Here is a 113614-nt window from a genome sequence, read left to right as displayed (position 1 = left end):
GCGAACTGCACTTATGGGTACTGCCACTGCGTTAACTGCGGTCCTGCTCACGGCGGCCCCTGATCGCTGCGGGCCGCCCGGTCCGGTCGTCAGTCCCGTCGCCGTCCTGCAACAACCCTGGCTTCGGAACTCCACCACCGCACCGTCATGCGAACTGCAACTGCGGGTACTGCTGCCCGGCAGTTCGTCTCTGCCAGGCCCTGCTGTCTCTCTGGGCTACGAGAGAAACCATAACCACGCCACAGCCCAATGTCTACTCCGGCCGTCACAGATTTTCGCGCCCGCCGAGGAGAGCTAGACCTTCGCGGTCGGACCAGATGTGCAGATCAGCCTGCACAGCAGGTCAGGGGCTCGGACGCCCTGTCCTGTACGGCCGTACCGGTGGATTCGGCTGGCCCATGGTCACCGCATCGCCCGAGCAACCGGTGTCACCCGTCGGGCCTCCGGCGGGAAGACGGTCAGTGCTCTTCTCGACCGGTAGTGCTACCGGTCGAGAGGGCGGGACGACCGGTGCATAAAATCGGCTCTCATGTCGAAGCCTGACGAGCTGCTCGTTGACGTTGCCACCTTGGTGGAGTCCGGGCAGAGCAATCAGATGTCCCTGACCGTGGTCACCGGTGGTGCTGTCATCACCGGTCGGCTGGCTCCCGAAGCCGTGTGGAGGCAGCGGGTGTCGGAGGTCCTGACGGACTCGGCCCGCCTGGGCGAGTTCGCCGCCATCTTCACCGCAACGACACCCCGGGAAGGGCCGCCCACCCATCTGCACTTCCATGTGGCCCGCATCCTTCAGGGAACGGTGGGGATCCCGGAGACGGGTGGGATGTACCGCGTCTCGATCGCGGACGTCAGCGCCTGGACCATGGGCGACTTCAGCTACTCCGACCACTGACCCGCGTCGCGCGAAAAACCCCTGGGTACGCGGGAGGGCCCGACCGGCGCGTGCCGGTCGGGCCCTCTTCGCTGTTCGGGTGTCGGCTTGCGCCGGTCCTGTCCGTCAGACGGTCACCGGGACGCCGAGCATCGCGGAAGCCTCCTGCAGCGGGCTGAGGACACGCGTGGGCACGGCAGCCCGGGGGAGGCCGCGGCAGGTGAACCCGAGCTGGGTCATGGCCCGGAGGACTTCACCGGCGCTGAAGTCACGGCGGTCCTGGCGGGTGATGACCTGACCGACCTGCTTGACGGGGTAGGTACGGCGCCCGATGACCACGGACTCGCCGACGACCTGCTCGGGCTTGACGCCCTTCATCGACTCCAGGACACCGCTCTTGGTCAGGTCGAACGGGAAACGGGCGATGACACAGCGCATGTTGCCTCACAGGAAGTAGAAGGGGACGGTCGTTCCGCGGTGAGGCGGTTCAGCGGGCAAGGGCGAGAACGCCCAGAGCACTGCCCTGCTCGTCGACGACCGGCAGGGCATCGAGCCTGCGGTAGCGCATCGCGTGCTCGGCTTCGGCCATCGTGGTCACGGGCGAGGTGACCGGCCCGCGGCCGCCGAGAACATCGCGCAGACGGACCTGGTCCGTGTACGCCGCGCTGTCGTGGACGGTGGCGAGCCTGGCCTGGGTGACCAGCCCGGTGCACAGGCCGTCCTCGTCGCAGACGAGCAGATGACCCGCGCGGGCACTGGCCATGACAGCCAGGGCCACCTCGACCGTCATGTCGTCACAGACCTGTGGACCGGCCGCCTCCATCGCGTCGCCCACCGTCCGGTGCACAGGGTTGGCGTTTGCCGAGCGGGGCTGCATCTGGACCAGCGTCACAACGTGCCTCCTGCAGAGATGGGTCAGCTTCCTGATCACGTGGTTCTCAGGCCGCCGCATCGAAGGCGGACTGCCGCACGCTCACACGCCGGACCGTCGAAGCGGGCCGTCGCCTGCCACGGGAGGCCGTGCTGCGCTTGGCACGTTCGACGACCGGTGCGGCAATGACGACGGGGACGCCGGAGGGTGCCTGGGCACCGGTGATCCGGTTCAGGGCCTCTTCGCCCGAGCGGACCTGGGTGGTCTGCGGGGTGATGCCCGCAGCCTGCATGAGGCGGGTCATGTCGCGGCGCTGGTTGGGGGTGACCAGGGTGACGACGCTGCCGGACTCGCCGGCGCGGGCGGTGCGGCCACCCCGGTGCAGGTAGTCCTTGGGGTCGGTCGGCGGGTCGACGTTCACGACGAGGTCGAGGTTGTCGACGTGGATGCCGCGCGCCGCCACGTTCGTCGCGACCAGCACGGTCACGTGGCCCGTCTTGAACTGGGCGAGGGTGCGGGTGCGCTGGGGCTGCGACTTCCCGCCGTGCAGGGCGGCGGCCCGGACACCGCTGTTCAGCAGGTCCTGGGTCAGCCGGTCGACGGCGTGCTTGGTGTCCAGGAACATCATCACCCGGCCCTCGCGCGCCGCGATCTCCGTCGTGGTCCGGTGCTTGTCGGCGCCGTGGACGTGGAGCACGTGGTGCTCCATCGTCGTCACCGCACCGGCCGAGGGATCCACCGAGTGCACGACCGGGTCGGTCAGGTAGCGCCGGACCAGCAGGTCGACATTGCGGTCCAGGGTGGCGGAGAACAGCATCCGCTGCCCCTCGGGACGCACCTGGTCCAGGAGGGCGGTGACCTGCGGCATGAAGCCCATGTCGGCCATCTGGTCGGCTTCGTCCAGGACGGTGATCGCGACCTGGTTCAGCCGGCAGTCGCCGCGGTCGATGAGGTCCTTCAACCGGCCGGGCGTGGCTACGACGACCTCCGTGCCTCCGCGCAGCGCTCCGGCCTGCTTGCCGATCGACATGCCGCCGACGACGGTGGTCAGGCGCAGCTTCACGGCGCGGGCGTAGGGGGTGAGGGCGTCGGTCACCTGCTGGGCCAGCTCGCGGGTGGGGACGAGGACCAGGGCGAGCGGCTGGCGGGGCTCGGCGCGCTGCCCGGCGGTCCGGGCCAGCAGGGCGAGGCCGAAGGCCAGGGTCTTGCCGGAGCCGGTGCGTCCGCGGCCGAGCACGTCACGGCCCGCAAGGGTGTTGGGCAGGGTGGCGCCCTGGATCGGGAAGGGCACGGTCACACCCTGCGCGCCGAGAGCGGCCAACAGCTCGGCCGGCATGGCGAGGTCGGCGAAGGCCTCGACGGCGGGCAGCGCGGCAGTGATGGTCTTCGGCAGGGCGAACTCGCCCTGGACCGCGGCGGGCCGGCGGCCGTAGCCGCCCGAGCGGCTCGAACCTCCGGAACGGCTCGGGGTTGACGACACGAACCGGTTGCCCCGTTCCGAACCGGCGGCAGCGCCGAAAGTGGGGCCGCCGGTGCGGGTGCGGGTGCGGGAGGAACGGTCGTTCGTACGTGTGCGGTTCATTCAGAACCTTCCTTGATACGGCACGTATCAAGGAATTCCCGCAGCGGAAACGCAGCGCAGGGAATCACAAGAACGGGCCGAATGGAATGCGAAAGCGACTCTGGACTACAGAGATTCTGTACGGTCGCAGGCACTGAGATGGGGTGGCGTCATGGGGACGCGAAATCCAGAAAAATCGAGTGGGTGAAGCTCCGAGGAGGCTGTAACCCTGAATGCTTCATCCCGCAGGTGACACCACTACGGGGAATGTGCGCAGCTGGGGCCCGCACCCCGAGGGATGCGGGCCCCAGCTACGAAATGCGCGTCAGCGTCAGGCGGGAACGATGTTCTCGGCCGTCGGGCCCTTCTGGCCCTGCGCGATGTCGAAGGTGACCTTCTGGCCTTCCAGCAGCTCGCGGAAGCCCTGGGCTGCGATGTTCGAGAAGTGGGCGAAGACGTCGTCGCCGCCACCGTCCTGCTCGATGAAGCCGAAGCCCTTTGCCGCGTTGAACCACTTCACGGTGCCAGATGCCATGTCATATCTCCTTTGGGGCAGTACACCAGCGTCCGCACTGTACGGACACCGTGTCGCCGCGATGATGCCCCGCCGGATAACTACCGGAAATATGAAGTGCTCGAAAGTGGCGCGAAGGCCGACTGGAGCACTTGAAGTTTTTGGGTACCAAAACTGCAACCGAGATCGACAGTAGCATGCCGCAGCGGTTGGTGTGCGTGAAATATCTCCATCGTGTGCGGCGCGGAAAAACTCTCCCTGCGGGGTCCATTAAACTCTCTGACCGCGGGGATAGATATTGATTCCCCCCGAGTGCAGCGTTTCGGGAGCAAGGGTGTCCGCCAGCTGCGACGTGCGGTCCATCGGAACGTGAGCCTGCGGGGTGGGTCCGCAGCGCCCTCCCGATGGGATCAGCAGCTCGCAGGTGCTCCATGGCGGTCTCGGGGGCGCTCACGGCGAGGCGGCGTGACCAGCCCCCACACTCGCTACACGTCTGTCCACAGCGCCTGACCATCACTGCGGTCGTTCGCGGAGCCGCTCTCGAAGGTGGAGGAGAACCTCGGTGTCGGCGATGTCGACCAGGGCTGCCAACAGGATCCGGATACGTACCTCATCGCCGTGGCGCACAGCCTGCACGATGGCCTCGACGGTGGCGGCCGCCTCGGCGGGAAGGCATGGTGGGCCGGCCGTGGCCCACACGTGAACGGCAGGACCATCCCTGCCCGGCCGCTCCGCCGGAGTCTCCTGCTCAGGGTCACTGCCTTCATCCATCGGCACCCGCGGGAACCTCCTGACGAGATGATCGGCTGAATGGTGATCTCCAGGACCATCTCGCCGGCGCGGCTGGACCATAAGCCCCCCGAGTCCCGGTGCGCAGCTTTCTCCGAGACTCGCATCAGTGGAGACCGGTGTGTGAAGCCTGTCCCGCTGAGAGGCGTGGCACTCTCGTCGCGAGCACCGTTGGCGGGGAAGGGTGGCGCAGGTGATGGCTGAGTTGAAGTTCGAAACCGTCGTGTGCCCGCACTGTTCGGCCTGCCCAGCCACTGGGCAGGCCCGTACCATCGCCGCCGACCGGCGCCGGGTGACGGTGACGTGGCATCTCCCTTCCTGCCCGCACTACGCCGCCGATCGCGTGTTGGCCGGGAAAGAGGACTAGGTAGTCCCGCCGCAGGTCTGCGCCGACCCTTCCGGCCAACCGCCCCTTTGGGAAAGCGAATTCACGCGGCAGGGGTGGTCGTGTGACGCAGGTCATCGAGAATGCGCCTCGCGGTCCGAGATCGGCGGGGCCCGTGTGGTGCAAGTGGTGCGTGAAGGGCCCTCCGAGCAGGGCATTTCCGCCAGTTGGGGCACGCAGGGGGCACGGCAGGGGCTGAGAGGTGTAGACAATGAAGAAGGCCCAGGTCTGTGACCTGGGCCTTCGTTCAAGAGCGGATGACGGGAATCGAACCCGCGCTATAAGCTTGGGAATCACCCGGCACTTGAGGCGCTGGAAGAGTGTTGACCTGAGGAAACGTCCAACTTGGAACTCGTTTCCGGATCCTGTACCGCACCTCTGTTGACCGCTGCTTACCGCCCTGACTGGCACGTAGTGGCACGCTGCTCAGTTTCCGCGCCAGGCGGTGAGCAGTTCTTCCGGGCCGTACGTTGCCTGGAGTCCGGCGCAGTTGACGCCGCTGCGGGAAACCGCGATCAGCGGCACGGGATCGTCGGTGACCGCGGCCCGGTGTTTGTGCAGGGCGGCGAGATCGTGGCTGTCGAAGGCCGAGTTCTCCAGCCACTTGACCGACCCGAGGAAGAGCAGCTGTTTGGCCACCGGCTGGCGGTCGGCGCCGACCAAGTCGATCTCGACGTCATTGCTGCGGGTCCAGTATCCGCCGATGGCGGGGGCGGCGGGCAGGTTGCCGTCGGGTAGGAGGCGGGCAAGGGATTCGCGGACGACCGGCTCGACGGCGCGGCCTCGCCAGCTTGTCCACTGCTCCTTGATCCGGCGCAGAGTTAGGTCGCCGCGCATGCGTTCGACCTCCGCCATGTGCGGATCGAGGAACGCCAGCCAGAAGCGCAGGTACGGGTCGGCCACCCGATAGCGGCGCTCCTTCGACGGCCTGAGCGAGACAGGCAGTTCGGCCGCGACCACGCGCTTATCCGTCAGGACGTCCGTGGCGCGGGTGAGGGTCGTATGGGCGATTCCGCCGGCGGCCCGGGCGATGTTGGTGAAGGTGCGCTCGCCGCTCCCGATCGCACGCAGCACTTCCCGGCTCATCGCCTGGGGAGGGAACTCGGCGGCCAGTGACCGTTCGGCGGAGACCAGGAGTGCGGAGATGGGATTGTCGAGCGAGGTGCGGAGGAACTCCCACAGCGACGCCCCCTGCTGCCACTCGGCGCAGATCAGCGGCAGTCCGCCGGTCACCAGAGCGGCATCGAATGCGGCCGCCGGTCCAGACCGATCATGTCGCCGATGTCGGCGGGATTGAGCGGCCCGAGCACCATCTCGCGTCCGCGCTGGTGGAAGGGCCGGTCATAGCTGTTCAGGGCCTCCATCATCGACAGATCGGAGCCGACGAGCAGCAGGAGTACCGGCTTGCGGCTGAGCAGCCGGTCCCACGCCCGCTGCAGCATGCCTTCGAAAGCGTCGATCCGGTCCATGAGGTACGGGACTTCGTCGATCACGACCACGCTCGGGCTGTCGTCGGGCAGGATCTCCGCAAGCAGCCGGAACGCGGCGTTCCATTGGGTCGGAGCCTCCTCGGCGAACAGAGACCGCTCCGGCAGGGTGGAGGAGGCGGCGGCGTCGAGCAGCTCCGTCAGCTCGTCCTCCGCTGATCCCCCTGCTGCCGTGAAGAAGAGGTAGGGGACCTCTGCCCGGCTCAGGAACTCCTCGACCAGGCTCGACTTGCCGACTCGACGGCGTCCGCGCAGCAGGATGCACTCGCCGGGCTTCTGGGAACCGCCCCCCTCGCGGACCTTCTCGAAGGCCGCGCCCAAAACCCGCAGCTCGTTTTCCCGTCCGATGAATCGACGCACGCCACACGCTCCCGCCGAAGATAGTATCGGCGGCGATACTATCAAGCTTGGCAGTATTCGACCGGGCGTTTCGCCCGCCTAGCGTCCGTGTCGCCTGCGAGCTGCCGTCGCTGCCGTCGTCGGCCGCCGAGGATTGCGCTCACGGCCGGATCGGGCGGACGGGCAGCCCCTCCAGCGCGCAGCCGCGGTCGCGCTGGGTCTGCTCGAAGCGCTCAGGCACCCGGTCGTGTGCGCAGGCCATGCGATGCCCACTCAGCCTGGCAGTTGCCTGCCATCCCGTGACGGGTGGCGAAGCCGGCATGCTCCCAGCGTCATTGCGTGGACGGGCTGGTGAGGTCGTCGTGTCCCCGGTCCGGCACGTTGTTCACCAGGAGTCCGCTGCGCTCGGCCGCCAGGGCAGCCTGTACCCGGTTGGTCGCTCTGAGCTTGGCCAGGATGGCACTGACATGTTCCTTCACGGTGCTGAGACTCGTGTACGTCTTGACGGCTATGGCGGTGTTGGTCAGCGGCGAGCAGCCCTAGGACTTCGTGCTCGCGCTCTGTCGGCTGCGGCCGGGGTTCGCCCGACGGCAGGCGTCCATGCAGGGCGAGATGGCCGTCGATGACTGTGTTCCCCGGCCGGGGCGAGAGAGCGACACCGCCGGAGGCGATGAAGCGCACCATCGGTGCCAGGTGTTCGGGGTCGGTGTCCTTGAGCAGGAAGCCCGCCGCACCGGCCTGGAGGGCGCTGGTGAGGTGCTCGTGGGTGTCGAAGGTGGTCAGCATGCACACAGCCGGCGGATCCGGGAGTTCCCGGATCCGCCGCAACACCGTGAGCCCGTCGACGTCCGGCATCCGGATGTCGAGGAGTACCGCGTCGGGCGCCCGTTCGGCGATGGCCTCGATAGCACCTGCTCCGCTGGTCAGAGCGATGACATCGATATCACTCTCCGTCGACAGGATGCGTTGGAACCCGGTCCGGATGAGTGCTTCGTCGTCCACGATTACGACCTTGATCACCAGGCACTCCGCTCACACACCAGCACGGTGTCACCGGCGGCCCGGCCTGATGACGCCAGAGATCATACTGGCGGCCCGGGTGCCCGAAGCGTCACTGGCCCGAGAGGCGGGAGGCCGCGAGGGCCTGGCCGCCCAGACGGTCCGTGTCGGTGGGGGATCCGCCGAGCCGGTGAAGGAGTACCCATCGCCCGTCGGGGAGCGTTGCCGCGAAGACGGACGCTCCGTCAGTGGCACCGTTGTGCCAGGTCACGGCGCCGGTCTTCTGCCAGGTCGGGGCGGGCGGCCCGAGGAGTTTGTCGACGAGCAGCCCGGTCAGCAGTTGGGCGGCCGCCCGGGGAGTGGCCCAGAGGCCACCCGCGGGCAGGATGGCGCCATCCATGGTCCACGGCGTCCGGGGGCGGTTCAGCAGGCGGGTCGTCGCGAGCAGCCGCTGCTCGGCCGGGGGATATGCCGTCATCTCGTCGATGCCCAGGGGCTCCAGGACGTAGGTGCGTACCACCTCCTCATACGGGACCCCGGCCGCCACGGACAGGGCTGAACCGAGCAGCGCGTAACCGAGGTTGGAGTACTCCTCGGACGCGCTGGGCGGAGCCGTGGCCATCTCGCCGAGACCGCCGAGCAGCGCGTCCAGGGCGGCCTGGTCGAAGCCGCCGTACGGGTTCCTGCGCGGCAGGCCCGGGGGCAGGCGGGGCAGCCCGGACGTGTGGTCCGCCAGGTGCCGCAGGGTGATGCCGCTGCCGGGCGGTGTGTCGAGCCAGCGTTCGATGGGATCGTCCACGCCGAGGACGTCGGCCTCGGCCATGCGCATCAACGCGGTGCCGGTGACGACCTTGGTCAGCGATCCGATCTGGACGTAGCCGGAGATGCTGTGGCCGTGGGTGACACGGGGTTCGATTCCACTGCCGAGAAGGCAGCTGGGTGTCCGGAACACGGACGGTCCCCTTTCACGAGCGGGTGCTGGGGCCGGGCAGGGCGCAGGCTTCCGAACTGCCCGGCATACGTTGCCTATTGTTCGCCACCCAGCGGTAACCGACTGCCGCGCAAGCCCTGATGCCGGGTGTGCGCAGCAGGGCCGCTGCCAGCCGGTATCCGCGTACGGGCGAGTCCCGTACGAATTCCGCCAGCGCCTGCGCCCCGTCGGCCAGGACACGCCCGTCCAGGAGGAGTAGTACCTCCCGGTCCAGTCGCTCCACATGCGGGTCGGTGACCTCGTCCGGGAGTGACTGCCAGGGCACGGCACGCACCGTGGGCCGAGCGCCGGCGGTGATCCGACTCACGGCGGCCTGACAGAAGCCGCAGTCCCCGTCGAACGCCAGGACGGCGTCGGCCGGGACGGGCTCGCGGCGGCGCAGGGCCGCGCGGGCCCGGTCCAGGGCGGTCTCCAGCGCCCCGCTCAGGAACACGAGGTCGCACGCCACCATCGTGAGGGCGAAGCCGGTCAGGCCCATGACGACGCCGATGGACACATGGAAACCGATGGAGACGACGGCAGCCCAGGGCCGCAGCCGCGGCACGAGGATGCCCATGGAGAAGTACACCAGGAACAGCGTGGTGGAGTACGTCCCGATGAAGACGAGATAGTCGTTGCCGAACACCAGCTCGGACACGCCAGGGAGGTTGAACTCGGACACGCGCAGAACGTAGAACAGCGCCGTTCCGTCCTGCCACATGCGGCCCTGCACCTTGTACAGCCCGCTGACGACGTAGACCAGGCACATCTGGACGGCGATGGCGAGTACACCAAGATTGTGCAGCGGTGTGGACAGCGACCGCAGCACTGGGGGAACGCGCCGGGCGAGCGCGCGGGCGAGACCGGTGGGGTAGGAGAGGCGGTCGTAGCAGCGCGTCAGCAGGAGCATCGGGATGACGAGATAGGCGAGGTTGTCCCCGCCGTCGAGCAGTACGGGCTGACGCTGGTAGACGGACCACAGGAGGGCCCAGTGAACGGCGAGGCCGAGCCGGCCGCCGACACCGCAGGTGACCGCCAGCGCGGCCAGCATCCCCGCGTGGAAGACGATTTCGAACCACAGCGTGGAGTCGCTCAAGGTGTAGAGGCTGAAGGTGCCGTTCTCGTGGATCTGGGCGGTGAAGTCCGCCCAGGGCAGCACCCCGGCCGGACCGAAGAGGAACCGCCGGTCGCCGTACTGGCTCGCGTAGTACATGAAGCCGACGAAGCCGAGCAGCATGCGGGTTCCGCTCACCCCCAGCACGCTGAGGGGTCGGCTGCCGACCGCGTCCAGCCGCTCGAGGAGCCGGTTCGTACGGGTACGGCTCACAGGAGATCCCCGGCCTTCATCCATTCCATGTCGTAGGCGTCGACCTGGCCTTCCGCAGCGGGATCGTGCCGCTCCGACCACGGGGGGAGCGTCTGGATGTACATGCGGACCTGCACCTGCTCGGGAGGGGAGCCGTCGCCGCACGTGCTGGCCGGCAACTGCGTCAGGGAGTAGCGGGAAACGAAGCGCAGGGCTTCCTGCTGGGAGGTCTTCTCGTGGGGCATGAGGGGCAGTTCGGTCTTGTTCTTCGCCCGCTCGGACTCCCGCAGCCGGGCCAGCACGGCGTCCGAACCGCTCAGCTGCTGCATGTTCCCGGTCACCAGCCGAGACATGCGCGAGGGGAAGAACCTGCTGCTCTGCGCCGCTGCTATGTACTTCGCCGTCACGTCGTAGAAGGAGGTGACCGAGCCGTCCCGGCATTGCGCCCGGGCCAGGATTCCCCTGTTCTCCGACAGCGGGTCGGGTGCGAAGAGCATCCAGTTCTGGGCGGAGTACGGCTCCAGATAGGTGGCGACCTTGTTGTAGTACCGGATCTTCATCGGTGTGAGGGGCATCTGGGAGAAGGCCGCGGCGGCGAAGTGAAGGCCCAGGAGGGCGGCACCGATGAGCAGTGCCGCCCTCCTGGTCAAGCGGTGATCTCTCACTTGTCGAAGACCGTCTCGACGGACGTGCCCTCGGGGATGCCGGCCGGGCTGACGCCGCCGGTGAACTGTCCGGCGGCATCGGCCACCGACGGGCAGGCGGCCTTGGCGTGCACCCAGGCCTTGCCGGCGAACTTGCCGGCAGCCTTGCCGACGAAGGAACCGAAGCCCATCGGGCCGTTCTGGGGTCCGTCGACGGAAGCGACCGTGGCAGGAACCTCCTGCGCAGTGGCGGCCTGCGCGGACCCCTGGGTGGTGACGACCAGGGCCGCACCGCCGAGGGCTACACCGATGCCTGCCAGTACCTTCTTCATTTCCTCAACTGCCTCTCTCGTGGATCTCTGCCCGCCCGGTTCGAAGTGAGGTTCGCCGCGCGGACAACTTCGGGTGAGCGGCGTGCGGGAGCACGCCGGCGCCACTCGACGATCATGATTTCGGCACCGTCTGGCCGTTCGGTACCGGCCACTTGGCCGGACGAACCCGCCAGCTGGCTTCAGCGGGCGCGGAGATGCGCGGGAGGGCCGGGGGGCAGGCCGACTCAGGGGGACGTGGCCTGTGCGGGGTGCCGGGTCGGGAAGGAGGCGGTCACGAGATGCCCGCCGTCGTCGGTGGGGCGGGCCTCGAAGGTACCGCCGACGAGGTGGGCGCGTTCCGCCAGCCCGATGAGGCCGTAGCCGCCGGAGGGCAGGTCCGGGTCGGGTGCGGGTCGGGGAGGCCCGGCGGGCCGTTGTGAATCCGGAGGCACAGGTGTCCGTCCGACTTGTGGAGCCGCACGCTGACGACGGCCCCCGGCGCGTGCTTGCGGATGTTGGTCAGAGCTTCCTGGACCGTGCGGTACACCGCGTGCTGGACCAAGGTGGGCCACTGGCTCGGGGAGCCGGTGGCAGGCTGAAGGAGGCGAGGGTCGATCCGCGCCTCGACCTCGAGCTGGCACTCGCGGATGAGCTGCGGAAGGTCGGCGAGCCGGGGCTGGGGCGCACCGGTGTCAGCGCGGTTGCCGCCGTCCCGCAGGACCCCCACCATCTGGCGCAGCTCGTCCAAAGTGCGGGCGGCCATGGTGCGCACGGCGCAGGCGGAATCCCGCACCGCGGGGTCGGACGTGGTCATCTGCAGCGCGGCGGCCTCGACGCTGATCAGGCTCACCTGATGGGCCACGACGTCGTGCATCTCACGGGCCAGGCGGGTGCGCTCGGCCACCAGCAGCCGCTCCGCCGACAGTGCGTCCTCGCGCGAGCGTGCCGCGGCGAGGTCGGCGACGCGTGCGGTGAGTTCCGCGCGGCTGCTGACGAGCAGGCCCAGCGCGACCGGCAGGATGGCCTGGGCAAAGGCGTCCATCAGGATGAAGTAGTCGGTGGGGTTGTCCCACGTGGCTTCCTCGGGGTTCAGCGTGTAGCCGCTCCAGAGGAGGAACACGACGGTGCACACGGTGACCACTTTGCGACGGGTGGTCATGAGCGCCACCGTGTACAGCGCGATCATGCTGGGGATGCAACTGTCCAGGTACATCCCGGGCAGGGTCGTGAGGAACGTGGCGATCGGCCAGCGACGCCGGGCCAGCACGACCACGGGCAGCGCGCACAGGGCCACCGTCGCCCAGAACAGCTTCCGGGAGTCGTTCGTGTCGGCGTACGCCCATTCCAACTGGACGGCGATGTCGACGGTGGCGGCGCACGCTGGGAGCAGCAGCCACAGGGCCTGGGGTGCCCTCACCTGCCGGCTTGCTCCGAACGCCCGTTTGCCCCTTCGAAGTTACTCGGTGGTTACTTAGCGACTATAGGGCCAGCCGCCTGGGGGTCCTCCCGGCGGTTTCGCGCTCCCCTGCCAGGTGCATCGAGGACGACTGCCGGAGTGCGCTGGAGGCAGAGGCGTGGCGCCGGCCGGGCGGCGATGGCAGCGAGCGCCGACATGCTCCCGGAGGCTGACGGTGCTCTGGCGGCAGGACGTGTCTGGTGAGGTGAGCGCTGTCCTGTCGGGGCAGCCGCTGTGGCGGGACTCAGATGACAGCGGAAGGCGTGCGATGCCCAACCCGACACTCCAATGGGTCACTTATCGCACGCGAATGGCACGCCGGGCCGGAGGGGTCTAGACAACGAAGAAGGCCCAGGTCGCTGACCTGGGCCTTCGTTCAAGAGCGGATGACGGGAATCGAACCCGCGCTATAAGCTTGGGAAGCTCATGTTCTACCATTAAACTACATCCGCGCAGAGGGCCAGTTGCCTGGAGCCCTAGCGTTGCACACTCTACCTCATGATCGACCCCCGGTGAATTTGCCGCGGGGTCGTTGTCGTGTGTGGTGTGCACGGAGGCGTGTGGGGGCGGGAGTTGGGGCGTACCGTGGGGGTGCGGAGCGGCGGCTGGAGTGGGTGCCGATCATCCCCTAATGTGGCGATTCGTCGCAGTACGGCTCGTTGGGGAAAGGGACTCGATGGAGCACACCGTCGTCCGTTGTGCCGAAGGGCACGTTTTCAGTACCGCCTCCTTCCCGCTGCAGCACCTCGGTGCCGGCCGGATCGGGCCCGGGCGGCTGCTGCGGTGTCCGCGGTGCGCGCGGTTGCGGCACGCCGTGCCCGTGGGTGGCACGAAGCGATAGCGGCAGGGCCAGGCGCGCGGATCGCCCCTCTCGATTGGGGGTGGCCCGCGCGCTCTGCGTATCCTCGGGACGTGCTTCTCTCTGACAAAGACATCCGGGCCGAGATCGACAGCGGACGGGTCCGCATCGACCCGTTCGAGGAATCGATGGTGCAGCCCTCCAGCATCGATGTACGTCTCGACCGGTTCTTCCGGGTGTTCGAGAATCACCGCTACGCCCACATCGATCCCGCGGTCGAGCAGCCCGACCTGACGCGGATGGTCGAGCCCGAAGGGGACGAGGCGTTCATTCTGCATCCGGGTGAGTTCGTCCTCGCCTCGACGTACGAGGTCGTCTCGCTGCCCGACGACATCGCCTCCAGACTGGAGGGGAAGTCCAGCCTGGGTCGCCTCGGCCTGGTGACGCACTCGACCGCCGGGTTCATCGACCCCGGGTTCTCGGGCCACGTGACCCTGGAGCTGTCGAACCTCGCGACGCTGCCGATCAAGCTCTGGCCGGGCATGAAGATCGGACAGCTGTGCATGTTCCGGCTCAGCTCGCCCGCGGAGTTCCCGTACGGCAGCGAGCGGTACGGATCCAGGTACCAGGGGCAGCGCGGACCGACCGCCTCGCGCTCCTTCCAGAATTTCCACCGCACCCAGGTGAGGCACGAGGCATGAGTGACGGAGTACGCGAGAACCTCGACTACGAGGGGTTCGGACGCGCAGTGCGCGAGCTGGCGCAGACGATCGCCGACGACGGCTACGAGCCCGACATCATCCTGAGCATCGCCCGCGGCGGGGTCTTCGTCGCCGGCGGGCTGGCGTACGCGCTCGACTGCAAGAACATCCACCTCGTGAACGTGGAGTTCTACACCGGCGTCGGCACCACGCTGGAGATGCCGGTCATGCTGGCGCCCGTGCCCGAGGCGATCGACTTCACCGACAAGAAGGTCCTCATCGCCGATGACGTGGCCGACACCGGCAAGACGTTGAAGCTCGTCCACGACTTCTGCCTGGGCCACGTCGCCGAGGTGCGCTCCGCCGTCATCTACGAGAAGTCCCACTCGCTCGTGAAGTGCGAGTACGTGTGGAAGAAGACCGACGAGTGGATCAACTTCCCCTGGTCCGTCGAACCGCCCGTCGTGAAGCGCGAGGGTCAGGTCCTCGACGCGTAGGCCGCCTACGGCACACGGCAAACGGCACACGGGAAGGGCCCGCCGCGCAGACAGTGCGCGGCGGGCCCTTTCGCTGTCGTGTGTCTGTGCGCGGGCCTGGGCTAGATCGTGCCCAGCTTGATGATCGACAGCAGCGCGATCAGCTGGATCGCGGACGCGCCCAGTGCCTTCGGCCACGGCAGGTCGTGCGACTTGCTGATCAGCGAGGTGAAGAGCGCTCCGGCCGCGACCCAGGTGGCCCAGCCCAGTACCTGGACGACCATGTTGTCGCCGCCGAGGAACACGGCGAACAGCAGGCGCGGCGCGTCCGTCACGGACATGACCAGCATCGACAGGCCCACGGTCGGCTGCCACGTGCCGTCGCCGCCCATCTGGCGGGCCAGGGTGTGCGTGACCGCGCCCAGGATCAGTCCGCAGATGACGAACGCCACGCCGGCGGAGAGGACGATCGGGACGGCCTTCGACAGGGTCGCGTTGATCACGTCCTCGCGGGCGTCGTCGAGGCCGAAGACCGCGAGGAGCCCGTAGAGGAAGGTCACGACCAGCGCGGGACCCCAGACGGCGTAGTCGCGCATCTGCAGGAAGGTCTGCCCCGGCCGCGTCACGATGCCGCGGAGCAGTTCCTTCCAGTGCAGCCGGGGCCCGGCCGGCGCCGCAGCGGCCGCGCCCGCCTGGTAGGTCGCGCCCTGGCCGTACGGGTCCTCACCGACCGCGAAGACCTGGGTGTGCCCCGGGTTGTCGTTGGTGTAGCCCCCGCCGCCTCCGTGGCCGTACGGGGGCTGCTGCGCGTGCGGCGGCTGCTGCCCGTACGGGTCGAAGTACTCCGGCTCGCCGTGGCCTCCGGCGTTCGGCTGCGGCCACTGCTGCTGCGGTGGCGGGCCGCCGACGGGAGGGTAGGGCTGCTGGCCGTACGGCGGCGGTTGCTGCTGACCGTACGACTGCTGCTGCTGCGGGGGTTGTTGCGGAGAGCGGTTGTTGTTCCGGCCGCGTCCGATCCTGAATCCAGCCACGTGATCGAACGTACCTGGTCCGGCGGACTCCGGTGGCCGGGCGGCCGGAAGAGCCACCCTTTGCGGCTGACCTGTGACATCCCTTAGGGGATCCCCGAGGGGCTGTCCCCACCCCCTGCCGCGCCGCGTCGCATGTCCGGTTTAAGTGACTGCGCAACAGTTTGCTGCTCTTCGTTACGTTTCCGGCGGAATATGCACATGTTGAGTCCGTAGCTTCGTGGCTGTCGCCGCCCCACCGTACGAACGAGCACGAGGAAGAGCCCCATCATGCGCAGCAGCCGCCGCACCACCCTCCGTACCGCCGCCGTCGTCACCGGCGCGGCCGCCGTCCTGGCCCTCCCGGTCGGGTCCGCCTTCGCGGACTCCCGGCCGTCCCGGAGCCGGAGGTGCTGCCGGGCATCGAGCAGCCGGAGGTGAAGAAGGAGAGCTCGGTGCGGATCGGCATGCCCGACGGGCGGATCGCCAAGCTGGTCGACGGACCGAACGGCAAGCGCGTCGAGATCTCCATGCCGAACGGCAGCGCCCTCGGCGCGATCGACCTGAAGCGCCCGAGCACGCAGAACGATGGCTGGACGTACAAGCTCGTTCAGGACGGCAAGCGCGTGAAGTTCGTCGTCATCGACGGCAAGGGCGGTGGGAACAGCTGGGTGTACGACTTCAACGGCCGGCTGATCGAGAAGTACACGGTCGACGGGGCGAAGAAGGACGTCGTGAGGAAGGACGTCAACATCGTTCCCAAGGGCGGTGTGAAGGCCGGTGCGGAAGGGGTCACGCCGTCGGAGGGCGAGAACCCGATGCTGCTCGCCGCGGGCGGCGGCATGGCCTCGGCGGGTGCGGCCGGGCTGGGTTTCGCCCTGCTGCGGCGCCACCGCGCGGGCGACGGGGGCTGAGCCCGTCCCCGAACGCCGGAACGGCCGGTCCCCCGAGTGGGGGACCGGCCGTTCCGGCGTGTTGCGGGATGACCTACTTGCCGTCCTCGGGCTTCGCCTCGGCCGCCTCCGGCTCGGCCGGGGTCTCGGCCTCCGCCTCCGGCTTGGCGTCAGACTTCGTCTCCGCCTCCGGGGCCGCCTCGGCGGCAGCTTCCGCGTCCGCGTCGGCCTTCGTCTCGGCCTCAGGAGCCGCCTCGACGGCAGCCTCCGCGTCGGCCTCGGCCTCGGCTTCCGCCTTGGCCTTCGCTTCCGCCTCTGCCTCAGCCTTGGCCTTCGCCTCGGCTTCCGCCTTAGCGGCGGCCTCCGCAGCAGCCTTCGCCTTGGCTTCGGCTTCCGCCTCGGCCTTCGCCTTGGCTTCCGCCTCCGCCGCAGCGGCGGCCGCAGCGGCCTCCGCCTCCGCCTCGGCCGCAGCGGCCGCGAGCTCCGCCTCCGTCGGCTCCGGGGCCTTCACCGACTCCAGCAGCAGCTGCGCCACGTCCACGACCTGCACGGACTCCTTCGCCTTGCCGTCGTTCTTCTTGCCGTTGACCGAGTCGGTCAGCATGACGAGGCAGAACGGGCAGGCAGTGGAGATGATGTCGGGGTTCAGGGACAGGGCCTCGTCGACACGCTCGTTGTTGATGCGCTTGCCGATCCGCTCCTCCATCCACATCCGCGCGCCACCGGCGCCACAGCAGAAGCCCCGCTCCTTGTGGCGGTGCATCTCCTGCTGCCGCAGCCCCGGCACGGCCGACATGATCTCGCGCGGCGGCGTGTAGACCTTGTTGTGCCGGCCCAGGTAGCACGGGTCGTGGTAGGTGATCAGGCCGTCGACCGGCGTCATCGGCGTGAGCCGGCCCTCGTCGATCAGGTGCTGGAGCAGCTGCGTGTGGTGGATGACCTCGTACTCGCCGCCCAGCTGCGGGTACTCGTTCGCGATGGTGTTGAAGCAGTGCGGGCAGGTCGAGACGATCCGCTTCGCCGACTTCGGCTTCTTCGTCTCCGGGTCGTCGTCGTCCTCGCCGAACGCCATGTTCAGCATGGCCACGTTCTCCTGGCCCAGCTGCTGGAACAGCGGCTCGTTGCCCAGGCGGCGCGGCGAGTCACCGGTGCACTTCTCGTCGCCGCCCATGATCGCGAACTTGACGCCCGCGATGTTCAGCAGCTCCGCGAAGGCCTTCGTGGTCTTCTTGGCCCGGTCCTCCAGGGCGCCTGCGCAGCCGACCCAGTAGAGGTAGTCGAACTCGGAGAGGTCCTCCGCGTCCTTGCCGATGATCGGGACCTCGAAGTCCACCTCCTTGGTCCACTCGACGCGCTGCTTCTTCGCCAGGCCCCAGGGGTTGCCCTTCTTCTCCAGGTTCTTGAGCATCGTGCCCGCCTCCGACGGGAACGCGCTCTCGATCATCACCTGGTAGCGGCGCATGTCGACGATGTGGTCGATGTGCTCGATGTCGACCGGGCACTGCTCCACGCACGCACCGCAGGTCGTGCAGGACCACAGCACGTCCGGGTCGATGACGCCGTTCTCCTCGGCCGTGCCGATCAGCGGGCGCTCGGCCTCGGCGATGGCGGCGGCCGGGACATCCTTCAGCTGCTCGGCCGTGGCCTTCTCGTTGCCCTCCATGTCCTTGCCGCCACCGGCCAGCAGGTACGGGGCCTTGGCGTGCGCGTGGTCGCGCAGCGACATGATGAGCAGCTTCGGCGACAGCGGCTTGCCCGTGTTCCAGGCCGGGCACTGCGACTGGCAGCGACCGCACTCCGTACACGTGGAGAAGTCGAGGATGCCCTTCCAGGAGAACTGCTCGACCTGCGAGACGCCGAAGACGTCGTCCTCGCCCGGGTCCTCGAAGTCGATGACCTTGCCACCGCTGGTCATCGGCTGGAGCGCGCCGAGCGCGACCGCGCCGTCCGCGTTCCGCTTGAACCAGATGTTCGGGAAGCCGAGGAAGCGGTGCCAGGCGACACCCATGTTGGTGTTGAGCGAGACCACGATCATCCAGATCAGCGAGGTGCCGATCTTGATCATCGCGGTGAAGTAGATGGCGTTCTGCAGCGCGCTCGCCGAGAGCCCCTCGAAGGCCAGGACCAGCGGGTACGAGACGAAGTACGCCGGCTCGTACGAGTCCACGTGGTGGATCGCGCCCTCGAGGCCGCGCAGGCACAGGATCGCGAGGCCGATGGTGAGGATGACGTACTCGACGAAGTACGCCTGCCAGGCCTTCGAGCCGGTGAAGCGCGACTTGCGGCCGGCCCGCGAGGGCAGGCTGAGCAGGCGGATCACCATCAGGACGACGATGCCGACGACCGTCATCAGGCCGATGAACTCGATGTACATCTCGAACGGCAGGAAGCCGCCGAGGATCGGCAGCACCCAGTCGGCCTCGAAGAGCTGGCCGTAGGCCTGCGCCAGGGTCGGCGGCAGCGTCAGGAAGCCGATCGCGACGAACCAGTGCGCGAAGCCGACGATGCCCCACCGGTTCATGCGGCTGTGGCCGAGGAACTCCCGGACGAGGGTGAGCGTTCGGGCCTTCGGGTCGTCCGTGCGGCTGCCGGCCGGCACGGCCTGGCCGAGCTTCACGAAGCGGTAGATCTGCGCCACGGCTCGGGCGAGCAGCGCGACGCCGACCACGGTCAGGACCAGCGACACGATGATCGCGGCGAGTTGCATGGGAGGGCTCCTCGGGCGGCACTTACTAAGCGGTAACTTATGAAGTCAAGGCTTGAGGTTACCCATTCCCGACGCCGCAATGTAGCTGAGCGTGCGGTGATCTGTGTCGCTCAGGCGACCCTTTGCCGGTACGCCGCACGCGGGGTCTGCGCCAGGATCGCGAGGTCCATCCCGAGCCAGTGGTTCTCCACATAATGCCGGTCCAGCAGAGCCATCTCCTCCCAGGGGAGGTCCGAGCGCGCACTCACCTGCCACAAGCCGGTCATTCCGGGGCGTACGAAGAGCCGGTCGGGGCGGTCCGTACGGGCCTGCGGGCGCGGCCCGACCAGTGACATCTCGCCGCGGAGCACGTTGAGCAGCTGGGGGAGGCCGTCGAGGGCGCAGCGGTCCAGGGCCGCGCCGAGCCGGCCGGTGTCGGCGGTGCGCAGCCGCCACGTGCGGAAGGGCCGTCCGGCCAGGCCGGCGGCGGGGTCCCGGATGAAAGGCCGGCCGCCCTGGGTCGCGTACAGCAGTGCGGTGATGGCACCGAGTGGCAGGCCGAGCACGGCGAGCAGGACCACTGCCCCGACGAGGTCGAGCACCCGCTTCGCCGGTGGGGCGGCGGGTACCCGTACCCGCGGAGCGGTGAGTGTGAGGGGCATGCCAGCACCGTGCCGTACGCCTCCGGCGGTCTTGCGGTGGCGCGCGGCCGGGGTGCCCCGTTCGGCCCCGGCTCCGCCGTCAGGGCTCCGCCCCCCGAACCCCGCTCCTCAAACGCCGGCGAGGCTGAAATGCAGCCCCTCCGGCGTTTGAGGAGCGGGGTCTGGGGCGGAGCCCAGGAGGGCTGGGCCGCGCCCGGGTCCTCAAGATTGCGCGTAAGTGCGACCTAAAGGTTGAGCCGACCCGACTCAGCTCTGTTGACGCAAGCGCAGCGATGCGGCATGGTTGAGTCTGTTCCACTCAAGTCAGCTGGAGGAATCGAAATGGCACGTGCGGTCGGCATCGACCTGGGCACCACTAACTCCGTCGTCAGCGTTCTGGAAGGCGGCGAGCCCACCGTCATCACCAACGCCGAGGGCGCCAGGACCACGCCGTCCGTCGTCGCCTTCGCCAAGAACGGTGAGGTCCTCGTCGGCGAGGTGGCCAAGCGCCAGGCGGTCACGAACGTGGACCGGACCATCCGCTCCGTCAAGCGCCACATGGGCACTGACTGGAAGATCAACCTGGATGGCAAGGACTTCAACCCGCAGCAGATGAGCGCCTTCATCCTGCAGAAGCTGAAGCGCGACGCCGAGGCGTACCTGGGTGAGAAGGTCACGGACGCGGTCATCACCGTCCCGGCCTACTTCAACGACTCCGAGCGTCAGGCGACGAAGGAGGCCGGTGAGATCGCCGGCCTGAACGTCCTGCGCATCGTCAACGAGCCGACGGCCGCCGCCCTGGCCTACGGTCTCGACAAGGACGACCAGACCATTCTCGTCTTCGACCTCGGTGGCGGCACCTTCGACGTGTCGCTCCTGGAGATCGGCGACGGTGTCGTCGAGGTCAAGGCCACCAACGGTGACAACCACCTCGGTGGCGACGACTGGGACCAGCGCGTCGTCGACTACCTGGTGAAGCAGTTCGCCAACGGCCACGGCGTCGACCTGTCCAAGGACAAGATGGCGCTCCAGCGTCTGCGCGAGGCCGCCGAGAAGGCGAAGATCGAGCTGTCCTCCTCCACGGAGACCACGATCAACCTGCCCTACATCACGGCTTCCGCCGAGGGCCCCCTGCACCTGGACGAGAAGCTCACGCGCGCCCAGTTCCAGCAGCTGACCGCGGACCTGCTCGACCGCTGCAAGAACCCGTTCCACAACGTCATCAAGGACGCGGGCATCAACCTGTCCGAGATCGACCACGTCGTCCTGGTCGGCGGCTCCACCCGCATGCCGGCCGTCGCCGAGCTCGTCAAGGAGCTCACCGGCGGTCAGGACGCCAACAAGGGCGTCAACCCGGACGAGGTCGTCGCCCTCGGCGCGACCCTCCAGGCGGGCGTGCTCAAGGGTGAGGTCAAGGACGTCCTGCTCCTCGACGTGACCCCGCTGTCCCTCGGCATCGAGACCAAGGGAGGGATCATGACCAAGCTCATCGAGCGCAACACCACGATCCCGACCAAGCGGTCCGAGATCTTCACGACGGCCGAGGACAACCAGCCGTCCGTGCAGATCCAGGTCTACCAGGGCGAGCGCGAGATCGCGGCGTACAACAAGAAGCTCGGCATGTTCGAGCTGACCGGCCTGCCGCCGGCCCCGCGTGGCGTCCCGCAGATCGAGGTCTCCTTCGACATCGACGCGAACGGCATCATGCACGTCACGGCCAAGGACCTCGGCACGGGCAAGGAGCAGAAGATGACCGTCACCGGCGGCTCTTCCCTCGCCAAGGACGAGGTCGACCGCATGCGCCAGGAGGCGGAGCAGTACGCGGACGAGGACTCCCGTCGCAAGGAGGCGGCCGAGTCCCGCAACCAGGGCGAGCAGCTCGTCTACCAGACGGAGAAGTTCCTCAAGGACAACGAGGACAAGGTCCCGGCCGACGTCAAGACCGAGGTCGAGACCGCCGTCTCCGAGCTGAAGGAGACGCTCAAGGGCGAGGACACGGCCGAGATCCGCACCGCGACGGAGAAGCTCGCCGCAGTCAGCCAGAAGCTCGGCCAGGCGATCTACGCCGACGCCCAGGCCGGCCAGGCGGCCGGTGGCGCCGCCGGTGACGCGGGCCAGGCCAAGGCCGACGACGACGTCGTCGACGCCGAGATCGTCGACGACGAGAAGCCGAAGGGCGGCGCTGCCTGATGTCGGAGGAGACCCCGGGCTTCGATGAGAAGCCCGAAGTCCCCGCCGACGCCGCTCAGGACGACGCCGAACCGAAGGCCGCCGACTCCGCCGACAAGGCGGAGGGGGCGGCCCCGGCCGGGGACATCGCGCAGGACGTAGCCCTGCTGGCGCAGCTGGACCAGGCCCGTACCGCGCTCTCCGAGCGCACCGCGGACCTCCAGCGGCTCCAGGCGGAGTACCAGAACTACCGCCGCCGGGTGGAGCGGGACCGGATCACCGTCAAGGAGATCGCGGTCGCCTCCCTCCTGACGGAACTGCTCCCGACCCTGGACGACATCGGCCGGGCGCGGGAGCATGGCGAGCTGGTCGGCGGCTTCAAGTCGGTGGCCGAATCGCTGGAGACGGTCGCCGCCAAGATGGGTCTGCAGCAGTTCGGCAAGGAGGGCGAGCCCTTCGACCCGACGATCCACGAGGCCCTGATGCACTCGTACGCGCCGGATGTCACCGAGGACACCTGCGTGGCGATCCTTCAGCCGGGGTACCGGATCGGCGAGCGTACGATCCGCCCCGCACGGGTCGCGGTGGCCGAGCCCCAGCCGGGTGCGGCCCCCAAGTCCCCGGGCTCCGACGCAGCGGTCGCGGAAGGCGAAGCGCCGTCGGACAAGGACGCGGATGCCCCCGACAAGGGCTGATGCACCACATGTAGAGGCACGAGAGGAGGGACACCGGGGATGAGCACGAAGGACTTCGTCGAGAAGGACTACTACAAGGTCCTCGGTGTCCCGAAGGACGCCACCGAGGCCGAGATCAAGAAGGCGTACCGGAAGCTCGCACGCGAGTTCCACCCGGACGCCAACAAGGGCGACGCCTCCGCCGAGGAGCGCTTCAAGGAGATCTCCGAGGCGAACGACATCCTCGGCGACGCGAAGAAGCGCAAGGAGTACGACGAGGCGCGCGCCCTGTTCGGCAACGGTGGCTTCCGCCCCGGGCCGGGCGGCGGCGGCTCGTTCAACTTCGACCTGGGCGACCTCTTCGGGGGCACGCAGCAGGGCGGCGGCGCGGCCGGCGGCTTCGGCGGCGGCATCGGCGACGTCTTCGGCGGCCTCTTCAACCGCGGCGCCGGCGCCGGTGCGGGCACCCGTACCCAGCCGCGCCGCGGCCAGGACGTCGAATCGGAGGTCACCCTCTCCTTCACGGAGGCGGTGGACGGGGCCACGGTCCCGCTCCGGATGTCCTCCCAGGCCCCCTGCAAGGCGTGCTCGGGCACCGGCGACAAGAACGGCACCCCCCGGGTGTGCCCGACCTGTGTCGGCACCGGACAGGTCTCGCGGGGCAGCGGCGGCGGCTTCTCGCTGACCGACCCCTGCGCGGACTGCAAGGGCCGCGGCCTGATCGCGGAGACCCCCTGCGACGTCTGCAAGGGCAGCGGGCGCGCCCGCAGCTCCCGCACCATGCAGGTCCGGATCCCGGCGGGCGTCTCCGACGGCCAGCGGATCCGGCTGCGCGGCAAGGGCGCGCCGGGCGAGCGCGGCGGTCACGCCGGCGACCTCTACGTCGTGGTGCACGTCGGCGCCCACCCGGTGTTCGGCCGCAAGGACGACAACCTGACCGTGACCGTGCCGGTGACGTTCGCGGAGGCGGCGCTGGGAGCCGACATCAAGGTCCCGACCTTGAACGGCCCCTCGGTGACGCTGAAGCTGCCGCCGGGCACCCCCAACGGCCGCACCATGCGGGCCCGCGGCAAGGGCGCGGTCCGCAAGGACGGATCCCGCGGCGACCTGCTGGTGACGGTGGAGGTCGCGGTCCCGACCGAGCTGTCCGACAAGGCCCGCGAGGCGCTGGAGATGTACCGCGAGGCGACGGAGTCCGAGGACCCGCGCTCCGCGCTGTTCGAGTCCGCGAAGGGAGCATGACCATGGACGGCCGCCGACGACAGTCCTCCCGCCTGGGCGGGGGCTACCAGCTCACCGACGAGACCCCGGTCTACGTGATCTCGGTGGCCGCCCAGCTCTCGGGCCTGCATCCGCAGACCCTGCGCCAGTACGACCGTCTCGGTCTGGTCTCCCCGGACCGTACGGCCGGCCGCGGCCGGCGCTACTCGGCCCGCGACATCGAACTGCTCCGCACGGTGCAGGCGCTGTCCCAGGACGAGGGCATCAACCTGGCGGGCATCAAGAGGATCATCGAACTGGAGAACCAGGTCGCCGCGCTCCAGCAGCGCGTGGCCGAGCTCTCCGCGGCGGTGGAGGGCGCGGCGGCCACGCTGCAGGCCCGCGAGGCCCAGGTGCACGCCTCGTACCGGCGCGACCTGGTCCCGTACCAGCCTCCGCAGCCGGGCAGTGCCCTGGTGGTCTGGCGGCCCAGCCCTAAGCGCCCGATGGACTGACCCGGTCGCTGCACCCGGTCCCTGTGCACTCCTCCAGGCTCCGCCCCTCCCAGGGCGGGGCCTGAGGGCTTTCTAGAGGCCTTCCCGGTCCCGGTCCGGGTCCCGGTCCTGCTCCGGCTCCCGGTCGTGCTCCTGGTGCGCGTCCGCGTCCATGTCCGCATGCGCGTCCGTGTCCGGGCCGGAGGGCCGGCCCAGGATGCCGGACTGGGCGATGAGGTAGCCGAGCTGGGCGCGGCTGCCGCTGCCGAGGGTGGTGGCGAGCTTGGCGATGTGGGCGCGGCAGGTGCGGACGTTCATGCCGAGGCGGCGGGCGATGGCCTCGTCGACGTGGCCCTCGATGAGGAGCTGGGCGATGGTCCGCTGCACGCCGGAGATCCCGCCTGGGGTGCTGCGGTAGGTCACTTCCTCCTGCAGCGGCACGGCCCGGTGCCACAGCTGCTCGAACACCTTGATGAGGTAGTCGACCAGGCCCGGGTGGCGCAGTTCCAGTGCGACCCGGCGGTCGTCGCTCACCGGGATGAAGGCGACCGTGCGGTCGAAGATGATGAGGCGTTCTATCAGCTCTTCGAGGGTGCGGATCTCCACCTTGCCCGTGGAGATCCGGTCCACGTAGGCGAGCGTGCCCTGGCTGTGCCGCGCGGTGTGCTGGTAGAGGGTCCGTATGCTGACCCCGCGGTCGATCAGCGGCTGGTCCCGCTCCAGGGCCTGCGTGAGGGCCACGGAGGGCCGGGCGCCGCCCGGTTGGACCGTCAGGACCTCGGTGTGGCATTCGGCCGTCGCGAGGTTCAGGGCGGCGTTGATCCGCTCGAAGCCCTCCAGCACCGTGATGGCGTGGGTGTTGGCCGGGCTCTGTGCACTGATGGCGAGGAAAGGCTCGAAAGTGTCGGTGAGATCTACAGCGCTGCGTCGGCGGTCCTGGATCTCGCGTTCAATCGGATGGAGCCGTTGAGCCAAAGCGACGGACGGGGGAACCGGACGCAGTTGGTTCGCGTCATCCGGGTCGGGCTGCAGAAGAGCGAATTCAAGCAGGCAGGGGGCGTTCTGGATCTCGCCCCGGGCGATCCGGCCGGTGCTCAGTGCAGTCGCGTAGAGCCTCGTTCCCTCGGTGCACATGGACGTGACGGGGTGGGGATGTGTCGGGTTTGTGTCGTTCCGTGTCAAATCTCCACCCCCCAGGGTCCTGAACATGCAAGAACATGATGCATCGTCCCTGTGGCATTGACGTGCCTGAATGAGCCATCGTCTGTCACGCGGGGGAGAGGATTCCATCAAGTGAGGACGAAGCCGACCATGTACAAGAGAATGCTTCGCTCGGTGCTTGCCATAGGTTTCTCCGCCGTTGCGGTTTTTGGGGCAGTCAGCGCCGTCGAAAGTGACGCGGGGAGCGCTAGGGACGGTCAGGGATCGAGCCTGACGAGCACGGAGTTCGACACAGGCTGGACGACGGCGCCCGTGGGCAAGTACGCGGACACCGGTTGGACCAGCGGCCCGCTGGACGACGGGAAGGCCGATACAGGCTGGACCGACGCTCCTGTGACGGTGTCCGCATGACCCCCGACGATCGCGGCTTCCGCCGCGAGATGGCCTCCGCCTACCGATCGGGCTGGCAGTTCATCGATCTCGCCACGGCCATCCCCCACCCCGGCGACTCGGTGATGGTCACCCTGTTCGGCCAACCGATCGTCGTCGTGCGCGAGGAGGACGAGGACGTACGTGCCTACCGGTGCCTGCGCCGCCCGCGGGGCGCGCCGCAGCCCGTCCGCTGCGAGGTGCGCTACGGAATGGTCTTCGTCAATCTCGATCAGCGCGATCACCAGCTCTTCGAACCCGATATCACCACCGCCACCCCCCGCAGTGCCTGAAGCGATTCCCCCGTCGTTGCAGATCGCTCAGGCGCTACCCCCACACAACGGCGCCATCGTGGACCTGACCACGATGGCGCCGTTGTGATGTCCGCGTCCAGTGCCTGAACCGGACAAGATGAAGGATCAACGGCTCAGGCGCGCCCCATGGCCCGGTCCAGGATGATCTCCATGACGACCCGGTCGGGATTGGGTGCCGGCGTGCGCCCGTAGCGCTCCGCGTAGCGCGCCACCGCGTCGGCGACCGACGCCGCGTCCGTGCGGATCACCGCACGCCCTTCGAGGGTGGCCCAGCGGCGCCCCTCCATTTGGCAGACCGCGACCCGCGCCCCGCCCGGCTGCGCGGCCTGCGCCGCCAGGACGTTGCGGACCTTCTTGCTGTGCTTGTTGCTGATCACCCGCGCCAGCCCGGCCTCCGGGTCGTACGTCACGCCCACCGGCACCACGTGCGGGGTGCCGTCGGGGCGCGGGGTGGTCAGCGTGCAGACGTGCCGCTCCCGCCAGAAGGCGAGGTACTCGGGCGTCGGGTTGAGTACGTCAGGGGACATGGCCCGAAGGGTACGGCCCGATGGTGTCCTCAGCTGCCTTGAGTGGAATAGACTCAACTTTGCATACGCTGATTCTGTCAGAGTTCGTCAGAGTGAGTTCTGTACCCTCCGGAGAGGAGAAGACGCAGTGGACGCCGAGCTGACCAACAAGAGCCGGGACGCGCTGAACGCGGCCACCAGCAGGGCCGTCAAGGACGGCCATGCGGATCTGACCCCCGCGCACCTGCTGCTGGCCCTGCTCGCCGGCGAGGACAACGAGAACGTCATCGACCTGCTGGTCGCCGCCGACGCCGACCAGGCCGCCGTGCGCGGCGGCGCGGAGCGGCTGCTCGCCGCCCTGCCCAGCGTCACCGGATCCACGGTCGCGCCCCCGCAGCCCACCCGCGACCTGCTCGCCGTACTCGCCGAGGCCGACGCCCAGGCCGGCAGGCTCGGCGACGAATACCTCTCCACCGAACACCTGCTCATCGCCATCGCGGCCAAGGGCGGCGCGGCCGGTGAGGTCCTCACCGCCCAGGGCGCGACCGCGGAGAAGCTGCTCGCCGCATTCGAGAACGCACGAGGAGGACGGCGGGTGACCAGCCCCGACCCCGAGGGTCAGTACAAGGCCCTGGAGAAGTTCGGCACCGATTTCACGGCGGCCGCGCGCGAGGGCAAGCTCGACCCGGTCATCGGCCGCGACCACGAGATCCGGCGCGTCGTACAGGTCCTCTCGCGCCGCACGAAGAACAACCCGGTGCTCATCGGCGAGCCCGGCGTCGGCAAGACGGCCGTCGTCGAGGGCCTGGCCCAGCGCATCGTCAAGGGCGACGTCCCCGAGTCCCTGAAGAACAAGCGCCTCGTGGCCCTGGACCTCGGCGCCATGGTCGCCGGCGCCAAGTACCGCGGTGAGTTCGAGGAGCGGCTGAAGACCGTGCTCGCCGAGATCAAGTCGAGCGACGGCCAGATCATCACCTTCATCGACGAGCTGCACACGGTCGTCGGCGCGGGCGCCGGCGGCGATTCCGCCATGGACGCGGGCAACATGCTCAAGCCCATGCTGGCCCGCGGCGAGCTGCGCATGGTCGGCGCGACCACCCTCGACGAGTACCGCGAGCGGATCGAGAAGGACCCGGCGCTGGAGCGGCGCTTCCAGCAGGTGCTGGTCGCCGAGCCGTCCGTCGAGGACACCATCGCGATCCTGCGCGGGCTCAAGGGCCGCTACGAGGCCCACCACAAGGTGGTCATCAACGACAGCGCGCTCGTGGCCGCCGCGACCCTCTCCGACCGCTACATCACCTCCCGCTTCCTCCCCGACAAGGCCATCGACCTCGTCGACGAGGCCGCGTCCCGGCTGCGCATGGAGATCGACTCCTCCCCGCTGGAGATCGACGAGCTCCAGCGCTCGGTCGACCGCCTGCGCATGGAGGAGCTGGCGCTGAAGAACGAGTCCGACCCGGCCTCGATGGAGCGCCTGGAGAAGATCCGCAAGGACCTCGCCGACAAGGAGGAGGACCTGCGGGGCCTGACCGCCCGCTGGGAGAAGGAGAAGCAGTCCCTCAACCGGGTCGGCGAGCTCAAGGAGCGCGTGGACGACCTGCGCGGACAGGCCGAGCGCGCGCAGCGCGACGGCGACTTCGACACCGCCTCCAAGCTGCTCTACGGGGAGATCCCGACCCTGGAGCGCGAGCTGGCGGAGGCCACGGAGGCCGAGGCCGAGGCGTCCAAGGGGACGATGGTCAAGGACGAGGTCGGCCCCGACGACATCGCGGACGTGGTGGGCGCCTGGACCGGCATCCCCGCGGGCCGCCTCCTGGAGGGCGAGACCCAGAAGCTGCTGCGCATGGAGGACGAGCTGGGCCGCCGGCTGATCGGCCAGGGCGAGGCCGTACGGGCCGTCTCGGACGCCGTGCGCCGCACCCGCGCCGGCATCGCCGACCCGGACCGCCCGACCGGCTCCTTCCTCTTCCTCGGCCCGACGGGCGTGGGCAAGACGGAGCTGGCCAAGGCGCTCGCCGACTTCCTCTTCGACGACGAGCGGGCCATGGTCCGCATCGACATGTCGGAGTACGGCGAGAAGCACAGCGTGGCCCGTCTCGTCGGCGCCCCGCCCGGCTACGTCGGGTACGAGGAGGGCGGCCAGCTGACCGAGGCGGTCCGCCGCCGCCCGTACAGCGTGGTGCTCCTCGACGAGGTCGAGAAGGCCCACCCCGAGGTCTTCGACATCCTGCTGCAGGTCCTGGACGACGGCCGCCTCACGGACGGCCAGGGCCGGACCGTGGACTTCCGCAACACCATCCTGATCCTCACGTCGAACCTGGGATCACAGTTCCTCGTGGATCCGGTGACGCCGGAGGAGCAGAAGAAGCAGCAGGTCCTGGACGTGGTCAGGGCGAGCTTCAAGCCGGAGTTCCTCAACCGCCTGGACGACCTGGTGGTCTTCTCCGCCCTGAGCCGCGACGAGCTGGCGCACATCGCCGAGCTCCAGATCGGCCGCCTCGCCCGGCGCCTGGCCGACCGGCGCCTGGCCCTGGACGTCACGCCCGAGGCACTGGCCTGGCTGGCGGACAAGGGCAACGATCCGGCGTACGGCGCCCGGCCGCTGCGCCGCCTGATCCAGACGGCGATCGGCGACCGCCTGGCCAAGGAGATCCTGTCCGGCGAGATCAGGGACGGCGACACCGTGCGGGTCGACGTGGCGGGCGAGGGCCTGCTGGTCGGCAAGGCGCTCTGACCCCGGAGCCCCCCGGCTCCGTCCTGGTGCCGGACCCTGTGTCCGTTTTCCTGTCCGCCTTCGTGTCCGCCTTCGTGTCCGCCCTTCGTGTCCGCCCGCAGCGGATCGGGTGGCCGGGGCTGGACACGGGGTGGGCGGGATGGGGGAGGATGCATGTATCCGCACGAAGGGAAGTACACGGTGAGCATCGACCCGGCCTCGATTCCGAACTTCGGAGGGCAGCAGCCCGAACCGCAGGCCACAGGACCGGCGGGCCCCGTCGTCCCCGACCAGGATCTGGTCAAGCAGCTTCTGGAGCAGATGGAGCTCAAGTACGTCGTCGACGACGAGGGTGACCTCGCGGCGCCGTGGGAGGATTTCCGCACGTACTTCATGTTCCGCGGCGAGGACGAGCAGCAGGTCTTCTCCGTGCGGACCTTCTACGACCGTCCGCACAAGATCGACGAGAAGCCGCAGCTTCTCGAGTCGATCGACGACTGGAACCGCCGCACCCTGTGGCCGAAGGTCTACAGCCACACCCACGACGACGGCTCGGTCCGCCTGATCGGTGAGGCGCAGATGCTGATCGGCACCGGCGTCAACCTGGAGCACTTCGTGTCCTCCACGGTCAGCTGGGTCCGCGCGTCCATCGAGTTCGACAAGTGGCTCGTCGAGCAGTTCGGCCTGGAGAAGGACATCGACTCCACCGACGGCGACGACAACGGTGACGACAACGGCGACAAGACCAACTAGCCGTTACAGCGGTACGCGGGCCACCAGCAGCAGGTACAGCCCGTAGCCGTAACCGAGCCCGGCCACCACCGCGGTCACCACGACCGCGGTGCGCGGCCGGGCTCTCGCCATGACGGCGGCCAGCGGCAGCAGCAGCGGGAAGGCCGGCAGCAGGAAGCGCGGCTTGGACTCGAAGTACCCCGCCCCGCCGAAGGTGATCACCAGCAGGACCGCGGTGTACGCGAGCAGCGGCAGCGGGGTGCGGTCCAGGACCAGCAGCACCGCCAGGAGCCCGGCCACGGCCAGCAGGATCACCGTCACGGTGGTGGCGAACGGCACGTGCCCGCCGGTCAGCACCCGCTCCGCCGAGCGCAGCGCCCCGGCACCGAAGTCGAAGCGGGAGCCCCAGCCGCGCTGCACGGCGAAGTAGCCGCCGAACGGGTCGTCCACCTTCACCCCGACGGCCAGGACGTACGCGGCCCAGCCGGCCGGCGCCACCAGCCCGGCCACCCACACCTCGGGTGCCCGGGATCTTCGTATGACGAGCGTGTACAGGGCCACGGCCGATACGGCGGCCGCGACGGCGAGTCCGGTGGGGCGGGTCAGCCCGGCGAGCACGGCGAGGCCGGCGGCCCACAGCCAGCGCTCGCGCAGCAGGGCGTAGAGAGCCCAGGCGGCGAACGCGGCCAGCAGTGCCTCGGTGTAGGCGAGGGTCAGGACCACCGCGTGCGGCAGCGCCGCCCACAGCCCCACGAGCAGCAGCCCGGCGCGCGGCCCGATCACCCGCTCCCCGACCCGGTAGATCCCGAGGGCGGCGACGGCGGCGCAGACCCAGGAGACGAGGAGCGCGGCGGGGACGAGCCCGCCGGGCAGGACGTCGGAGACGATCCGGATCAGCGTGGGATAGAGCGGGAAGAAGGCGTAGTCGCTCTGCACGGGCCCGGTGCCGGTGATGCGGTCGGCCGACATCACGGTCCGCCCGTAGCCGTTGGCGGCGATCCCGAGGTACCAGTCCGAGTCCCACGACCTGCCTAGCACCCGCACCGGATCCCGTCCGGCCCACCAGGACCCGACGGCGAGCACCAGCACCCCGGCCCCGCGGACGGCGGCGAACACCCCGAGCGCGATCACCGTCGTCGGCGCCGCCGACCGTACGGCCCGCACCGCGCGCATCTCCAGGGGCGACGCGGACAAGGTCGCTCTGCCCGTTGCCATGTATCCCGACTCTCCGGCTCTCGGTGGGTCCGCTCACCCGACGGTGAGGGCTTCGGGCACGTGTACGGCGGTCAGCTTCACACCGGCCTCAGCCACCACGCAACCACACGCGGTAGCCGACACGATCCGGCCAGGGCAGGGGCAGGGCAGGGGGCATCGCGGGGCCGGGTCACGGCGGAGCGGGCCCGGGGGCAGGAACGGGGTCGGGCCGGGGCAGGCCCGTGGTCAGGGGCGGCCGGTCACAGGCGGCGCAGCCGGTCGGCGGCCTCCCGCAGGACGTCCTCGCGCTTGCAGAAGGCCCAGCGCACCTGTGTGGCTCCGGCGGCCTTGTCGTCGTAGAACACCTGGTTCGGGATGGCGACGACGCCGCAGCGTTCGGGGAGGGCGCGGCAGAAGGCCAGGCCGTCCTTCTCGCCTAGGGGGGTGATGTCGGTGGTGATGAAGTACGTGCCCTGCGGGCGGAAGACCTCGAAGCCGGCCGCCGCGAGGCCGTCGGCGAGGATGTCGCGCTTGACGGCCAGGTCGGCGCGGAAGGCTTCGTAGTACGTGTCGGGGAGGGCGAGGGCCTCGGCGATCGCGTACTGGAAGGGGCCCGAGGAGACGTAGGTGAGGAACTGCTTCGCCGAGCGGACCGCCGCGACCAGTTCCGGGGACGCGGTGACCCAGCCGACCTTCCAGCCCGTGAACGAAAAGGTCTTGCCGGCCGACCCGATGGTGACCGTGCGCTCGCGCATGCCCGGGAAGCCCGCCAGGGGGGTGTGGGCGCCCTCGAAGACCAGGTGCTCGTAGACCTCGTCCGTGACGACCAGCAGGTCGCGCTCGACCGCCAGCTCGGCGATCGCGGTGAGCTCGGCCGGGGTGAGGACGGTGCCCGTGGGGTTGTGAGGGGTGTTCAGCAGGAGCAGGCGGGTGCGCGGGGTGACGGCGGCGCGCAGTTCGTCCAGGTCAAGGGTGAAGGCGCCGGCGTGCGGGCGCAGGGTGACAGGGACGCGTACCGCGCCGGCCATCGCGATGCAGGCCGCGTACGAGTCGTAGTACGGCTCCAGGGCGATGACCTCGTCGCCCGGCTCCAGGAGGGCCAGGAGGGCGGCGGCGATGGCCTCCGTGGCGCCCGCCGTGACCAGGACCTCGGTGGCGGGGTCGTAGCCGAGGCCGTAGAAGCGCTGCTGGTGCGCGGCGATCGCGGTGCGCAGCTCCGGGACGCCGGGGCCCGGCGGGTACTGGTTGCCGAGCCCCGTGAGGACCGCGCGGGAGGCCGCCTCGGCGATCTCCGCAGGGCCGTCGGTGTCGGGGAAGCCCTGGCCGAGGTTGATCGAACCGGTGCGGGCGGCCAGGGCCGACATCTCCGCGAAGATCGTCGTGCCGAAGGCCGCCAGGCGGCGGTTCAGGAAGGGGCGGTCGCTGCTCACGGATGCGCTCATGGGCGTCATCCTGCGGGCAACCTCTGGACTTGCTCAAGTGTGCTTTGGGCCGCGCGGGCCGGGGGCATCTCCCCCTCACGCGGGACGCGGGGATCCCGCTCCCCGGGAGGACCGGGGCATGAGAGAAGGGCGGGCATCGTGTTCGCTTTGATTGTTGTCATCGGGGTTCTGTTCATCGCGTTCATCGCATTCGTCGTGGCCTTGGGGATCCGGTCGACCCGGTCGACCCGGTCGACCCGTCGCCACAGCGGCAGGCGCCACAGCTGGTGGACCGGCGACGGCGGCTCGTCGTCCGGGAGCGGCTGCGGGTCCTCTTCTTCGTCCTGCGGCGGATCGTCTTCCTCCTGCGGGGGCGGAGGAGGGTGTGGCGGCGGCAGCTGACACGGGGCAGCTGACACCGTCCGGACGAGGGCGCCCGGCGGTCCGATTTCCGTCGGACGTCCTCTCGTTCGCCCCTGCATGCCGACGCGCGGGACGCAACTTGTTGAACACGTGAACTGTGGAGCCCCCGGGGGGATGTAAACCCCTTCAAGTTGGGTAAAAACGCTGTGAGTGCCGTGCCTTTCATGATTCCCTCGGTTGAGTAGACCAGTCCTCGGACCTTTCCTGGACTTCCTGTGGACCCGTGCCGGTGTCCCCCCACCCGTTGACTACCGCTGGCGGGCCCCGGCCCATCTCCCTCGCGCGTTTGCGGAGCCGACTCATGCTCACGACCCTCCAGACCTCATACACCGACACGCGTGCCGCCGATCTCGCCTGGGCGTTGGGTCGGGACCGGCTGCCCGCCCTGGCCGTACTGAATCTCGAACTGTCGGGCGCCAAGGTGGAGTTGCGCCTGCTCGGGGCCTCCCATCAGGTTCTCCTGGAGGAGGGGGAGGTGCTCTGCTCGGAGACGGTCGCCTGCATGCCCGGCAGCAGTACGCCGCTGCCGCTCGGCGTGGCCAAGCGGGTGGGCGACTGGGAGTACGAATTCGCCGCGCGCGTCGAGACCCTGTCCCGCGGGTCGTTCGCGGGGAGGGCGCAGGAACTGCTCGCGCTGGTGGCGGACCACCCGAACGGGCTAGCGGGGACCTTTCCGGGAAGTCCGCACGCCTTCACCGCCATGCTCGCGCAGCGGTACGAGGGTCAGGTGCGCTGGCGGACCTGGCACGCGTACCCGCAGGAGGGCCAGCTCGTGGCCACCCGGACGCGGGTCGGGGTGCGGATGGGGGCCGCCGCGGCGGCGGCCTTGGAATCGCCCGCGCTGATGTAGCGGGAGCCGTGCGGGGCCGTGCGGGGCCGTGCGGGGACGTGCGGGGGCCGGGCGGGGGCCGGGCGGGGCCGCCCCGTGGTCGGCCGAGGGGCGGTCGAGGGTGACCGCGGGTGGTCGAGCGCGACCGGGGGCGACCGGGGGCGACCGGGGAGCGGCCGGCGGGTGGTCGCGGGGCCGCCGCGGGGCGTTCGGAGGGCGACCGGGGCGGGCCGGCGGGCGGTCGGCGCTCCGGGGCGCGGACATTGTGACGCCGTTACGCCAACTGGCCGGATCAATGCGCCACTTACACCCATGTGGGTGACCGGATGCAGGTGGGCGGTGACGTACGGTTCGCTTCATGATCGACCGTTCCGTCCCGCGCCGGGTACTCCCGGCTCCGGAGCCGCGGGGCGCCGCGACCGTCCCGGCCGCCCTGCCCGTTAGGCCCCGGACCGGCCGACTCCTCGTCCTGGCCACCGTGTTCGTCTGCGCCGCCTGCGGGCTCGTGTACGAGCTGGAGCTGCTCGCCCTGGGCACCTACCTCATCGGCGACTCCGTCACCCAGGCGTCGGTCGTGCTGTCCGTCATGGTCTTCGCCATGGGCGTCGGCTCCCTGCTCGCCAAGCGCCTCCGCCACCGGCCCGCCTTCGGCTTCGCCGCCATCGAGGCCGGGCTCGCGCTCCTCGGCGGGCTGTCGGCCATAGCTCTCTACGCGAGCTTCGCCTGGCTGGGGGAGTCCCGCCCCGCGCTCGTCGCCTTCTCCTTCGCCATCGGCGTGCTGATCGGCGCGGAGATCCCGCTGCTGATGGTCCTCATCCAGCGCGTCCGCAGACAGGACGCGGGCGGGGCCGTCGCGGACCTGTTCGCCGCCGACTACGTGGGCGCCCTCGTCGGCGGCCTCGCCTTCCCGTTCCTGCTGCTCCCGATGCTCGGCCAGCTCACCGGCGCCATGCTCACCGGCACCGTCAACGCGGCTGTCGGCGGCGGGCTGGTCCTGTGGCTGTTCCGCCGCGACCTGAGCCGGCGCTGCCGCTGGGTGCTGATCGCCGCGAACGTGACGGTCCTTGCGGTGCTGGCCTCCGCGACCGTCCTCGCCGACGACTTCGAGCGGGTCGCCCGGCGCGCCGTCTACGGCGGGGAGGTCCGGGTCGCCGTCCAGACCGGGGTGCAGGAGCTGGTGCTCACCGGGCCCCCGACCGGCTCCCCGCGCTCCCTCGACCTGTACCTCGGCGGCCGGCTGCGGGTCAGCGGATACGACGAGTACCGCTACCACGAGTCCCTCGTGCACCCCGCGATGACCGGCCCGCACGCCCGCGTCCTGGTCCTCGGCGGCGGCGACGGGCTCGCCGCCCGCGAGGTGCTCCGCTACCGGGACGTCGCCTCCGTCACCGTCGTCGAGCTCGACCCCGGCGTGGTCCGCCTCGCCCGCACCGACCCGATGCTCTCCGCGCTCAACGCCGGGGCGTACGAGGACCCGCGGCTGGCCGTCGTCACGCAGGACGCCTTCCGCTGGCTGCGGGGTCCGGCCGCCCGCGACCGCTTCGACGTCATCGTCTCCGACCTCCCCGACCCGGGGATCACCCCCAGCACGAAGCTGTACTCGCAGGAGTTCTACGGGCTGGCCGCGCGGGCCCTGCGCCCCGGCGGCCGGATGGCCGTGCACGCCGGGCCGCTGGCCACGCGTCCGCGTGCGTACTGGACCGTCGACTCCACCCTGCGCGCGGCCGGCCTGCGCACCGCCCCCTACAGCGCGGGCGGCCGCCTCTCGGGCCTGACCGCCGGACCCGACCGCACCCCCCTCGGTGTGGACGAAGCGCCGCCGCAGGACTGGGGCTTCGTCCTGGCCGCCCGCGAGCAGGTCCCGCAGCTGCACGTGGACCGCGACACGCCCGCGCTGCGCTCGCTGTCGAGCCGCTCCCTGCAGGACGCCGCGCGCGACGCGGAACGCACCCGGGTGCCCGGACTTCCGCCGTCGACCCTGCCGCACCCCCGGTATTCGTGACCGGCGCGCCCGTCGTCGGTAGGCTCGACCGCATGGAGCATCAGGTGTTCGTCCCGGTACCGGCAGACGATCTCCGCGCCGTGCTGCGCGACCCCGCCCGGGTGGCCCGGTGCGTACCGGGACTCCAGCAGGACGCCGACACCGAGTCCGGGCCGGTCTCGGGCCGGCTGAAGGTCCGGGTCGGCGGGAGCACCGTCACCTACCGGGGGTCCCTGGCCGTCACCGAGCGGGACCCCGGGCACTTCACCGTCGACGGTGAGGGCACCGAAGTCCGGGGCAGCGGCACCGTGAAGTTCTCCCTCGACCTGCGGCTGACCCCGGCCGAGGGCGGGACCAGGCTGGACTTCACCGCCGGGGGCACCGCCGACGGGCGCGCCGCCGCGTTCACCCCCGAGGCCGCCGCCACCTCCGTGCGGCGACTGCTGGACCGGGCCGTCGGGCGGCTGACCGCAGGGTCCGCCGTCAGCGACCCGGTGGCCGAGGCCGAGGACGCAGAGGACGCCGAGGGCGCGGACGGTCCCGGGTCCGCCGGGGACGACGTCACCGAGGTCTCCGCCTCGCTGTTCGAGACCGATGTGCCGCCGCCCTCCCTGGATCCCTTCCTGGCCGGGGAGTTCGAGGAACTCGACGGAACCCCGCGGCCCCCGGCCGAGGCCGCCCACGCCCGCCGCACCATGATCGGCCGCAGTGCGGAGGAGGTGGACCACGCGCCCCCGCGCGGGCGCTACGCCCCGGTCCCCGCGCCCGCGACCACCACCGCCGGCGACAGCCTGCGCTGGATCGCCCCGGCCGCCGCCCTCGCGCTCGCCTCGGCGGTCGTCATCGGCCGAGCCCTGCGCCGTCGTCGCTGACCTGCGGACCCGGCCCGCATTAGGGTCGACCGCATGAGTACGCAACTGAGCGCCGGCGGCGCCGAGGTGACGGTCGACCAGGAGAACGGCTGCCGGATCAGCAGCCTGCGCATCGACGGGACGGAGCTGCTGCGCCAGGGGCCGAGGTTCGGGGCCTTCCCGATGGTCCCGTGGTGCGGCCGGATCGAGAACGGCCGCTTCCACGACGGTGCGACCGTCCACCAGATGCCGGTCAACCACCCGCCGCACGCTCTCCACGGGTTCGGCCGCGACGCCCCCTGGCGTCCGGCGGGAGCCACCGCCACCGAGGCCGCCTTCACCTACGACCTCGCCGACCCGTGGCCGTACCCCGGCCGGGTGACCCAGGTCGTCGAGCTCGCCGAGAACGCGCTGACCCTCACCATGGGCGTCGAGACGTACGGGAACTCCTTCCCTGCCCAGGCCGGCTGGCACCCCTGGTTCCGGCGCGACCTCGGGGCCGGCGGCGGGGACGTCCAGATCGCCTTCGACCCCGCCTGGCAGGAGGAGCGCGGCGCCGACCACCTGCCCACCGGCAAGCGCATCGACCCCCGGCCCGGCCCCCGGGACGACTGCTTCGGCATGCCGCACGGGGTCGACGTCACGCTCACCTGGCCCGGCGCGCTGGAACTGCGGGTCACCAGCCGCTCCGAATGGGTGGTCGTCTACGACGAGGAGACCGAGGCCGTCTGCGTGGAGCCGCAGTCCGGTCCGCCGAACGGGCTGAACACCCTGCCGCGCCTGGTCACGCCGGTGGATCCGCTGGAGGTCTCCACGACGTGGACGTGGCGGCGGCTGCGCTAGCCCCCCTCTAAGCTCAGGGGCATGAGTGACGTACGGGATGCGCTTCTGCAGCAGATCAAGGACAAGGCCGTCGTGCACGGCAAGGTGATCCTCTCCTCCGGCAGGGAGGCCGACTACTACATCGACCTCCGCCGGATCACCCTCGACGGCGAGGCGGCCCCGCTGGTCGGCCAGGTCATGCTCGACCTCACCGCAGAGCTCGAATTCGACTGCGTCGGCGGTCTGACCCTGGGCGCCGACCCGGTCGCGACCTCGATGCTGCACGCATCCGCCGCGCGCGGTCAGCGCCTCGACGCCTTCGTCGTCCGCAAGGCCCAGAAGGCGCACGGCATGCAGCGCCGCATCGAGGGCACGGACGTGAAGGGCAAGCGCTGCCTGGTCGTCGAGGACACCTCGACCACCGGTGGTTCCCCGCTGACCGCCGTCGAGGCGGTCCGCGAGGCCGGCGGCGAGGTCGTCGCCGTCGCCACGATCGTCGACCGCGGTGCGGCCGGCGCGATCGCCGAGGCCGGTCTGCCGTACCTCACCGGCTACCACCTCCAGGACCTCGGCCTGTCCTAGACGTCCGGGACCGGCCACCGGGACAACTGGTGGCGAAGGTCCTCGGCAGCTCAGGAGAAGGGTCCTGACCTGCTCTTTCCCGAGAGGCCGGGATGTTTCACGTGAAACATCCCGGGCCGTTCGACCACCACGTGAGACCGGCAGGGTGGACCGCCCGGCGGAGTCTGGAAAGATAGGCGCGACGATGACGTCGCCCCCAGGTCAGGGCCCGCAATAAGCACACTCCCCGCACATCCAAGGAGCGGACAGATGCCCATCGCAACCCCCGAGGTCTACAACGAGATGCTCGACCGGGCGAAGGCAGGCAAGTTCGCCTACCCGGCCATCAACGTGACCTCGTCCCAGACGCTGCACGCTGCACTGCGTGGCTTCGCGGAGGCCGAGAGCGACGGCATCATCCAGATCTCCACCGGTGGTGCGGAGTTCCTGGGTGGCCAGCACAACAAGGACATGGTCACCGGCGCGGTCGCCCTGGCCGAGTTCGCGCACATCGTCGCGGCCAAGTACGACATCACGGTCGCGCTGCACACGGACCACTGCCCCAAGGACAAGCTGGACGGCTACGTACGTCCGCTCCTGGACATCTCCGCCGAGCGCGTGGGCCGCGGTCTGAACCCGCTCTTCCAGTCGCACATGTGGGACGGCTCCGCCGAGACCCTGGCCGACAACCTGGCCATCGGCCAGGAGCTCCTCGCCAAGGCCGTCGCCGCGAAGATCATCCTCGAGGTCGAGATCACCCCGACCGGCGGCGAGGAGGACGGCGTCAGCCACGAGATCAACGACGAGCTGTACACCACCGTCGACGACGCCATCCGCACGGCCGAGGCCCTGGGCCTGGGCGAGAAGGGCCGCTACCTGCTGGCCGCCTCCTTCGGCAACGTGCACGGCGTCTACAAGCCGGGCAACGTCGTCCTGCGCCCCGAGCTCCTCAAGGACCTCCAGGCGGGTGTCGCCGAGAAGTTCGGCAAGGCCTCCCCGTTCGACTTCGTCTTCCACGGCGGCTCGGGCTCCTCGGCCGAGGAGATCGCCACCGCGCTGGAGAACGGCGTCGTGAAGATGAACCTCGACACCGACACCCAGTACGCCTTCACCCGCCCCGTCGTGGACCACATGTTCAGCAACTACGCCGGTGTGCTGAAGGTCGACGGCGAGGTCGGCACGAAGTCCAAGTACGACCCCCGCACCTGGGGCAAGGCCGCCGAGGCCGGCATGGCCGCGCGCGTCGCCGAGGCGTGCGCGAACCTGCGCTCCACCGGTACCCGCCTGAAGTAGTCGGCCGCGCCGGGCCGTACCCAGGCTGCACTGGGCCGCACCCGGCCGCACCGGCGCTGTCCCGAAGGGCCCGGTCCCCGTCTCACGACGGGGGCCGGGCCCTTCGGCGTCTTCCCCGGCGGGGGAGGAGGCGGCGCCGGTGGACGGTGACTTCACGATGGTGTGAACTGCACCCGGCGTACGCCGCGGGGGCGCGTACGGTCCATCGATCGGGGGCGTCGAGAGGGACAGGTGCACATGAGGGCCGAACGACCGCAGGTGAAACAGGACCGTGCCGTGCGCACCCGCAGGGCGATCCTGGAAGCCGCCGCCGTGGTGTTCGAGGAGCGCGGCTACGACGCGGCCAAACTGACGGACATCGTCAAGCTCGCCCATGTGACCAAGGGGGCGCTCTACTTCCATTTCGATTCGAAGGAAGACCTGGCGCAGGCCGTGATCGACGCCCAGGTGAGCATGCACGCGCCGTTCACTCCGCAGGAGTTCAAGGCGCAGGAGTTCGTCGACATCGGCATGATCTTCTCGCACCGCCTCCGGCACGACGTGCTGATGCGCGGCAGCGCCCGGCTCACCCTGGAGCAGAACGGCCGGGAACTGGACCGGGCGGCGCCGTACCAGGGGTGGATCGACCTGCACACCGCGTTGCTGGTCGAGGCGAAGGGACGCGGCGAACTCTTCCCGCACGTGGACCCGTCGGAGCCCGCGCGGCTGGTGGTCGGGGCCTTCGCGGGGCTCAACGTGATGTCGCAGACGCTCGGGCTCGAACTGGACCGGGAGGTCTCGGCCCTCTACGCGAGCGTGCTGCCGAGCCTGTTCGTCCCGGCGGTGGCGAGCCGGATCGACACCGCGCCCGGCCGCGGCGGCAGGGCGCTGCACGGCCCGAACGAGGCGGACCGCTGCGACTGTTCGAGCCCGCAGCCCCCGGCCCCGGTGTCCGTGGCCGTGCCCGCTCCCCGGTCCGCGCCGCAGCCCGCTCCCCGGTCCGCGCCGCAGCCCGCTCCCCGGTCCGCGCCGCAGCCCGCTCCCCGGTCCGCGCCGCAGCCCGCGCCCCGGTCCGCGCCGCAGCCCGCGCCCCGGTCCGCACCGCGGTCCGTGCCCGTCGAAACGGCCGCCGTCGGCTGACCCCGGCGCACCGGCCCGTTCCTCCGGAGGGATGCCGTCCGCGTACCCGTACCGGAGTGCGACACACCACGGCTCGGTCCAGCGGCGGCGGCCCGGCAGACTGGGGGCATGTCCATTCACCAGAACCTGCTCGGGGGCCCCGCCCCCACCCACCTGCCCGACGAGCCGGGCCGCGAGGCCATCGCCGCCGGCACCCCCGCCGTCGAGGTGGCCGCCGCGCACCCCACGTCCTCCCTCGCCTGGGCGGTCCTCGCCGACGACGCCTTCGCCGCCGGCAGCACGGTCGAGTCGTACGCCTACGCCCGTACGGGCTACCACCGCGGCCTCGACGCCCTGCGCCGCGCCGGATGGAAGGGCCACGGCCCGGTCCCGTGGGAGCACGAGCCGAACCGCGGCTTCCTGCGGGCCCTGCACGCCCTGGCCCGCGCGGCCGAGGCGATCGGCGAGAAGGAGGAGTACGAGCGCTGCTCGACCTTCCTGCGCGACTCGTCCCCGACGGCGGCGGACACGCTGAGCGCCTGAGGCCGTACAGCGGGGAGTGACGCGGGCCGGAAATGTGTGCCTTGCGTCACTCACCGCTGGAGCGCCGGCGCGAGGGTGTCCTATGCTGCGGGCAGGGGACCGGGGCTCCACTCACCTCACGGAAGGAGCGGACCGCTACCCGGAAGCACGTGTCGAGGAGACAGAAATGTCGAACACCCTTGATGCCTCCGGAGTCGGCGGGTCGGCAACCCCGAACCTCGACTTCGACGGCACCACCCCGTACGAGGACTACGTCCAGGCGGACGTCCTCACCCACCTCCAGCACCTGCGCTCGGACGACCCGGGCGAGATGGTCTTCCTGGTAACGACCCAGGTCATGGAGCTGTGGTTCACGGTCATCGTCCACGAGTGGGAAACCGCGGCGAAGGCCCTGCGCGAGGACCGCATCCCGGTCGCGATGGACGCGCTGAAACGTTCCCTCCGCGAGCTGGAGGCCCTCAACGCCTCCTGGCGCCCGCTCGCCCAGCTCACGCCCGGACAGTTCAACGCCTACCGCGCCGCCCTCGGCGAGGGTTCCGGTTTCCAGTCGGCGATGTACCGCCGGATGGAGTTCCTGCTCGGCGAGAAGTCCTCCTCCATGCTGGTCCCGCACCGCGGCGCCCCGCGCGTCCACGCGGAGCTGGAGAAGGCCCTCCACGAGCCCAGCCTCTACGACGAGGTCCTGCGCCTGCTCGCCCGCCGCGGCCTGCCGGTCCCGGACGCCGTCCTGAACCGCGACCTGTCGCTGCGCTACGAGCCCTCGGCCGACGTCGAGGCCGTCTGGACCGGCCTCTACGCCGCCCCGGACGAGCAGCTGGACCTGCACCGCCTCGGCGAGGTCCTCACCGACGTCGCGGAGCTCGTCTGGCGCTGGCGCAACGACCACCTGGTGGCCACCCGCCGCGCGATGGGCGCGAAGACGGGCACGGGCGGCTCGGCCGGTGTGACCTGGCTGGAGAAGCGCGCGACGAAGAACGTCTTCCCGGAGCTCTGGACGGCGCGCAGCCATGTCTGACGCGACGACTCCGGCCCCGCCGGCGGACCTGTCGGCGGATCCGGCGACGGACCTGGCGGCCCGCGCCGAAGCCCTGGACGCCGCCGACGAGCTCGCCAAGCTCCGCGAACGGTTCACCCTGCCCGACGGGGTCGTCTACCTGGACGGCAACTCCCTCGGCGCCCTCCCGGCCGGCGTCGCCGACACCACCTCCGACGTGGTCCGGCGACAGTGGGGCGAGCTCCTCATCCGCTCCTGGGACGAGAGCGGCTGGTGGACCGCGCCCGAGCGGATCGGCGACAAGATCGCCCCGCTCATCGGCGCGGCCCCCGGCCAGGTGGTCGTCGGCGACTCCACCAGTGTCAACCTCTTCAAGGCCCTGGTCGGCGCCGCCCGTCTCGCGGCGCCCGGCCGGACCAGGATGCTGGTCGACGCCGCCACCTTCCCCACCGACGGCTACATCGCGGAGTCGGCGGCCCGGATGACGGGCCTGACCGTCGTCCCGGTGGACCCCTCGCACGCGGCGGAGGCGATGGACGCGGACACCGCCGTGGTGCTCCTCAACCACGTCGACTACCGCACCGGCCGGCTCCACGACCTCCCCGCCCTCACCGCGGCGGCCCGCGCCGCCGGGGCGGTCACGGTCTGGGACCTGTGCCACTCGGCGGGGGCCCTCCCCGTCGGCCTCGACGCGCACGCCGTCGACCTCGCGGTCGGCTGCACGTACAAGTACCTCAACGGCGGCCCAGGCTCGCCCGCGTACCTGTACATAGCCGCCCGGCACCAGGCCGCCTTCGATTCCCCGCTCCCGGGCTGGAACGGCCACGCGGATCCCTTCGCGATGACCCCGGCCTACGAGGCGGCGCAGGGTGCGACCCGCGGTCGCGTCGGCACCCCGGACATCCTGTCCATGCTGGCCCTGGAGTCGGCGCTGGACGCCTGGGACGGGGTCTCGGTCGAGGCCGTACGGGCCAAGTCCCTGGCCCTGACCGACTTCTTCCTCGCATGCGTGGCGGCGTACGTCCCGCAGGGCCGGGTCGAGTCGGTCACCCCGGCCGAGCACGAGCGGCGCGGCAGCCAGGTCTCGCTGCGCACCGAGAACGCCCGTGAGGTCATGCGGGAACTCATCGCCCGGGGGGTCATCGGCGACTTCCGCGCGCCCGACGTCCTGCGCTTCGGCTTCACCCCGCTGTACGTCGGCTACGCCGACGCGGAGCGCGCGGCACGCACGCTGGGTCACATTTTCGGGTGAACCGGTAGCGAAACGTCACATCACCGGGCGGGCGGGGCTACGGCCCCGTCCGCCCGGTCACATCCCGGACCCCGCACGGAACCCCCCGTTCCAGACTGATACGGTCCCGCTCTGCCGGAACACCGGAACATCTGTCCCCGCTGTCCCACGCGTTACCGAGAGGTTGAGCCGATGACGGACCCCGCCGCAGTGGAACGGGACGCCGCCGAGGCCGCCTCGGCCTTCTCGCACCCGGCCGTCGCACCGGACGCGACCGCCGCGTACGGGGAACACCCCGACCACGTCGTCGACTTCTACGCCCCGCGCGGCGACACCCGGGGCGGGGCGGTCCCGCTGGTGGTGGTCCTGCACGGCGGAGCGTGGCGGGCCCCGTACGACAGGCAGCACATCACGCCCTTCGCGGACTTCCTGGCGCGCCGCGGCTTCGCCGTCGCCAACGTCGAGTACCGGCGCGGAAGTTCGCTCCCGCGCCAGCACGCCGAGGGGCCGGTCGCCGGCCGCTGGCCGGAGACCTTCGACGACGTCGCCGCCGCGATGGACGCCCTCCCGGGGCTCGCCGCGACCGCGCTCCCGCAGGCCGACGTCCGGCGCGTGGTCGTCACCGGCCACTCGGCCGGCGGCCACCTCGCGCTGTGGGCCGCCGCCCGGCACGTGCTTCCGTCCGACTCCCCGTGGAGGCTGCCGTCCCCGCCGGTGCTGCGCGGCGTGGTGGCACTGGCCCCGATCGCGGACTTCACGGTGGCGGAGGAGCTGGGCGTGTGCGGCGGCGCGAGCGCGCAGCTGCTGGGGGGCGAGGAGTCCTTCGCGGACCGCCTGCCATACGCCGATCCGGCGGCCCTGCTGCCGACCGGGATCGCCACGGCGGTGGTCCAGGGGCGGGACGACATCGTGGTCCCGCAGGAGGTGGCCGAGGCGTACGTGGCCGCGGCGGCGAAGGCGGGGGAGATGGTGGGGCTGACCTTGCTCGACGGGGTCGGCCACTTCCCCCTCATCGACCCGGCGGCGGACGCCTGCGCGGTGGTGGCGGAGGAGATCTCACAGCTGGCCTGGTAGAGCCGGGCGGAGGTGTGGATGCGCTCCCGGCGGTGTGCGAAGATCCGGGCGCAGGCTCTGCGTTCGGGTTAACTGCCGGGCCTTGTATGTGAGTTGGGGAGCAAGGCGTTGAGCGAAACCATCCGACGGTTCAAGTCCGGCCCCAGTGGCCCCGAGGGCAGGGCTCCTGCCGTCCTCGCCGGCCGGTCGGGGTGCCCGTAGTGCCCCGGTGGGGGTTGCTCGCCGAACAGCACGTGGGCACCGGCGAGGGCAAGCAGTGGTCGATCAGCGTCCTGGGGCACGTCGAGGGGACGCGCGAGGAAGCGGTCGCCGCGCTGCGGGAACAGGCCGAGCAGTACAAGCCGCAGCATCCGTACCGGCCGAAGCGACGGGTCCTGTACCGGGACGGCGATACGTTCCTGCTGGTCCTGGACGGGACCTGGCAGGTCTTCCACTGCCGGTTCACGGTGGCGGAGCAGCTCTCCGACAGCGCGGCCTGACGGAGTGACGGCCTGACGGCCTGGCGGCCTGGGCCTGATTCCGGTCGAGTGGCTCAGGCTTCCCGCTCCTCGAAGCCCCCGCCCCGCCCCGTCCCGTCCCACCCCCTGGCATTCGCCTCAGCCTGGGACGGAAACCCGCCAACTCCCCCTTCTCTCAGGGATATTCGGCGATCGTTCCGTGATGATCTATGTACTCTGGACCCTCAATCCTGAGCACGTTCAAAAAATGGGGGGGCCGGTGCGCAGTCGCCGTCTCGTAATTTCCGTTGCCGTCATCGCGGCCACCATCGGTCTCGCGCCGGGGCTGGCGCAGGCGGCCGAACCGGTCGCGCCGGGGGTGAGTGCTCCCGTCGTGGGCCCGGGGAAGTCCGCGGCGCCGAACCTCAAGACCTTCAAGAGCCCCGCCGAGCGCTCGGTCCGCAAGGCCCTGCCCGGCGGCAAGACCGGGGCCGCCGCCCAGCAGGCCGCCGGCAACCCGGACCTGGCCATCGTCCTGAACGCCGCGAGCACGTCGGCGCATGCGCTGAACCTCGAGACCTCCGTCATCAGCGCGGACGCCGCGCTCAGCATCTCCGTCGACTGGGGCGACGGTGGTCCGAAGGACGAGTCGGATGCGTTCGGCTCGACCGTGCTGAAGAGCAGCCACGCGTACGAGAAGCTGGGCGAGTACACGATCACGGTCACCGTGACGGACCCGGCGAACCAGGCCCAGGTCGTCAACGCGTTCCAGGTCATGACCGCCGGTTCGGACTTCGTCCCGTACACCCCGACCCGCCTCCTGGACACCCGTAACGGGACCGGCGCGGCGCAGGGCAAGGTCGCCCCGTACGGCTCGACGCGCGTGAAGGTCGGTGGCAACGGCGCGATCCCGGAGGGGGTCACCGCCGTGGCCCTCAACGTGACCGTCACGAACACCACCGGCGCCGGGCACATCACGGCGTTCCCCGAGGGCACCGAGCGTCCGACGACCTCGAACGTCAACTTCGAGGCGGGCGAGTCCGTCCCGAACCTGGTGATCGTGCCGGTCGGCAAGAACGGCTACGTGGAGCTGGCCAACCGCGGTGCGGACGCGGTCGACCTGATCGCCGACGTGACCGGCTACTTCACCCGCACCGAGGCCGCCGGCTACACGCCGATGACCCCGGCCCGCTTCGTCGACACCCGCGAGGGCCTCGGGACGTCCAGGGGACAGCTCCCCGGCCAGACGACCTTCGGGACCCGGATCGGCGGGCTCCGCGGTGTTCCGCAGAACATCAGCGCCGTGGCCCTGAACGTGACGGTGACCAACCCCAAGGAGGCCGGTCACCTGACGGTCTTCCCGAGCGGCGGGTCGATCCCGACCACGTCGAACGTGAACTTCAGGGCCGGCCAGACGGTCGCCAACTCGGTGATCGTGCCCGTCGGTCCCGACGGCAGCATCAACGTCCGCAACGCCGCCTGGGCGGGCACCGACGTCGTCGTCGACGTGGTCGGCTACTACAGCGCCGACAGCAAGGGCGCCTTCATGCCGCTCAAGCCCGGCCGGCTGCTCGACACCCGTGCGGCGAGCTGGATCCACGGCCCGCTGCGCGCCCGCGGCTACGTCTGGCTGGCGCTGTCCCCGGACGAGCCCCACATCGCCGGGTACGTGCTGAACACCACGGTCACCAATACGGCCGGCACCGGCTTCCTGTCGGTGGCCCCGGACCCGAACACGTGGCAGCAGTACAAGGACAAGACGTCCGTCTTCCCGGCGCGTCCCACCGCGTCGACCCTGAACTGGACGGCCGGCCGGACCGTCCCGAACCTGGTCCAGACGAGCTCTGGCAACACGGGCGTCGTCGACTTCTGGAACCAGGGCTGGGACAACACCGACCTCGTCGTCGACGTCTTCGGCTACTACGAGACCAAGTAGCCCAACGCAGGGTGCCCCGGGGACGCCGCCCCCGGGGCACCCTGCGTTCGGGCACCCGGCGTTCGGGCACTCAGTGTTCGAGCGCTCAGCGTTCGGGCGGTCTGCCGCCCTGTGCCAGGTGTTCCACCAGTTCGGCCAGGTCCTCGCAGACCTGCTCGATCTTCAGGCGGACGTTGTTCTGCTCGGTGACGAGCGCCGACAGCAGCAGCCCGGTCAGGGCCGCCGCCCCGTTGAGGGCCTGGAGGTTGACCATGATCCCCAGGAGGCTGTGCTCGGAGAACTGTCCGGCGCGCTCGGTCGCCGCCGCGATCGCCAGGACCGACACCAGCAGGGTGCACGGCGCGGACCCGGCGAGCTGGAACCGCACGGCGGCCCAGATGATCACCGGGAAGACGAGGAAGAGCAGGGAGATGGAGCTCCGGGTGGCCACGAGGGCGACGATCACGGTCGTGGCCATCAGGGCCGCCGCCTCGGCCGCTCGGTAGCCGTCCCAAAGCCGCCGGGCCCTGCCCAGGACGAGCAGCAGCGGGGTCACCACGAGCACCCCCATGGCGTCTCCGGCCCACCAGGCCGACCAGACCGGCCAGAACCGGATCATCGGCATGTCGCCGGAGAGCACCAGCGTCCAGGTTCCGGCTGTCGCGCTGATCAGCATCGGCAGCAGACCGCCCAGGAAGACCAGCGCCAGGGCGTCCCGCAGCCGGTCCATCTCGATGCGGAAGCCCGCCTTGCGGAGCATCAGGTACGCGCATACCGGGGCGAGGGTGTTCCCCGCGATGATGCCGAGGCTGGGGAAGTCGACGTCGCTGATCCGCTCGATGGCGAGGTACGCGCCGAGGGCGATCCCCGGCCACACCCGAAGGCCCATCCAGAGCAGGGCGGCGACGGCGATGCCGGTGGGCGGCCACAGGGGCGTGACCTCGGCGCCGTCGACGACCACGCGCTGGTGCAGGCCGAGCCATCCGCTGGCGTAGTAGGCGATGGCGACGGCGAGGATCGGAAGAAGGACCGCGGGGAAACGTCGCCATTCCTCGATGCGCACCACAGCATCAGACAACAGCCCCGGCCCGGGCCGGGCGTGACACGCGCTAGCGGGGTGCGGCCTCGTCGTGGCTGAGGACGAGTACCGCCGCGTCGTCGGAGTGGCCGGTGGAGTCGGCCACCTTCATCACCTCGGCGGCCAGCTCGTCGGGATCGGTGCCCGCCCCTTCCCTGACGACCCGGGCCACGCGCTCCAGCCCCCTCTCGATCGGGAACTTCGGCCCCTCGACCACGCCGTCCGTGAGCAGGACGATCGAGCCCGCGGTCGTCAGCCGCCGCCGGGTCACCGCGTATCCCGACCCGGGCATCAGGTTCAGCGGCAGCCCGCCGGCGTCCTCGGATATCCCGTAGCGGCCGTCGACCGTGGCCCAGACGGAGGGCACGTGGCCGGCCCGGGCGCTCTCCAGCTCACGCGTGTCCGGGTCGAAGCGGAGCAGACTGCAGGTGGCGAAGAGCTCGCGGTCCATGGAGATCAGCACCTCGTTGGCCCGGCTCAGCACCTCGCCCGGATCGGTGATGACGGCGGCCACGGCGCGCAGACAGATCCGGACCTGCCCCATGAAGGCGGCTGCCTCCACGTCGTGTCCCTGGACGTCGCCGATGCAGAAGGCGAGAGGGCCCCCGGGCAGCCGGAAGCCGTCGTACCAGTCGCCGCCGATGTCCAGACCGTTGCGGGCGGGCGCGTACCGGGCGGCGGTCCGCAGCCCCGGCACCGCGGGCAGCGTGGCCGGCAGCAGCTCGCGCTGCAGCGCCTCGGCCAGTTCCACCCGGGCCTGCTGCAGCTCGACCCCTGCGCGTGCCTGGGCCGCGAGCCGCCCGAGGGTGCTGAGCAGGTCGGCGCTGGCTCCCCGCGGTGCGCGGCGCGGAGTCACGGAACGCTCCGAGGTGCATCCATCCGTCCGTCCGTCCCTGCTTCCGCTGCGCGCACAGCCCGTGGACATCATATTTCCGGCCACCCGGAACCCGCCCCCCGAGACCGTCGAGGCCGTGATCATCTGTACCCTGAACAAGGTTTCGAACTTGTTCGATTGTTTGGCTGTCAACAGCAAAATTGGGGGGAATTCGGTGCGCAATCGCCGATTCGTGATTTCCGCTGCCCTCGTGGCGGCGGGTGTGGGGCTCCTGCCGGGCACGGCTCAGGCCGCTCCTGCCGGGCCCGCTGCCGGGCCCGCCGCAGGTGGGGCGTCCTCGCCCGCCGCCGGCGCTCTGGACAAGGCCAGGGCGGCTGCCGCCCAGACCTTCCGCAGCCCTGCCGACCGGACCGTCCGCACGGCGCTGCCGGCGGGCAAGAACAAGGCCGCGGGGGCCCAGGCGCAGTCCGTGGCGGGGAACCCGGGCCTCGCCGTGGGTGTCGAAGGCGTGGCCATCACCGCGCACGGCGTGGTGCTCCAGTCGGAGATCACGAGCGAGGACGTCCCGCTCGACGTCGTCATCGACTGGGGCGACGGGAAGGTCGAGAAGTCGACCGCCAACGGCTCCGGCGTGGTGGAGCACGTCCACACGTACGCGAAGCTCGGCGAGTACAAGGTCACGGTGACGGTGACCGACGCCGCCAATGGAGTCAAGGCCGTCAACACGCTCCCGTTCCTCACGCGGGGCAGCGACTTCACCCCGCACGCCCCGACCCGGCTGCTGGACACCCGTAACGGCACCGGCGCGGTGGCGGCCAAGGTCGCTCCCCGCGGCACGGCCCGTGTGAAGGTGGCCGGGAACGCCAAGGTCCCCGCCGGCGTCCAGGCGGTCGTCCTCAACGTCACCGTCACCAACACCGTCGCCGACGGTCACGTCACGGCCTGGCCCGGCGCGGGCTCCGAGCGGCCGATCACGTCGAACCTCAACTACACGGCCGGCCAGTCCGTCCCGAACCTGGTCATCGTGCCGGTGGGCACCGACGGCCACGTGGAGCTCTTCAACGGCGGCTGGGGTTCGGTCGACCTGATCGCGGACGTCACCGGCTACTTCACCCAGTCCGAGGCCAGCGGCTACACCTCGCTGACCCCGGTCCGCGCCGTCGACACCCGCGAGGGCCTCGGCGCGGCCAAGGGCCAGGTCGCTGGGCAGAGCGCGTTCGACGTGCAGATCTCGGGCAAGAACGGTGTCCCGGCCGGGATCACCGCCGTGGCGCTGAACATGACCGTCACCAACCCGCGGCAGGACGGTCACCTGAGCGCCTACCCGAGCGGCCAGCAGGCGCCGGTCACGTCCAACGTGAACTTCGCCGCAGGTCAGACGGTCGCCAACGCGGTGATCGTGCCGGTCGGTCCGGACGGGAAGATCTCCATCCGCAACGGTGCCTGGGCCGGCGCCGACGTGGTCGTCGACATCGTCGGCTACTACAGCCCGGCCGGCAAGGCGGCCTTCACGCCGTTCGCCCCGGTGCGGACGATCGACACCCGCGACCCCGAGAGCTGGTACGGCGAAGGGCCCGTGCCGGCCCGCGGTTACATCGCGCAGTGGTTCGCCCCGGATTCGGACGCCGAGGGGGTCGAGGCCATCGCGCTGAACACCACGGTCACCAACACGAAGGAGGCCGGGTTCCTCTCGGTCGCCCCGAGCCCGTTCCCGTGGCTGCTGAACGACCACCCCGACGCGCCGCAGCCGCCCCGTCCCAACTCCTCCGTCCTGAACTGGACGGCGGGCAAGACCGTCCCGAACCTGGTGCAGGCGAGCGCGGGCGAGCACGCCATCGTCCACTACTGGAACCAGGGTTGGAAGGACGTCGACCTGATCGTCGACCTCTTCGGGGTCTACGAATCCAACTGATCCACCGGTGAGTACGCGGAGGGGCGGCACGCGCGGGCGTGCCGCCCCTCCGGCGTCACCGGGGTCTGCCGGGTTCTTCAGTCCCACTGCTCGTCGGCCAGCGAGGTGACCGGCTGCGGCTTCCCGATGACCGCCAGGGCGATGTAGAAGTTGATCTGGCCGATCGCGATGGTGAGCGTGGCGATGGCCTTCTCGTCGTAGTGCCTGGCCACCTCGGCGTACAGCTCGTCGGAGACGCGCTCCGTGCCGCGCGGGGCGGGCTGGAGGGTGGCCTCCACCAGGGCGAGGGCGGCGCGCTCGGCCTCGGTGAAGTAGGGGGCGTCCTGCCAGGAGGAGACGGCGGTGATGCGCTCCTCGGTCTCCCCGGCCTTGCGCAGGAAGCCGGTGTTCAGGATGGTCAGGTAGGTGTTGTGGACGATCTGCCCGGCGCGCAGGTGGACGAGGCTGATCGTCTTGCGCGGCACCGAGCGGTTGCCCGTCGCCCGGAAGAGGGCGGCGCTGATGTCGTTCAGTTCGGGGACGAACTCGGCCGGGTTGGGCATCCGCGAGATCGAGGTGTTCGAGGTGTTCGAGTTGTCCGAGGCGTTCTGGGTGTCCGTCATGGCTGCTGTCTCCTTCGGATCGTTCGGATCGGCGTCTCCACAGCACTGACGGACGGCCCGGCACGAATGTGACCGGATGCGGAAAGTTTCTTATCAGTGCCGCCCGCGTCAGCGTCAGCGGGTACGGCGGGTACGACGGAGGGGCGGGGCGCGCCGTGCGCGTCCCGCCCCTCCGGTGGTGCGTGTCCTGCCTACAGGAACGAGTTGATCTCGATGGTCTCGGTGCGGCCGGGGCCGACGCCGATCGCGGAGATCGGGGCGCCCGACATCTCCTCCAGGGCCTTGACGTAGGCCTGGGCGTTCGCCGGCAGGTCCTCGAAGGTCTTGGCCTTGGTGATGTCCTCGGACCAGCCGGGGAGGTATTCGTAGATCGGCTTCGCGTGGTGGAAGTCCGTCTGCGAGTACGGGAGCTCCTCGACGCGCTTGCCGTCGATCTCGTACGCGACGCACACCGGGATCTGCTCCCAGCCGGTCAGTACGTCCAGCTTGGTGAGGAAGAAGTCGGTGAGGCCGTTCACACGGGTGGCGTAACGTGCGATCGGCGCGTCGAACCAGCCGCAGCGACGGTCGCGACCGGTGGTCACGCCGCGCTCGCCGCCGATGCGGCGCAGGTCCTCGCCGTCCTGGTCGAACAGCTCGGTCGGGAACGGGCCCGCGCCGACTCGGGTTGTGTAGGCCTTGAGGATGCCGATGACACGGCTGATCTTCGTCGGGCCCACGCCGGTACCGGTGCAGGCGCCGCCCGCGGTCGGGTTCGACGAGGTGACGAAGGGGTAGGTGCCGTGGTCGACGTCGAGCAGGGTGCCCTGGCCGCCCTCGAACAGCACGACCTTGTCCTCGTCCAGCGCGTTGTTGAGGATCAGGGTGGTGTCGGCGACGAACGGCTTGATCTGCTCCGCGTACTGGAGCATCTCCTCGACGATCTGGGCGGCGTCGATCGCGCGGCGGTTGTACAGCTTCGCGAGGAGCTGGTTCTTGCCCTCCAGAGCCGCTTCGACCTTCTGGGTGAGGATCGACTCGTCGTAGAGGTCCTGCACGCGGATGCCGATGCGGTTGATCTTGTCCGCGTAGGTCGGACCGATGCCGCGACCGGTCGTACCGATCTTGCGCTTGCCGAGGAAGCGCTCGCCGACCTTGTCGAGGGTGACGTTGTACGGCGTGATCAGGTGCGCGTTGCCGCTGATGAGCAGCTTGGAGGTGTCGATGCCGCGCTCGTTCAGACCGCGCAGCTCGGAGAGCAGGACGGCCGGGTCGACGACGACTCCGTTACCGATGACCGGGGTGCATCCGGGGGAGAGGATGCCGGAAGGGAGAAGGTGCAGCGCGTACTTCTGGTCGCCGACGACGACCGTGTGGCCGGCATTGTTGCCGCCCTGGTAGCGCACTACATAGTCAACGGATCCACCGAGCAGGTCGGTGGCCTTTCCCTTGCCCTCGTCACCCCACTGAGCTCCGAGCAGCACAAGAGCGGGCACAGGCGTACACCTCTTCCGGATGGGGCATGTCCAAGGTCAGGGGGCGTACGACGATGTACGCAGGCTGAGCCGTCGGACCGGTACCCCGGAATAGACGAAGGCCCTGGCGCAATAGCGCAAGGGCCTCTTGCACAAAGATGCTACCCGAGGAAGGACCGAGGTGTCGGCTCCAGAGCCCACCATGAGCCATGCGGGCGCGCCGGTAGGCGGTCTGCTCGTGCTCGTCGACCCGGTCGCCCGCCGTTTGGACGGCGAGTCCGTGCGGATCGCGAAAGATGTGTTGTCAGCGGGCGCGGCAGCGAAAATCTGCCTCCCGGATTCGCAGGAGGAATTTGCGCGGGCTCTGGCCCGCCGGGGCCATCGGCAGCCGGTGATCGTGGGTGACGACCGGGCCCTGGTGCGGGCCGTGGGGCTGCTGCACCGGGAGCGCGGGCTGGGCGAGGGTGCGCTGGCTCTGATCCCGGTGGGGCCCGTCGCCTCCCTCGGGCTGGCCCGGTCCCTCGGCGTGCCGCAGTCCGCGGTCACCGCGGCCCGGGCGGTGCTCGACGGGTCGGTCCGGATGTGCGACCTGCTGGTCGACGACAGTGACGGGGTGGTGCTGGGCGGGCTGCGGATCCCGCCGTTGCGGGCCGCGCGACCGTCCCGGCCGTCGGTGTGGAGTGCGTACCGCTCGCTGGTGCGGACGCTGACCCGCCCGGTGGCGGCGGCCGGCGGCGCGGGCGCGGGCCACCACCGGCTGCGGGTGGAGGCCGACGGAGTGCTGCTGGCGGACGTGGACCAGCCCGTGGAGGACGTCTCGGTTCGCATCCGGGACGACGGCGGTCCGGCGGAGGTCGTGGTCCGGACGGGCGGTGGCACCGCCGGCTCGACGGTGACCGTGCGGGCGAAGACGGTGACGGTGTCGGGCGCGGACTTCCGCTACCGCGCCGACGCGGCGATGACCGGCCCGGTCCGCCGCCGCACGTGGACCCTGCGGCCCGGGGCCTGGACCCTCACGCTGCCCCGATGACGCGGGGGCGGGACGAGCGGGGGACCGGGGACGCGGCGGCGCCGGTGCCGGTGCCGGGTGCGGTGGTGCCGGGCGCGTCGGCGCTGGGTGACGCGCCGCCGCTGGGTGACGCGGCGATCGGGGACGCGGCGGGGCTGCGGGACGCGCTGGGGGACTGGCGGCGGGACGGGCTGCTCCTGTGCCTGCTGCCGGTGCTCTGCTGGCCGGCGGTGGTCGCTGCCGCGCTCACCCGGCCGGTGATGCTGCTGGTGGTTTCGCTGGTGGTGCTGCTGAGTCCGGTGGCGCTCGGGGTGCGGGAGCTGGCTGCCGTGCGGCGGGTCCGGCGGGTGCTGCGGGACCCGGCGGTGCGCTGGACCCCGTACGAGGCCGTGGTGGTCCGTGCGCGGTGGCGCCCGCCGGTGCTGGTCCTGGAGGACGGGCGGCACGTGCTGACCCTGGGTGTACTGGGCCGGCGGGTCCTGCCGCCCCGCGCGTGGCCCCGTACGGCGACGCCGGCCCCCTCCGTGCAGGTGGTGCGGCTGGCGGGCGACCCGGCGGTGGGCGGGATCCTGTGGGCCCCGCACTCCCGCGCCGTGGGTTACGCCCGTCCCGCGCGCGGGAGGCGGCGCGCTGACGCCTTGGCTCCGGGCCCGCCCGGTCGCCGTCGCCTAGAACGCGACGAGCAGCTGCTTCAGCCCCCGGATGACGTAGCCGTCCTGCCACTGCGGCTCCTCGACGAGCCGCAGAGGCGGGACTCCGTCCGCCAGCAGTGCGCCGAACGAGGCCTCCAGCTCCCGCCGCGCCAGTGGCGCCCCCAGGCAGTAGTGGATCCCGGCCCCGAAGCTCAGGTGCGGATTGTCGGCCCGTACGAGGTCCAGCACGTCGGGATCCTCGAACCGAGCGGGATCCCGGTTCGCCGACCCGAACAACAGTGCGATTTCGGCTCCGCGGGGGATCTCGGTGTCCCCGATCCGGATGTCGTCGAGCACCCAGCGCTCGAACATCTGGAGGGGAGTGTCGTACCGCATGAGTTCATCCACAGCTGTGGACAACTTTTCGGGATCGCGGTTTTCGCGGAGCGCGGCGAGCTGCCCGGGATTGCGGAACAGCGCCCACCACCCGTTGACGGTGGTGTTGACGGTGGCCTCGTGTCCGGCATTCAGCAGCAGGACGCAGGTGGAGATCATCTCCTGCTCGCTGAGCCGGCCCTCCTCGTCGTGGGCGGCGATCAGCCCGGAGATCAAATCCTCGCCCGGGTTCTTGCGCCGCTCGGCGATCAGATCCCGCAGGTAGTCGCTGAACTCGATGCTCGCCCGTACCGCCCGCCGCGCCGTCTCCTCGTCCGGACGGAGTTCGAACATCCCGCAGATGTCCGCCGACCAGGGCCGCAGCGGCCCCCGGTCCGCCTCCGGCACGCCGAGCAGCTCGGCGATCACGGCCACCGGCAGCGGCTCGGCGACGGTGGTGAGCAGATCCCCGCCGCCGTCCGCGAGCAACTGTCCCACCAGGCCTTGGGCCAGCCGCCGCACGGCGGGCACGAGCTGCTCCACCGTGCGCGGAGTGAAGGCCTTCGCCACCAGCCTGCGCACCCGCGCGTGCGCGGGATCCTCCAGGTCCAGCAGGCCGTTGCCGTTGAGCACGTGGAACGGCTCGTGCTCCGGCGGCGGCGCCTGCCGCCCGAACTCCTCGTGCGAGAACCGGTGGAGGTAGGTCCGCCCCAGCCGCCGGTCCCGCAGCAGCGCACTCACATCGGCGTAGTGCGGCACCAGCCACTGCCCGGTGGCCTCACACCACACGGCCCGCCCCTGCTCCCGCAACTCCCGGTACGCCGGATACGGATCGGCGACGAACGCGGCATCCCACGGATCAAAGCCCATCCCCGCAGACTAAGCGCTGTCCCGCCGGATCAGGCCGGTGTCACGAGGCGGGTCTCGTAGGCGAACACCGCCGCCTGCGTCCGGTCGCGTAGCCCCAGCTTCACCAGGATCCGGCTGACATGGGTCTTGATCGTGGACTCCGCGACGATCAGCCGGTTCGCTATCTCCGCGTTGGACAGCCCCTGCGCGATCAGGATCAGCACCTCCGTCTCCCGCTCCGTCAGTTCACCCACTCCCGCCGGGTCCGCGAGCTTGCGCGCCTCGGAGATCTTCGAGAACTCCGCTATCAGCCGCTTGGTCACCGAGGGCGCCAACAGGGCCTCGCCGGCCGCCACCACCCGTACCCCGTCCGCCAGCTGACGGGCCGACGCGTCCTTGAGGAGGAACCCGGAGGCCCCGGCCCGCAGCGCCTGGTACACGTACTCGTCGAGGTCGAAGGTCGTCAGGACCAGCACCTTCGCGTCCGTGTCCGAGGCCACGATCTCCCGCGTCGCCTCCAGGCCGTTCATCTGCGGCATCCGGATGTCCATCAGCACCACGTCCGGCCGCAGCGCCGCCACCTGGGTGATGGCCTCCCGGCCGTCGACCGCCTCGCCGATCACTTCGATGCCGTCCATGGCGTTCAGCAGGACGGAGAAGCCCTCGCGCACCATCATCTGGTCATCGACGATCAGCACCCTGATCGTCATACCGAGCCCTCCCGCGGATCCGGCTCCGTCACCGGCTCCGGACGGATGGGCACCGGTATGAACACCGACACCTCGTACCCGCCCGCGGCCGTCCGTCCGGCCGTCATCTCCCCCTCCAGCATGGCCACCCGCTCCCGCATTCCGGTGATCCCGTGCCCGGCCCCCGGCGAGGGCCGCGCATCCCCGGTCGCCGCCTCATTGACGATCCGTATCCCCAGGCCGCCCAGCACGTAGGACACCTCCACCCCGGCCGCCGCGCCCGGCGCGTGCCGCAGGGTGTTGCTCAGGGCCTCCTGGATGATCCGGTACGCCGACAGCTCCACGCCCTGCGGCAGCTCCCGCACCGCGCCCGTGACCGTCTTCTCCACATGCAGCCCGGCCTCCCGCACATTGGCGAGGAGCCCGTCCAGCGAGGCCAGCGTCGGCTGCGGGGCGTCCGGAGCCTCGTAGTCGGCGGAGCGCACCACACCCAGGACCCGCCGCAGCTCCGTCAGGGCAGCCACCGCGTTCTCCCGGATGGTGACGAACGCCGCCTCCAGCTCCGGCGGCGGGTTCTTCACCCGGTACGGAGCGGCCTCCGCCTGGATCGCCACCACCGACATGTGGTGGGCCACCACGTCGTGCAACTCCCGGGCGATCGTGGTCCGCTCCTCCAGCAGCGTCCGCTTGTCCCGCTCGACGGCCGTGACCTCCTGCTGTGCGCTCACCTCCGCCTTCGCGTGCCGGCGTATCTGGATGCTGCTGGCGATCGCCAGGGCGAAGGCCGAGGTCACCGCCATCTCCGGCAGGTTCGAACCCCACTGGCCGTTGAACAGGATGGAGATCGCCGTTCCCAGCGCGAGGGTGAGCGCCCACATCCAGGCCGCCACCCGGGGCCCGGTCCGCAGCGTGACCAGGACCATGACCGCGATGTACGACAGGAAGCTGCCGCCGGTCCACGGCCAGTTGTAGCCACCGCTGACGCCGGCCAGCACCACCGTCATCACCATGGCCGCCCACCACGCGCCGACCGGCCGCACCAGCGTCATGAGGACGGGAGTCGCGGCCAGCAGCGCCATGGTGATCTGCCCGAGATCGCCCCAAGCGCCCGACTGTGTGTTGAGCGTGACCAGCCCGACGAAGAAGGCCAGGGCTGCCACCGCCACATGGCGTTTGTACGGTGCGTACCGCCGGATCCCCTGGGGAAGCCTTCGCGCGATGCGGCCGGGGGTCTGCACCAGCGGCAGCGGCCGGTAGGCGAAGGCATCGGTGATGAGGTCCTTGCGCAGGGTCGCGATCACCTCCGATGCAATTCGGATTTCAGGCGTCCGGGCTGTCCCCCCGGTGGTCGTCTCGGTCATACACACCACCGTAGGTCCGGACCGCCGTCGTCTGCGTCGCCGCTGATGGGGATATCCCGGGGTCCCTCTCAAGTACTACACGGGCCCGTCAGTAGCCCGTCGGGCGGATCAGACCCGTCTCGTACGCGAAAACGGCCGCCTGCGTCCGGTCCCGCAGCCCCAGTTTCACCAGGATCCGGCTCACATGGGTCTTCACCGTCTGCTCGGCCAGGACCAGGTGCTCCGAGATCTCCGCATTGGACAGGCCCTGGGCGATCAGCGACAGCACCTCGGTCTCCCGCTCGGTCAGTTCGTCGATGCGGGCCCGCGAGGGCGCGCGCGGCGCGCCCAGCCGCGAGAACTCCGTGATCAGCCGCTTCGTGATGTTCGGCGAGAGCAGCGCCTCACCGGCCGCCACCACCCGCACCGCTTCGGCGAGCTGGTCGGCCGACGCGTCTTTGAGCAGGAACCCGGAGGCCCCGGCCCGCAGGGCCTCGTACACGTACTCGTCGAGGTCGAAGGTGGTCAGCACCAGCACCTTCACGGCGGCATCGGGCCCGCTCGTGATCACGGACGTGGCCTCGATGCCACCCATCCCCGGCATGCGGATGTCCATCAGAACCACGTCCGGGGCCAGCTCGGAGACCTTCGCCACGGCGTCGGCCCCGTCCACCGCCTGTCCCACGACCTCGATGTCGGGCTGCGCGTTGAGGAGCACGGTGAAGCCCTGCCGGACCATCATCTGGTCGTCGGCGATCATCACCTTGATCGGGGAGCTCATGGGGCCATCTTCTTACTCTCGGGGGCGGGCCCGGCGGGCAGGCCCTGCGGATCCATCGGGAGGACGGCGCTCACCTCGTACCCGCCGTCGGGGCGCGGACCCGCCGCCAGTTCGCCTCCCAGCATGCCTGCCCGCTCCCGCATCCCCAGCAGTCCGTGTCCCGCCCCGTGCGAGGGCGGGGCCGGCCGGGTGGGCGCGGTGTTGGAAATGCACAGGTGCAGGTCCCGCGGGCCGTACGCGACGCCGACCTCCACCCGCGAACCGGGTGCGTGGCGCAGGCAGTTGCTCAGCGCCTCCTGCACGATCCGGTACGCGGTGAGCTCCACGCCCGGGGTCAGCGGGCGCCGGATGCCCGCGGTCTCGGTGGTCACGTCCAGACCGGCCCCCCGCACGTTGTCCACGAGGCCGTCCAGCTCGGCGAGGGTGGGCTGCGGATGATGGGGGTTCGCGGGATCGTCGGGCTGTTCCGAGCGCAGCACGCCCAGCACCCGCCGCAGCTCCGTGAGAGCTTCCAGCGCGTTCTCCCGGATGCCGGCCAGGTTCTCCTTGAGTTCCTCGGACGGGTTCTCCACGAGGTGCGGGGCGACCTGCGCCTGGATGGAGATCACCGACATGTGGTGCGCGACGACGTCGTGCAGTTCGCGGGCGATCCGGCTGCGCTCCTCGAGCAGCGTGCGCCGGGCCCGCTCCTCCTCGGTCAGGGTCTCCTGCTCGACGAGTTTGCCGCGGGCCAGGCGGGTGGCCCGCAGGGCGTAGCCGAGGATTCCCACGAACCCGAAGAGGATGGCCACGCCCGCGAGGATCGTCCCGCTCTGCGGCGGTCTGAGGACGGCCTCGGCCAGCCCGGAGAGGGCGAGCGTGATGCCGATGACCCAGACGGTCACCCGGGGCGGCACGCGCAGGGCGACCATCAGGATCAGCGGCGCGAGCGTGAACGGCCCGGCGGGCGTCCAGGGCCAGGACTGTCCGTGACCGACGTGGTCGTGGATGACCCAGGCGACGAGAGCCGCGGTGACGAGGCCGAGCCACCAGGCGGCGATCGGCCGGAACATGCTGAGCAGGACGGACGCGGACGTCAGCAGCGACAGTCCCAGCACGGCCGCGCCGAAGACTTTGTAGTGGTCGTTCAGCTGCATCCCCGTCAGGACACCGCTGGGTATGGCCGCGTAGCCGAGGATCACATGCGGCAGCCAGGCAATCCAGCGCGGCCGGGACATCTTCGGGAGGGGATCCCGCTTCACGGTGAACAGCTCCCGGGCCAGGCCGCGCGGCAGGTCGTTGCGGTGCTCGGCGGTGGGCGGTGCGGTCTGCTGGTTCACGTCGTTCAGGCTAAGGCCGGCCCTGGACATGGGCGATTTCCTTGGTGGCGGCGGCCGTCCGGGGGCGGGGGACGTCTGCGGTGGAGGTGGGGGCGGTGGGGGCGGTGGGGGCGGTGGGGGCGGTTTGGGCCATGGCGGGGCCGGGCTTCGGACGCCGGGAGGTCTGTTCGTACGTACGGAACGCCGCCCAGCAGAGCGCCAGTGCCGCGGCGAACACCGGAAGCCACAGCAGTCGGGCCGCTATCCAGCCCACCGAGTCGGGCACGGTGTGCAGTCCGGGAAGGTCGGCCGAGACCAGCAGCCCGAGGGCGGTGACGGCCATCATGGCGGTCTGGTGCCACAGGAAGACCGTCATGGCGGAGAGGTTCACCAGGGCCACCTTCGCCCAGGCTCCCGGCCGTTGCATGGCCCGGGCCAGCGGCTCGCGCACCAGCAGCGCCAGCCCGCACTGGGCCAGTCCGAACGCGACTGTGGCGAGCGTCGGCGGGTTCAGATTCGATATCGGGGCCCCGGGAACACCCACCATGGAAGCCGGGTACCCGCCCCACAGGATCAGCGCGACCGTGGCCGCGGTGCCCGCACCGAGGAGCACCAGCGCCGGCCCGCGGCGGGCGAAGGCCCCGCGGGACCAGGCGGCGCCCATCGTGAAGGGGACGAGCCAGCCGGCGGCCACATTGACCCAGCCGACCCACTCGGGCCCGCCGAGCCCGAAGCGCCACACGTCGACGCCGGCCACCACGGCCAGTGGCCACAGCGGGTTGAGCCGGGCCACGAGCGGCGTCGCGGCGGTGAGCGCGGCGAACACCAGCAGGAACCACAGCGGCGACAGGACCAGCTTGACCAGCGTCCGGACGGTGTCCAGCTCCGCCCCGCCGATCAGCATGCCGCCCGCCACCACCACCCACAGGACGAGCACCGCGGCGACCGGACGGAACAGCCGCCCCAGCCGCTGCCCGACCCAGGTGCCGTACGAGAGTCCCCGCTCGCGCGCCGTTGCGTAGCCCCGGGCAGCGACGTGGCCGCCGACCAGGAAGAAGACGGCCAGCGTCTGGAACACCCAGGACACCGGGGCCAGCCAGGCCATGTACGTGAGTGGGCTGTCGGCGCTCAGGGCCCCGTCGCCGGCGGTCAGGGCGGTGACCAGCCAGTGGCCGAGCACCACACCGAGGATCGCGAAGGCCCGCAGCGCGTCCACGGTCCGGTCCCGGCCGGCCGGGGTGGCCGCGTCGATGCCCGCCGCCAGGGCGGACCAGCGGGCGCGGAGCTCATGCATGGGTGGCCTCCGGGGCGGGAGTGGTGCCGAGGACGATGGCGGCCAGGCTGTCGAGGGACTCGGTGCCCGGCGTCAGGTAGTCGCTGTGCCCGGCGGCGCCGGCGGTGAAGGCCCGCGCCCCGAAGGCGGGGTCGACGGGGTCGGTGCCGAAGCCGATCCCGCCGAGCCGGACGTGCGGGACGTTGGCCACCCAGTCGGCGCTGCCCCGCCCGGCCCAGACGCGGGCGCCGGTCGGCAGCTCCCGGGCGGATCCGGCCCCCGTACCCGGACTGCCGTACAGGGCCATGTCGCTGACCGTGGGTCCGGTACCGGTCCGGGCGCAGACCACGGAACCGTAGGAGTGGCAGAGGAGGGAGAGCCGGGAGCCGGGCGCCGCCATGGTCGACAACCGGTCCAGGAAGGGCGCCAGTTCACCGGCGGCTTCGTCGGCGCGGCCGGCGGTCAGGACGGTCGTGCTGACCGTGCCGGGGGTGTCGTACCCGAGCCAGGCGACCACGGCGGAGCGCGGATGCTCGGCCTGGAGGCGCTGCTGGAGGGCGACGGCCCCGGCCCGGAACCTTTCGTAGGTGTCGAGCGTGGTGTCGGACCCGGGCACCAGGACGGTGACCCGGTCGGCGGTCTCCAGCTCGCCGACCACCTCGACGGCCCGGCCCGTGCCGCGGCCGTCGAAGGTGAGGAACTGCGCCGCTCCGGCCGCCTCCATGGAGCGGAGCCTGGCGGCCCGGCCCGGACGGTCGGCGTCCTGGGCCATACGGGCCGCCTCGGCCAGGTTGGCGCGGTTCGCGGCGTACCGGCTCTGGGGCGCGGCGTCCTCGGCGAACGCCGGGGGCACAGGGGCGGGCACGTCGGAGGCTGCGGCGGCGGATATGGGGAACACCACGGCCGTGGCGACGAGCGCGGCCAGCAGCGTCCGGCGCAGCCGGCCCGTGCCGGACCCGCCCGTGCCGGACCCCGCCCGGCCGGTGGCGAGTGCCGTCCCCGCCGCGCCGGTCGTCCCCGCCGTACCGCCGCCCGTGCCTGCCGTGCCTGCCGTCCCCGTCGTCCCCGTCGTCCCCGTCGTCATGGTGTGTTCCCTCGGTCGTCCGGAGGAGCCGTCAGCGGCCCTCTCTGCTACCGAAGTTAGAAATCCGAGCCCGTGGTCGGCGTCACGCCATGGAGCGGTGTTTACGCGTAGCTCTCAGGTATGACGGGGGATACCTGAGAGGCACCGCATACGCGAACACCGCCACAACGGCGGTCGGTTAGGGTGCTGGAGTGATCGACGACGACTGGCGCCGCGACCGCATCGGCAGCGCGCACCGAGGGGAGAACCCCACCGTCCTGCGCCGCCTCGACTCCGGATTCGCCGTCATCGGGGACCGGCAGTTCCTGCCCGGGTACGCGGTGCTGCTCACCGACGACCCGGCCGTCACCCGGCTCTCCGACCTGCCCCGGGCGCGCAGGGCCGCGTACCTCTCGGATCTCGAGCGCCTCGCCGAGGCCGTCGAGCGGGCCTGCGCGCGCCTCGACCAGGCCTTCCGCCGCGTGAACATCGAGATCCTCGGCAACACCGACCCGTACCTCCACACCCACGTCTGGCCCCGCTACGACTGGGAGCCCGCCGACCGCGTCAGGCTGCCCGTGTGGCTGTACGGGGAGGAGTACTGGCGCGGTGGGCAGTACGCGCTGGGCCCGCGCCACGACGCCCTGCGGGCCGCCATCGGGGAGGAGTTGGACCGGCTCGGAGCGGCAGCCTGAGGAGCAGCAGCCTGAGGTTCGGCAGCCTGAGGGATAGGCGCGCGCGGTTCCTCAGACCACCACGCCGGCCATGACGGCAGGCGTCACGTGGCCGCCACGCGCACGCCGAAGCCGATCAGGACGACGCCCGTCGTCCGGTCCAGCGCCCGCCGGACCCGCGGCCGCGCGAAGAACCGCCGGGCCCGCGAGAGGACGTACACGTACGAGCCCAGCCAGACCACCGTCAGCAGTACGTGGACCAGGACGAGCAGCGCCATGCCGAGCGCCGGGCCCAGGTCCGGAGGGGCGAGGGCGGGCAGCAGCCCGGTGTAGAAGACGGCGATCTTGGGGTTGAGGACGTTGGCGACCAGGCCGGTCCGCCAGGCCCCGCCGCGGCCCGCCTTCGGTCGTCCGGGCGCTGAGCCGCCCGCCTCCGGCCGTTCATCGGCAGGCTCGGCGCCCGGACGGCACAGGGACCGGATGCCCAGCCAGCACAGGTACGCGGCGCCCGCGAGCTTCACCACCAGGTACACCTCGGCCGAGGCGGCGAGCAGCGCCGCGAGGCCCGCCACGGTGAGGGCGCCCCAGATCAGCAGCCCGACGGCGATCCCGGCGACCGTGCGCAGCCCGTCGCCGCGCCCCCGCGTGACGGCCCGTTTCGTGACGATCGCCATGTCCGGTCCGGGAACGAGGGTGAGCAGCGCCAGGACCCCGGTCGCGCCGAGAAGAGCGGTGAGCACCGGCTCAGTCTGCCACCAGGGGCTCGACGTGGCCCGCCCGCCAGCGGGGTGCCGGGTCCTGGCCGGGGCTGGTCCAGTACTCCCTCGCCGCCACGACCTCCCCGCCCACCACGGTCCACAGCGAGACGGCCCGGTAGACGACGTGGTCCTGAGGTATCTCCACCTCGGTGACGACGAGGTCCCCGTCGGCCAGGATCCGCAGCAGTTCCACCGATCTCTCGTCCGCGTAGGCGTCGTCGCTGTTCACGGCGATGAAGTTGGCGCGCCCGACGATGCGCTCGCCGCTCACCGGCCATTCGATGACGGCGTCCTCGGCGATGAGCGCGGCCACGCCGTCCCAGTCGCGTGCCTCGATCCGCTCCCACAGTCGTGCCACTACCTTCAACGGCTCCATGCGCCGCAGTGTCCGACAGCCCCGTAATACGTAACAACCTTTGCCCGCAGGCTTATTGACCTCGTCACAATCGGTTCCCGGTCACTGTCTGCGGTAGGTGAGCGGGGGGTTGTCGCTGCCCGCCAGCTCCCTTGAAAGGCTCCCGTCGGGGAGCAGCCGGAGCCGGCTCCAGGGCCCCGGTGTGCAGGTCGGCGGGGCGCCCGAGGTGACCGTGGAGGCGCCGAGTTCCACCGGGTCGGGGGCGCTGCGCAGGGGCGCCGTCCAGGCGCAGGCGAAGCCGGGGTCCTCGACGGCGAGGGACATCACCGGGTCGCCGACCGCGCCGCGGGTGAGGGTGAGGCGCCAGGTCTGGGTGCCGTGGGTGGCCTGCCAGGTGCCGAGGTAGGCCTCGGGGAGGCCGGTGGTGGCGTAGCCGGAGCCGGTGGAGCCGGAGGCGCCGGAGGGGGAGGTGGCGGCGCCGGTGGCAGTGGTGGTCGGGGCCGTGGCCGCGGCCGTGGTCGGTATGCGGGACGTGCCGACTGGGGGCCGGGGGTCCTCGGCTCCGCTCATCACCGCGTACACCGTGCCGGCGGACAGGACGGCGACGACCGTGGCCAGCGCGAGGAGGAGGGCGGTCGACGCGGTGCGGGTGCGGGGCGAAGGCCCCGGTGCCACCGGCGCGTACGGCGGGTGGGTGGGGTACGCGGAGTACGAGGGCGGTGGCGTCGCCGGCGGAGCGGGGAGTGCCGGGGGCGACGGGGGCGACGGGGGTGCCGCGCGGTCCGGGCCGGCGTCCTCGCGGTCCAGCAGCGCCACGGCGTGCCGCCCGAGCCGGGCCACCAGCGGGGCCGGAAGCCAGGGCTCCAGGGCCCTGCCGTCGGCCACGGTGTCCCCCGCGCCGACCCGCGCCAGCACCTCGGCGGGCCCGGGCCGGGCGGCGGGGTCCCCGTGCAGGCAGGCCCGTACGAGGTCCAGCAGCTCGGCCGGTACGCCGGCCAGGTCCGGTTCGGCCTCGGTGCTGCGGAGCAGGAGTGCCGCCAAGCCGCCGGGCTGCTCCGCGTCGCCGAACGGCAGCCGTCCGGTGGCCGCGTACGCCAGGACCGAGCCGAGGCAGAACATGTCGCAGGCGGCGGTCACCGGTTCGCCGCGGATCTGCTCGGGGGCCATGAAGCCGGGGGAGCCGATGACTTCGCCGACCCGGGTCAGGCCGGCGTCGTACCCGGTGGGGGCGCGGGCGATGCCGAAGTCGATGACGCGGGGGCCGTCGAGGGTGAGCAGGACGTTCGAGGGCTTCAGGTCGCGGTGGACGATGCCGGCGCGGTGGATGTCCTGGAGGGCGTACGCGAGGCCGGCGGCCAGGATCCGTACGGAACGGCCGGGCAACGGGCCGAAGTCGTGGGCCACGACCTGGCGGAGGCTCGGCCCGGCGACGTAGCCGGTGGCCAACCAGGGGGTCCGGGCCTCGGTGTCGGCGTCGAGCACCGGGGCGGTCCATTCGCCGCCGACGCGACGGGCCGCGGCGACCTCCTGGCGGAAGCGGATGCGGAACTCCTCGCGGGCGGCGAGGTCGTGGTGGACCAGCTTCACGGCCACGGTGCGGCCGCGGTCGGAGCGGGCGAGGTAGACCTGGCCCATGCCGCCGGCGCCGAGGCGTGAGAGCAGGCGGTACGGGCCGATGTGGTGGGGGTCGTGCGGGTGCAGTGGTTCCATGCCGGGTGGTCCTCCCCTGCGGGGGCCGTGCGGAACGGCTCTGCCGGGAAGGACGGTTGGGGGTGGCGGCCGGTTGCCTGCCGCAGGGGTGGACTGCGGGGCGCAGCCCCGGACCCCGCGCCTCAAGCGCCGGCGGGGCTGGATTTGGCCCGGCGGGGCTGGGATTGCCGGGCGGGTGAAAGATCGGGGCTCCGCCCCGGGCCCCGCGCCTCAAACGCCGGCGGGGCTGAATTTTGCCCGGCGAGGCTGGGATTTGCCCGGCGGGGGAATTGCAGGCGGGCTGGAAGAGGGCGGGCGGGACTGGAGGGGCGCCGGTGGGGCTGGATTTGGCTGCCGGGGTGGGGATGGTCTAGTTCAGGTTTCGGTGGGGTGGGTGGTGAGGGTGTCCAGGGCTTTGGCCAGGCGTTCCAGGGTGCGGACCGTTTCGGCGAAGGCGGCGTCGCCCAGTTCTGCGGCGAGGCGGGCGGCCAGGGCTGCGTGGCCGGGGGAGATCCGGGCCACCGCCGCGCGGCCCTCCTCCGTCGGGCGCAGCAGCTTCGCCCTGCGGTGGGCGGGGTTCGGGACGTACTCGGCCAGGCCCTTGGCGGCCAGCAGGTCCGCGATGCGCTGGACGCTCTGCCGGGTGATGCCCATGCTCCGCGCGATGCCCGCGACGGGCAGCGGCTCCCGCAGGACCGCGCCGAGCACCTGCCACCAGGCGGCCGTCAGCCCGGCCGGCCTGGCCAGTTCCTCCGAGACGGAGAGGAACTGGCCGTTCAGCCGGAACACCCCGAGCGCGGTGCGGCTCAGCAGGTCCTGCTGGGCGCGGGTGGCCCCGAGCGGCAGCGGCTCAGGCATCGCCGGCCTCCGCCGCCGCCATCAGGACCGGGTACGCGCTCTCGTCCGAGTCGTGGAAGAGCCGGTACCACGCGTCCAGGACGTCCGGCTTGTAGATGTCGAGGCGGGCGAAGACCTCGCGGGCGAAGGCCACCGGCTCCGTCGGCCCGGCCGTGATCAGGTCGCCGTCGGTCACCGCGTCGGCCTCGACGTAGCTCTCGGCGCCCCCGTAGCCCGGCTGCGACGCCAGGTAGAAGGAGGCGGCGCTGGTGTGGGCCCGGCCGTCCAGCAGCCCGGCGCGGGCGAGGCCGGCGGTGGCCCCGCAGATCGCCGCGACCGGCACCCCGGCGGCCAGGAACTCCCTCGCCTTCGCCGCGAACGGCGCCAGCTCGTCGCCGGTGTCCCACAGCGAGGCGCCGGTGAGGATCAGCAGCGAGGAGTCCTCCGGCCGCAGGTCGGCCAGGGCCAGGTCGGGCTGGATGCGGACACCGCCCATGGTGGTGACCGGCTGCCCGGCGGCGTGGCCGACGGTCCGTACGGCGTGGCCGCGCTGGCTCAGGTGCGCGGTGGTGTGGCCGGTCTCCCAGTCCGCGTACGTGTCGTAGACCGCGAGGTGGACGGGCTTGCGCGGGGTCTCGCTCATGGTGGTCGCCTCCAGTGTCGAGCGTCGGATCGGGCTCCGGTGACAAGGTCCTGCGACGAGCTCTCGCGGCTTGCGCGTTCCCGCTGGTGAGATCCGGCCTGCGGCGAGCTCTTATGACATAAGACTGTCATGACGACAGGATGCTGTCAATGGTTCGCGAGGGCGACCGCGCGCAGACAGACTGCCGAGGCCTGCCCCCCACCCCCATACAGTCCGCCGATATCCCTCCCCACCTGCGCACTTCTAGCGTGACGTCATGACCCCTCATGTCACCTCGCACACCCCGCACACTCTTGCCGCAGTGAAGGACGCAGACCGGAAGCATGTCTTCCACTCCTGGTCCGCCCAGGCCCTGATCGACCCGCTCGCCGTCGCCGGGGCCGAGGGGTCGTACTTCTGGGACTACGACGGCAAGCGCTTCCTCGACTTCTCCTCCCAGCTGGTCAACACCAACATCGGCCACCAGCACCCCAAGGTCGTCGCCGCGATCCAGGAGCAGGCCGCCCGGCTGTGCACCCTCGCGCCCGGCTTCGCCGTGGACGTCCGCTCCGAGGCCGCACGCCTCATCGCCGAGCGGACCCCCGGCGACCTGGACAAGATCTTCTTCACGAACGGCGGCGCCGAGGCCGTCGAGAACGCCGTCCGCATGGCCCGTCTGCACACGGGCCGCGCCAAGGTGCTCTCCACCTACCGCTCGTACCACGGGGCCACCGCCGCCGCGATCAACCTGACCGGCGACCCGCGCCGCTGGCCCTCCGACACGGCCGCCGCCGGCGTCGTGCACTTCTGGGGCCCGTACCTCTACCGCTCCGCCTTCCACGCCACCACCGAGGCCGAGGAGTGCGCCCGCGCCCTCGCCCACCTCGCCGACACCATCGCCTTCGAGGGACCGCAGACCATCGCGGCGATCATCCTGGAGAGCGTGCCCGGCACCGCCGGGATCATGACCCCGCCGGCCGGCTACCTCGCGGGCGTGCGCGAACTCTGCGACCGCCACGGCATCGTCTTCATCCTGGACGAGGTCATGTCGGGCTTCGGCCGCACCGGCCAGTGGTTCGCCGCCGACCACTGGGGCGTCACCCCCGACCTGATCACCTTCGCCAAGGGCGTGAACAGCGGATACGTGCCGCTCGGCGGCGTGGCCATCTCGGCCGCCATCGCCGACACCTTCGCCACGCGTCCCTACCCGGGCGGACTGACGTACTCCGGCCACCCCCTCGCCTGCGCCGCCGCCGTCGCGACGATCAACACCATGGAGGAGGAGGGCGTCGTCGAGCACGCCGCCCACCTCGGCGAGAACGTGATCGGCCCGGCGCTCGCCGAGATCGCCGAGCGCCACCCCTCGGTCGGGGAGGTCCGCGGCCTCGGCACCTTCTGGGCGCTGGAACTCGTACGGGACAAGGAGACGCGCGAGCCGCTCGTCCCCTACAACGCGGCCGGTGCGGACAACGCGCCGATGGCCGAATTCGCCGCGGCCTGCAAGGCCTCCGGCCTGTGGCCCTTCGTCAACATGAACCGCACCCACGTCGTCCCGCCGTGCACCATCACGGAGGCCGAGGCGAAGGAGGGACTGGCCCTGCTGGACGAGGCGCTGACGGTCGCCGACCGCCACACCACGGCCGGCTAGCCGCCCAGGACGGGACGTGCGGGGCCGGTGGCCGGGTCGCGTCCGGATAGCGGGTTGTGAATCCGCATACAGGCCACCTACCGATCGGTTTCGGCCTCGCTGTCTGGCCTATGGTGTCCGGAGCTCTACGACAGGAGACGGACCCCTATGCCAGGCAGCGGCGCTGTCACCCGCAACACACTTCGCCAGCAGATCGCGGACGCGCTGCGTGACGAGGTGCTCGCGGGACGCCTGCCTCCGGGGACCGAGTTCACCGTCAAGCAGATCGCCGAGCAGTACGAGGTCTCGGCGACGCCGGTGCGCGAGGCGCTCGTCGACCTCTCGGCCCAGGGGCTGCTCGAACTGGTCCAGCACCGGGGCTTTCGCGTGCGGATCTTCTCCGTGGACGACTTCCGCGGAATGATCGAGGCCCGCTCGCTGGTCGTGGACGGGATCTTCCGCCGGCTAGCCGAGCGCGGCACGGCCCCCGGCTCCGGCGAGCTGCTGGTGTCGGTGCGCCGCCGGGGCGAGGAGGCGCGGCGGGCCGCGCACAGCGGTTCGCTCGAAGTGCTGATCGGCTACGACCTGCGCTTCTGGCGGGAGCTGAGCGGGCTGGTGGCCAACACCTACATCTCCGAGTTCCTGCACCGGATCCGCGTCCAGTGCTGGGTCTTCGCCGTCCCCCACCTCCAGCGCGAGCCGCAGCTGCGGGCGGCGCTGTGGGACGGGCACAGCGAGCTGGTGGACGCGGTGACGCTGGCCGACGCCGACGCGGTACGCCGCATCGTGCGGGGCTACAACCAGCACGCGCTGGACTGGGCCGCCCGCATCTAGAGGCGTCCTGCCGGTCAGGCCGGGCGATCAGGTCGGGCCCGAGGTTCTGCGCACCTCTTCGCGGAGGGTGTTCGGCGCACTACGCTGGCCCGATCGGCGGCAACGACTGATCGGAGGCCGTGTGGCCTGTGACCTGTGGCTGGTCCCCCTTGTCGACGTGCTGTGCCACAGCCCCGACAACCCCTTCGCGGAAGAGATCGCCTCGTACGACAAGGCGCTGGGCGCGGCCGGACTGCCGTCCGTGCCCGTGTTCGCGTACATGCCGGGCCTGAGCGGGGACGTCGCCCCGGTCGCCGGCTTCGACTACGACGCCCTGCATTTCCTGAGGAGGGCGTACCTGCTCCAGATCTGCGGGCTGCCGGTGACCCCGGTGGACGAGCTGGGCGGGGACTACGAGCAGCTGCTGGAGATGTTCGAGCCCACGGCGCAGCAGTCGCACCTGGTGTGGCACTACGACCACGCGGGGGCGTACGTCCCGGTGGACTTCGCGGTGCCGCTGGCGAACGAGGAGCTGCTGGCGGGGGGCGGTCCGCTGGGGTCCGCGCAGGGGTTGCTGCGGGAGCTGCTGTTCGTGGCCCCCGCGATCGGGATAGACCCGGGGAACCCGCCCGCGGCGCCGGCTCCGCCGGGGCGGCCGACGCTGCTGGAGGAGCCCGCGGGGCCGATTCCCTACGACGACAGTCCCTTCGCGCGTGAGCGGCACGTGTGGCTCGGGTTGCACGCGGCGGCCACGCGGAGCCTCGGGCAGGGCTCGATGATCATCTTCAGCTGAGCGGGGCGGTCGGGGGCGGGGCCGCTGCCCGGGCTCCGCGCCTCAAACGCCGGCGGGGCTGGAATTGGGCTCTGCCCCGGACCCCGCGCCTCAAACGTCGGCGGGGCTGGAATTGGGCTCCGCCGCGGGGCCGGATTTGGTTCCGGCAGAGTGGGAACGGGAGATGGGGGCGGGGCTGCATTGGCCCCGCCGGCCGTCAGCGGGGTTGTTCCGGGGGGCGTTGGCGGGGCATGTTCGGGCGGGTGCCCGGGGGGAGGGGGAAGCGGGCCGGGGGGACGTACGCGTCCGCGCGGCCCCCGGAGGCGCCCAGGGACTGCATCACCAGCGGCGCGGGCCCGGCCCGGAATTCCACCATCCAGTCCGCCGTCTCCGAGCGCACCAGCTCCGTGATGTCCTCCGAGAAGCGGCGAAGCACGGTCAGACAGCGCTCGGCGGCCTCGCTGGCCGTGCCCTCGGTGGGGCCGAGCACCTCCCGTACGTTCTCCGACGCCCAGTCGAACTGGAGGGTCTGGAGCCGCCTCTGCACCGCCTGCGCCGTGGCCACGTCCCGCATCCACCCGGACGTCAGCCCGAAGAACCGGTCGCAGGCCAGCGCGGCCGCGCCCAGCAGCAGTGCGAGGTAGCCGTACGTGGACGCGCCCGCCAGCGAGCCGGTCAGCTCCAGCAGCGGCATGGAGGCGCCCGTGACGGCGCCCACGGCCGCCCCGGCGCGCAGCACGCGCGCACCGCGCCGCTTCCAGGCCCGGTCGGACAGGTACCACGCGGCGGTGCGCAGCGCATCGGCCTCGACCCGCCGGTAGAGCTCGTCGAGCCGCTCCGCGGGCTCGCCCCAGTCCCCGAGGGGGAACGGCCGGCCGGTCAGATCGCCCGCCGCCATCGGTCCGTCGCCTTCCTCCCGGGGATCCCGGGGTGGCCCCTCGGGCTGCATCTCCGGCTGGCTCACCCGGCACTCCCTCTGCCTGCGCTGACGTGTGGTGGTGCGCGTGTGCGCAATGATGCGCATGCTCTTCCTACCTTCGAATGACGAGCGATGGGCGACGATTCCCGGGATTTCCGCCCGCAAGGAGGTCTCCATCAGGTACGCGTACGCCTCGTCTCTCACTCGAAAGAGTTGGTCCTCACGGCGTAGGGCGCAGCGCGCGGGGAGCACGTAGGCTCGGATTGACCAAGCGTTCCGAAGGTCGCGATCGTATCGGCGTATGACGTATGGAGTGAGTGCCCAGTGATTCCCGGTGGTGGCCAGCCCAACATGCAGCAGCTGCTCCAGCAGGCCCAGAAGATGCAGCAGGATCTCGCGGCCGCGCAGGAGGAGCTCGCCCGGACCGAGGTCGAGGGTCAGGCCGGCGGCGGTCTGGTCAGGGCGACCGTCACCGGTTCCGGTGAACTGCGGGCACTGGTGATCGACCCGAAGGCCGTGGACCCCGAGGACACGGAGACGCTCGCCGACCTGGTGGTCGCGGCGGTCCAGGCGGCCAACGAGAACGCGCAGGCGCTCCAGCAGCAGAAGCTGGGCCCCCTGGCCCAGGGCCTGGGCGGCGGCAGCGGCATCCCCGGCCTCCCGTTCTAGTCCCCGCGACACCCCACACAGAGAGAAGGCAGTCCGTTGTACGAAGGCGTGGTTCAGGACCTGATCGACGAACTGGGCAGGCTGCCCGGCGTCGGGCCCAAGAGCGCGCAGCGGATCGCCTTCCACATCCTGCAGACCGAGCCCACCGACGTCCGCCGCCTCGCGCACGCGCTGCTTGAGGTCAAGGACAAGGTCCGGTTCTGCGCGGTGTGCGGGAACGTGGCGCAGGAGGAGCGGTGCGGCATCTGCCGCGACCCGCGCCGGGACACCACGGTCATCTGTGTCGTGGAGGAGCCCAAGGACGTCGTCGCGATCGAGCGGACCCGCGAGTTCCGGGGCAGGTACCACGTCCTCGGCGGCGCGATCAGCCCGATCGAGGGCGTCGGCCCGGACGATTTGCGCATCCGTGAGCTGCTGAAGCGGCTGGCGGACGGCGAGGTGACCGAGCTGATCCTCGCCACCGACCCGAACCTGGAGGGCGAGGCGACCGCCACCTACCTCGCCCGCATGATCAAACCCATGGGCCTGAAGGTCACCCGCCTGGCCAGCGGGCTCCCCGTCGGGGGAGATCTGGAGTACGCGGACGAGGTCACGCTCGGGCGGGCCTTTGAAGGAAGGCGACTTCTCGATGTCTGACGCAACGCTGCACGCCCTCGGCCAGGATCCGGACGACTTCGCCGCCTCGATCGCGGACCAGATCGAGTCGTTCATCGTTGCGGTCACCGAGGTGGCCAAGGGCGAGGACCCCGACAGTGCGGTGCCCTTCCTCCTCCTGGAGGTGTCCCAGCTGCTGCTGGCGGGCGGCCGGCTGGGCGCGTACCAGGACGTGCTGCCGGACGAGCGCTACGAGCCCGATCTCGGCCCGGAGCCGGACGTGGACGACCTGCGCGAGCGGTTCGCGATCATGCTGGAGCCGGTCGACGTCTACTCCGAGGTCTTCGACCCGTACGAGCCCCGCAAGGCCCCGGTGGCCCACCGGATCTCCGACGACCTGGCAGACGTGGTCGCCGACCTGCGGCACGGGCTCATCCACCACCAGTCGGGCCGGATCACGGAGGCGCTGTGGTGGTGGCAGTTCTCGTACTTCACCAACTGGGGCCCGACGGCCTCGGCCACCCTGCGTGCCCTCCAGTCGCTGATCTCGCACGTACGGCTGAACCAGCCGCTGGAGGCCCTGGACGGCCTGGACACGGACGAGGAGATGGCCGAGGACGACCTCGCGGAGCAGGCCGGACAGGTGATGGCGCAGGAGCTGGGCGGACTCGGCCGCAAGTGATCGCCCGGCGCGGGAACTCATTCTTTGATCTGTTCGTCTCATGATGTGGTACGAAGCGGTCGGATCGCGGTCGCTCGTTACACTGCACCAGCAATGAGACGGACTGAGCGAGGAGCGCACGTGGGCCTTGTCGTGCAGAAGTACGGAGGCTCCTCCGTAGCCGATGCCGAGGGCATCAAGCGTGTCGCCAAGCGGATCGTGGATGCCAAGAAGAACGGCCACCAAGTGGTCGTCGTGGTGTCCGCGATGGGCGACACGACGGACGAGCTGATCGATCTCGCCGAGCAGGTTTCTCCCATGCCTGCCGGACGTGAATTCGACATGCTGCTGACCGCCGGAGAGCGGATCTCCATGGCCCTGCTGGCCATGGCGATCAAAAACCTGGGCCACGAGGCCCAGTCGTTCACCGGCAGCCAGGCAGGCGTGATCACCGACTCGGTCCACAACAAAGCGCGCATCATCGATGTCACGCCGGGCCGAATCCGCACCGCGCTGGACGAGGGCAACATCGCCATCGTCGCCGGTTTCCAGGGCGTGTCCGCGGACTCCAAGGACATCACCACCCTCGGCCGGGGCGGCTCGGACACGACCGCCGTCGCGCTGGCCGCGGCGCTGGACGCCGAGGTCTGCGAGATCTACACCGACGTCGACGGCGTCTTCACCGCGGACCCCCGCGTCGTGAAGAAGGCCAAGAAGCTCGACTGGATCTCCTCCGAGGACATGCTGGAGCTCGCCGCCTCCGGTTCCAAGGTGCTGCTGCACCGCTGTGTCGAGTACGCACGCCGATACAACATCCCGATCCACGTCCGTTCGTCCTTCTCGGGACTGCCGGGCACGTGGGTCAGCAACGAGAATCCGCAAGGGGACGAGCAGGTGGAGCACGCCATCATCTCCGGAGTCGCTCACGACGTCTCCGAAGCCAAGATCACGGTCGTCGGCGTCCCGGACAAGCCGGGTGAGGCCGCGGCGATCTTCCGCGCCATCGCGGACGCCGAGATCAACATCGACATGATCGTGCAGAACGTCTCGGCGGCCTCGACGGGCCTCACCGACATCTCCTTCACGCTCCCGAAGTCCGAGGGCCACAAGGCCATCGACGCCCTGGAGAAGGCGAAGGGCGCGATCGGCTTCGACTCCCTGCGCTACGACGACCAGATCGGCAAGATCTCCCTGGTCGGCGCCGGCATGAAGACGAACCCGGGCGTCACCGCCTCCTTCTTCCAGGCGCTGTCCGACGCGGGGGTCAACATCGAGCTGATCTCCACCTCCGAGATCCGCATCTCGGTCGTGACCCGCCAGGACGACGTCAACGAGGCCGTCCGCGCCGTGCACACGGCCTTCGGCCTCGACTCCGACAGTGACGAAGCCGTCGTCTACGGAGGCACCGGACGATGACCCGCACCCGGTCGTCCGCCCCGGCGCTCGCCGTGGTCGGGGCGACCGGAGCGGTCGGTTCGGTCCTGCTCCAGATCCTGTCCCAGCGGGCGGACGTCTGGGGCGACATACGCCTGATCGCCTCCGCGCGTTCGGCCGGCCGCATGCTGACCGTCCGCGCGGAGGAGTGCGAGGTGCTCGCCCTCACCGAGGACGCCTTCGACGGCCTCGGGCCGGGTGACGTCGCACTCTTCCTGACCCCGGCCGAGGTCTCGGCCCGGTGGGCTCCCATCGTCACCGCGCGCGGCGCGGTCGTCGTCGACCAGTCCGCCGCCTTCCGGGACGACCCGGAGGTCCCCTTGGTGGTGCCCGAGGTCAACGGACACGCCGTACGGATCCGGCCGCGCGGGATCGTCGCCGGCCCGGACTGCGTGACCGCCGCCATGATCGCGGCCCTCGGTGCGCTGCACGCCGAGTACTCCCTGTGCGACCTGGTCGTCTCCTCGTACCAGGCCGCGAGCGCCGCCGGCCGGTCCGGCTCCGAGGCGCTGCGCCGCCAGCTGTCGCTGGTCGCCGGGACCTCGCTGGGGGAGCAGACCGGGGACGTACGCCGTGCCGTGGGCGAGGACACCGGCCCCTTCGCGGCCCCGCTCGCCCTCAACGTCGTGCCCTGGTCCGGCGAGCTGCGCGAGGACGGCTGGTCCTCGCACGAGCTGGCGGTACGGGGCGAGACGCGCCGGATCCTGCAGCTGGAGCGGCTCCCGGTGTCGGTGACCTGCGTACAGGTGCCGGTGCTGACCGGGCACTCGCTGAGCGTGCGGGCCCGCTTCGAGCGCGAGGTGGAGGCCCCGCACGCCCGGGAGATCCTGGAGGCCGCGCCCGGCGTGGTGCTCGTGGACGACCCCGCGGTCGGGGAGTTCCCCACCCCCGCGGACGCCGCCGGGACGGATCCGGCCTGGGTGGGACGGGTGCGGGCCTCGCTCGACGACCCGTGCGCCCTGGAGTTCTTCGTGTGCGCCGACAATCTCCGCAAGGGTGCCGCCCTGAATGCCACGCAGATCGCGGAACTGATCGCGGGTGAATTTGCGTAATTCGCTTTGTAGGATCGGTCCTGATCCCTTGATCAAGGTGATGGCCCGACTGCCGTCTCGATAAGACGGGGCAATCGGGAAGAGCGGGTACGCATGAGGGCAAGAGGGATTTTGCTGGTGAGGCTGCCTCACGCGTACAACCCTGACGGGGGGACGCGTGTCCTACAGGCGTGGCAGAGGCAGTGCTGGAGTTGGCCGTCCTACCGGCGCGTACCGGGATCATCCCGCCGCGCCGGGGCTTGCGCGTACCCGGCGGCGGTCTTCCCGTGATCGTGCCCGTCCCGCCGGCGGGGCCGTCAGAGGCGCCCGTACGGACCGCCGTACCGATCCGGGGCGGCCTCGTGCCCGCACCGCGCGACAGCGCTGAGGCGGACGGGAGCGGCAAGAGCGAGACGGCCGAGGTGGTGGCCGGAACCACCGTCGACCACCTCACGGCGACCTACCAGACGCACTACCGCTCGCTCCTGGGCCTGGCCGCGCTGCTCCTCGACGACACCGCCTCCTGCGAGGACGTGGTCCAGGAGGCGTTCATCCGGGTGCACTCGGCCCGCAACCGGGTCCGTGACCGGGAGAAGACCCTGGCGTACCTGCGCCAGACCGTCGTGAACCTCTCGCGCTCCGCCCTGCGCCGGCGCATCCTCGGCCTCAAGCTGCTGTCGAAGCCGATGCCGGACATGGCGAGCGCCGAGGAAGGCGCGTACGACCAGCTGGAGCGGGACGACCTGATCAAGGCGATGCGGGGGCTTCAGCGCCGCCAGCGCGAGGTGCTGGTGCTGCGCTACTTCGCGGACATGACGGAGGCCCAGGTCGCCGAGACGCTCGGGATATCGCTCGGCTCGGTGAAGGCGTACGGATCGCGGGGCATTGCCGCGCTGCGGGTGGCGATGGAGGCTGCGCAGTCATGATGGACGACCACACCCAACCGGGCGGAGCAGGCGAGGAAGACGCACTGCGGAGCCTGTTCCACGGGGCCGTCGAGGGTCTGGAGCCCTCCGCGGACGCGCTGGAGCGCCTGCGGTGCGCCGTGCCCGCGCGCCAGGTCCGCCGCAGACGCCAGGCCGTCGTCGTTGGCGCCGCCGCGGCGGCGCTGCTCGCCGGGACCGGGATCCCGGCCGTCCTGCACCTGGTGGGCGGCGAGGGCGCGTCCGCCGACCGGCCGGCCGTGGCCGGGCACGGCGCGCACGCCGGCGAGAAGTCGGGGGGAGCCTCCGACCCGCATCAGAACGGGCACGGCGTCCAGCCGAAGTCCACCCACTCCTTCGGCGACGCCCGGGCCGTGGGCGGCGCCACCGGGCAGCCGGACGCGACGGCGGGCGGTTCCCCGGCCGGCGGTGTCACGGCGGGCCCCTCGGGCACCGGCACCTTCGGCACGAGCCCCGGCTCGGTGGCGGGCTCGGGCCCGCTGCCGCCGGCCCCGCCGAGCGGGGTGCCCGGGTGCGGTGCGGACCAGCTGCTGGTGGTGGGCTGGTCCAGGGCCCCCGAGGCCGACGGCCGGGTGTACGGCAGCTTCCGGGTCACCAACGTCTCGGCGCACGGCTGCGCCGTCACCGGCCAGGACACCGTCGCGGCCTCGGCGGCGACCCAGGTCGGCGCGGGCTCCTCGGTCGCCGTGGTGGGCCACAAGCCGGGGGACGCCGCGACCGGGCTGCTGCCCGATCCGTCGGCGGCGGCGCCGTCCCTGGTCCTCACGCCGAACACGTCGTACGAGGTCCGCTTCGCGTGGGTGCCGTCGGGGGAGGCCTGCACGGCGACGAAGCCGGACGCGGGTGCGAATCCGCCGCAGTCCGACTCCTCGGGCGGTGCGGCGAGCGGCTCCGACCCGACGGCGGGCGAGCCCCCGGTCCCGGCCGGAGTCGCGGTGTCCCACACCCCTCAGGCGGGTGCGGCGACCACGCAGACGACGATCCCCGAGGTGTGCGGCGGCACGGTCTACCGGACGGGTGCGATCCCGACCGACTAGCCGGCCGATACGCCCGTCAGTCCGGCCGATACGGCCGCCCAGTCCGGCCGACCCGTCCGCCGGACTAGTCGGCCGGGACCGGCTGCGGCGCGGGCTGCGGCGCGGGCTGCGGCGCGGAGTCGAGCAGGCCCGCCTCGGCGTCGCGGAGGGTCTCCACCTCGCGGCGGTAGAGCCGGAACCACATGAAGAGGACGAAGGCGACGAAGACGAACCACTCGCCGGTGTAGCCGAGGTTCTGGAAGGCCTTCAGGTCGAGCCCGGTGTTGGTCGGCGCCTGCGCGGGCACCGGAACCATCCCGTCCGCGGGGGTCTGCACGGTCAGCCAGGCGTCGTACAGGTCGTACGGGACGATGTTGACCAGGGTGGCCGCCGCGATGACCCCGAGCTGCCCGGCGGGCAGGCCTCCCTGGGCGTGGACGCCCTTCGTGCCGGAGTTCTCCGAGGCCTGCAGGGCCCCGGTGACCTCGACGCGGCCGGTCGGCGGCTCCGGTGCCCTGGCCGGGTCGGCCGCCCCCGGCAGCCAGCCCCGGACCACCGGGACGGACTTGCCGGAGTCGGTCTTCAGCAGGGTCAGCACGTAGAAGCCGGACGCGCCGTCGAGCCTGCGCTCGGGCACCAGCAGCTGGTCACCGTACTCACCGGCCGTGGAGGCCAGCCGTCCGGAGGTCTTCTTGTCGACCGGAAGCAGCGAGTCCAGGGGGGCTGCCACCTGGTCGGCGGGCCGCTCGGCGTTCGCCTCCCGGTGGCTTTCGACACGGTCCTCGAAGCGGCCGAGCTGCCAGGTCCCCATGAACAGGCAGAAGGGGACGGCGAGCGCGACGAAGACGTTGATCCCCCACCAACGCGGGGTCAGGAGAAACCGGTGCACCCCACCACCGTACGGGGGGTGCACCGGTCGCCGTCCCGCAGGGTCAGGCGGGCAGGTGCTTGAGGGCGAACTCCAGCTCCATGCGGACCTGCTTGATCCGCTCCTCCACCACCAGCGAGCCGTGCCCGGCGTCGTACCGGTACACCTCGTGGACCGCTCCGCGCGCCGCGAGCCGGTCCACGTAGTTGTCGATCTGGCGGATCGGGCAGCGCGGGTCGTTGACGCCCGCCGCGATGTGCACCGGGGCCGACACCCGGTCCACGTACGTCAGCGGCGACGACGCCTCGAAGCGGTCCGGGACCTCCTCCGGCGTCCCGCCGAAGAGGGTGCGGTCCAGCGCCTTCAGCGCCTCCATCTCGTCGTGGTAGGCCGTGACGTAGTCCGCTACCGGGACGGCGGCCAGGCCCACGGCCCAGGCGTCTGGCTGGGTGCCCAGGCCCAGCAGCGCCAGGTACCCGCCCCAGGAGCCGCCCGACAGGACCAGGCGCGCCGGGTCCGCGAGGCCGGTGGAGACCGCCCACTCCCGGACCGCCGCGATGTCCTCCAGCTCGATCAGGCCGACCCGGTGCTTGAGGGCGTCCGTCCAGGCCCGGCCGTAGCCCGTGGAGCCGCGGTAGTTGACCCGTACGACCGCGAAGCCGTGGTCCAGCCAGGCCGCCGGGGTCGCCGCGAAGGCGTCGCTGTCGTGCCAGGTGGGCCCGCCGTGGATCTCGAAGATCGTCGGGAAGGGGCCGTCGCCGCGGCCCGCCGGCCGCTGCGCGAGCGCGTGGATCCGGCCGCCCGGGCCCTCGACCCACACGTCCTCCACCGGCAGCGAGCCGGGCGCCCGGAAGCCGGGCGGGTCCAGGACGATCCCGCCCGCCGTCGACCGCACCGTCGAGGGCTCGGCGGCCGAGGACCACAGGTACTCCACCGTCCCGTCGGGCCGCGCGGTGGCCCCCGACACCGACCCCGGCGGCGTGTCCACGCGTACGAGCTCCCGCGCGTCCAGGTCGTAGCGCCACAGCTCGCTGCGCGCCTCGAAGCTGTGCGCGACCAGGAGCGCGGAACCGTCCGGGTACCACTCGGCGCTGACGTCGCCCGGCAGGTCGATCGCGAGGTCCTGCTCCGCGCCGGTGGCCACGTCCCACACCATCGGCTCCCAGCGGCCGCGCCGCTGGTGGCCGACGAGGAGCCGGGTGTCGCCCGCGACGGGCGCGAAGCCGAGCACCTCCAGGCCGAGCTCCTCGGTGGCGCCCCGGGAGTCGTCCAGCTCGGCGACGGTGGTCCCGTCGAGGGTCAGGACGCGCAGGGCGGAGTGCATCGCGTCACCGTGCTCGGTGTGCTCGACGGCCACGAGGGTCCCGTCGCGGGACAGGTCGCCGACGCCGGCCGACTCCCGGTGCCGGTAGATCACGGTGGGCGCGGAGCCGTCCGGGCGGACCACGTGGACCGTCGAGCCGTCCTCGTCGGTGGAGCGCCCGACGACGGCGGTCCCGTCGCGGCCGATGGCCAGCCCGGCCGGGTACGAGGGCTCCAGGCCGGGGGTGGCCGGCTTGTCGGGGCCGCCCGCGAAGGGCTGGCGCACCCAGGTGCCGAACTCGTCGCCGTCCGTGTCGGAGAACCACCAGATCCACTCCCCGTCGGGGGAGAGGGTGCCGTCGGTGGTGCCGTTGGGGCGGTCGGTGGCCTGCCGCTGCACGCCGGTGGTGCGGTCCCAGGCGTAGAGCTCGAACGTGCCGGTCGCGTTGGAGACGAAGAGGGAACGGTCCGGGGCGTCCTCGGCCCAGTCGGGGAGCCCGACGCGCGGTGCCCGGAACCGCTTCTCCCAGTCGGGCGTCTCGGGGGTGATCTCGCTGTCGCTGGTCATGCGCGTGGTCATGCGCCCCATTGTGGCCGCAGCCGTCCCCCGGATGCCGACTGCTCCGAACGGGCGCAGAGTGGAACCCGTAGCCCGAGGAGGAAAGATCATGGCCAAGAAGGCCCACACCGGCCACCACAGCCACCAGGACTCCCAGCGCGCGCTGGCGAAGAACACGGCCGCCGAGGCCCGTGCCAAGGCCGCGGCCCGGGACGGCCTGTCGTCCGCGGCGAAGACGCGCGGCATGCAGCAGAAGGCCCAGGCGAAGCGCGGCTGAGTCCGTAGGCTGGCGCCATGCGGATGATCGTCCGGGGCGCCCGGCTGCTCCACACCTCCGGCCTGTCCGACATCGAGGTCGCGGAGGACGGCCGCATCGCGCGGGTGATCCCGTACGACGACCAGAAGGAGCCCCCGGGCACCGGCATCCTCATCGAGGCCCACGGCGACCTGCTCACCGCCCCCTTCGTCGAGCCGCACATCCACCTCGACACGGCGCTGACGGCCGGCGAGCCGCGCCCCAACGCCTCCGGCACCCTGTGGGAGGGCATCGCCTGCTGGAGCGAGCGCAAGCGGACCCTGACCCGCGAGGACGTGATCGCGCGGGCAAGCGAGGTGCTGCGCTGGCAGGCCGCCCAAGGGGTGCTGCACGTGCGCACCCACTGCGACATCACCGACCCGGCCCTGACCGCGCTCGACGCCCTGCTGGAGGTGCGCGACCGGGTCCGGGACGTCATGACCCTGCAGATCGTGGCGTTCCCGCAGGAGGGCATCGTCTCCTTCCCCGACGGCGAGGCACTGCTGCGCGAGGCGGTCGCCCGCGGGGCGGACGTCGTGGGCGCGATCCCGCACTTCGAGGACACCCGCGAGGACGGCGTGGCCTCGCTGCGGACGGCCTTCGCGCTGGCCGAGGAGCACGGCCTGCGGGTGGACGCGCACTGCGACGAGATCGACGACGAGCAGTCCCGCTTCGTGGAGGTGCTGGCCACCCTGGCCCTGCGCTCGGGCCTGCGCGAGCGCGCCACGGCCTCGCACACAACGGCCATGGGCTCCTACAACGGCGCGTACAGCTTCAAACTCCAGCGGTTGCTGTCCCGTTCCGGCATCAACCTGGTCGCCAACCCCTTCGCCAACCTCAACCTCCAGGGCCGCTTCGACGCCTATCCCAAGCGGCGCGGCCTCACCCAGGTCAAGGAGATGCTGGCGGCCGGGGTCAACGTGGCGTTCGGCCACGACGACGTGATGGATCCCTGGAACGCGCTGGGCACCGCCAATCCGCTCCAGACCGCCCTCGTCGGGCTGTACGCCGCCCAGCTGACCGGGGCCGGGGAGATCCCCACTGCCTTCTCCATGGTGACGGACCGTGCGGCACGCGTGCTGGGCCTGTCCGAGGCGGAGTACGGCATCACCGCGGGCGCGCCCGCCTCCTTCGCCCTCCTGCCGGCCCCGTCGCCCGAGGAGGCGATCCGCCGCCAGGTCCGGCCCCGGTACGTCGTCTCGCGCGGCTCGGTCCTCGCCGAGACCCCGCCCGCCCCGACCCGGCTGTCCTGGCCCGGGGAGCCCCCGTCGGACGTGGACTTCAGCCGCCGCCTACGCTGACGCCCCATGACGCGGACGCTCAAGACCCCCGACACCCCCGACATCCCCGACATCCCCGACACCGACTCGGCCCGGGCCGCTCTGGAGATCGCGTCGGAGTACGCGGACACGGCGCTGCTGAACCACTCCGTCCGCTCCTATGCCTTCGGGGCGCGGTACGCGGCCGACCACGGCCTGGAGTTCGACGCGGAACTCTTCTACGTGTCGGCCCTGCTGCACGACCTGGGCCTGACCGTGCCGTTCGACAGCCACACCCTGCCCTTCGAGGAGGCGGGCGGGCACGTCGCGCGCGTGCTGACGGCCGGACTGGGCTGGCCGGCGGCCCGGCGGGCCCGCGCCGCGGAGGTGATCGTGCTGCACATGCGGGACGACGTGACGGCGGCCGAGGACGTGGAGAGCCACCTCCTGCAGGTCGGCACGAGCGCCGACGTCTCGGGCCTGCGCGTGGCCGCGTTCGACCCGTCCTTCACGGCCGGCCTCCTCGCCGCGTACCCGCGCGGCACCTTCGGCGGCGACTTCCTCGCGCTGGTCGAGGACCAGGCGGCCCGCAAGCCCGACTGCGCGGCGGCCGCGTACGTGGCGGGCGGCGCGGCCGTCCGCATCGCGGCGAACCCCCTGGAGCGGATGTAGCGGATGTAGGGGTCGGCCCGGGCCCCGGCCGACCCCCTGGAGCGGATGCGGGCCGCCATCCCGCAGCGGATGTGGGTCGCGACCCCGCAGCGGATGCGGGTCGCGCCCCCGGAGCGGATGCGGGTCGCCACCCCGGAGCGGGCCCGGTGCCGCACGCCGCCGCGCGGATGCGGGACGCCACCCCGGAGCTCACCCACATCCGCTGGCGCGTCGGATAGCGTGCCCGCATGTCGTGGGACGAGGACGGAACACCGCACCCGCTCGCACTGCGCCGCACCGGCCGCAGCGAACTGGAGGCGGACCGGCTGCCCGAGATCCGGGAGCTGGAGGCGCTCGGCTGGGAGCCGGCCCCCGAAGACCTGCGCTGGGTGTTCCTGCCGTACGTCTGGCCCCCGGCGGCCCGGACCTGGATCCCCGACCGCTCCACCCACTGGGCGGTGGACACCGCGCTCGACGGCCACGGCCACATCACCGGCGTGGAATGCGCCCCGCTCCCCGAGCCCGACCTTCGCGACCTCGACCGGGAGGCCGACGCGGCCCTCGCAGGCCTCGGTCTCCCGCCCCGCCCCCGCGGCCGCCTCTGGCTGCTCCGCCCGGTCGGGCCCTTCGCCACCCTGGGCGAGGTCCTCGACCACCTCGACACCGTGGCCGCCGAACGCGCCGTGGAAGCCCGGCCCGCGACGGCCTTCCTCACCCTGGCCCAAGCCGAGCTCGCCGAACTCGCCGTACGCCACGGGGACGGCGGCTAGAGGCGGGCTGCGTGCCCGTCAGAAACGTTTCCGCAGCTGAGGAGTCGTACGCCGCCGGCCCGTACGGGCCGGCGGGTGATGGCGACCCGAGCCCGGCGGGCTCCTCCCGCACGGCGTCACCACCGCGCCCGAGCCCGTGCCCTGTCCCGGCCTACCCCGGCCCGGCCCGACTCTCCGCGGCGCGGCGCCGGTCGCGCGCCCTCCTGCACGGGGGCGTGGTCACCGGGCACCACCGGGCCCTCCGGCGCTCTCGTGGCTACCCTGGTCGTGGGGGGTCACGGCGGGAGGCGAGCTCATGAGACGGCGCCATCACTTCCACATCGACCACGCGGGGCACTCGGTCAGCGCCACGGTCCAGACCGGGCGCGAGGCCGTCGTGGAGGTGCTCGTCGACGGCAAGGAGACGGGCTACGCCACGACGCACCACGATCACCCCGTGACCGTCCGCGTCGAGCTGCCGACGGATCCCCCGACGCAGGTGTCCGTCCGCGCGACACCCGGCCCGGGCGTGCCCCGCTGCATCTTCGAGGCGCCGGCCATCGAGCCGCACATCATGTCACCGCGGCCCTACTGACAGTCGGCGCGGCGGCCCGGCCCGGTAGGGCGCGGCCGCACGCGAGCGCGGCACGGCACGGCACGTGTCACCCTGGTCACCGACGTCAAGAACCTGTCATGGAGGCGTCAGGATCGGGGGGAACCATGGCCGAGGGGACGGCTCAGGCGGATCATCTGGCGGGGTACGCGGACATCCTGCTCGACGTCTGCGCCACAGGACGCCGGCTCACGCGCGCCGAGCTGGATGCGCGCAGGGCGCAGGGCATGCGGGCGGCGGAGGCGGGACTCGCGCTGCGCGGGCTCGTCCGGGCCCACCTGGCCGGGGCGCGGGAGGTGCATCCGCGGTTGCCGGCCGGGGCGGCGGGACCGCTGCTGGCGGCGCTGGAACAGGCGGTGGACGCCTTCGCCGAGGGGTACGAGCGCTCGCAGCACCAGGCCGTCCGCCAAGAGGAGGCCGCGCGCCGCGAGTTCATCGACGACCTGCTGTACGGGCGCAGCGACCTGGGCCGCCTCGCGGAGCGCGCCGTCCGGTTCGGGCTGCGGCTGTCGCAGGCCCACGCGGTCGCGGTGGCCCAGGGCCGGGAGCCGTACGGCGACGGCTACCCGGTGGCCCGCGGGATCGAGGAGACCGTGCTGGCCCGGTTCGGCAACCGGCAGATCCTGCTGACCACGAAGGACGGCCGGCTGGTCTGCGTCGCCCCGGGGGAACAGCCCGACGTCCTGGACTACTTCGCCCGGCAGGCGTACGCCGCCACCGACGGCGGCCGGGTCGCCATCGGCCGTTCCCACCAGGGGCCCGGCGGGGTCGTCCACTCGTACGAGGAAGCCCTGGGCGCCCTCGAACTCGCCGACCGGATGGGCCTGGAGGAGCCGGTGCTGCACGCGGCCGACCTGCTCGTCTACCCGGTCCTGACGCGGGACCGGCAGGCCATGGCCGACCTGGTGGAGAGCGTCCTCGGCCCGTTGCGGGCGGCCCGCGGCGGCGCTCGGCCCCTCATCGACACCCTGTCCGCGTACTTCGACAGCGGCTGCGTGGCGACCGAGGCCGCGCGCAGGATGTCGCTGAGCGTGCGGGCGCTGACGTACCGGCTGGAGCGCATCCACGGCCTGACCGGAGCCGACCCGGCCGACCCCCGGCACCGCTACACCCTGCAGACCGCCGTGATCGGGGCCCGGCTGCTGGACTGGCCGGGTGGAACCGGGAGCTGAGCCGGGCCCGGGTGGAACCGCGGCCTGAGCCAGGGCGTCCGTCCCTTCCGGGTGTGCGTTAAAGGGGCGTAAAGATTGCCGGGCACGGGCAATGCGCACAGCGGTGTCCCGGTGGCACGATCCCCGCATCCGGCGGAAACGCCGGCGGAGGGGGGAGGTGCTCGTGGGCTTGTTTCTCGGTCTCGGCATGGCGGGAATCGCGCTGCTCGCCGCCTCGCTGGTGTTCGACGGAATCCTGGAGGGCGTCTTCGGCGGCGCCCTGAACGGGCTGTTCGACGGCTGGCTGTCGCTCCCGGTCGTCGCCGGCTTCGTCTCGATGCTCGGCTTCACGGGGGCGATCGTGCTCGGGACCACGGGAGTGGGGCCGGGCGCGGCCACCGCCGCCGGAGCCCTCGCGGGAGCGGGCGCCGGCTGGCTCACGTGGCGGCTGAGCCGGGCACTCCTGCGGGACCACAGCGGAGCCGCGCCGCGCCAGGACGATCTGGTGGGATCGGCCGGGACGGTGGTGACCGCCATTCCGTCGGGCGGCTACGGCGAGGTGCTCCTGCGCCTGGCCGGGCAGCCGGTCAAGTACGCGGCGACCGCCGACGGCCCGCTGGCGCGCGGCGCCGAGGTGTGGGTCACGGCTGCGCCCTCGTCCACCTCGGTCAGCGTGCGGGCCGTCGAACACTGACGGCCGCCGCACCCACCCGTCCGTTCCATCACCGATCTGCCCCCAGAGGGAGGCAGGGGGGATTGATCATGAGCCCAGTCGTCATCGCGGTCGTGGGAGTCGTCGTACTCCTCGTCCTGCTCGCCCTGGTCGTCGTGACCCGCTACAAGGTCGCGGGGCCCAGCGAGGCGTTCATCATCACCGGCCGGCGCGGGAAGAGCTCCACCGACCCGGAGACCGGACGCATATCGACCGACAACAGCGGCCAGAAGGTCGTGGTCGGCGGAGGCGTGTTCGTCGTCCCGTTCGTCCAGCAGCGCTACAGCCTCGACCTGTCCAGCCGGCACATCCCGGTCGCCGTCCGCGGCGCGGTCACCCTGCGCGGCATCAAGGCCAACCTGGAGGGTGTCGCGATCGTCAAGGTCGGCGGCACCGAGGATGCCATCCGCGCCGCCGCGCAGCGCTTCCTGCAGCAGCAGGACGGGATCGTCGGCTTCACCCAGGAAGTGCTGTCCGGGGCCCTTCGCGCCATCGTCGGCCGGATGTCGGTGGAGGACATCATCCGCGACCGCGCCGCGTTCGCCGGCCAGGTCGCCGAGGAGGCCGAGGCCAGCCTGTCCGGGCAGGGCCTGGTCCTGGACGCCTTCCAGATCCAGGACATCACCACCGAGGGCTCCTACCTCGAAGACCTCGGCCGTCCCGAGGCCGCCCGCGCCAAGCAGGAGGCGGACATCGCCGAGGCCATCTCCCGCCGGGCCGCCGAGCAGGCCCGGCTGAAGGCCGAGGAGGAGATCGCCGTCGCCGAGCGGACCCTGTACCTGCGCCAGGCGGAGATCAAGGCCGAGACCGACGCGGCCGCCGCCCAGGCCAACGCCGCCGGCCCGCTCGCCGAGGCCGACCGCCAGCAGCAGATCCTGGCCGAACAGGAGAAGGTCGCCGAACGCCAGGCCGCCCTGACCGACCGCCAGCTCGACACCCAGGTCCGCAAGCCCGCCGACGCCCGCCGCTACGAGGCCGAACAGGAGGCGGAGGCCAAGCGCGTGGCCCGGGTCAAGCAGGCCGAGGCCGAACGCCTCGCGGCGATCGCGGCCGCCCAGGCCGAGGCCGAGCGGGCCCGCCTCATCGGTGAGGGCGAGAAGCAGCGCCGTTCGGCCCTGGCCGAGGCCGAGGCCATCGAGGGCGCCAAGCGCGGTGAGGCCGAGCGGGCCCGGCGCGCGGCGATCGCGGAGGCGGTACGCCTCGAAGGCGACGCGGAGGCGGCCGCCATCGCCGCCAAGGGCGCAGCCGAGGCCGAGGCGATGCAGAAGAAGGCCGACGCGTTCGAGAGCTACGGCGACGCCGCGGTGATCCAGATGATGGTCGAGGCGCTGCCGCTGGTGGTGGCCAAGGCCGCCGAACCGCTGTCCGCCATCGACAAGATGACCGTCATCTCCACCGACGGCGCGAGCCAGCTGTCCCGTACCGTCGCCGACAACGTCGCCCAGGGCATGGAACTCCTCGGCTCCACCACCGGCGTCGACCTGGCCCAGCTCCTCAAGGGCCTCACGACCACAAAGCCGGACACCGCCCCCGCCCCCGCTCCCGCGGCGCCCAACGGAAAGATCGAGATCGCCGGCTAGGCCCATCACGCCACCCTGGGGCCCACGGCGGGGAAGGGCCTGATCCACGATCCGGATCAGGCCCTGACGTGGTCCTGCGAAGAGGCCGGCGCCCGTATCCGCGTGTGGGTGCGGCCGTGGACGGGCCGCGGTCTATATGTTGGGCGGGTGCACCGCCTCTTCCGATGGCCCCGCCGCTCCGACCACACTCGGTCGGCATCTCGGACGGACCACGCGGGAGCCGTCTACGGGTCGCTCCTGGCGGCTTCGGTGATCGCCACGGCCAGCGCGGTCGGCGACTTCCCGCGTCTCCAGCTCATCGTGATGCTTCTGGTGACGGGCACGGTCTTCTGGGTGGCCCACGTCTACGCGCACCTCGCCGGCGAACGACTGGTGGGCCGGCCCGTCGGCTGGGCCGAGGTCCGACGGGCCGGACGGCGCGAGCTGCCCATCATCGAGGCGGCCGTGCTGCCGGCGGCGGCCCTGGCCGTGAGCCCGCTGCTGGGACTGGGGCCGAGCGGCTCGGTGTGGTTCGCCCTGTCGGTCGCGGGGGCGCAGCAATTCTGCTGGGCCCTGTTCGGAGCCCTGAACGCCGGTGCCTCCCGCGCCCAGGCGGTCATCGAGGGCCTGGTCAACGTGTTCTTCGTGCTGCTGATCGCGGTGGCGAAGGCGGCCGTCGGGCACTGACGAGGTCCACGCGGCGAAACCGTGGTCACGCAGAGGGACACGCACAGAAACAGGTGAGGCGCCTACTGAACCAGTAGGCGCCTCACCTGTTACCACAGCGTCGGGGTGGCGGGATTTGAACCCACGACCTCTTCGTCCCGAACGAAGCGCGCTGCCAAGCTGCGCTACACCCCGATCGTCGCCCCGCAGCGCTTGCTGCCCTGGCGACATCGATTACTTTAGCGGACCTCACGCCGGAGACGAAATCCGGTTTTCGCGGAGCGGTCGGCGGCGCGGGATCCCTACGCCTTCGGGGTCAGCGTCAGGAGGGTCGCCTCCGGCGGGCAGGCGAAGCGGACCGGGGTGAAGCGGTTGGTGCCGCAGCCCGCCGAGACGTGCAGGTACGCGCGCCGGCCCTCGGCCTCGTGCGTGGACAGGCCCTTCACGCGCTCCGTGTCCAGGTCGCAGTTGGTGACGAGCGCCCCGTAGAAGGGGATGCACAACTGCCCGCCGTGGGTGTGGCCCGCGAGGATCAGCGGGTACCCGTCGGCGGTGAAGGACTCCAGCACCCGCAGGTACGGGGCGTGCACCACGGCCAGCGAGAAGTCCGCGTCCGCCTCCGGGCCGCCGGCGACCGCCTCGTAGCGGTCCCGCTTGATGTGCGGGTCGTCGAGCCCGGTGAAGGCCAGCTCCAGGCCGTCCAGCTTCAGGCGCGCCCGGGTGTTGGTGAGGTTCAGCCAGCCGGCCGCGTCGAAGGCGTCCCGCATCTCCTCCCACGGGTTGTGGACGGCGCCGACGACCGGCTTGTTGCCGTTCAGCCCGTGCCGGCCCTGGGCCTTCTCCAGCAGGTAGAGCGCGGGGTTGCGCAGACGCGGCCCGTAGTAGTCGTTCGACCCGAAGACGTACACGCCCGGGAAGGACATCAGGGGTCCCAGGGCGTCGAGCACCTCGGGGACGCCCTCGGTGTCGGAGAGGTTGTCGCCGGTGTTCACGACGAAGTCGGGGCGCAGGCCGGCGAGGGACTGCAGCCAGGCGCGCTTCTTGCGCTGCCCGCCGACCATGTGGATGTCCGAGACCTGGAGTATGCGCAGCGGGCGCATCCCCTGGGGAAGGACCGGCACCGTGACCCGGCGCAGGCGGAAGGACCGCGCCTCGAAACCGGCGGCGTAGGCCACACCCGCGGCCCCCACCGCCGCGATTCCGGCAGCCGCCTTCAGGGGTACTCCGTAACGCGCACGCATGGACACATCGTCGCAGACGCGCAAAACAGGTGGGCGCCACCGCCCCCGCACCTGGCACACTCACCTCCATGACCACGCTCAAGGCCAAGCTCCAGGAAGACCTCACGACCGCCATCAGGGCGCGCGACGAGCTGCACTCGTCCACGCTGCGACTGACCCTTTCCGCCATCACCAAGGAGGAGGTCGCGGGCAAGGAGGCCCGTGTGCTCTCCGATGAGGAAGTCCTCAAGGTGATCGCCAAGGAGGCGAAGAAGCGCCGTGAGGCGGCCGAGGCCTTCGCCCAGGGCGGCCGCCCCGAGCAGGCCGCACGGGAGACCGCGGAGGGCGAGTTCCTCGACACGTACCTGCCCAAGCAGCTCACCGACGACGAGCTCGTGGCGATCGTGACGCAGGCCGTCGAGGAGGCCAAGGCGGCGGGTGCCGAGGGGCCGCGGGCCATGGGCGCCGTCATGAAGATCGTGAACCCGAAGGTCGCCGGACTGGCGGAGGGCGGGCGCGTCGCCGCCGTCGTCAAGCAGCAGCTCTCCTAGGCAGCGAGCAGACAGACAGACAGTAGTAAAGGGAGGGCCCCAGCCGGTTCCGGCTGGGGCCCTCCCCCTTCACTGCTGTGCGCCGACCGCGGCGCTACTGGTCGTCGCGGCCGCCGATCAGGCCGCCGCCCCGCGGGTCGATCGTGATCCCGGGGAACGGGGGCTGCGGATCGGTACCGCCGCCGCCCGTGGCACCCTCGGTGGCTCCGGCCGTCTGACCGCCCGGCCGCCCACCGGGCTTGCCGTCGCCTCCGGGCCTGCCGGGCCTGCTCGGGTTGGTGGACGGCTTGTTGCCGCGCGGGCCGCCGGCCGGAACGTTCGGTTCCGGGATGCTGACCGTGCTGAAGTACAGGCGCTCACGCCCGGCCAGCGCGCCCGTGACCGCGTCCTTCCAGATCGGGCCCGGCAGACCGCCGCCGAAGACCTTCTCGTACGGCTTGCCGCCGATCACGATGTTCTCCATCGTGATCTTCCTCGTGCCGCCCGAGCCGACCCACACCGCGCCGGAGAGGTTCGGGGTGTAGCCCACGAACCAGGCGTTGTAGCGGGAGTCCGTCGTACCGGTCTTGCCGGCGCTGTCGCGGTCGGTCAGGCCGGCGCGCTCACCGGTGCCGGAGTCGACCACTCCACCCAGCAGGGTGTTGATGGTGTCGGCGGTCTCCGTCGACATGGCCCGGTCGCACTTGGTCTTGGGCACCGCGAGCGCCTTGCCGTGCGCGTCGGTGATCGACTCGATGGCGACCGGCGTGCAGTAGACGCCGCGGTTGGCGAAGGTCGCGTAGGCGTTGGCCATCGTCAGCGGGGAGAGTTCGGCGGAGCCGAGCGCGATCGACGGGGACTCGGGCAGCTTCGAGCCGTCGGCCGGGGTCACGCCGAGCTTCTGCGTCATCTCCGTCACCGGGCAGAGGCCGATCTCGCCGATCATCTCGACGAAGTACGTGTTGATCGACTTCTCCATCGCCGTCCGCAGCGCGTACGGGCCGATCTCGTCCTCGGTCTCGTTCTTCGCCGTCTCCTTCTTGTAGGAGGGGTTGACGTACTGCGAGCCGTCACAGCGGGAGATCGGGCTCGGGTAGTCCATCTTGTTCGGCGCCTGGTACACCTTCGTCGGCGGCATGCCGCCCTCCAGGGCGGCGGCCGCGATGAACGGCTTGAAGGTCGAACCCACCTGGAAGCCGAAGTTCGAGCCGCCCATCCGCTTGTCCACGGAGTAGTTGATCTGCGTCTCGTTCTTCCCGAAGCCGTACGGCTTGGACTGGCCCATCGCCAGCACCCGGCCGGTGCCCGGCTGGACCATGGTCACGGCCGTCGCGATCGAGTCCTCCTGGTCGACGTGGTCCTTGATCGACTCGTTGGCCGCGTCCTGCGACTGCGGGTCCAGGGTCGTGCGCACCGTCAGGCCGCCCTGGTTCCAGACCTTCGCCCGCTCCTCGCGGGTCTTGCCGAAGGCCGTGTCGGTCAGGAAGGAGTTGCGCACGTAGTCGCAGAAGAAGCCGGCGCCCTTGACCGCGGTGATGCAGCCGTTCTTCGGCTTGGTCACCTTCAGTACGACCGGCTTCGCCTTCGCCGCGTCCGCCTCCGCCTGCGAGATGTCCTTGATGTCGGCCATCCGCTGGAGGACGAGGTTGCGGCGCTTCATCGCCTCCTGCGTGTCGTTCACGGGGTCGTAGCGGCTCGGCGACTGCACGAGGCCCGCCAGCAGCGCGGACTCCTCCAGGGTCAGGTCCTTGGAGGCCTTGCTGAAGTAGCGCTGGGCCGCGGATTCGATCCCGTAGGCCTGCTGACCGAAGAAGGTGATGTTGAGGTAGTTCTCGAGGATCTTCTTCTTCCCGAGCTCTTCCTCGACCTGGATCGCGTACTTCAGTTCGCGGATCTTGCGGCCGAGGCTCTTCTCCTGGGCCTCTCGGACCTTGGTCTCGTCGTCGCCGGCCTCTTCGACGAACACGTTCTTCACGTACTGCTGGGTGAGCGTGGAGGCGCCCTGTGCGGCGCCGCCTTCCTGTGCGTTGCGGTTGACCGCGCGCAGGATGCCCTTGAGGTCGACCGCACCGTGCTCGTAGAAACGCGAGTCCTCGATGGCGACGATCGCCTTCTGCATGTACGGGGAGATCGCCGTGAGCGGGACCACCTGCCGGTCGCGTGAATAGACGGTGGCGATCACGCCACCCTCGGCGTCCAGAATCGTGGTCCGCTGACTCAGTGGCGGAGTCTTGAGATTGGCCGGGATCTCATCGAATCCCTCGACCGTGCCCTTGGCGGCGAGCCCCAGGGCGCCTGCGGCCGGAATCGCCATGCCGGCCAGCACAACTCCGGAGAGAACGGACACCCCGAGGAACTTGGCGGCCTGCTGGCTCCCCGTGAGCCCGCCGCCCGAGCGCTTCTTTCCCATGGAGGGCAGCCTACGTTCTGATTCGCCGGACACACGCGAATGCCTTGGCCTAAGCTGTCCTCAACTGTCACAGCAGTGCGGTGCGACATCAACCCCTCGGCTTGATTTTCACCCTTCCCGAATGGGGTGGACTGATGTCCGAATCTCGCCCCTCTGCTGAAGCCGCCCCGCCGATTACACCCGAATCGCCGGAATGGTCGGGCATGTCGTCGGATCACTCCGTCGGGTGATCTGCCGCTTACCCATAGTCCGTTCGGACCATTCAAGATTGGGCCCGTCGGGGGTGTTGCACTGTGCCCGCCTTCCGTAACGTCCTCAACTGGCAGCGGTGAATATGCCGCTACCGCCGTGGGGGAGCCTCGATTCGGGAGAGGACGGCGCCGGGATGGGCTGGGTTACCGACTGGAGTGCGCAGGCAGCCTGCCGCACTACCGATCCGGATGAACTGTTCGTTCAAGGAGCGGCACAGAACAGGGCCAAGGCGGTGTGCACCGGATGTCCGGTGCGGACCGAATGCCTGGCCGACGCGCTCGACAACCGTGTCGAGTTCGGCGTGTGGGGCGGAATGACCGAGCGGGAACGACGCGCACTGCTGCGCCGGCGTCCCACCGTCACCTCGTGGCGACGGCTGCTCGAAACCGCACGTACGGAGTACGAGCGCAGCACGGGCATCCTCACCATGGATGCAGACGCGGAGATCGACGTTCCGTACGAGGCGTACGCGGCAGCCGGGTAGATCACGCGGCCGCCACGACGTACGAACGCCTACGCTCCGGCCGGAACCCCGGCCGCGAGTCGTTCTCCGATGGCCAGCAGCCCGGCGAGGTCGTGCACATCGCCGGGCAGGGCGGCCACTTCGGCCACCGCCACTTCGGGGTGCAGTGAGGTGAATCGATCGCGTGTGCGCTGCTCACGCGCGATCACCTGCATCCGTTCGGCGTGCAGGCGCAGCAGTCCTGCCGTGATCTGGTCGACGACCGCGGTGTCGCCTTCGGTGCCGGGGGAGCCTGTCTCGGGAGGGTTCGCGGTCCGTGCGGACTCGGCGGTCTTCGGCGTGTCAGCCGTCCCCGGAGGGTCCGCCGCCTCAGGGGTCGCGGTCTCCGCGGTTTCGGTGGGTCCCGCGGCCGAGTCACGAAGTCCAGCTTTCCCGGACTCCTGATCGACAATGCCGCCTTCTTCAAGATTCTCTGCGGCGGCCAACGCCCGTTCGGCGGACAGCTGGTCGGCGCCGCTGCCGTGCACCCGGTTCAGTACCAGACCGGCGAGCGGCATGTTCTCCGCGGCCAGCCGCTCCACGAAGTACGCCGCCTCGCGCAGGGCGTCCGGTTCGGGCGCCGCGACCACCAGGAAGGCCGTACCGGGCGCCTGGAGCAGCCGGAAGGTCGCGTCCGCGCGCGTCCGGAAACCGCCGAACATCGTGTCCATCGCGGCCACGAAGGTCTGGACGTCCTTCAGCAGCGAGGCCCCCATCAGCTTGCTGAGGGTGCCGGTCATCATCGACATGCCGACATTCAGGAACTTCATCCCGGCCCGGCCGCCCACCTTCGCCGGAGCCATCAGCACCCGGATGAACTTCCCGTCCAGGAAGGACCCGAGGCGCTTCGGCGCGTCCAGGAAGTCCAGCGCGGACCGGCTCGGCGGCGTGTCCACGATGATCAGGTCCCAGTCGTCCCGGGCCCGCAGCTGCCCCAGCTTCTCCATCGCCATGTACTCCTGCGTGCCCGCGAAGCCGGCCGACAGCGACTGGTAGAAGGGATTGGCGAGGATGGCCCGGGCCCGCTCGCCGTCCGCGTGCGCCTCGACGATCTCGTCGAAGGTCCGCTTCATGTCCAGCATCATGGCGTGCAGTTCGCCGTCGCCCGCCCCCACGGTCTCGACCTTGCGCGGGGTGTTGTCCAGCGAGTCGATCCCCATCGACTGCGCGAGCCGCCGGGCCGGGTCGATGGTGAGCACGACCGCCTTCCGCCCGCGCCCGGCCGCCCGTACGCCCAGTGCCGCGGCCGTGGTGGTCTTGCCGACCCCGCCCGCCCCGCAGCACACGATGATCCGGGTCTCCCGGTCGTCCAGCAGCCGGTCGACCGCCAGCCGCGGCGGAGTGTCCAGGCCCACGGTGTCCACCCCCTCGCTCATTCGGCCACCGACTGCTTCCGCAGTTCCTTGGCCAGCCCGTACAGCCCGGCCAGATCCATCCCCGCGCCGAGCAGGGGGAGTTCGTACGTGGGCAGGTCCAGCCCCGTCAGTACGGCCCGCTGCGCGCGCTCCAGCTCCACCCGGCTCGCGTGCTCGGCGGCCTGCGCGAGCAGCGGGTCCACCAGCCGCTCGGCCAGCCCGCCGCGGCGCGCGCCGCCGAGGCCCGCCCGGGACAGCGCCTTCGCCACCTCGGCGCGGTGGTCGCCGGCCGCGGTGCGCAGGGTGTCCTCGTCCAGGTGGTGCGGCCGGACCATGTTGACGACGACGCGGCCGACCGGCAGCCCGGCCGCGCGCAGTTCCTCGATGCCGTCCGCGGTCTCCTGGACGGGCATCTCCTCCAGGAGGGTGACCAGGTGCACGGCCGTCTCGGGGGACTTGAGCACCTTCATGACGGCCTGCGCCTGGTTGTGGATCGGACCGAACCGGGCCAGGCCCGCCACCTCGTCGTTGACGTTCAGGAACCGGGTGATCCGCCCGGTCGGCGGCGCGTCCATGATCACGTGGTCGTAGACGTACGCGCCGGCCTTGTTCTTGCGCCGTACCGCCTCGCACGCCTTGCCGGTCAGCAGCACGTCGCGCAGCCCGGGGGCGATAGTCGTCGCGAAGTCGATGGCGCCGAGCTTCTTGAGCGCGCGGCCGGCCGAGCCGAGCTTGTAGAACATCTGGAGGTAGTCCAGCAGCGCCCGTTCGGCGTCGATGGCGAGCGCGAACACCTCACCCCCGCCCGGCGCCACGGCGATCTTCCGCTCCTCGTACGGGAGCGCCTCGGCACCGAAGAGCTGCGCGAGCCCCTGCCTGCCCTCGACCTCCACCAGAAGAGTCCGCTTGCCCTCGCGTGCGAGGGCAAGCGCGAGTGCCGCGGCGACCGTGGTCTTGCCGGTGCCGCCCTTGCCGCTGACCACCTGGAGCCTGCTCACAGCGTCCGAGCCTAATTCCTTCGTGTCGACTCCGAGGGAGCCGGGTGGTTCTGCCGGAGTGTTCGAGGGTGAGGTGCGTTACGCCGGATCCGCGCCGGACGCGCGAACCCTCTGGTCAGACCACTCGGGCGGGCTCCCGCACCACACGGCCGCCGGGACGCGCATGAGCTCCGCATCACAGGCACTACCCTCGCTCCCATGACCAAGAAGTTCGAATATGCGACGGTCCCGCTGCTGGTTCACGCCACCAAGCAGATCCTGGACACCTGGGGCGAGGACGGCTGGGAGCTCGTCCAGGTCGTGCCCGGCCCGAACAACCCCGAGCAGCTCGTGGCCTACCTCAAGCGGGAGAAGGCATGAGCGGAGTCGTCGACGCGAAGCTGGCCGAGCTCGGCCTGACCCTGCCCGAGGTCGTCCCGCCGCTGGCCACCTACCAGCCGGCCGTGCGGTCGGGCGCGTACGTCTACACCGCGGGCCAGCTCCCGATGGTCAAGGGCAGCATGCCGGTCACCGGCAAGGTCGGCGCCGAGGTCTCGCCGGAGCAGGCCAAGGAGCTGGCCGCCACGTGCGCGCTGAACGCCCTGGCCGCCGTCAAGTCCGTGATCGGTGACCTCGACAAGATCGCGCGTGTCGTGAAGGTCGTCGGCTTCATCGCCTCGTCCCCCGACTTCACGGGTCAGCCGGGCGTGCTGAACGGCGCGAGCGAGCTGCTCGGCGCCGTCCTCGGCGACAAGGGCGTCCACGCCCGCAGCGCGGTCGGCGTGGCGGTCCTGCCGCTGGACGCGCCGGTCGAGATCGAGATCCAGGTCGAGCTGGTGGCCGGAGCCTGACCCCTCCGGGGAGGGATCCGCGAGCCCGGCCCCCGGCCGCCCCGAGCGGCGGCGCGGCCGGGCTCTGCCGGATCCAGCCCCTCCCGCAGGCCGAGGCCCGGTCTGCGAGGCCCGGCGCAGCCCTGCCGAGCGGCAGGTCAGGGCAGGGGACCCTCGAACATCGGGCCGGATGGCCGTAGCATCCGGCCATGCCGAATGGTCAGCATGGTCAGCAGCAGCCCCCCGCCGGAGGCCAGTGGTACCCCCCGGAGTGGCCCGACCGCATCCGCGCGCTCGCGGACGGATCGCTCACCCCGGTGCAGCCGCGGCGCGCCGCCACCGTGATGCTCCTGCGCGACACGCCTGCCGGGCCCACCGTGCACATGCTGCGCAGACGGGCCTCCATGGCCTTCGCCGGGGGCGCGTACGCCTATCCGGGCGGCGGGGTCGACCCCCGCGACGAGGAGCACCAGGTCGGCTGGGCGGGGCCCTCGCAGGAGGACTGGGCGGCCCGGCTCGGGACCGATGCCCGTACCGCGCAGGCCATCGTCTGCGGCGCCGTGCGGGAGACCTTCGAGGAGGCGGGCGTCCTGCTCGCCGGGCAGACCCCGGACACCGTCGTCGGCGACACCACCGGTGACGACTGGGAGGCCGACCGGCAGGCCCTCGTGGCGCGGGAGCTGTCCTTCGCGGAGTTCCTCGACCGCCGGGGCCTGCGACTGCGCTCCGACCTGCTCGGGGCGTGGGCGCGCTGGATCACGCCCGAGTTCGAGCCGCGCCGCTACGACACGTGGTTCTTCGTCGCAGCCCTCCCCGAGGGCCAGCGCACCCGCAACGCCTCCACCGAGGCCGACCGGACGGTGTGGATCCGCCCGGCCGACGCGGCCGCCGGCTACGACAAGGGCGAGCTGCTGATGATGCCGCCCACCATCTCCACCCTGCGTTCCCTGGAGCCGTACGGGAGCGCCCTCGACGCGCTCACCGCGGCCGCGGCCCAGGACCTCACCCCGGTCCTGGCCGAGGCCTCGCTGGAGGATGGCGAGCTGGTGCTCAGCTGGCCGGGCCACGACGAGTTCACCAAGCGGGTCCGCCCCGGCCGTCCGGGAGGCACCGCATGAGCGACGCCGTCGCACTGCCCGGACAGCCCCGCGGATTCGTCACCTCCGGGCCGGCGACCGCCCGCGCGGTGAACATCCTGGCCCCCAACGCCTCCGCGATGACCCTGGACGGCACCAACACCTGGCTCCTCTCCGAGCCCGGCTCCGACCTCGCCGTCGTGATCGACCCCGGCCCGCTGGACGACGGACACCTGAGGGCGGTCATCGCCACCGCGGAGCAGGCCGGCAAGCGGATCGCCCTGACCCTGCTGACCCATGGCCACCCCGACCACGCCGAGGGCGCGGGCCGCTTCGCCGAGCTCACCGGCACCAAGGTCCGCGCCCTGGACGCGGCGCTGCGCCTCGGCGACGAGGGCCTGGCCGCCGGGGACGTGATCCGCACGGGCGGGCTGGAGCTGCGCGTGGTCCCGACCCCCGGCCACACCAGCGACTCGCTCTGCTTCCACCTGCCCGCCGACCGTGCCGTCCTGACCGGAGACACCATCCTGGGCCGCGGCACCACCGTCGTCGCCCATCCCGACGGCCGCCTCGGCGACTACCTGGACTCCCTGCGCCGCCTGCGCTCGCTCACCGTGGACGACGGGGTGCACACCGTCCTGCCGGGCCACGGGCCGGTCCTGGAGGACGCCCAGGGCGCCGTCGAGTACTACCTGGCCCACCGGGCGCACCGGCTCGCCCAGGTCGAGACCGCCGTCGAGAACGGCTTCGTGACCCCCGGGGCGGTCGTCGCCCAGGTCTACGCGGACGTGGACCGTTCCCTGTGGCCGGCCGCCGAATGGTCCGTTCGGGCGCAGCTCGAGTACCTTCAAGATCACGGACTGATCCCTGGAGGGCCCGAATGAACACCGTGTTCCTGCTGGTCGCGTTGGTCGCCACCGCCGGGTGGATCACCTCGACCGTGACCCTCCGGGTGCAGAGCCTGCAGCTCAAGGCGGACCGGACGGAGCGTCGCCTGGCGCTGGTGCTGGACCACTTCGGCATCGAGGAGCCGGAGCCGGCCGGGATGGACGAGGTACGCGCCCTGCTCATGGCCGACCGGGAGATCTCGGCGATCAAGGCCTACCGCCGGATCACGGGCGCGGGCCTGGCGGAGGCCAAGCTGGCCGTCGACGCCCTCGCGGTCACCGTCAAGAAGCCCTGAGGTTCCTGAGGCCCCTGGGGCCGTGGAGCATCCCTGGGCCTGCGGAGCGCTCCTGGGGCGGCTGAGGGCCCCTGAGGCGGCCCGGGACGCCCCGAGTGACCGTGCGGACCCGTGCGGTCCCTAGCGCGGCGTCTTCGTGCCGTGGCGGGCCGTGTACTCGTCCGCGAGCCACGGACCGAGGTCCTCGACGTACGTGCGCAGCACGGCCGGGTCCTCGACCGGATCCAGCGCCACCGCGGCCGCGGCCCGCATCTGGGCCGCGCGCTCGGGGTAGTACGTGCCGAAGACCTCCGCGGACTCGGCCAGGTCGCTGGTCCAGCCGCCCCACCGGGGCATGACGAGCGTGAAGCCGGTGCGCACCAGGTGCCGGGCGAAGAGCCGGCTCAGCTTCCGGTACTGCCCGGGGCCCGACGCCTCCTGCACCTGCCGGCGCCACCGGGGCAGTACGTCGGCCAGGTCGCCGTTGGTCTCGCGGGCGAGCAGGCCGTCCGGGCGGTAGCGCGGCAGGTGCTCGGCCAGGTCCGCGCCGAGCAGCGGGGTGCACAGGCAGGCGAGGAACCACCCCAGGTCGAATCGTTCCGCCTCGCTCAGTACGGCGGCCTTGCCCTGGAGCAGGATGCCGACCCCGTCGACCTCCGGGAAGTCTTCGTCGAGGCCGCGCGCGAGCACCTCGGCAGTGTCCCGGTCGTCATCGGAGGGCGCGTGGTGCAGGACGAGCAGCAGGTCGAGGTCGGACCGCCCGGGCCGGGCCGTCCCCCGCGGCACGGACCCGTAGAGGTACGCGCTGTGCAGCCGACTCCCGTATGCCTCGCCGATCTGCTCCCGCGCGGCCGCCACGACGCTCCTGAACTCGTCCTGCACGAGCCCGAGGGATCCCTCCCGTTCGAAGTACCCGCACGCGTCCAGCCCCCTGCGCTCCATGCATCCACTGTGCACGGGTCGGCCGTGCCGGCGCCGGGGCTCGGGGGCAGAGCGCGGCAACGGCGCCGCACCCGGGCACGCGAAAGGGGCCCCGCCCATCGGGCAGGACCCCTCGAACCGCCAGGACCAGCGTCAGCGGGAGCGCTTCGCGAGGCGCTCCACGTCCAGCAGGATCACGGCACGCGCCTCCAGGCGCAGCCAGCCGCGGCCCGCGAAGTCGGCCAGGGCCTTGTTCACGGTCTCGCGCGAGGCGCCGACGAGCTGTGCGAGCTCCTCCTGCGTGAGGTCGTGCACCACGTGGATGCCCTCCTCCGACTGCACGCCGAACCGGCGCGACAGGTCGAGGAGCGCCCGCGCCACGCGGCCGGGAACGTCGGAGAAGACCAGGTCGGACATCTGGTCGTTGGTCTTGCGCAGGCGCCGGGCGACGGCGCGCAGCAGCGCGGTCGCGACCTCGGGCCGGGCGTTGAGCCAGGGCTGCAGGTCGCCGTGGCCGAGGCCGAGCAGCTTGACCTCGGTCAGCGCGGTGGCGGTGGCGGTGCGCGGGCCCGGGTCGAAGAGCGACAGCTCGCCGATCAGCTCGCCGGGGCCGAGGACGGCCAGCATGTTCTCGCGGCCGTCGGGGGAGGTGCGGTGCAGCTTCACCTTGCCCTCGGTCACGACATACAGCCGGTCGCCGGGGTCGCCCTCGTGGAACAGGGCGTCACCGCGTGCGAGGGTCACCTCGCCCATGGAGGCGCGGAGCTCCGCGGCCTGCTCGTCATCGAGCGCCGCGAAGAGCGGGGCGCGCCGCAGAACGTCGTCCACGAGTCTCTCTCCTATGTCGACCAGCTCAGGGGACCGTGCTCCCCATTTTGCCGGACGGCTCAAACAGTGCGATCAATCACAAGGATGCCGGACGGACGGCCGTGCTGTGCGGCGAGAGGCCAATCGGGGTGGTGTTACCTGAGGTCCGGGCGGGTGTCAGCGCCCGGCCTTAGGCTGGCCGGGTGTCCAATAAGCCGGTGAGAGCACAGGCCAAGGGGTCCGCAGGAGTGACGGAGACCCAAAATTCAGCCGTGGGCGAACATGCCCTCGTGAAGGCGTCCGCGAAGAGTGCCGCGACCCCTCAGGGCAAAGTTTCGGCCAAGAAACCGAAGGCCGCCACGCCGGAATCGCGCCTGGCCATGGTGCGCAGGGCTCGGCGGATCAACCGCGAGCTGGCCGAGATCTATCCGTACGCCCATCCGGAACTCGACTTCCGCAATCCCTTCGAGCTGCTCGTCGCGACGGTGCTGTCCGCACAGACCACCGACCTGAGGGTGAACCAGACGACCCCGGCCCTCTTCGCCGCCTACCCGACCCCCGAGGACATGGCCGCGGCCAATCCCGAGGATCTGGAGGAGCTCATCCGGCCGACCGGGTTCTTCCGGGCCAAGTCCAGGTCCCTGCTCGGCCTCTCGCAGGCCCTGCGGGACAACTTCGGCGGGGAGGTGCCGGGCCGGATCGAGGACCTGGTGACGCTGCCGGGAGTGGGCCGCAAGACCGCGAACGTGGTCCTCGGCAATGCGTTCGGGGTCCCGGGGATCACCGTGGACACCCATTTCGGCCGGCTGGTGCGCCGCTGGAAGTGGACCGAGCAGGAGGATCCGGAGAAGGTCGAGGCGGAAATCTGCGCGATCTTCCCGAAGAGCGAGTGGACGATGCTCTCGCACCGGGTCGTCTTCCACGGCCGCCGCATCTGCCATGCCCGCAAGCCAGCCTGCGGGGCCTGCCCGATCGCCCCGCTCTGCCCGGCGTACGGGGAGGGCGAGATCGACCCCGAGAAGGCGAAGAAGCTGCTCAAGTACGAGAAGGGCGGCCAGCCGGGCCAGCGGCTGTCCCCGCCCCCGGGCTACCCGGGCCTGCCGGCCCCGCCGCTCGGGGGCGCCCCGGCGCCGTCCTGAGCGCGGCCCGGGCCGCCTCGGCTGCCGGGGCCGGGGCGGCCTCTGCGGCGCGGGGCGCAAATCCGGCCTCGCCGGGCGTTTGGGGCGCGTGGTTCGGGGCGGAGCCCCGCAATGGCGCCGCACCTGAGGAACGATTCGGTACCCGCACCGCGTTTGGCGGTGTGGGAGCTCACGGACAGGGATGCCTATGACGCGCGGTAGCGGGAGCGATACACGGGACGAGACGGCAGCGGGAGTCCGCGAGGACGGCGCCATCGCCCTCAGCGCGGACGGCCTGCCCGCTTGGCTCGACCCCGTCGTCGCGGCCGCGCAGACGGTCCAGCCGGGGCAGCTGAGCCGGTTCCTGCCGCCCGAGGACGGCCGCGGGCGGCAGTCCGCCGTGCTCGTCCTGTTCGGCGAGGGCCTCCGCGGCCCCGAGCTGCTCCTGATGGAGCGCGCCGGCACCCTGCGCTCGCACGCGGGCCAGCCGTCCTTCCCGGGCGGAGCGCTGGACCCGCAGGACGGCGACCCGCACACCACCGGCCCGCTGCGCGCCGCGCTGCGCGAGGCCGAGGAGGAGACCGGACTCGATCCTTCCGGTGTCCAGCTCTTCGGGGTGCTGCCCCGGCTCTACATCCCGGTCAGCGAGTTCGTCGTGACCCCGGTCCTCGGCTGGTGGCGCGAGCCCAGCCCCGTCGGCGCCGTGGACCCGGGCGAGACGGCCCGGGTCTTCACGGTTCCCGTGGCCGATCTCACGGATCCCGAGCACCGCGTCACGACCGTCCACCCGAGCGGCCACCTTGGGCCGGGATTCACCGTCGAATCGGCTCTGGTCTGGGGTTTCACGGCCGGGGTGATCGACCGGATCCTGCACTTCGCGGGCTGGGAGCGCCCATGGGACCGCTCGCGGCACGTCCCGCTCGACTGGCGCGCATGAGACGGTGGCCCACGTGAACGTGCTGGACATCCTGTTGTTGCTCGCGGCCGTGTGGTTCGCGATCGTCGGCTACCGCCAGGGGTTCGTCGTCGGCATCCTGTCGGTGATCGGCTTCCTCGGCGGTGGCCTCGTCGCCGTGGCCCTGCTGCCGCTGATCTGGGACCGGGTGACGGACAACGGCACCCAGGTGTCCACCACGGTGGTGGTGATCGCCGTCGTTGTGATCATCATCTGCGCCTCCATCGGCCAGGCCCTGACCACCCATCTCGGCAGCAAGCTCCGCCGCCAGATCACGTGGTCGCCGGCGCGCGCGCTCGACGCGACCGGCGGCGCCCTGGTCAACGTGGTCGCGATGCTGCTGGTGGCCTGGCTGATCGGGTCGGCGCTCGCCGGTACCTCGCTTCCCACCCTGGGCAAGGAGGTCCGCAACTCCAAGGTGCTCCTGGGCGTGTCGCGGGTCCTGCCCGAGCAGGCGAACACCTGGTTCTCCGAGTTCAGTTCCACCCTCGCGCGGAGCGGCTTCCCGCAGGTGTTCAGCCCGTTCTCCAACGAGCCGATCACCGAGGTGCAGGCGCCCGACCCGCTGCTCGCGCGCAGCCCCGTCGCCCAGGTCGCCAAGGGCTCGATCGTGAAGGTCGTCGGCACCGCGCCCAGCTGCAGCAAGGTGCTGGAGGGCACGGGCTTCGTCTTCGCGCCCGGCAAGGTGATGACCAACGCGCACGTCGTCGGCGGGGTCGGCGAGCCGACCGTGCAGATCGGCGGCGAGGGCAAGCTGTACGACGGCAAGGTCGTGCTCTACGACTGGGAGCGCGACATCGCCGTCCTGGACGTGCCCAAGCTGAAGGCCCCGCCGCTGGAGTTCGCCGACAAGGACGCGGCGAGCGGCAGCGACGCGATCGTCGCCGGCTTCCCGGAGAACGGCGCGTACGACGTCCGCGCGGCCCGTGTCCGCGGGCGGATCAACGCGAACGGCCCGGACATCTACCACCGCGGTACGGTCCGACGGGACGTCTACTCGCTGTTCGCGACGGTCCGTCAGGGCAACTCCGGCGGCCCGCTGCTGACGCCCGACGGGAGGGTCTACGGGGTCGTCTTCGCGAAGTCCCTCGACGACCCGAACACCGGTTACGCGCTGACGGTGGACGAGATCCAGGACGACATCCGCATCGGCAAGACCGCCGACCGTCGGGTCGAGAGCCAGGGCTGCGCCCTCTGAGGCACGGCTCCCGCCGGGTCCGGTGCCCTGTGAGGCGCGCCGCTCCCGCCGGGTCCGGCACCCCCTGAGACGCCGCTCCCGCCGGGTCCCTACGTCCGTGGATGGCGCAGGCGCGCGGAGACCCAGCGGGCCCGGCGGCGCAGGATGCGGGGGATCCCGAGGCGGAGGTCGTGGCCGTGCCGGCCGGCCCTCTCGTGGGTGCCCGGCGTAGCTGCCGAGCGTCGTTCGTGCGCGGTGTCACCGTAGTCGTGCGTCCAGCTCATACTCCGAGCTGTGCCCGTGCCCCAAGGTCGGTAATCCCGTCAGGCGCGGCCAATTGGCCTATGCGCCGGGCAATTGAATGTTCGTAAGACGAGCGTATGAGTCAACTGCCGCTCGTTCGCCGGGTGGACGGTGCTCCGGCCGGGCCGTACGGACGGCGCTGCGGCCGTCCGGCGGTCAGCGGTCCGGCTCGGGGTCCTTGAGCCAGTTCACCAGCTCGGTAGAGAAGGCCAGCGGGTCCTCCTCGTGCGGGAAGTGCCCGAGGCCGTCGAACAGCCGCCACCGGTACGGGGCTTCGACGTACTCGCCGGAACCGGCCGCACTGCGCGTGCGCATCACCGGGTCGAGCGAACCGTGCAGGTGCAGCGTCGGCACCCGCACCGGCCGCTTCATCCGCCGGTTGAACTGGAGTCCGTCCGGCCGCGCCATCGACCGCATCATCCAGCGGTACGGCTCGACGGAGCAGTGTGCGGTGGACGGGATGCACATGGCCCGCCGGTACACGGCGAGGTCCTCTTCCTCGGGCGGCCGCGGACCCGACCACTCCCGGATCAGGTCCCCCACGAGGGCCCCGCCGTCGGCGACGAGCTGCCGCTCGGGGACGAACGGACGCTGGAAGCCCCAGATGTGTGAACTCGCCCGCGTCTGCCCGAAGTCCGACAGCATCGCGGAGCGCCAGCGGCGCGGATGCGGCATGGAGGAGACGACGAGCCGGCGCACCAGCTTGGGCCGCATCACGGCCGCCGTCCAGGCCAGGTACCCGCCCAGGTCGTGCCCGACGAGCGCGGCGTCCGGCTCGCCGAGGGACCGTACGACCCCGGTGATGTCGAGCGCCAGGTTGGCGGGGTCGTAGCCGCGCGGCGTGCGGTCGCTGCCGCCCACGCCGCGCAGGTCCATCGCGACCGCCCGGTATCCGGCGTCGGCGAGCGCGGTCAGCTGGTGCCGCCAGGTCCACCAGAACTGCGGGAAGCCGTGCAGCAGCAGCACCAACGGCCCGTCACCGACCTCGGCGACGTGGAAGCGGGCGCCGTTGGCGGCCACGTCCCGGTGCGTCACCGCTCGCCCGCCGGGCAGGTCGAGCCGTACGGCCGTGGCGGCCGTGGGGGGAACGCTGGAGTCCGGAGTGGGCGCTGCTGTCATGAGGACGAGCGTGCCACACCCACAGCCTTGTCACTCACCGGCCGCGGGTGCGGCTTGACGGTCCCGACGAGCGCGGCGGTCTGCTTGACGGAGGCGATGGACTTCTCCGGCGGCTTGATCTTCTTGAACTTCCGTACGGCGATCAGCGCGAGCACACCCGCGATGAGCAGGAACGCGGCGCCGACGATGAGGAAGGACCAGGCGAGCCCGAGCCCCAGGTTGTGGATCCCGTACGCCGCGGCGAACGTCAGCACCGGCAGGGAGAAGACCGCGAACACTCCTGCGACGACGAGGGAGGCGGAACCGCTGCCCACGCGCTTGACGTCCTCGCGGATCTCCGCCTTGGCGAGGGCGATCTCGTCGTGCACCAGCGCGGACATCTCGGCGGTGGCCGAGGCGACCAGCTGGCCGAGTGTGCGCTCGGCTCCCTGTGCCCCTTGGTCCACTGCGCTCATCGCTCTCTCCCTCTGTCGTCTGCTGCCGGGCGGCTGTCCTGCGTCGTCAGTCAGATCATGCCGGACGGTCGCCCTCGGTGGTGGACCCGGCCGCGGTTTGGAGCGCGGCGGCGCCCGCCTCCTCGGCCTTGCGGCGGTGTTCCGCGGCCCGGTCCTCGTAGATCTTGGCCATCCGCAGGTGGTAGTCGGGATTGTCCTGTTCGTAGATGTCCGGGATGCCGTCGAGGTCCTCGTCGCGCTCCTCGGCGTCGGTCAGCGCCTTGTACTTGCGGTTGCGGAGCTTGAGCATGACGCACGCGATCACGGCGGCGATCAGGGACCCGATCAGGACGGCTGCCTTGACCTCGTCGGTGAGGACCGGGTCGCCGGTGAAGGCGAGTTCGCCGATCAGGAGGGAGACGGTGAAGCCGATGCCGGCGAGCGAGGCCACGGCGAGCACGTCGGGCCAGGCGAGGTCCTTGTTCAGCTCGGCCCTGGTGAAGCGGGCGGCCAGCCAGGTGCCGCCGAAGATGCCCACCGTCTTGCCGACGACCAGGCCGAGGACCACGCCGAGGGTCTCGGGCCGGGTGAAGACCTGGGCGATGGCCTCGTCGGAGAGCGAGACCCCGGCGGAGAACAGGGCGAACAGGGGCACGGCGAGACCGGCCGAGACGGGCCGGACCAGGTGCTCGATGTGCTCGCCGGGGGACTGCTGCTCGCCGTCCCTGCGGGTGCAGCGGAGCATCAGGCCCATGGCCACGCCGGCGATGGTGGCGTGGACGCCGCTGTTGTACATCAGGCCCCAGATGACCAGGGCGAGCGGGAGGTAGACGTACCAGCCGCGGACGCCCCGGTGGAGCAGGAACCAGAAGAGGGCCAGGCCCACGACCGCGCCGCCGAGCGCCAGGAAGTCGATCTCCTGGGTGAAGAACACCGCGATGATCAGGATGGCGAAGAGGTCGTCGACGACCGCGAGGGTCAGCAGGAAGGCGCGCAGGGCCGAGGGCAGCGAGGTGCCGATGACGGCGAGGACGGCGAGCGCGAAGGCGATGTCGGTGGCGGTCGGGACCGCCCAGCCGGCCATCGAGCCGCTGCCGGCGGTGTTGACCACCACGTAGACCAGCGCGGGGACGGCCATGCCGCACAGGGCGGCGATCACCGGGAGCGCGGCCGCCTTGGCGTCGCGCAGATCGCCCGCGACGAGTTCGCGCTTGAGCTCGACGCCGGCGACGAAGAAGAAGATGGCGAGGAGCCCGTCGGCCGCCCAGTGCTGGAGCGAGAGGTCCAGGCCGAGGGAGGCGGGGCCGATGTGGACGGACAGGACGTTGTAGTAGCTGTCCGAGATGGAGGGGATGTTGGCCCAGAGCAGAGCGGCAATCGCGGCCACGAGCAGCAGGACCCCGCCGACCGTCTCTGCGCGCAGGGCGTCGCCGACGAAGCGGCGCTCGGGCAGCGAGAGCCGGCCGAGCAACGTCCGGCTCTTGTGGTCGGTGGGGCTGGGCGCTGCCACGAGGGACACCTCCGGGGGTCGGTTGGACGGCATGGCGAAGCTCATTGCCGACCAGACTTCCCGGCGCACCCTGTGGTCTTTCTTTACGCTTTCATGATTTTACAGGGCGCACGCGAGGGCGTATCCGGTGATCATCACTTTATGCGCGAAAGGGGCACCGGGCGCGGTGCGCCGGGTGCCCCTTTCGGTGTGTCTCAGTCCGCTGGGTGTGTCTCAGTCCTCGCTGCCGGCGGCGGCCGGAAGCTTGCTCTGGATCAGGTCCATGACCGAGGAGTCGGCGAGCGTGGTGACGTCGCCGACCGCGCGGTTCTCCGCGACGTCGCGCAGGAGACGGCGCATGATCTTGCCGGAGCGGGTCTTCGGCAGCTCCTGGACCGGCAGGATCCGCTTCGGCTTGGCGATCGGGCCGAGCGTGGTGCCCACGTGGTTGCGCAGTTCCGCGACCAGGGTCTCGGTCTCGGAGGCGCTGCCGCGCAGGATGACGAAGGCCACGATGGCCTGGCCGGTGGTCTCGTCGTTGGCGCCGACCACGGCCGCCTCGGCGACCGAGGGGTGCGAGACGAGCGCCGACTCGACCTCGGTGGTCGAGATGTTGTGGCCGGAGACGAGCATGACGTCGTCCACCCGGCCGAGCAGCCAGATGTCGCCGTCGTCGTCCTTCTTGGCGCCGTCGCCCGCGAAGTACTTGCCCTCGAAGCGCGACCAGTAGGTGTCGATGAAGCGCTGGTCGTCGCCCCAGATGGTGCGCAGCATCGACGGCCACGGCTCGGTGAGGACCAGGTAGCCGCCCCCGCCGTTCGGGACCTCGCGCGCCTCGTCGTCCACGACGGTGGCGGAGATTCCGGGCAGGGCGCGCTGGGCGGAGCCCGGCTTGGTGTGCGTGACGCCCGGCAGCGGGGAGATCATCATCGCGCCGGTCTCGGTCTGCCACCAGGTGTCCACGATCGGGCAGCGGTCGCCGCCGATGTGCTTGCGGTACCAGATCCAGGCCTCGGGGTTGATCGGCTCGCCGACCGAGCCCAGTACCCGCAGGCTCGACAGGTCGAACTTCGCGGGGATGTCGTCGCCCCACTTCATGAACGTACGGATGGCCGTGGGCGCCGTGTAGAGGATGGTGACGCCGTACTTCTGCACGACCTCCCAGAAGCGGCCCTGGTGCGGGGTGTCCGGGGTGCCCTCGTACATCACCTGGGTGGCGCCGTTCGCGAGCGGCCCGTAGACGATGTAGGAGTGCCCGGTCACCCAGCCGATGTCGGCGGTGCACCAGTAGACGTCGGTCTCCGGCTTCAGGTCGAAGACCGCGTGGTGGGTGTACGCGGCCTGCGTGAGGTAGCCGCCCGAGGTGTGCAGGATGCCCTTCGGCTTCCCCGTGGTCCCCGAGGTGTAGAGGATGAAGAGCGGGTGCTCGGCGTCGAAGGCCTGCGGGGTGTGCTCGGCGGACTGGCGGCCGACCGCCTCGTGCCACCACACGTCGCGGCCCTCGGTGAAGGCGGTGTCCTGGCCGGTGCGGCGCACGACGAGCACGTGCTCGACCTGCGGGCACTTGGCGACGGCCTCGTCGATGGCGGGCTTCAGGGCGGTGGGCTTGCCGCGGCGGTAGCCGCCGTCGGCGGTGATGACCAGCTTGGCGTCGGCGTCCTGGATGCGGGAGGCGACGGCGTCGGCGGAGAAGCCGCCGAAGACCACGGAGTGCGCGGCGCCGACGCGGGCGCACGCGAGCATCGCGACGACCGCCTCGGGGATCATCGGCAGGTAGACGGCGACCCGGTCGCCGGCCTCGACACCCAGCTCGGTCAGGGCGTTGGCGGCTCTGGAGACCTCGTCCTTGAGCTCGGCGTAGGTGATCGCGCGGCTGTCGCCGGGCTCGCCCTCGAAGTGGATGGCGACGCGGTCGCCGTTGCCGGCCTCGACGTGGCGGTCCACGCAGTTATACGCGACGTTCAGCTTGCCGTCCGCGAACCACTTCGCGAAGGGCGGGTTCGTCCAGTCGAGCGTCTCGGTCGGCTCGGTGGCCCAGGTCAGCCGCCGGGCCTGCTCGGCCCAGAAGCCCAGCCGGTCCGCATCGGCCTGTGCGTACGCAGCCTCTTTCACATTGGCGGCGGCGGCCAGATCGGCGGGCGGTGCGAACCGCCGCTCCTCCTTGAGCAGATTGGCCAGGCTCTCATTGCTCACGACATCTCCCTTTCCCAGGGTGTCCGTTGTGTCCCCGGGCATAGCTCATCAGTCAGCGGCCCAGGTGACAAGGGGTAGCCGAGAATTGGTTTAGACCTATATCACGAGTCGGCCCGCACGAGAACGGCGTGCGAATGGCCCCTTCCCGCCGCAGGGTGCGAGAAGAGGCCACACGATTGCACGGAAAGGGGAGGCTATCGGTTCATCGCGACGTGGTTCAGGCGTGCTGGCCCACGCTGTCGAAAACCCGGCAGTCGAAGAAGTCCTCACCCTCGGACAGCAGGTACGCCTGGGCCTCGCCCACGTGGAAGTACATCCCGTGCAGCTCCAGGGTGCCGTCGGCGAGCCGCCGGGCCACCGATTCGTGGGCCCGCAGGTGCTCCAGCTGCTGGACCACATTGGTCAGGCACAGCTGCTCCACCGCGTCCGCCGGGAGCCGGCCCGAGATCCGGGCCCAGGCGTGGTGACGGCTGGCCATCCGCTCCAGGCTGGGCAGCCCGTGCCGCAGCCAGCGGCGCAGCGGGGTCATCGGCACCCCGGGCGCGGAGCTGAGCAGGGCCTGCATGGCCCCGCAGCCCGAGTGCCCGCACACCGTGATGCTGTCCACCTGCAGTACGTCCACGGCGTACTCGATGGCCGCCGCGACGGAGTCGTCCGTGGACTCGGCGCCGGGCAGCGGGACCAGGTTGCCGACGTTGCGGACGGTGAACAGGTCGCCCGGGCCGCTGGCTGTGATCATGCTGGTCACCAGGCGGGAGTCCGCGCAGGTGAGGAAGAGCTGGGAGGGCCGCTGCCCCTCGCGGGCCAGCCGGGCCAGCTCGTCCCGTACGCGGGGAGCGGTATCGCGCTGGAAGGCGCTGATGCCACTGGCCAGCTGGCCGGCCCCGCGCCGCCGCGGGGCCGGAGAGGGGGGCTGCGCCGCGGAGGTCTCCGCATCGGTGGCCGCCGCTGCCGCCATGGCCGAGGCGGTGGCCGTACGGGTACCTGTGGCGCGGTGGTCGCAGTGGTTCTGCCACGGCGTCCAGGGCCGGCAGCACTGGTGCCCCCCGCGCTGGGGACCGCGGCGGGACCGGCCGGCGTGGTGGGTCCCGCCGGTGCCTTCGCTCCCGTGGGCCCCGTCGCTCGCGTGGCCCCCGTCGGTTCCGTGGTCCCCGTCGGTTCCGTCGACCGCGTCCGGTCCGTCGGCCCCTTCGGCATCGGAGATCCGGGCCGAGGCTCCGGAGCGGCCGGTGACCTCCAGGGAGCCCCCGTGCGCCAGGTGCGACTCCTGCCAGTCGTGCAGCGTCTCGTAGGCCGCGTGGTCCATGAACGAGCCGTCCAGCTCGACCACCGCGTGCGCGTCGTGCGGGATCTGGTTCAGCACCCGGCTCAGCCGGGGCACCGCGAGGAAGGTCAACTGCCCGCGCACCCGCACCCGGTGGCCCCCGCCGGCCGGCTGCTCCACGGTGATCCGGGTCCGGGCGAGCCGGTGCAGGGCCAGGGCGACGGCCACCGCGATGCCGATGGCCACGCCCTCCAGGACCCCGCCGAGGACCACGGCCACGATGGTCGTGCCGTAGACCAGGATCTCCCGGTGCCGGGTGACGCTGCGCATGTGCGTGATGCTGACCATCTGCACGCCCACCACCATCACCAGGGCGGCCAGCGCGGCCAGCGGGATCAGGTCGAGGGCGGGGACCAGCAGACCAGCCGCGAGCAGCACCCAGAGGCCGTGCAACATGGCCGATTTCCGACTGACCGCGCCGGACTTGACGTTCGCCACGCTGCGGACGGCCACGCCCGTGATGGGCAGCCCGCCCAGGGAGCCGGAGACGATGTTCGCCGCGCCCTGTCCCCGCAGTTCCCGGTTGAGGTCGGCGCGCGGCGGGCGGTTGCCCGTACGCCGTTCGGAGGCGATCAGCTTGTCGGTGGCGACCGCGGAGAGCAGCGACTCCACGCTGCCGACCAGGGTGATGGTCAGTACGGCGGCGATGAGGCCGAGGACCGGTCCTTCGGGCATCTCGGGCAGGGCGTGGCTGCTCCAGGACGGCAGGTCCACCCGGGGCAGGCTGAGCCCGGCCAGCGCGGCGAAGACGGTGGCTGTGGCGACGGCGGCGAGCGCGGCCGGCACCTTGCGCAGGGCGCGGCCCACTCGTCCGGGCAGCCGCAGCCAGCCGAGCAGGACGATCATGGTCAGCGCGCTGATGCCGAGTGCGACCGGGTGCAGATCGGCCAACTGGCTCGGCAGGCCGAGGACGTTGGCCACGGCAGAGCTCTGGGGCGTGCCGCCGAGCACGATGTGCAGCTGGGCCAGCGCGATGGTCACGCCGATGCCCGCGAGCATGCCGTGCACGATGGCCGGGCTGACCATGAGCGCCGACCGCGCGGTGCGCAGGAAGGCGAGGCCGAGCTGGCAGAAGCCGGCGAGCACGGTGATGGCGCACGTGGTGCGCCATCCGTAGTGCTGGATCAACTCGGCGGTGACCACGGTGAGTCCGGCGGCGGGCCCGCTCACCTGGAGCGGAGCGCCGCCGAGCCGCCCGGCCACGATCCCGCCGACCGCCGCGGCGACCAGGCCCGCCTGGAGCGGGGCGCCGGTGGCCAGGGCGATGCCGAGGGAGAGCGGCAGGGCGATCAGGAAGACGGCGATGGAGGCGGAGAGGTCCGCGGGGAGGTCCTTGCGGATCTCGCCGGTCGTGCGTGTGGGGGAGGTGGCTGTCATAGGTTCCCGTCTCCTCGGGGGGAGGGGTGAAGCGGCGGGAGTCTCAACACTCGGTAAATGAACGGTAATGGAGAGTAAAGCCGAGTGGAGGATGATTCGGGCAAATGGACTAGAAATTAGCACTCAAGAGTGATTAAGCATTTTGTCCGGCTTGTCATACCTTCCTCACGGCAGACCGCATGGGACGGTGCGGCGCGGAAGTCCTGCGATGGAACTGCGAGGGAGAGGTGGGGCGGATGATCGCCGCCACGAAGAAGATCGCCGGCGGCCTGGTCGCCACGGCGCTGGTCCTGGGAGTCGCCGGGTGCAGCACCTCGGAACCCGCCAAGTCCGCGGCTCCCGGAGCCCCGAACGCGCGCAAGGGCGCCGCTGCGGAGGCTCCCGGCAGCGTCAACCGGCCCATCGGCGACGGCTCGACCGCGTACACCGGCCCACAGCCGAACGTACAGAAGCCGCAGAAGCTGAAGCCCGGTGAAAAGCCGCCGCAGTTCGTGGTGTTCTCGTGGGACGGGGCCGGCGAGGACAGCCAGAAGCTCTTCTCGCACTTCCGTGACGTCGGCAAGAAGTACAACGCCCGCATGACGTACTTCCTCAGCGGCGTCTACCTGCTCCCGGAGGAGAAGCGCTCCCTCTACACCGCGCCGCAGCACGCACCCGGCCGCTCCGACATCGGCTTCGGCGACCTTCAGGGGATCAAGGACACCGCCACCCAGGTCCGCGCGGCCTGGCTGGAGGGCAACGAGATCGGCACCCACTTCAACGGGCACTTCTGCGGGCCCGACGGCGGCGTCGGCACCTGGTCCGTGGACGAGTGGAAGAGCGAGATCAACCAGGCCAAGTCCTTCGTCAAGAACTGGAAGACCAACGCGGGCCTGAAGAGCATGGAGGCGCTCCCCTTCGACTACGACAAGGAGCTCATCGGCGCCCGCACCCCGTGCCTCGAAGGCCAGAAGAACTTCATGCTGGCCGCGAAGGGCATGGGCTTCCGCTACGACTCCAGCGGCATCAGCAAGCAGATCTGGCCCAAGAAGACGGACGGTCTCTGGGACATCCCGCTGCAACTGGTCCCCATGCCGGGCCGCGCCTTCGACACCCTGAGCATGGACTACAACTACATGGTCAACCAGTCCGGTACGACCTCGCAGGGCGACCCCTCGCAGCACACGTACTGGGGTGACCAGATGCGCGACGGCCTGCGACAGGCCTTCGACCGCGTCTACCAGGGCAACCGCGCGCCGCTGATCATCGGCAACCACTTCGAGTCCTGGAACGGCGGCACCTACATGCGTGCCGTCGAGGAGTCCATCAAGGGCATGTGCACCCAGAAGGACGTCCGCTGCGTGCCGTTCCGGGAGCTGGTGGACTGGCTGGACGCCCAGGACCCGAAGGCCCTGGAGTGGATGCGCACCCTCGACGTCGGCGAGACGCCGAAGGAGGGCTGGACGAAGTTCCTGGCCGCGGGGCCGCCGGCGCCGCCGGCCGCCCCCGCAGGTGTCACGCCGGCTGCGGAGCCGGCAGATGAGAGTGCGGACGAGGACTGACGAGCGCGTCGTCCCCGTCGCCTGCCCCCGGGTGCTGCGGGCCTTCGAGGCCCTCGCGCAGGACGAAACCGGGGTCGACCTGGTCCGCCAGGTCGACCCCGGTCTTGGCGTTGCCCCAGCTCTCCGCGTTCCTGAGGTGGAAGCGCACCATCTGCTCGGTGTAGCGGCCCCAGTCGCGGTGCGCGTACGAGTCGTCGGCGGCGTCCTGGAGTGCCTGGAGGGCGAACCGGTTGGTCGCCTCCAGCAGCTCGAAGGCGGCCGGACGGCCCTTCTCCATCGCCCGTACCCAGTCCGAGTGCCCGACGGTGACCAGCAGGTCCTCGCCCACCTCGTCCTGGAGGAACTCGATGTCCTCGGGGCCCTGCACCTTGTTGCCGATGACCTTGAGCGCGACCCCGAAGTCCCTTGCATACTCCTTGTACTGGCGGTAGACGGAGACGCCCTTGCGGGTCGGTTCGGCGACCAGGAAGGTCATGTCGAAGCGGGTGAACATGCCCGAGGCGAAGGAGTCGGAGCCGGCCGTCATGTCGACGACCACGTACTCGTCCGGTCCGTCGACCAGGTGGTTGAGGCAGAGCTCGACCGCTCCCACCTTGGAGTGGTAGCAGGCCACGCCCAGGTCGGCCTCGGTGAACGGCCCGGTGGCCATGAGCCGTACGGGCTCCCCGTCGAGCAGGAGCGTGCGCGCGCAGGCCTCGTACACCGGGTTGCCCTCGGTGACCCGCAGCAGGCGCGAGCCCCGGCCGGGCGGGGTGGTCTTGATCATCGTGTCGGCGGACGCGATGCGCGGG

Annotated in this window: 109 protein-coding genes, 2 tRNA genes and 2 pseudogenes (1 of these 113 only partly in view); 59 read left to right on the top strand and 54 right to left on the bottom strand. The window is 71.3% G+C overall.

Translation table 11 applies throughout. The features are described 5' to 3' along the window. The first annotated feature begins 529 nt into the window (after positions 1 to 529). The gene (locus OG534_RS17190; RefSeq protein ID WP_326588932.1) at positions 530 to 889 is read left to right on the top strand and encodes a hypothetical protein; all 360 of its coding nucleotides are present in this window, start codon (positions 530 to 532) and stop codon (positions 887 to 889) included. Between the two features lie 105 nt (positions 890 to 994). Here the strand turns inward: OG534_RS17190 and OG534_RS17185 are convergent, their stop codons facing one another. From OG534_RS17185 to OG534_RS17125, 13 genes and pseudogenes are all read right to left on the bottom strand, one after another. Beyond that, positions 995 to 1306 carry an SCO5918 family protein gene (locus OG534_RS17185; RefSeq protein ID WP_326588931.1) on the bottom strand — a complete coding sequence of 104 codons (312 nt, stop codon included), beginning with the start codon at positions 1304 to 1306 and terminating at the stop codon, positions 995 to 997. A gap of 49 nt (positions 1307 to 1355) precedes the next feature. Next, entirely contained in the window at positions 1356 to 1760 is a 405-nt protein-coding gene (locus OG534_RS17180; RefSeq protein ID WP_326588930.1) for a CBS domain-containing protein, read from the bottom strand. Positions 1761 to 1806: 46 nt separating this feature from the next. Next, a complete protein-coding gene (locus OG534_RS17175) occupies positions 1807 to 3321 on the bottom strand; it encodes a DEAD/DEAH box helicase (protein WP_326588929.1) in 1515 nt (504 codons plus the stop codon). Positions 3322 to 3631: 310 nt separating this feature from the next. Next, complete coding sequence (locus OG534_RS17170) at positions 3632 to 3835, bottom strand: cold-shock protein (protein WP_030647895.1); 204 nt, start codon at positions 3833 to 3835, stop codon at positions 3632 to 3634. A gap of 492 nt (positions 3836 to 4327) precedes the next feature. Continuing rightward, entirely contained in the window at positions 4328 to 4591 is a 264-nt protein-coding gene (locus OG534_RS17165; RefSeq protein ID WP_326588928.1) for a hypothetical protein, read from the bottom strand. 823 nt (positions 4592 to 5414) lie between these two features. Further along, positions 5415 to 6835, bottom strand: a pseudogene (locus OG534_RS17160) (ATP-binding protein). A 311-nt stretch (positions 6836 to 7146) separates the two neighbouring features. Continuing rightward, a pseudogene (locus OG534_RS17155) lies at positions 7147 to 7834 on the bottom strand (response regulator). A gap of 91 nt (positions 7835 to 7925) precedes the next feature. Continuing rightward, on the bottom strand, positions 7926 to 8765 hold the full coding sequence (locus OG534_RS17150; protein ID WP_326588927.1) for a serine hydrolase domain-containing protein: 840 nt from the start codon (positions 8763 to 8765) through the stop codon (positions 7926 to 7928). 13 nt (positions 8766 to 8778) lie between these two features. After that, positions 8779 to 10110 (bottom strand): DCC1-like thiol-disulfide oxidoreductase family protein, encoded by a 1332-nt coding sequence (locus tag OG534_RS17145; RefSeq protein WP_326588926.1) that lies wholly within the window; start codon positions 10108 to 10110, stop codon positions 8779 to 8781. Next, positions 10107 to 10739 carry a DUF5819 family protein gene (locus tag OG534_RS17140; RefSeq protein ID WP_326588925.1) on the bottom strand — a complete coding sequence of 211 codons (633 nt, stop codon included), beginning with the start codon at positions 10737 to 10739 and terminating at the stop codon, positions 10107 to 10109. The genes OG534_RS17145 and OG534_RS17140 overlap by 4 nt, the downstream gene beginning before the upstream one ends. 11 nt (positions 10740 to 10750) lie before the next feature. Beyond that, positions 10751 to 11065: a hypothetical protein gene (locus OG534_RS17135; RefSeq protein WP_326588924.1), complete on the bottom strand. Its 315-nt coding sequence runs from the start codon at positions 11063 to 11065 to the stop codon at positions 10751 to 10753. Positions 11066 to 11336: 271 nt separating this feature from the next. Next, a complete protein-coding gene (locus OG534_RS17130) occupies positions 11337 to 12461 on the bottom strand; it encodes a sensor histidine kinase (RefSeq protein ID WP_326588923.1) in 1125 nt (374 codons plus the stop codon). A 420-nt stretch (positions 12462 to 12881) separates the two neighbouring features. Beyond that, a tRNA-Gly gene (locus OG534_RS17125) sits at positions 12882 to 12952 on the bottom strand. Positions 12953 to 13412: 460 nt separating this feature from the next. Here OG534_RS17125 and dcd point away from each other — a divergent pair. Together dcd and OG534_RS17115 are read left to right on the top strand one after the other, a co-directional pair. Further along, on the top strand, positions 13413 to 14000 hold the full coding sequence (gene dcd / locus OG534_RS17120) for a dCTP deaminase (protein WP_030152916.1): 588 nt from the start codon (positions 13413 to 13415) through the stop codon (positions 13998 to 14000). After that, positions 13997 to 14497 (top strand): phosphoribosyltransferase, encoded by a 501-nt coding sequence (locus OG534_RS17115; protein WP_326588922.1) that lies wholly within the window; start codon positions 13997 to 13999, stop codon positions 14495 to 14497. Before dcd ends, OG534_RS17115 begins: the two co-directional genes overlap by 4 nt. Before the next feature lie 101 nt (positions 14498 to 14598). Here the strand turns inward: OG534_RS17115 and OG534_RS17110 are convergent, their stop codons facing one another. Beyond that, complete coding sequence (locus OG534_RS17110; protein WP_326588921.1) at positions 14599 to 15507, bottom strand: Yip1 family protein; 909 nt, start codon at positions 15505 to 15507, stop codon at positions 14599 to 14601. Between the two features lie 386 nt (positions 15508 to 15893). On the opposite strand from OG534_RS17110, the gene OG534_RS17105 reads away from it, so the two are divergent. Further along, complete coding sequence (locus tag OG534_RS17105) at positions 15894 to 16397, top strand: hypothetical protein (RefSeq protein WP_326588920.1); 504 nt, start codon at positions 15894 to 15896, stop codon at positions 16395 to 16397. Positions 16398 to 16470: 73 nt separating this feature from the next. On the opposite strand, the gene OG534_RS17100 is transcribed toward OG534_RS17105, so the two are convergent. Both OG534_RS17100 and OG534_RS17095 read right to left on the bottom strand, forming a co-directional pair. Then, positions 16471 to 19083, bottom strand: a complete 2613-nt coding sequence (locus OG534_RS17100; RefSeq protein ID WP_326588919.1) for a (Fe-S)-binding protein — start codon at positions 19081 to 19083, stop codon at positions 16471 to 16473. Positions 19084 to 19193: 110 nt separating this feature from the next. Continuing rightward, the gene (locus OG534_RS17095; RefSeq protein ID WP_326588918.1) at positions 19194 to 19724 is read right to left on the bottom strand and encodes a sugar transferase; all 531 of its coding nucleotides are present in this window, start codon (positions 19722 to 19724) and stop codon (positions 19194 to 19196) included. Between the two features lie 321 nt (positions 19725 to 20045). Here OG534_RS17095 and dnaK point away from each other — a divergent pair, with 321 nt between their 5' ends. The 4 genes from dnaK to OG534_RS17075 are packed head-to-tail and all read left to right on the top strand — an operon-like array spanning position 20046 to position 24261. After that, the gene (gene dnaK, locus OG534_RS17090; RefSeq protein WP_326588917.1) at positions 20046 to 21893 is read left to right on the top strand and encodes a molecular chaperone DnaK; all 1848 of its coding nucleotides are present in this window, start codon (positions 20046 to 20048) and stop codon (positions 21891 to 21893) included. Next, positions 21893 to 22567 (top strand): nucleotide exchange factor GrpE, encoded by a 675-nt coding sequence (grpE, locus tag OG534_RS17085; RefSeq protein WP_326588916.1) that lies wholly within the window; start codon positions 21893 to 21895, stop codon positions 22565 to 22567. Before dnaK ends, grpE begins: the two co-directional genes overlap by 1 nt. Before the next feature lie 39 nt (positions 22568 to 22606). Beyond that, on the top strand, positions 22607 to 23788 hold the full coding sequence (gene dnaJ, locus OG534_RS17080) for a molecular chaperone DnaJ (protein ID WP_326588915.1): 1182 nt from the start codon (positions 22607 to 22609) through the stop codon (positions 23786 to 23788). A 2-nt stretch (positions 23789 to 23790) separates the two neighbouring features. Continuing rightward, entirely contained in the window at positions 23791 to 24261 is a 471-nt protein-coding gene (locus tag OG534_RS17075) for a heat shock protein transcriptional repressor HspR (protein WP_326588914.1), read from the top strand. A gap of 72 nt (positions 24262 to 24333) precedes the next feature. Here OG534_RS17075 and OG534_RS17070 read toward each other — a convergent pair whose 3' ends face one another. After that, complete coding sequence (locus OG534_RS17070; RefSeq protein WP_326588913.1) at positions 24334 to 25449, bottom strand: helix-turn-helix transcriptional regulator; 1116 nt, start codon at positions 25447 to 25449, stop codon at positions 24334 to 24336. Positions 25450 to 25551: 102 nt separating this feature from the next. Here OG534_RS17070 and OG534_RS17065 point away from each other — a divergent pair, with 102 nt between their 5' ends. Both OG534_RS17065 and OG534_RS17060 read left to right on the top strand, forming a co-directional pair. After that, positions 25552 to 25812, top strand: a complete 261-nt coding sequence (locus tag OG534_RS17065) for a hypothetical protein (RefSeq protein WP_326588912.1) — start codon at positions 25552 to 25554, stop codon at positions 25810 to 25812. Then, on the top strand, positions 25809 to 26123 hold the full coding sequence (locus OG534_RS17060) for a (2Fe-2S)-binding protein (protein WP_326588911.1): 315 nt from the start codon (positions 25809 to 25811) through the stop codon (positions 26121 to 26123). The genes OG534_RS17065 and OG534_RS17060 overlap by 4 nt, the downstream gene beginning before the upstream one ends. Positions 26124 to 26257: 134 nt before the next feature. Here OG534_RS17060 and OG534_RS17055 read toward each other — a convergent pair whose 3' ends face one another. After that, a complete protein-coding gene (locus OG534_RS17055) occupies positions 26258 to 26671 on the bottom strand; it encodes a pyridoxamine 5'-phosphate oxidase family protein (RefSeq protein WP_326588910.1) in 414 nt (137 codons plus the stop codon). Between the two features lie 127 nt (positions 26672 to 26798). On the opposite strand from OG534_RS17055, the gene clpB reads away from it, so the two are divergent. Together clpB and OG534_RS17045 are read left to right on the top strand one after the other, a co-directional pair. Further along, positions 26799 to 29384, top strand: coding sequence for an ATP-dependent chaperone ClpB (clpB, locus tag OG534_RS17050; RefSeq protein ID WP_326588909.1), 2586 nt, complete (start codon positions 26799 to 26801; stop codon positions 29382 to 29384). 180 nt (positions 29385 to 29564) lie between these two features. After that, the gene (locus tag OG534_RS17045) at positions 29565 to 30116 is read left to right on the top strand and encodes a YbjN domain-containing protein (RefSeq protein ID WP_326593675.1); all 552 of its coding nucleotides are present in this window, start codon (positions 29565 to 29567) and stop codon (positions 30114 to 30116) included. A 3-nt stretch (positions 30117 to 30119) separates the two neighbouring features. Here OG534_RS17045 and OG534_RS17040 read toward each other — a convergent pair whose 3' ends face one another. Both OG534_RS17040 and OG534_RS17035 read right to left on the bottom strand, forming a co-directional pair. Next, positions 30120 to 31310 carry a glycosyltransferase family 39 protein gene (locus OG534_RS17040; protein WP_326588908.1) on the bottom strand — a complete coding sequence of 397 codons (1191 nt, stop codon included), beginning with the start codon at positions 31308 to 31310 and terminating at the stop codon, positions 30120 to 30122. 239 nt (positions 31311 to 31549) lie between these two features. Continuing rightward, positions 31550 to 32740 (bottom strand): pyridoxal phosphate-dependent aminotransferase, encoded by a 1191-nt coding sequence (locus OG534_RS17035; protein WP_442807096.1) that lies wholly within the window; start codon positions 32738 to 32740, stop codon positions 31550 to 31552. Positions 32741 to 32997: 257 nt separating this feature from the next. Here OG534_RS17035 and OG534_RS17030 point away from each other — a divergent pair, with 257 nt between their 5' ends. From OG534_RS17030 to OG534_RS16965, 14 genes are all read left to right on the top strand, one after another. Further along, positions 32998 to 33126, top strand: a complete 129-nt coding sequence (locus tag OG534_RS17030; protein WP_326588906.1) for a hypothetical protein — start codon at positions 32998 to 33000, stop codon at positions 33124 to 33126. Positions 33127 to 33434: 308 nt separating this feature from the next. Beyond that, positions 33435 to 33983, top strand: coding sequence for a DUF2617 family protein (locus OG534_RS17025; RefSeq protein ID WP_326588905.1), 549 nt, complete (start codon positions 33435 to 33437; stop codon positions 33981 to 33983). Between the two features lie 337 nt (positions 33984 to 34320). Then, positions 34321 to 35964 carry a polyamine aminopropyltransferase gene (locus OG534_RS17020; RefSeq protein ID WP_326588904.1) on the top strand — a complete coding sequence of 548 codons (1644 nt, stop codon included), beginning with the start codon at positions 34321 to 34323 and terminating at the stop codon, positions 35962 to 35964. A 32-nt stretch (positions 35965 to 35996) separates the two neighbouring features. Next, on the top strand, positions 35997 to 36815 hold the full coding sequence (locus OG534_RS17015) for an SRPBCC domain-containing protein (RefSeq protein WP_326588903.1): 819 nt from the start codon (positions 35997 to 35999) through the stop codon (positions 36813 to 36815). A gap of 33 nt (positions 36816 to 36848) precedes the next feature. Beyond that, entirely contained in the window at positions 36849 to 37637 is a 789-nt protein-coding gene (locus OG534_RS17010) for an aldose epimerase family protein (RefSeq protein WP_326588902.1), read from the top strand. Between the two features lie 21 nt (positions 37638 to 37658). Further along, a complete protein-coding gene (gene pyrE / locus OG534_RS17005; RefSeq protein WP_326588901.1) occupies positions 37659 to 38198 on the top strand; it encodes an orotate phosphoribosyltransferase in 540 nt (179 codons plus the stop codon). A 249-nt stretch (positions 38199 to 38447) separates the two neighbouring features. Beyond that, a complete protein-coding gene (gene fbaA, locus OG534_RS17000) occupies positions 38448 to 39470 on the top strand; it encodes a class II fructose-bisphosphate aldolase (RefSeq protein WP_326588900.1) in 1023 nt (340 codons plus the stop codon). A 276-nt stretch (positions 39471 to 39746) separates the two neighbouring features. Further along, positions 39747 to 40589, top strand: a complete 843-nt coding sequence (locus tag OG534_RS16995; RefSeq protein WP_326588899.1) for a ScbR family autoregulator-binding transcription factor — start codon at positions 39747 to 39749, stop codon at positions 40587 to 40589. A 108-nt stretch (positions 40590 to 40697) separates the two neighbouring features. Beyond that, positions 40698 to 41111 carry a DUF3151 domain-containing protein gene (locus OG534_RS16990; RefSeq protein WP_189971877.1) on the top strand — a complete coding sequence of 138 codons (414 nt, stop codon included), beginning with the start codon at positions 40698 to 40700 and terminating at the stop codon, positions 41109 to 41111. A gap of 166 nt (positions 41112 to 41277) precedes the next feature. Next, entirely contained in the window at positions 41278 to 42126 is an 849-nt protein-coding gene (locus OG534_RS16985) for a tryptophan 2,3-dioxygenase family protein (RefSeq protein ID WP_326588898.1), read from the top strand. Then, a complete protein-coding gene (gene kynU / locus OG534_RS16980) occupies positions 42119 to 43357 on the top strand; it encodes a kynureninase (RefSeq protein WP_326588897.1) in 1239 nt (412 codons plus the stop codon). Before OG534_RS16985 ends, kynU begins: the two co-directional genes overlap by 8 nt. Positions 43358 to 43528: 171 nt before the next feature. Continuing rightward, a complete protein-coding gene (locus OG534_RS16975; RefSeq protein ID WP_326588896.1) occupies positions 43529 to 44410 on the top strand; it encodes an alpha/beta hydrolase in 882 nt (293 codons plus the stop codon). A gap of 200 nt (positions 44411 to 44610) precedes the next feature. After that, on the top strand, positions 44611 to 44889 hold the full coding sequence (locus OG534_RS16970; protein ID WP_326588895.1) for a hypothetical protein: 279 nt from the start codon (positions 44611 to 44613) through the stop codon (positions 44887 to 44889). A gap of 238 nt (positions 44890 to 45127) precedes the next feature. After that, entirely contained in the window at positions 45128 to 46783 is a 1656-nt protein-coding gene (locus OG534_RS16965) for a hypothetical protein (protein WP_326588894.1), read from the top strand. Positions 46784 to 46868: 85 nt separating this feature from the next. Here OG534_RS16965 and OG534_RS16960 read toward each other — a convergent pair whose 3' ends face one another. Further along, entirely contained in the window at positions 46869 to 47828 is a 960-nt protein-coding gene (locus OG534_RS16960; RefSeq protein WP_326593674.1) for an MASE1 domain-containing protein, read from the bottom strand. Positions 47829 to 47871: 43 nt separating this feature from the next. After that, positions 47872 to 48696: a PP2C family protein-serine/threonine phosphatase gene (locus OG534_RS16955; RefSeq protein WP_326588893.1), complete on the bottom strand. Its 825-nt coding sequence runs from the start codon at positions 48694 to 48696 to the stop codon at positions 47872 to 47874. Between the two features lie 229 nt (positions 48697 to 48925). Between OG534_RS16955 and OG534_RS16950 the strand changes: the two genes are divergently transcribed. After that, positions 48926 to 50587: a hypothetical protein gene (locus tag OG534_RS16950; RefSeq protein ID WP_326588892.1), complete on the top strand. Its 1662-nt coding sequence runs from the start codon at positions 48926 to 48928 to the stop codon at positions 50585 to 50587. 77 nt (positions 50588 to 50664) lie between these two features. Here OG534_RS16950 and OG534_RS16945 read toward each other — a convergent pair whose 3' ends face one another. Together OG534_RS16945 and OG534_RS16940 are read right to left on the bottom strand one after the other, a co-directional pair. Then, on the bottom strand, positions 50665 to 51189 hold the full coding sequence (locus tag OG534_RS16945; protein ID WP_326588891.1) for a carboxymuconolactone decarboxylase family protein: 525 nt from the start codon (positions 51187 to 51189) through the stop codon (positions 50665 to 50667). Positions 51190 to 51380: 191 nt separating this feature from the next. Continuing rightward, a complete protein-coding gene (locus OG534_RS16940; RefSeq protein ID WP_326588890.1) occupies positions 51381 to 52664 on the bottom strand; it encodes an adenylosuccinate synthase in 1284 nt (427 codons plus the stop codon). A gap of 181 nt (positions 52665 to 52845) precedes the next feature. On the opposite strand from OG534_RS16940, the gene OG534_RS16935 reads away from it, so the two are divergent. Next, entirely contained in the window at positions 52846 to 53673 is an 828-nt protein-coding gene (locus tag OG534_RS16935; RefSeq protein WP_326593673.1) for a diacylglycerol kinase, read from the top strand. On the opposite strand, the gene OG534_RS16930 is transcribed toward OG534_RS16935, so the two are convergent. The 8 genes from OG534_RS16930 to OG534_RS16895 form a co-directional block, all read right to left on the bottom strand. Beyond that, entirely contained in the window at positions 53657 to 53902 is a 246-nt protein-coding gene (locus tag OG534_RS16930; protein WP_326588889.1) for a hypothetical protein, read from the bottom strand. The genes OG534_RS16935 and OG534_RS16930 overlap by 17 nt on opposite strands. A 418-nt stretch (positions 53903 to 54320) precedes the next feature. After that, positions 54321 to 55529: a cytochrome P450 gene (locus tag OG534_RS16925; protein ID WP_326588888.1), complete on the bottom strand. Its 1209-nt coding sequence runs from the start codon at positions 55527 to 55529 to the stop codon at positions 54321 to 54323. Between the two features lie 29 nt (positions 55530 to 55558). After that, positions 55559 to 56218: a response regulator transcription factor gene (locus OG534_RS16920; RefSeq protein ID WP_326588887.1), complete on the bottom strand. Its 660-nt coding sequence runs from the start codon at positions 56216 to 56218 to the stop codon at positions 55559 to 55561. After that, a complete protein-coding gene (locus OG534_RS16915) occupies positions 56215 to 57558 on the bottom strand; it encodes a sensor histidine kinase (RefSeq protein WP_326588886.1) in 1344 nt (447 codons plus the stop codon). The genes OG534_RS16920 and OG534_RS16915 overlap by 4 nt, the downstream gene beginning before the upstream one ends. Positions 57559 to 57646: 88 nt before the next feature. Then, positions 57647 to 58318: a response regulator transcription factor gene (locus tag OG534_RS16910; protein WP_326588885.1), complete on the bottom strand. Its 672-nt coding sequence runs from the start codon at positions 58316 to 58318 to the stop codon at positions 57647 to 57649. Then, a complete protein-coding gene (locus tag OG534_RS16905; RefSeq protein WP_326588884.1) occupies positions 58315 to 59637 on the bottom strand; it encodes a sensor histidine kinase in 1323 nt (440 codons plus the stop codon). Before OG534_RS16905 ends, OG534_RS16910 begins: the two co-directional genes overlap by 4 nt. Before the next feature lie 10 nt (positions 59638 to 59647). Then, positions 59648 to 60910 (bottom strand): acyltransferase family protein, encoded by a 1263-nt coding sequence (locus OG534_RS16900; protein WP_326588883.1) that lies wholly within the window; start codon positions 60908 to 60910, stop codon positions 59648 to 59650. After that, positions 60903 to 61973 carry an alpha/beta hydrolase gene (locus OG534_RS16895; protein ID WP_326588882.1) on the bottom strand — a complete coding sequence of 357 codons (1071 nt, stop codon included), beginning with the start codon at positions 61971 to 61973 and terminating at the stop codon, positions 60903 to 60905. The genes OG534_RS16900 and OG534_RS16895 overlap by 8 nt, the downstream gene beginning before the upstream one ends. 194 nt (positions 61974 to 62167) lie before the next feature. Between OG534_RS16895 and OG534_RS16890 the strand changes: the two genes are divergently transcribed. Then, positions 62168 to 62647, top strand: coding sequence for an HIT family protein (locus tag OG534_RS16890; protein WP_326593671.1), 480 nt, complete (start codon positions 62168 to 62170; stop codon positions 62645 to 62647). A gap of 83 nt (positions 62648 to 62730) precedes the next feature. Here OG534_RS16890 and OG534_RS16885 read toward each other — a convergent pair whose 3' ends face one another. The 5 genes from OG534_RS16885 to OG534_RS16865 all read right to left on the bottom strand — a co-directional run bounded on the left by OG534_RS16885 (position 62731) and on the right by OG534_RS16865 (position 66908). After that, on the bottom strand, positions 62731 to 63366 hold the full coding sequence (locus OG534_RS16885) for a LysE family translocator (RefSeq protein ID WP_326588881.1): 636 nt from the start codon (positions 63364 to 63366) through the stop codon (positions 62731 to 62733). A 4-nt stretch (positions 63367 to 63370) separates the two neighbouring features. After that, positions 63371 to 63760, bottom strand: coding sequence for a nuclear transport factor 2 family protein (locus OG534_RS16880; protein ID WP_326588880.1), 390 nt, complete (start codon positions 63758 to 63760; stop codon positions 63371 to 63373). A gap of 81 nt (positions 63761 to 63841) precedes the next feature. After that, the gene (locus OG534_RS16875) at positions 63842 to 65449 is read right to left on the bottom strand and encodes a serine/threonine-protein kinase (RefSeq protein ID WP_326588879.1); all 1608 of its coding nucleotides are present in this window, start codon (positions 65447 to 65449) and stop codon (positions 63842 to 63844) included. A gap of 354 nt (positions 65450 to 65803) precedes the next feature. Next, a complete protein-coding gene (locus OG534_RS16870) occupies positions 65804 to 66286 on the bottom strand; it encodes a MarR family winged helix-turn-helix transcriptional regulator (RefSeq protein WP_326588878.1) in 483 nt (160 codons plus the stop codon). Continuing rightward, positions 66279 to 66908, bottom strand: coding sequence for a DJ-1/PfpI family protein (locus OG534_RS16865; RefSeq protein WP_326588877.1), 630 nt, complete (start codon positions 66906 to 66908; stop codon positions 66279 to 66281). The genes OG534_RS16870 and OG534_RS16865 overlap by 8 nt, the downstream gene beginning before the upstream one ends. Before the next feature lie 256 nt (positions 66909 to 67164). On the opposite strand from OG534_RS16865, the gene OG534_RS16860 reads away from it, so the two are divergent. The 3 genes from OG534_RS16860 to OG534_RS16850 all read left to right on the top strand — a co-directional run bounded on the left by OG534_RS16860 (position 67165) and on the right by OG534_RS16850 (position 70120). Continuing rightward, positions 67165 to 68535, top strand: a complete 1371-nt coding sequence (locus OG534_RS16860) for an aspartate aminotransferase family protein (protein WP_326588876.1) — start codon at positions 67165 to 67167, stop codon at positions 68533 to 68535. 147 nt (positions 68536 to 68682) lie between these two features. Beyond that, positions 68683 to 69348, top strand: a complete 666-nt coding sequence (locus tag OG534_RS16855) for a GntR family transcriptional regulator (protein ID WP_326588875.1) — start codon at positions 68683 to 68685, stop codon at positions 69346 to 69348. Between the two features lie 121 nt (positions 69349 to 69469). Further along, positions 69470 to 70120 carry a hypothetical protein gene (locus OG534_RS16850; protein ID WP_326588874.1) on the top strand — a complete coding sequence of 217 codons (651 nt, stop codon included), beginning with the start codon at positions 69470 to 69472 and terminating at the stop codon, positions 70118 to 70120. 196 nt (positions 70121 to 70316) lie between these two features. On the opposite strand, the gene OG534_RS16845 is transcribed toward OG534_RS16850, so the two are convergent. Further along, positions 70317 to 71063 (bottom strand): SLATT domain-containing protein, encoded by a 747-nt coding sequence (locus OG534_RS16845; RefSeq protein ID WP_326588873.1) that lies wholly within the window; start codon positions 71061 to 71063, stop codon positions 70317 to 70319. A 279-nt stretch (positions 71064 to 71342) separates the two neighbouring features. Here OG534_RS16845 and OG534_RS16840 point away from each other — a divergent pair, with 279 nt between their 5' ends. The 7 genes from OG534_RS16840 to OG534_RS16810 all read left to right on the top strand — a co-directional run bounded on the left by OG534_RS16840 (position 71343) and on the right by OG534_RS16810 (position 77388). Continuing rightward, on the top strand, positions 71343 to 71687 hold the full coding sequence (locus tag OG534_RS16840) for a YbaB/EbfC family nucleoid-associated protein (protein ID WP_094744798.1): 345 nt from the start codon (positions 71343 to 71345) through the stop codon (positions 71685 to 71687). A 36-nt stretch (positions 71688 to 71723) separates the two neighbouring features. Continuing rightward, entirely contained in the window at positions 71724 to 72323 is a 600-nt protein-coding gene (recR, locus tag OG534_RS16835) for a recombination mediator RecR (protein WP_326588872.1), read from the top strand. Beyond that, positions 72316 to 72963, top strand: coding sequence for a DUF5063 domain-containing protein (locus OG534_RS16830; RefSeq protein WP_326588871.1), 648 nt, complete (start codon positions 72316 to 72318; stop codon positions 72961 to 72963). The genes recR and OG534_RS16830 overlap by 8 nt, the downstream gene beginning before the upstream one ends. A gap of 120 nt (positions 72964 to 73083) precedes the next feature. Further along, positions 73084 to 74358 carry an aspartate kinase gene (locus OG534_RS16825; RefSeq protein WP_326588870.1) on the top strand — a complete coding sequence of 425 codons (1275 nt, stop codon included), beginning with the start codon at positions 73084 to 73086 and terminating at the stop codon, positions 74356 to 74358. After that, positions 74355 to 75428 (top strand): aspartate-semialdehyde dehydrogenase, encoded by a 1074-nt coding sequence (locus tag OG534_RS16820; RefSeq protein WP_326588869.1) that lies wholly within the window; start codon positions 74355 to 74357, stop codon positions 75426 to 75428. Before OG534_RS16825 ends, OG534_RS16820 begins: the two co-directional genes overlap by 4 nt. A 218-nt stretch (positions 75429 to 75646) precedes the next feature. After that, on the top strand, positions 75647 to 76333 hold the full coding sequence (locus tag OG534_RS16815; RefSeq protein ID WP_398563357.1) for a SigE family RNA polymerase sigma factor: 687 nt from the start codon (positions 75647 to 75649) through the stop codon (positions 76331 to 76333). Then, positions 76330 to 77388: a hypothetical protein gene (locus OG534_RS16810; protein WP_326588867.1), complete on the top strand. Its 1059-nt coding sequence runs from the start codon at positions 76330 to 76332 to the stop codon at positions 77386 to 77388. The genes OG534_RS16815 and OG534_RS16810 overlap by 4 nt, the downstream gene beginning before the upstream one ends. 64 nt (positions 77389 to 77452) lie before the next feature. On the opposite strand, the gene OG534_RS16805 is transcribed toward OG534_RS16810, so the two are convergent. Next, on the bottom strand, positions 77453 to 78256 hold the full coding sequence (locus tag OG534_RS16805; protein ID WP_326588866.1) for an SURF1 family protein: 804 nt from the start codon (positions 78254 to 78256) through the stop codon (positions 77453 to 77455). Between the two features lie 43 nt (positions 78257 to 78299). Beyond that, on the bottom strand, positions 78300 to 80117 hold the full coding sequence (locus OG534_RS16800) for a S9 family peptidase (RefSeq protein WP_326588865.1): 1818 nt from the start codon (positions 80115 to 80117) through the stop codon (positions 78300 to 78302). Between the two features lie 88 nt (positions 80118 to 80205). On the opposite strand from OG534_RS16800, the gene OG534_RS16795 reads away from it, so the two are divergent. The 9 genes from OG534_RS16795 (at position 80206) to OG534_RS16755 (ending at position 87772) form a co-directional block, all read left to right on the top strand. Beyond that, positions 80206 to 80373 (top strand): hypothetical protein, encoded by a 168-nt coding sequence (locus tag OG534_RS16795; protein ID WP_326588864.1) that lies wholly within the window; start codon positions 80206 to 80208, stop codon positions 80371 to 80373. Positions 80374 to 80390: 17 nt separating this feature from the next. Continuing rightward, positions 80391 to 81692 (top strand): cytosine deaminase, encoded by a 1302-nt coding sequence (gene codA, locus OG534_RS16790; RefSeq protein WP_326588863.1) that lies wholly within the window; start codon positions 80391 to 80393, stop codon positions 81690 to 81692. A 6-nt stretch (positions 81693 to 81698) separates the two neighbouring features. Then, complete coding sequence (locus OG534_RS16785; RefSeq protein ID WP_326588862.1) at positions 81699 to 82322, top strand: HD domain-containing protein; 624 nt, start codon at positions 81699 to 81701, stop codon at positions 82320 to 82322. A 227-nt stretch (positions 82323 to 82549) separates the two neighbouring features. Further along, a complete protein-coding gene (locus OG534_RS16780; RefSeq protein WP_326588861.1) occupies positions 82550 to 83071 on the top strand; it encodes a DUF5956 family protein in 522 nt (173 codons plus the stop codon). Between the two features lie 295 nt (positions 83072 to 83366). After that, entirely contained in the window at positions 83367 to 83645 is a 279-nt protein-coding gene (locus tag OG534_RS16775) for a hypothetical protein (protein ID WP_326588860.1), read from the top strand. A 125-nt stretch (positions 83646 to 83770) separates the two neighbouring features. Beyond that, complete coding sequence (locus OG534_RS16770; protein ID WP_326588859.1) at positions 83771 to 84835, top strand: PucR family transcriptional regulator; 1065 nt, start codon at positions 83771 to 83773, stop codon at positions 84833 to 84835. Between the two features lie 163 nt (positions 84836 to 84998). Continuing rightward, positions 84999 to 85508, top strand: coding sequence for a hypothetical protein (locus tag OG534_RS16765; RefSeq protein WP_326588858.1), 510 nt, complete (start codon positions 84999 to 85001; stop codon positions 85506 to 85508). Positions 85509 to 85576: 68 nt separating this feature from the next. Continuing rightward, a complete protein-coding gene (locus OG534_RS16760; protein ID WP_326588857.1) occupies positions 85577 to 87106 on the top strand; it encodes a flotillin family protein in 1530 nt (509 codons plus the stop codon). 249 nt (positions 87107 to 87355) lie between these two features. Beyond that, positions 87356 to 87772, top strand: coding sequence for a hypothetical protein (locus OG534_RS16755; RefSeq protein WP_326588856.1), 417 nt, complete (start codon positions 87356 to 87358; stop codon positions 87770 to 87772). Between the two features lie 100 nt (positions 87773 to 87872). On the opposite strand, the gene OG534_RS16750 is transcribed toward OG534_RS16755, so the two are convergent. Together OG534_RS16750 and OG534_RS16745 are read right to left on the bottom strand one after the other, a co-directional pair. Then, positions 87873 to 87946, bottom strand: a tRNA-Pro gene (locus tag OG534_RS16750). Positions 87947 to 88053: 107 nt separating this feature from the next. Continuing rightward, entirely contained in the window at positions 88054 to 88992 is a 939-nt protein-coding gene (locus OG534_RS16745) for a metallophosphoesterase (protein WP_326588855.1), read from the bottom strand. Positions 88993 to 89060: 68 nt separating this feature from the next. On the opposite strand from OG534_RS16745, the gene OG534_RS16740 reads away from it, so the two are divergent. After that, entirely contained in the window at positions 89061 to 89522 is a 462-nt protein-coding gene (locus OG534_RS16740; RefSeq protein WP_326588854.1) for a GatB/YqeY domain-containing protein, read from the top strand. Positions 89523 to 89616: 94 nt separating this feature from the next. Here OG534_RS16740 and OG534_RS16735 read toward each other — a convergent pair whose 3' ends face one another. Then, positions 89617 to 91911: a transglycosylase domain-containing protein gene (locus OG534_RS16735; RefSeq protein WP_326588853.1), complete on the bottom strand. Its 2295-nt coding sequence runs from the start codon at positions 91909 to 91911 to the stop codon at positions 89617 to 89619. Positions 91912 to 92296: 385 nt separating this feature from the next. Here OG534_RS16735 and OG534_RS16730 point away from each other — a divergent pair, with 385 nt between their 5' ends. Further along, positions 92297 to 92647: a WhiB family transcriptional regulator gene (locus tag OG534_RS16730; RefSeq protein ID WP_326588852.1), complete on the top strand. Its 351-nt coding sequence runs from the start codon at positions 92297 to 92299 to the stop codon at positions 92645 to 92647. A gap of 29 nt (positions 92648 to 92676) precedes the next feature. Here the strand turns inward: OG534_RS16730 and OG534_RS16725 are convergent, their stop codons facing one another. Next, positions 92677 to 94041 carry an ArsA family ATPase gene (locus tag OG534_RS16725; RefSeq protein WP_326588851.1) on the bottom strand — a complete coding sequence of 455 codons (1365 nt, stop codon included), beginning with the start codon at positions 94039 to 94041 and terminating at the stop codon, positions 92677 to 92679. Beyond that, complete coding sequence (locus OG534_RS16720) at positions 94038 to 95018, bottom strand: ArsA family ATPase (RefSeq protein WP_326588850.1); 981 nt, start codon at positions 95016 to 95018, stop codon at positions 94038 to 94040. Before OG534_RS16720 ends, OG534_RS16725 begins: the two co-directional genes overlap by 4 nt. Positions 95019 to 95216: 198 nt before the next feature. Between OG534_RS16720 and OG534_RS16715 the strand changes: the two genes are divergently transcribed. The 5 genes from OG534_RS16715 (at position 95217) to OG534_RS16695 (ending at position 98086) form a co-directional block, all read left to right on the top strand. Beyond that, a complete protein-coding gene (locus OG534_RS16715) occupies positions 95217 to 95378 on the top strand; it encodes a DUF4177 domain-containing protein (protein WP_007264966.1) in 162 nt (53 codons plus the stop codon). After that, positions 95375 to 95848 carry a RidA family protein gene (locus OG534_RS16710; protein ID WP_326588849.1) on the top strand — a complete coding sequence of 158 codons (474 nt, stop codon included), beginning with the start codon at positions 95375 to 95377 and terminating at the stop codon, positions 95846 to 95848. The genes OG534_RS16715 and OG534_RS16710 overlap by 4 nt, the downstream gene beginning before the upstream one ends. 188 nt (positions 95849 to 96036) lie before the next feature. Further along, the gene (locus tag OG534_RS16705) at positions 96037 to 96945 is read left to right on the top strand and encodes an NUDIX hydrolase (RefSeq protein WP_326588848.1); all 909 of its coding nucleotides are present in this window, start codon (positions 96037 to 96039) and stop codon (positions 96943 to 96945) included. Next, positions 96942 to 97787 (top strand): MBL fold metallo-hydrolase, encoded by an 846-nt coding sequence (locus OG534_RS16700; protein WP_326588847.1) that lies wholly within the window; start codon positions 96942 to 96944, stop codon positions 97785 to 97787. The genes OG534_RS16705 and OG534_RS16700 overlap by 4 nt, the downstream gene beginning before the upstream one ends. Next, positions 97784 to 98086, top strand: coding sequence for a ribosomal protein L7/L12 (locus OG534_RS16695; RefSeq protein WP_326588846.1), 303 nt, complete (start codon positions 97784 to 97786; stop codon positions 98084 to 98086). The genes OG534_RS16700 and OG534_RS16695 overlap by 4 nt, the downstream gene beginning before the upstream one ends. 120 nt (positions 98087 to 98206) lie before the next feature. On the opposite strand, the gene OG534_RS16690 is transcribed toward OG534_RS16695, so the two are convergent. Continuing rightward, positions 98207 to 99007 (bottom strand): nucleotidyltransferase domain-containing protein, encoded by an 801-nt coding sequence (locus tag OG534_RS16690; protein WP_326588845.1) that lies wholly within the window; start codon positions 99005 to 99007, stop codon positions 98207 to 98209. A 132-nt stretch (positions 99008 to 99139) separates the two neighbouring features. Continuing rightward, positions 99140 to 99814 (bottom strand): Crp/Fnr family transcriptional regulator, encoded by a 675-nt coding sequence (locus OG534_RS16685; RefSeq protein ID WP_003981529.1) that lies wholly within the window; start codon positions 99812 to 99814, stop codon positions 99140 to 99142. Positions 99815 to 100083: 269 nt separating this feature from the next. Here OG534_RS16685 and nth point away from each other — a divergent pair, with 269 nt between their 5' ends. The 3 genes from nth (at position 100084) to OG534_RS16670 (ending at position 103064) form a co-directional block, all read left to right on the top strand. After that, positions 100084 to 100932, top strand: coding sequence for an endonuclease III (gene nth, locus OG534_RS16680; protein WP_326593670.1), 849 nt, complete (start codon positions 100084 to 100086; stop codon positions 100930 to 100932). 187 nt (positions 100933 to 101119) lie between these two features. After that, complete coding sequence (locus OG534_RS16675) at positions 101120 to 101848, top strand: NUDIX hydrolase (protein WP_326588844.1); 729 nt, start codon at positions 101120 to 101122, stop codon at positions 101846 to 101848. Positions 101849 to 101861: 13 nt separating this feature from the next. Next, positions 101862 to 103064 carry a MarP family serine protease gene (locus OG534_RS16670; protein ID WP_326588843.1) on the top strand — a complete coding sequence of 401 codons (1203 nt, stop codon included), beginning with the start codon at positions 101862 to 101864 and terminating at the stop codon, positions 103062 to 103064. Between the two features lie 89 nt (positions 103065 to 103153). Here the strand turns inward: OG534_RS16670 and OG534_RS16665 are convergent, their stop codons facing one another. From OG534_RS16665 to OG534_RS16640, 6 genes are all read right to left on the bottom strand, one after another. Further along, on the bottom strand, positions 103154 to 103327 hold the full coding sequence (locus OG534_RS16665; RefSeq protein ID WP_326588842.1) for a hypothetical protein: 174 nt from the start codon (positions 103325 to 103327) through the stop codon (positions 103154 to 103156). Between the two features lie 175 nt (positions 103328 to 103502). After that, positions 103503 to 104465: an alpha/beta fold hydrolase gene (locus tag OG534_RS16660; RefSeq protein WP_326588841.1), complete on the bottom strand. Its 963-nt coding sequence runs from the start codon at positions 104463 to 104465 to the stop codon at positions 103503 to 103505. Beyond that, positions 104462 to 104920 (bottom strand): phage holin family protein, encoded by a 459-nt coding sequence (locus OG534_RS16655; protein ID WP_326588840.1) that lies wholly within the window; start codon positions 104918 to 104920, stop codon positions 104462 to 104464. The genes OG534_RS16660 and OG534_RS16655 overlap by 4 nt, the downstream gene beginning before the upstream one ends. 55 nt (positions 104921 to 104975) lie before the next feature. Further along, positions 104976 to 106442, bottom strand: coding sequence for a Na+/H+ antiporter NhaA (nhaA, locus tag OG534_RS16650; RefSeq protein ID WP_442807095.1), 1467 nt, complete (start codon positions 106440 to 106442; stop codon positions 104976 to 104978). 180 nt (positions 106443 to 106622) lie between these two features. Further along, the gene (gene acs / locus OG534_RS16645) at positions 106623 to 108623 is read right to left on the bottom strand and encodes an acetate--CoA ligase (protein WP_326588839.1); all 2001 of its coding nucleotides are present in this window, start codon (positions 108621 to 108623) and stop codon (positions 106623 to 106625) included. Positions 108624 to 108798: 175 nt separating this feature from the next. Beyond that, positions 108799 to 111282 (bottom strand): SulP family inorganic anion transporter, encoded by a 2484-nt coding sequence (locus OG534_RS16640; protein ID WP_326588838.1) that lies wholly within the window; start codon positions 111280 to 111282, stop codon positions 108799 to 108801. A gap of 236 nt (positions 111283 to 111518) precedes the next feature. On the opposite strand from OG534_RS16640, the gene OG534_RS16635 reads away from it, so the two are divergent. Next, complete coding sequence (locus tag OG534_RS16635; protein ID WP_326588837.1) at positions 111519 to 112823, top strand: hypothetical protein; 1305 nt, start codon at positions 111519 to 111521, stop codon at positions 112821 to 112823. On the opposite strand, the gene OG534_RS16630 is transcribed toward OG534_RS16635, so the two are convergent. Next, positions 112777 to 113614: the 3' portion of an ATP-binding protein gene (locus tag OG534_RS16630; RefSeq protein WP_326588836.1), read on the bottom strand. The gene runs 221 nt beyond the window's last position; the window shows 838 of its 1059 coding nt (coding positions 222–1059); its start codon lies off the right edge, out of view; the stop codon is at positions 112777 to 112779. The genes OG534_RS16635 and OG534_RS16630 overlap by 47 nt on opposite strands.

The organism is Streptomyces sp. NBC_01294 (assembly GCF_035917235.1).
Classification (GTDB): Bacteria; Actinomycetota; Actinomycetes; order Streptomycetales; family Streptomycetaceae; genus Streptomyces; species Streptomyces caledonius.
This window is presented reverse-complemented; position numbering and strand designations above follow the sequence as displayed.

Bases quoted from the DNA above. Each gene is read 5' to 3' on its own strand.
- grpE (WP_326588916.1), top strand. From the start codon at position 21,893: ATGTCGGAGGAGACCCCGGGCTTCGATGAGAAGCCCGAAGTCCCCGCC.
- OG534_RS17025 (WP_326588905.1), top strand. From the start codon at position 33,435: ATGCTCACGACCCTCCAGACCTCATACACCGACACGCGTGCCGCCGAT.
- OG534_RS17055 (WP_326588910.1), bottom strand. From the start codon at position 26,671: ATGTCCCCTGACGTACTCAACCCGACGCCCGAGTACCTCGCCTTCTGG.
- fbaA (WP_326588900.1), top strand. From the start codon at position 38,448: ATGCCCATCGCAACCCCCGAGGTCTACAACGAGATGCTCGACCGGGCG.
- OG534_RS17040 (WP_326588908.1), bottom strand. From the start codon at position 31,310: ATGGCAACGGGCAGAGCGACCTTGTCCGCGTCGCCCCTGGAGATGCGC.
- OG534_RS16710 (WP_326588849.1), top strand. From the start codon at position 95,375: ATGAGCGGAGTCGTCGACGCGAAGCTGGCCGAGCTCGGCCTGACCCTG.
- OG534_RS17175 (WP_326588929.1), bottom strand. From the start codon at position 3,321: ATGAACCGCACACGTACGAACGACCGTTCCTCCCGCACCCGCACCCGC.
- OG534_RS16875 (WP_326588879.1), bottom strand. From the start codon at position 65,449: ATGGAACCACTGCACCCGCACGACCCCCACCACATCGGCCCGTACCGC.
- OG534_RS17135 (WP_326588924.1), bottom strand. From the start codon at position 11,065: ATGAAGAAGGTACTGGCAGGCATCGGTGTAGCCCTCGGCGGTGCGGCC.
- OG534_RS16910 (WP_326588885.1), bottom strand. From the start codon at position 58,318: ATGAGCTCCCCGATCAAGGTGATGATCGCCGACGACCAGATGATGGTC.
- OG534_RS16770 (WP_326588859.1), top strand. From the start codon at position 83,771: ATGGCCGAGGGGACGGCTCAGGCGGATCATCTGGCGGGGTACGCGGAC.
- OG534_RS17060 (WP_326588911.1), top strand. From the start codon at position 25,809: ATGACCCCCGACGATCGCGGCTTCCGCCGCGAGATGGCCTCCGCCTAC.
- OG534_RS16660 (WP_326588841.1), bottom strand. From the start codon at position 104,465: ATGACAGCAGCGCCCACTCCGGACTCCAGCGTTCCCCCCACGGCCGCC.
- OG534_RS16870 (WP_326588878.1), bottom strand. From the start codon at position 66,286: ATGCCTGAGCCGCTGCCGCTCGGGGCCACCCGCGCCCAGCAGGACCTG.
- acs (WP_326588839.1), bottom strand. From the start codon at position 108,623: ATGCCCGGGGACACAACGGACACCCTGGGAAAGGGAGATGTCGTGAGC.
- OG534_RS17190 (WP_326588932.1), top strand. From the start codon at position 530: ATGTCGAAGCCTGACGAGCTGCTCGTTGACGTTGCCACCTTGGTGGAG.
- OG534_RS16635 (WP_326588837.1), top strand. From the start codon at position 111,519: ATGATCGCCGCCACGAAGAAGATCGCCGGCGGCCTGGTCGCCACGGCG.
- OG534_RS17010 (WP_326588902.1), top strand. From the start codon at position 36,849: ATGAGTACGCAACTGAGCGCCGGCGGCGCCGAGGTGACGGTCGACCAG.
- OG534_RS16640 (WP_326588838.1), bottom strand. From the start codon at position 111,282: ATGACAGCCACCTCCCCCACACGCACGACCGGCGAGATCCGCAAGGAC.
- OG534_RS17170 (WP_030647895.1), bottom strand. From the start codon at position 3,835: ATGGCATCTGGCACCGTGAAGTGGTTCAACGCGGCAAAGGGCTTCGGC.
- OG534_RS16780 (WP_326588861.1), top strand. From the start codon at position 82,550: ATGTCGTGGGACGAGGACGGAACACCGCACCCGCTCGCACTGCGCCGC.
- OG534_RS16900 (WP_326588883.1), bottom strand. From the start codon at position 60,910: ATGCATGAGCTCCGCGCCCGCTGGTCCGCCCTGGCGGCGGGCATCGAC.
- OG534_RS16915 (WP_326588886.1), bottom strand. From the start codon at position 57,558: ATGACCGAGACGACCACCGGGGGGACAGCCCGGACGCCTGAAATCCGA.
- OG534_RS16985 (WP_326588898.1), top strand. From the start codon at position 41,278: ATGTCGAACACCCTTGATGCCTCCGGAGTCGGCGGGTCGGCAACCCCG.
- OG534_RS17070 (WP_326588913.1), bottom strand. From the start codon at position 25,449: ATGTTCAGGACCCTGGGGGGTGGAGATTTGACACGGAACGACACAAAC.
- OG534_RS17020 (WP_326588904.1), top strand. From the start codon at position 34,321: ATGATCGACCGTTCCGTCCCGCGCCGGGTACTCCCGGCTCCGGAGCCG.
- OG534_RS16925 (WP_326588888.1), bottom strand. From the start codon at position 55,529: ATGGGCTTTGATCCGTGGGATGCCGCGTTCGTCGCCGATCCGTATCCG.
- OG534_RS16695 (WP_326588846.1), top strand. From the start codon at position 97,784: ATGAACACCGTGTTCCTGCTGGTCGCGTTGGTCGCCACCGCCGGGTGG.
- OG534_RS16860 (WP_326588876.1), top strand. From the start codon at position 67,165: ATGACCCCTCATGTCACCTCGCACACCCCGCACACTCTTGCCGCAGTG.
- dnaJ (WP_326588915.1), top strand. From the start codon at position 22,607: ATGAGCACGAAGGACTTCGTCGAGAAGGACTACTACAAGGTCCTCGGT.
- OG534_RS16820 (WP_326588869.1), top strand. From the start codon at position 74,355: ATGACCCGCACCCGGTCGTCCGCCCCGGCGCTCGCCGTGGTCGGGGCG.
- OG534_RS17075 (WP_326588914.1), top strand. From the start codon at position 23,791: ATGGACGGCCGCCGACGACAGTCCTCCCGCCTGGGCGGGGGCTACCAG.
- OG534_RS16700 (WP_326588847.1), top strand. From the start codon at position 96,942: ATGAGCGACGCCGTCGCACTGCCCGGACAGCCCCGCGGATTCGTCACC.
- OG534_RS16975 (WP_326588896.1), top strand. From the start codon at position 43,529: ATGACGGACCCCGCCGCAGTGGAACGGGACGCCGCCGAGGCCGCCTCG.
- OG534_RS16795 (WP_326588864.1), top strand. From the start codon at position 80,206: ATGGCCAAGAAGGCCCACACCGGCCACCACAGCCACCAGGACTCCCAG.
- OG534_RS16745 (WP_326588855.1), bottom strand. From the start codon at position 88,992: ATGCGTGCGCGTTACGGAGTACCCCTGAAGGCGGCTGCCGGAATCGCG.
- OG534_RS16920 (WP_326588887.1), bottom strand. From the start codon at position 56,218: ATGACGATCAGGGTGCTGATCGTCGATGACCAGATGATGGTGCGCGAG.
- OG534_RS16945 (WP_326588891.1), bottom strand. From the start codon at position 51,189: ATGACGGACACCCAGAACGCCTCGGACAACTCGAACACCTCGAACACC.
- OG534_RS17065 (WP_326588912.1), top strand. From the start codon at position 25,552: ATGTACAAGAGAATGCTTCGCTCGGTGCTTGCCATAGGTTTCTCCGCC.
- OG534_RS16730 (WP_326588852.1), top strand. From the start codon at position 92,297: ATGGGCTGGGTTACCGACTGGAGTGCGCAGGCAGCCTGCCGCACTACC.
- OG534_RS16855 (WP_326588875.1), top strand. From the start codon at position 68,683: ATGCCAGGCAGCGGCGCTGTCACCCGCAACACACTTCGCCAGCAGATC.
- kynU (WP_326588897.1), top strand. From the start codon at position 42,119: ATGTCTGACGCGACGACTCCGGCCCCGCCGGCGGACCTGTCGGCGGAT.
- nhaA (WP_442807095.1), bottom strand. From the start codon at position 106,442: ATGCCGTCCAACCGACCCCCGGAGGTGTCCCTCGTGGCAGCGCCCAGC.
- OG534_RS17100 (WP_326588919.1), bottom strand. From the start codon at position 19,083: ATGCAACTCGCCGCGATCATCGTGTCGCTGGTCCTGACCGTGGTCGGC.
- OG534_RS16800 (WP_326588865.1), bottom strand. From the start codon at position 80,117: ATGACCACGCGCATGACCAGCGACAGCGAGATCACCCCCGAGACGCCC.
- OG534_RS16725 (WP_326588851.1), bottom strand. From the start codon at position 94,041: ATGAGCGAGGGGGTGGACACCGTGGGCCTGGACACTCCGCCGCGGCTG.
- OG534_RS16895 (WP_326588882.1), bottom strand. From the start codon at position 61,973: ATGACGACGGGGACGACGGGGACGACGGGGACGGCAGGCACGGCAGGC.
- OG534_RS16775 (WP_326588860.1), top strand. From the start codon at position 83,367: ATGAGACGGCGCCATCACTTCCACATCGACCACGCGGGGCACTCGGTC.
- OG534_RS16785 (WP_326588862.1), top strand. From the start codon at position 81,699: ATGACGCGGACGCTCAAGACCCCCGACACCCCCGACATCCCCGACATC.
- OG534_RS16675 (WP_326588844.1), top strand. From the start codon at position 101,120: ATGACGCGCGGTAGCGGGAGCGATACACGGGACGAGACGGCAGCGGGA.
- OG534_RS17095 (WP_326588918.1), bottom strand. From the start codon at position 19,724: ATGCCCCTCACACTCACCGCTCCGCGGGTACGGGTACCCGCCGCCCCA.
- OG534_RS16715 (WP_007264966.1), top strand. From the start codon at position 95,217: ATGACCAAGAAGTTCGAATATGCGACGGTCCCGCTGCTGGTTCACGCC.
- OG534_RS17035 (WP_442807096.1), bottom strand. From the start codon at position 32,740: ATGACGCCCATGAGCGCATCCGTGAGCAGCGACCGCCCCTTCCTGAAC.
- OG534_RS17185 (WP_326588931.1), bottom strand. From the start codon at position 1,306: ATGCGCTGTGTCATCGCCCGTTTCCCGTTCGACCTGACCAAGAGCGGT.
- OG534_RS16880 (WP_326588880.1), bottom strand. From the start codon at position 63,760: ATGGAGCCGTTGAAGGTAGTGGCACGACTGTGGGAGCGGATCGAGGCA.
- OG534_RS17115 (WP_326588922.1), top strand. From the start codon at position 13,997: ATGAGTGACGGAGTACGCGAGAACCTCGACTACGAGGGGTTCGGACGC.
- OG534_RS17015 (WP_326588903.1), top strand. From the start codon at position 35,997: ATGGAGCATCAGGTGTTCGTCCCGGTACCGGCAGACGATCTCCGCGCC.
- OG534_RS16735 (WP_326588853.1), bottom strand. From the start codon at position 91,911: ATGGGAAAGAAGCGCTCGGGCGGCGGGCTCACGGGGAGCCAGCAGGCC.
- pyrE (WP_326588901.1), top strand. From the start codon at position 37,659: ATGAGTGACGTACGGGATGCGCTTCTGCAGCAGATCAAGGACAAGGCC.
- OG534_RS16990 (WP_189971877.1), top strand. From the start codon at position 40,698: ATGTCCATTCACCAGAACCTGCTCGGGGGCCCCGCCCCCACCCACCTG.
- OG534_RS16935 (WP_326593673.1), top strand. From the start codon at position 52,846: ATGAGCCATGCGGGCGCGCCGGTAGGCGGTCTGCTCGTGCTCGTCGAC.
- OG534_RS16865 (WP_326588877.1), bottom strand. From the start codon at position 66,908: ATGAGCGAGACCCCGCGCAAGCCCGTCCACCTCGCGGTCTACGACACG.
- OG534_RS16690 (WP_326588845.1), bottom strand. From the start codon at position 99,007: ATGGAGCGCAGGGGGCTGGACGCGTGCGGGTACTTCGAACGGGAGGGA.
- OG534_RS16705 (WP_326588848.1), top strand. From the start codon at position 96,037: ATGCCGAATGGTCAGCATGGTCAGCAGCAGCCCCCCGCCGGAGGCCAG.
- OG534_RS16760 (WP_326588857.1), top strand. From the start codon at position 85,577: ATGAGCCCAGTCGTCATCGCGGTCGTGGGAGTCGTCGTACTCCTCGTC.
- OG534_RS16655 (WP_326588840.1), bottom strand. From the start codon at position 104,920: ATGAGCGCAGTGGACCAAGGGGCACAGGGAGCCGAGCGCACACTCGGC.
- OG534_RS16740 (WP_326588854.1), top strand. From the start codon at position 89,061: ATGACCACGCTCAAGGCCAAGCTCCAGGAAGACCTCACGACCGCCATC.
- codA (WP_326588863.1), top strand. From the start codon at position 80,391: ATGCGGATGATCGTCCGGGGCGCCCGGCTGCTCCACACCTCCGGCCTG.
- OG534_RS16665 (WP_326588842.1), bottom strand. From the start codon at position 103,327: ATGAGCTGGACGCACGACTACGGTGACACCGCGCACGAACGACGCTCG.
- OG534_RS16810 (WP_326588867.1), top strand. From the start codon at position 76,330: ATGATGGACGACCACACCCAACCGGGCGGAGCAGGCGAGGAAGACGCA.
- OG534_RS16830 (WP_326588871.1), top strand. From the start codon at position 72,316: ATGTCTGACGCAACGCTGCACGCCCTCGGCCAGGATCCGGACGACTTC.
- dnaK (WP_326588917.1), top strand. From the start codon at position 20,046: ATGGCACGTGCGGTCGGCATCGACCTGGGCACCACTAACTCCGTCGTC.